The sequence below is a fragment of the Stenotrophomonas sp. genome, from assembly GCF_035634915.1.
Classification (GTDB): Bacteria; Pseudomonadota; Gammaproteobacteria; order Xanthomonadales; family Xanthomonadaceae; genus Stenotrophomonas.
Genome location: NZ_DASQCB010000003.1, coordinates 1 through 115,343 on the forward strand (window position 1 = coordinate 1; position 115,343 = coordinate 115,343).

Here is a 115,343-nt window from a genome sequence, read left to right on the forward strand (position 1 = left end):
AGGCGTCTTCGCCACGGCTACCGGCGCCAGTTCAGTGGCCATGGGCGATTCCAGCGAAGCCACCGGCGATGAAAGCGTGGCCATCGGCGGCAGCACCTTCTATGGCCTGATTCCGTCCCGTGCCAGCGGTTACGGCGCAGCCGCCTTCGGTGCCGGTGCCTGGGCCACCGACGACTACGCCACTGCCATCGGCTGGAATTCGTGGGCCGACGGTGCGCAGTCCACCGCACTCGGTGCCAGCGCCACGGCCAACGGGATCAACAGCGTTGCGCTGGGTGCCGGTTCCACCGCCGACCGTGACAACACGGTGGCCGTGGGCAGCGCTGGCAGCGAACGCCAGGTCACCCACGTCGCCGCAGGTACTGAAGGCACCGACGCGGTCAACAAGGACCAGCTGGATGCGGTCGCCGCCACGGCGGAAGGCACCAGCAGGTACTTCCAGGCCAGCGGCAGTGCCGACAGTGATGCCGGTGCCTACGTGGAAGGCGACAATGCCCTGGCTGCCGGCGAAGCGTCCAACGCCATCGGTAACGGCACCACCGCATTGGGCAGCGGTGCCACCGCCGTGGCCGGCAATGCCACGGCCGTCGGCTTCAACAGCCTGGCTGCCGGCATCAATGCGGCGGCTGTCGGCAACGAGGCGCAGGCCACCGGCGAGAACAGTGCTGCGTATGGCAGCGGTGCGGTCGCCAGTGAAATCAGCAGCACCGCCACCGGCAACGCCGCCCAGGCAACGGGCGTCTACAGCACCGCCAACGGTGCCGAGGCCATCGCCAGTGGCGCACAGTCGCTGGCCAGCGGCTTCCGCGCCTCGGCCACGGCCGACGGCACCACTGCGGTGGGCGGTTACAGCGAAGCCAGTGGCCGCCTCGGTACCGCGCTGGGCTACGGCTCGGCCGCGACCGGCGCCAACACCACGGCAGTCGGCTTCGGTGCGGCTGCGGCAGGTGCCAATGCGGTGGCGATGGGCCAGTCCAGCGAGGCCACCGGTGATGAGAGCGTTGCCATCGGCGGCAGCACCTACTACGGCCTGATCCCGGCGCGTGCCAGCGGTACCGGCGCGGCGGCCTTCGGTGCCGGTGCCTGGGCCACCGACGACTACGCCAGCGCCATCGGCTGGAATGCCTGGGCCGACGCGACCGATGCCACCGCACTGGGTGCCAACAGCACCGCCAGCGCGGCCAACAGCGTGGCCCTCGGCAACGGCTCGCAGGCCACCCGTGCCAACACGGTATCGGTGGGCAATGCGGCCACGCAGCGGCAGATCACCAACGTGGCCGCCGGTACTGAAACCACCGATGCGGTGAACAAGGGCCAGCTCGATGCCGTGGCCGCGACCGCCGATGCGGTGGGCCAGCGCTTCAAGGCCAACGGTACCGGTCTGGCCACCGCCAGCGGCACCGATGCGGTGGCAGTGGGGTCCAACGCCAGCGCCAGCGGCAACCGCAGCAATGCCGTGGGCAGCAGCGCCAACGCCATCGGCAACGCCTCGCTGGCACTGGGCGCCAACAGCGCGGTCACCGGCAGCAACTCGGTGGCGCTGGGTGCCGGCGCACGTGCGGTGGAAGCCAACGTGGTCTCGGTCGGGGGCGGCAACGGTACCGATGGTCCGGCCACCCGCCGCATCGTCAACGTGGCTGACGGCCGCATTGCCGCCGGCAGCACCGACGCGGTCACCGGTTCGCAGCTCAACGTCACCAACCAGCGCGTGGGTGCGGTTGAAACCCGCGTCGGTGATTTCGACTCGCGCATCGCCACGGTGGAATCCAGCACGGCCAATGCCGTCGGCTACGACGATGCCAGCCGTGATCGGCTGACCCTGTCCGGCATCGAAGGCACGGTCATCGACAACGTCGGTGCCGGCAGCATCGCCTCCGGCAGCCGCCAGGCAGTCAACGGTGGCCAGCTGTTCCAGTCGCTCAGCGATGCGGCCAGCATCCTCGGCGGTGGTGCCAGCGTTGGCATGCAGGGCCTGTTCGTGGCGCCGAACTACGTCATCCAGGGCTCGACCTACAGCAATGTCGGCGATGCACTGGGCGCGCTGGACCGCAAGGTGACCGAGCTTGACCAGCGCACGGCTGGAACCAGCGGCAGCAGCGCGCGCACCGCCAGCCTGCGTTCGGCGGCTGTCACCGAAGACGGCAAGGCCAGCATCACCACCGCCACTGCCGCCGATACCGCAGCGACCACGGCCAGCGTGCAGGGCACGCCGACCGCCGCTGCGGCCGGCAGCGCGCAGGCGGTCACCGCCGCCGGCACCGGCATCAATGCGGTGACCGTCGGTGACGGCGCCGTCGCTACGGCGGCTTCGTCCACCGCCATCGGCCAGGGTGCTACGGCCTCGGCGGCCAATGCGGTGGCGCTGGGCCAGGGCTCGGTCGCCGACCGTGCCAACACCGTCTCGGTGGGCAGCGAAGGCAACGAACGCCAGGTCACCAATGTGGCCGCCGGTACCGCGGCCACCGATGCGGTGAACAAGGGCCAGCTGGATCGCGGCATCAGCACCGCCAACAGCTATACCGACAGCCGCGTGCAGGCCGTTGCCGACAGCTTCGATGTGTTCAAGGGCGAAGTGGATGGACGCCTGCGGCACATGGATCGCCGCATCGACCGCCAGGGCGCGATGAGCGCGGCCATGCTCAACATGGCCACCAGCGCCGCCGGCATCCGCACCCAGAACCGGGTCGGCGTCGGCATCGGTTTCCAGGGCGGTGAATCGGCGATGTCGCTGGGCTACCAGCGTGCGATCAGCGATCGCGCCACGGTCACCCTCGGCGGTGCGTTCAGCAGTGATGACGCCTCGGTGGGCGTCGGTGCCGGCTTCGGTTGGTAAGGCGACAACGCGCCGGTGGTCACGCCACCGGCGCTGCTTCTGCAACAGGGCCTGAGGGGAGGTCTCGGCAACCCCGGCTCGGCCAGCCGGGAACCGTCAAGGAATGATGGCCGCAGTGTTGGATCCAACCATGACCCAGAAGAGGAATGTGACGTGATCAATAAGCAGAACCTTCGCATCAACGTGCTTGCTGCCGCCATGCTGTCGATGACCGCCGCAGGTGCGGTCCACGCTGCCGGCCTGCCGACCCGCGAGCCGGTGCGCCAGGCCAGCACCGCTGAAGCGGGTGCCGAGCGCATCATCGTGAAGTACCGCGCCGGTACCGCTGCCGCCAGCGACCGCTCGGCCAAACTGTCCACCGTGCAGTCCGCACTGACCCGCGCCAGCCTGTCCGGTGGCACCAGCCGTGCCAGCACGATGGGCCCGCAGGTGGTGCGCAAGCTGGGCATCGGCGCCGACGTGATCCGCCTGCAGGGCCGACTGGCGCCGGCCGAACTGCAGCGCGTGCTGAAGGAGCTGAAGGCCGACCCGTCGGTCCAGTACGCCGAAGCCGACGTCAAGCTGCGCCGCACCGAGCTGCGCGCGGGTGACGTGAAGCCTGCCCTGGTGCCGAACGATCCGTACTACGCGCAGTACCAGTGGCACCTGAGCAACGCCACCGGCGGCATCAATGCACCGGCGGCGTGGGATGTCTCGCAGGGTGAGGGCGTGGTGGTTGCCGTGCTCGACACCGGCATCCTGCCGCAGCACCCGGACCTGGTCGGCAACCTGCTGGAAGGCTACGACTTCATCAGTGACGCCGAGACTTCGCGCCGTGCCACCGATGACCGCGTGCCGGGCGCACAGGATTACGGTGACTGGGTCGAGAACGCCAACGAGTGCTACAACGGTTCGCAGCCGGAAGACAGCTCCTGGCACGGCACCCACGTGGCCGGTACCGTCGCCGAGCAGACCAACAACGGCGTCGGCATGGCCGGTGTCGCGCACAAAGCCAAGGTGCTGCCGGTGCGCGTGCTGGGCAAGTGCGGTGGCTACCTCTCCGACATCACCGATGCGATCACCTGGGCATCCGGTGGCACCGTCGCCGGCATTCCCGCCAATACCAACCCGGCTGAAATCATCAACATGAGCCTGGGCGGCAGCGGTGCGTGCGCAGGCGCCTACCAGGATGCGATCAACGGCGCGATCTCGCGCGGCACCACCGTGGTGGTGGCCGCCGGCAACGAGACCGACAATGCCGCCAACTACCGTCCGGCCAGCTGCGAAGGCGTGGTGACCGTGGGTGCGACCCGCATCACCGGTGGCATCACCTATTACTCCAACTACGGCACCCGCGTGGACCTGTCCGGTCCGGGTGGCGGTGGCAGCGTGGACGGCAACCCGGGCGGCTACATCTGGCAGTCCGGCTCGGATGCAGCCACCACGCCGGAGTCCGGCAGCTACAGCTACATGGGCCTGGGCGGTACCTCGATGGCCTCGCCGCACGTGGCCGGTGTTGCTGCCCTGGTGCAGAGCGCACTCATCGCCAACGGCAAGGACCCGCTGGCTCCGGCCGCGCTGCGCGCCTTGCTGAAGGAAACCGCACGTCCGTTCCCGGTCACCATCCCGGCGTCCACCCCGATCGGCACCGGCATCGTCGACGCCAAGGCAGCGCTGGCCAAGGCACTGGCTGAACCCTGCACCGAAAACTGCGAGCCGGAAGGCATTCCGCTGACCAACAAGGTGGCTGTCAGCGGCGTGGCCGGCGCCACCGGCAGCGAAACGGTCTATACCTTCGAAGCGGTGGCCGGCAAGCAGCTGAGCGTGCTGACCTATGGCGGCACCGGTAACGTCTCGGTGTATGTGGCGCAGGGCCGCGTGCCCACCACCACCGACAATGATGCCAAGTCGACCCGCCCGGGCAACACCGAAACCGTGCGCGTGGCCAAGCCGGTGGCCGGCACCTACTACGTGAAGGTGGTGGGCGAGGCGGCTTTCAACGGCGTGACCATCCTGGCAACGCAGTAAACCTGCCATTGTTCTGTCGTAAATGAACAAGCGAGGCCCGTCATGTTGCTGTGACGGGCTTCGTCTTTTCACGAAACACCCCGGCGGGACAGCGGAAGTCCCGGCCGAACTGCTAAAGTCGGGTAGATCGACAGGAGAGTCATGTGAACGCGCTCGCTGCCACTGCCATCGACGACGCCGAAGGTCGCATCCTCGATGCGCTGCTGGCGCGCGGCCGACTCAAGGAAGGGGATCTGGCACGTGCACGTCCGCTGCATGCCGAAGCCGGCGGCAGCCTGCTGGGCCTGCTGGTGCGTCTGGGGCTGGTGTCCGAACGTGACCAGGCGCAGACCAGCGCCGACGTGCTCGGCCTGCCGCTGCTGGAAGGCAAGCAGCTGCCCGAAGCACCGCCGCAGTCGCTGGCCGAAGGCCTGCCGCTGTCGCTGCGTTTCCTGAAGCAGTTCCACGTCTGCCCGCTGGCGCTGGATGAACACGGCGTGCGCCTGTGGCTTGCCGACTCTCACGATGCCTACCCGCAGCAGGCCGTGCAGCTGGCGCTGGGCGTGCCGGTCAGCCCGGTGCTGGGCATGCGCGCGGAGATCGACGACCTGGTCGAGCGCTGGTTCGGCCAGGGCCGCAGCGCGATGGGCGCGATCGTGGAAACCGCCGACGGCGAAGGCGGCGCGGTCGATGACATCGAACACCTGCGCGATCTCGCCTCCGAAGCCCCGGTCATCCGCCTGGTCAACCTGGTCATCCAGCGTGCGGTGGAACTGCGCGCCTCGGACATCCACGTCGAACCCTTCGAGAACCGCCTGAAGGTGCGTTACCGCGTCGACGGCGTGCTGGTGGAAGGCGAAAGCCCGCCGGCCAACCTTACCGCCGCGGTCATCAGCCGCATCAAGATCATGGCCCGGCTCAACATCGCCGAGCGCCGGCTGCCGCAGGACGGCCGCATCATGCTGCGCGTGCAGGGCAAGGAACTGGACCTGCGCGTGAGCACCGTGCCGACCGCGCATGGCGAAAGCGTGGTGATGCGCCTGCTGGACCGCGAAACCGTGGTGTTCGATTTCCACCGGCTCGGTTTCACCGATGCGTTCCTGCCGCAGTTCCGCAAGGTGCTCGAACAGCCGCACGGCATCCTGCTGGTCACCGGTCCGACCGGTTCGGGCAAGACCACCACGCTGTACACCGCGCTGAGCCAGCTCAACACCGCCGACGTCAAGATCATCACCGTTGAAGATCCGGTCGAGTACCAGATCGAAGGCATCAACCAGATCCAGGCCAAGCCGCAGATCGGCCTGGATTTCGCCAACGCGCTGCGCAGCATCGTGCGCCAGGATCCGGACATCATCATGATCGGCGAAATGCGCGACCTGGAAACCGCGCGCATCGCCATCCAGTCGGCGCTGACCGGCCACCTGGTGCTGTCCACGCTGCACACCAACAACGCCGCCGGCGGCATCACCCGCCTGCTCGACATGGGCGTGGAGGATTACCTGCTCACCTCCACCATCAACGGCATCCTCGCCCAGCGCCTGGTGCGCCGCCTGGAACCCACCCACGCCGAGCGCTACGAAGCCTCGCCGGAGGAGATCGAACGTTTCGAACTGCGCCGCCTGCAGCCGCAGGGGCCGATCTACCTGTTCCGTCCGAAGCCCTCGGCACTGGCACCGACCGGTTACCTTGGCCGCACCACCATCATGGAATTCCTGGTGATGAACGATGCGCTGCGGCGCGCGGTGATGCGTCGCGACGGCATGGGCGAGATCGAACGCATCGCCCGCGAGGCCGGCATGCGCACCATGTACGAAGACGGCCTGTCCAAGGCCCTGAGCGGGCAGACGACCATCGAGGAAGTCCTGCGCGTGACCGAGGAGGGTTGATGCGCGCGGGAGATCGACGCTGACATGCCCACCTATCGTTACAAGGCACTGAACCCGCACGGCGAAGTCTTCGACGGGCAGATGGAAGCGGCCAGCGAGGCCGATCTGATCGCCCGCCTGCAGGACCAGGGCCATCTGCCGATGGAAACCCGCCTGGCCGCCGAGGGCGGCGGGGTAGGGGGCAGCAGCCTGGGCAACCTGTTCCGCCCGCGTCCGCTGCAGGGCGCGGCGCTGCTGCAGTTCACCCAGCAGCTGTCGACCCTGCTCGGCGCCGGCCAGCCGCTGGACCGCGCGCTGTCGATCCTGCTCGGCCTGCCCGAGGACGAACGTTCGCGGCGCGCGATCACCGACATCCGCGATGTGGTCCGCGGCGGTGCACCGCTGTCGACCGCGCTGGAGCGCCAGCATGGCCTGTTCTCGCGCCTGTACGTGAACATGGTGCGCGCCGGTGAAGCCGGTGGCAGCCTGCACGAGACCCTGCAGCGCCTGGCCGATTACCTTGAACGCAGCCGCGCGCTGCAGGGCAAGGTGGTCAACGCGCTGGTCTACCCGGCCATCCTGCTGGTGGTGGTCGGTGGCGCGCTGCTGTTCCTGCTCGGCTACGTGGTGCCGCAGTTCGCGCAGATGTATGAAAGCCTGGACGTGGCCCTGCCGTGGTTCACCAATGCGGTGCTGCAGCTGGGCCTGTTCGTGCGCGACTGGTGGATCCTGCTGCTGGTGGTGCCGGCGGTGCTGGCGCTGCTGCTGGAACGTCAGTTCCGCCAGCCCGCTGCGCGCCTGGCGCTGGATGGCTGGCTGCTGCAGCGGCGCGGCATCGGCCGCCTGCTGGGCGAACTGGAAACCGCGCGCCTTGCGCGAACCCTGGGCACGTTGCTGCGCAACGGCGTGCCACTGCTGGGCGCGCTGGGCATCGCCCGCAACGTGCTGGGCAACCGCGCGCTGGCCGCCGATCTGGACACCGCTGCCGACGAAGTGAAGAACGGTGCCGGCCTGTCGCTGGCGCTGTCGCGCGGCAAGCGCTTTCCGCGCCTGGCCCTGCAGATGATCCAGGTCGGCGAGGAATCCGGCGCGCTGGACACCATGCTGCTGAAGTCCGCCGACACCTTCGAACAGGACAGCGCCCGTCGTATCGACCGCCTGCTGGCGGCGATGGTGCCGGCCATCACCCTGGTGCTGGCCTCAGTGGTGGGTGCGGTCATCGTGGCCGTGCTGGTACCGCTGTACGACCTCACCAATGCCATCGGCTGACGATGGCTTTTCCTGCAACCTTCGACTCACCGCAACTGAAAGGACCGACCATGCTTGCTTCCCGTCGACCGATCCGCCTGTCCTTCGCCAGCGCACGCCACCAGAGCGGCATGAGCCTGCTGGAGATCATCATCGTCATCGTGCTGATCGGCGCGGTGCTGACCCTGGTCGCCAGCCGCGTGCTGGGCGGCGCCGACCGTGGCAAGGCGAACATCGCCAAGGCACAGGTGCAGACCGTGGCCTCCAAGATCGACAACTACCAGATCGACACCGGCAAGCTGCCCGGTTCGCTCAACGACCTGGTGACCGCACCGGCTGGCGTCGGTGGCTGGCTGGGCCCGTATGCGAAGACCGCCGATCTCAATGACCCGTGGGGCCATGCGCTGGAATACCGCGCGCCGGGCGAAGGCCAGGCCTACGAACTGGTCAGCCTGGGCAAGGATGGCAAGGCCGGCGGCAGCAGTGTCGACGCCGATATCCGTTACGAGCCGTAATCGCGCATGAGGTTGTACCTGCCGCGCCGGCTGCCCAGCCCGCGCCTGCACGGCAGGCGCGCGACCGGCCTTTCGCTGCTGGAGATGCTGCTGGTGATCGCGTTGATCGCGGCCATCGGCCTGATCACGGCGGCCGGCCTGTCGCGTGGCTTTGCCGGCATGCAGCTGCGCAGCGCCGGCAAGGACATCGCCAGCCAGTTGCGCATGGTGCGGGCCCAGGCCATCGCCCGCGGCGAACCGCAGCGCTTCGTGATTGAACCGGCCGAGCACCGCTGGCAAGGGGCGAACCAGCACCGCGGCACGGTGCCCGAGCCAGTGCAGGTGGTGTTCGAAGGTGCGGCGCAGCTCGCCGATTCACCGGGGCAGGGCGTGATCGAGTTTCATCCCGACGGGGGCTCCAGTGGAGGCCGCATCCGCCTGCAGCGCGGCGCCGCCGAATGGCGCATCGATGTCGGCTGGCTGACCGGTGAAGTACGGTCCGGACCGTGGCGGGCACAATGAAGACCTCGGCGCGCGGCTTCACCCTGCTTGAAGTGATCGTGGCCTTCGCCCTGCTGGGGCTGGCCCTGACCCTGCTGCTGGGCAGTCTGTCCGGCGGTGCGCGCCAGGTCAGTGATGCCGGCCTGCGCACGCGTGCGGTGCTGCATGCGCAGTCGCTGCTGGCCAGCGCCGGCGTCGAAGCGCCGCTGCAGGTGGGCAGCCAGAGTGGTGAATGGGAGCAGGGCCGTTACCACTGGCAGCTGCAGGTCCAGCCATGGACCGAACCGCGTGCCGCTGACGTGCCGCCGACGCAGTCGCCGGGTGCACCGTGGCTGGCCGAGCTGCAGCTGCAGGTGCGCTGGGGCGACAGTGAGCGCGAACGGCTGCAGTGGCGCACCCTGCGCCTGTTGCCGCCGGACCTGGAGAGCGCACGATGAAGCGTCGTGCGCGCGGCTTTACCCTGGTCGAAGTGATGCTGGCCACCGTGCTGTTGGCCGGCGGCCTGGCGCTGGCCTTCGCCAGCGTGCGCGGCGCGATGGCGGTCAGCCAGCGTGGCGAACAGATCGCCGCCGACAGCGAACGCATGCGCGCGGTGCAGGCGCTGCTGCGACGCCAGCTGGCAGGTGCCCTGCGCAGCCCGATCGAAGTGCCTGATCCCACGCGCGAACCGGTGTTTTTCCACGGCGACGAGGAGGGCATGCAGTTCGTCGCCGATCTGCCCGGCTATCTTGGCCGCGGCGGCCCTTACCTGCACACGCTGCAGATCGATGGCTCCCCCGACCAGCGTCGCCTGCTGCTCGATCTGGTCCTGCTGCAGGAAGGCGAGCAGCTGCCGGAAACCCCACCGCGCCCCCCCGAGGTGCTGGCTGACGGCCTGAAGGACGTGCGCCTGCGATACCGCGGCATCGATGCCAGCACCGGCCAGATGAGCGAGTGGCTGCCGCGTTGGGACGATACCCGCCGCCTGCCGCTGCTGGTGGAGGTGCAGGTGGTTCCGGTGCGCGGCGCACCGTGGCCGGCGCTGGTGGTGGCGCTGCATGCCGGTGGCATGGGAGGTGCGCGGTGATCGCCCAGCGTGGGGCCGCGCTGGTGCTGGTGCTGTGGCTGATCGCGCTGATGACCGCGCTGGTCGGTGCATTCGCCCTGAGTGCGCGTGTGGAACACCTGCAGCAGCGCGTGCTCGGCGACGATGCACGCGGGCAGGAACGTGCCCGTGCTGGCCTGGAGTATGCGTTGCTGCGCCTGCGCCAGGATCCGCTGCGCCCGGCCTGGCAGGCCGATGGGCGCACCTATCGCTGGCAGTACGACGATGTGCAGGTCGAGATCCGGGTGATGGACGAGAACGGCAAGATCAACCTGAATCTGGCAGACGCGACGCTGCTGGCCGCGTTCCTGCAGGCCCTGGGCGAGCCCGCCGAGCAGGCCCGGCAGCTGGCCGGTGCCATCATCGACTGGCGCGACGAGGACAGTCTGCTGCAGCCCGGTGGCGGTGCCGAGGCACCGGACTATGCGGCCGCCGGCCTGCCGTATGGCCCGCGCAACAAGCGCTTCGAGACTCTGGGCGAACTGCAGCGCGTGCTTGGCATGCGTGCGTCGCTGTACCGGTCGATGCTGCCGTACCTGACGCTTTACAGCCGCCAGGCGCGGCCGGATGCGCGCGTGGCGGGCGGGCCGGTCCTGACCGCATTGGGCCTGGATGCCGAGCAGGTGCTGGCCCAGCGCGCGCAGCAGGAGCGTGACGAACGTTCCGGTGCGACGCCGTCAACGCTTGCCAGTGGCAGCGGCACCTATAGTATCGAGGCCCGTGCCATCGACGGCAGCGTTCGCTTGTCGGTACTGCAGGCGGTGGTACGCAATGGATCGGGCGGTGTGCCCGGACGAACCTACACGGTGCTTCGCTGGGAGCAGGGAATGGCAGCACGATGACGGCTTGGCAGGACAGCCTGCGGCAGGCGCAGGGGCGGATCGGCCCCGGTGCGGGCCGTTTCCTGCGCTGGTGGCGGCAGTCCCTGCTGGCCTGGGTGCCGGCGCGCTGGCAGTGGGCGCTGGGCTGGTCGCAGAGCCGCCTGCTGCTGCAGCGGCAGGGTGATCTGCTGCAGGTGTGGCGCGAAGCCGGGCAGGGCCTGGAACCGGTGGCCAGCCTGCCGTGGCCGACGCAGCCGGCGGACCTGGACCGTGTCCTCGATGCGCGCCTGCGTGGCCTGCCACGGGCCTGGCTGCTGGCCGAGCCGCAGGTTCTGGTGCGCACCCTGCGTCTGCCCCTGGCGGCCAGTGATCGCCTGCGTGCCGTGGTCGGTTACGAGATCGACCGGCAGACACCGTTCGAATCCAGCCAGGTCAGCTATGACGTGCGCGAGCGAGGCAGTGCCGGTGAAGGCCTGCTGCAGGTGGAACTGGTGGCCTGGCCGCTGCGCCAGCTCGAGGCCTGGCGCGGCCAGGTCGGCGCCTGGGCCGATGCGCTGTCCGGCGTCGATGTACTGGATGCACAGGGCCAGCCGCTGCAGGTCAACCTGCTGCCACAGGCTCAGCGGCAAGCGCGGCATGACCCGATGCGGCGCTGGAACCTGCTGCTGGGCCTGGCCGCACTGGTGATGCTGGTGCTGGCCGCCGCGCAGCTGCTGGACAACCGCCGCCAGGCCGCCGACGCCCTGCGTGCGGAGGTCGAACGCAGTGCGCGCAGCGCCCGCGGCGTGGCCAGCGAACGCAGCCAGCTGCAGGCCCTGCTGGACGGCGCCGCCTTCCTGGAAAAGCAGCGCGCCCAGCGCGCCAGCACCGTGGAGCTGTGGAACGAACTGACCCAGCGCCTGCCCAATGGCACCTATCTGGAAAAACTGGCCATCGAGAACAACAACCTGCAGCTGATCGGCCTCAGCAGCGAAGCCTCGCAGCTGGTACAGCTGCTGCAGGACGCACCGCAATGGCGCAAGGTCAACCTGACCGGCGTGCTGCAGGCCGATGGCGCCAGCAGCGGCCGTGACCGCTTCACCTTGACCGCCGAGCTGCAGCCGCTGCCGCCGGCCCCTGCCGCCGCGCCCGCCGCCCCAGCCAGGGAGGCGGCCGATGCCGATGCCAAGCGCACGCCGTGACCGCTGGCTGGCGCTGGCACTGCTGGTGGCAGTGCTGGGCCTGGCCTACCTGCTGCTGGTGCACCCGTGGTTCACCCAGCCGCTGCTGGCCATCAACGAGGACGTGGCTGCGCTGCGCGAGCGCCAGCAGCGCGTGCAGGCGCAGCTGCAGCAGCAGCCGCAGATCGAACAGCGTCTGCAGCAGACCCGCGAGGCACTGCAGCAGCGCCCCGGCTTCCTGCGCGAAGCCACCGCCGAAGCCGCCGCCGCTGCGCTGGGCGCGCGCGTGCAGGATGCGGTGGCCACCGCCAGCCCGGGCAACCGCAGCTGCACCATCAGCAACCGCACGCCGTTGACCGACAACCGTCGCGATGCCGAGTTCGTGCGTGTGGCCATGCAGGTACGCCTGCGCTGCGGCGTGGCCGAACTGGCTACCGTGCTGCACAGCCTGGAAACCGGCAGCCCGCGCCTGTTCGTGGACAACCTCAACCTCATCGCGCAGCGCTTCCAGCAGTCGCCCAATGAATCGGGCCTTGGCCTGGACGTGTCCTTCGAACTGGCCGGCTACCTGCTGCCGGGTGCCGGTGGCGATGCCGCCGCGCCGGCAGCGGAACCACCTGCGCCGGCGCCTGCCGCCGACGCCGGCACTGCACCGGCCGAGCCACCCGTGGAAGCGGAGGGCGCCGATGAAACGTGATCCGTTCACCCTGCGCACCGGCTTCCTGCTGGCGCTGGCCGGCTGGGCCGGTGCGACCTGGCTGGCCACCGGCTTCGGCCTGGGCAGCCGCCTGGCCCCTGCCGACAGCGATGCCGCCGCGCAGGCCGCCGCGCTTCCCGCGTTGCCGCCGATGGCCGCCGAACGCATGGCTGCTGCCGACAGCTACCGTGCCATCGGCGAACGACCGCTGTTTGCCGAAGACCGGCGGCCGCGTCCCTATCTGCTGGGTGGCAGCGAACCGGCTGCCAGCGCCGCGCTGCGCCTGACCGGTGTGCTGCTCACCGACAGCTTCAGCATGGCCACCTTCACCACCGAGCAGAATCGTTCGGTGCGCCTGCGCCTGAATGGTGAGGCGGTCGATGGCTGGCAGCTGGTCGCACTGGAGCCTCGCCAGGCCACTGTGATCGGCCCCAGCGGCAGCCAGGTGCTGGAACTGGCGACCTTCAACGGGCAGGGCGGTGAACCGCCGACCGTGCTGCGCGGCGCCAATGGCGCTGTGCCGCCCGCCGGTGTCGTGCCGCCGCCTCCGCCGCCACCCGCCGCCGCTGCCGCGTCCAATGCGCGGCCCAGCCCCGATGTCGTCAGCGGCGCCGCCGCCGTGGCCGCCCCGGCAAGCGCGCCATCGCCGGCCGCCCCCGCCAACAACGGCCCCAGCGAAGCGCAGATGCAGGCCATCCGCGAACGCATCCAGGCCCGTCGCCGTCAGCTGCAGCAACAGCAGCAACAACCGTCGCCGCCCCCGGGCGATGGCACCAACCGATAGAGTGAATGCATGAACCTGCGTTTTCTGCCCTGGTCCCTCGCCCTGACGCTGCTGGTCGGCTGCGCCACCGTGTCCGGCCCGAACGTCCATCGCAGTGCCACCCCGCCGCCAGCACAAGCCGGTGCCGCGGCGGCCGATCCCCAGGTCGTCGAGGGTGATGCCGCCGCAGGGACACCGCAGGCGGTGATCCGCCGCGGCAGCGGCACCATGATCAACCGCGAAGCCGCACGTGCGCCGTCACCGGCGCTGCATTCGGCCAGCGGTGGCAGCGCCACCTTCAACTTCGAAGGCGAGTCGGTGCATGCCGTGGTCAAGGCCATCCTCGGCGACATGCTGGGTCAGAACTACGTCATCGCGCCGGGCGTGCAGGGCACGGTCACCCTGGCCACGCCCAAGCCGGTGTCGCCGGCACAGGCGCTGAACCTGCTGGAAATGGTGCTGGGCTGGAACAATGCGCGCATGGTCTACAGCGGTGGCCGCTACAACATCGTCGCCGCCGACCAGGCGCTGGCCGGCACCGTCGCACCGAGCACCGCACCGGCTTCCAGCGCGCGTGGCTTCGAGGTACGGGTGGTGCCGCTGCAGTTCATATCCGCCAGCGAAATGAAGAAAGTGCTGGAGCCGTACGCGCGGCCCAACGCCATCGTCAACGTTGATACCGGCCGCAACGTGATCACCCTCGGGGGTACCCGCGCCGAGCTGGAAAACTACCTGCACACCGTCGAGATCTTCGACGTCGACTGGCTGTCGGGCATGTCGGTGGGTGTGTTCCCGATCCAGTCGGGCAAGGCCGAGCAGGTCGCCAGCGATCTGGAGAAGGTCTTCGGCGAGGACAGCAAGACGCCCAGCGCCGGCATGTTCCGCTTCCTGCCGCTGGAAAACGCCAACGCCGTGCTGGTCATCACCCCGCAGGTGCGCTACCTGGACCAGATCCAGCAGTGGCTGGATCGCATCGACACCGCCGGTGGCAGCGCGCGCCTGTTCTCCTACGAGCTGCGCTACATCAAGGCGCGCGATCTGGCCCAGCGCCTGGCCGAAGCCTTCGCCAGCAGCAACAACCGCAACAGCCGGGGTTCCTCGGCCGGGCTGGCCCCGGGCGCGACGCCGATGCAGCTGGACAGCCGCGGCGGCGATACCAGCAACAGCAACAACAGCAGCGATTTCGGTGGCAGCAGCAACGGCACCAGCGGCGCCAGCGGTGGCATGGCCAGTACGATGAACCTGCCCCAGCGCCAGGAGGGCAACATCAGCGTCAGTCTTGATGTGGAAGGCGATACCGTCGGTGTTTCGGCGGTGGAAGAAACCAATGCCCTGCTGGTGCGCGCCACCCCGCAGGCCTGGCGTTCGATCCGCGAAGTGATCGAGAAGCTCGACGTGATGCCGATGCAGGTGCACATCGAAGCGCAGGTAGCCGAGGTCGACCTGACCGGCGACCTGCAGTACGGCGTCAACTGGTTCTTCGAGAACGCCGTGCAGGGCCAGAGCTACACCGGCGCCACCGGCGGCGCGACCTTGCCCAGTGCACTGGGCCGCAACATCTGGGGCAGCTTCGCCGGTGCCATCACCGGCAGCGAGACCGGCTGGACCTTCCTCGGCAAGAACGCCGCGGCGGTGGTCAGCGCACTGGACCAGGTGACCAACCTGCGCCTGCTGCAGACCCCGTCCATCTTCGTGCGCAACAACGCCGAGGCGCAGCTGAACGTCGGCACCAAGATTCCGATCAACTCGGTATCGGTCAACACCGGCATCAGCGACAGCACCTACAGCCAGGTGCAGTACCTGGATACCGGCGTGATCCTCAAGGTGCGCCCGCGCATCACCCGCGATGGCGTGGTGTTCCTGGACATCGTGCAGGAAGTCAGTTCGGCCGGCGCGACCCCGTCGGGTTGTGACGCAACCAAGACGACCTGCAACCCGCCCATCAACACCCGCAAGATTTCCACCGAGGCGGCTTTGCAGAGCGGTGACACCATCATGCTGGCCGGCCTGATCACCAACTCCGATGAAGACACCTCCAACGGTGTCCCGGGCTTGAGCCGCCTGCCGATCATCGGCGGTCTGTTTGGCAGCAAGGGCAAGGTGAACAAGCGTTCGGAAGTGATCGTGCTGCTGACCCCGACGATCGTGCGCAACGGGCAGGAAGCGCGGACGCTGACTGACGAGTACAGCAACCGCTTCCGTGCGATGGAACCGTTCCCCACGCGCGAGCGCAAGAAGTAGGGTTTTTCTTTTGCAGGGCTTGCAGCCCTGCACCTGCTCAATGCAACGGCAACGGCCAGAGCCAGAGCGGCATTCCGTGGGATGGCGGGGCGGTGTGGGTGGTCAGGACACGCCGTAAACCCATCCATGGGGGCTCGTAGGCGCCATCCATGGCGCCTGCGGTCCTGCCCACCCACACCGCCCCGCCTCTGACAGATTCCGTGTGCTGTTGGTGGGTGCCGACCGTTGGTCGGAACATCTGTCGGATATCGAATGAATCATCCACGCATGGCCTGGATCTACTGGAACGCGCGGCTTTGGGTAGGTGTCGACCTTGGTCGACACGATTTTTCTGTCAGATACCAATATTCAGAACGGGATCCGACCCCGTGCCGTTCCGACAGATCGCAGGAAACTGTCGAAAGCGGGGTGGGTCCGGTTGAGGGGGTGTGAGCGGCATGGATGTGGCGACCAAGCCCCCATGGATGGGTTCACGGCGTCCCCCTCAACCGGACCCACCCCGCCATCCCACGGATAGCCAGCTTTTGACGTTGACGTTGACGTTGCCTCGGCAGGTGCAGGGCGCAGCCCTGCCGGTGCTAACCTACCGCCACCGACAACCACGGAGGCGGGATGGGGGCGATCGTGTTGTTGCCGCTGGGCGTGGACGATGCCGCCCTCGACCGTTGCCTGGCCGCGCTGGATGCTGGTACGGCGGCAGGCACCGCCGTGTGGCTGGCCGATGACGCCCAGGCCGGGCCACGCGCGCAGGCCGTAGTCGAGCATTGGCTGGCGCATACCCCGCTGCAGGCCGAATACACCCGCCGTGCGCGGCCGCTGGGCGAGGTCGCCCATCTGGACGAAATGCTGCGCGCCTGCGACGGCCTGGATGTGGCCGTGCTCGCCCCGGACAGCGTGCCCGCGCCGGGCTGGCTGCAGCAGCTGCAGGCCGCCTTTGCCCGTGATGCCGCCATCGCCACCGCCACGACCTGGTGCAATGCCGGTGAAACCGCCGCGTGGCCGCGCCTGGGTGAAATCAATCCCGAGCCGACCGACATCGCGTTGCTGGCGCAGGCCTGCGCGTCACTGCCGAACCTGCACCCGGAACTGCCCTCGGCGGTCACCCATGCGGTGCTGGTGCGTGGCAATGCGCGCCGCCGTGCCGGTGGCCTGGATATCGACAGCTATCTTGGCTGGAATGCCGCGCTGGTCGACCTCAGCCTGCGCATGGCCGGGCTGGGCTGGCGCAACGTGTTGTGCGAGAACGCCTTCGTCAGCCGGGCCGGTGAAGCCAACAGCCGCGAGGGTGACCTGGAGGCCCTGGCCGCACGGTGGCCGGGCTGGATGCCGCGCCTGGCCGATTTTCTCATGCACGACCCGCTGCATGCCCTGCGCGAGGACCTGCAGCAACGGCTGCGTCAGGCGATAATGCCGCGTGACCAGGGCGACCTGTTCGCCATGCCCACGCCGCCGGAGCCGTCTGCTTGAACCCTGCCATCGTCGCCATCGTCGTCACCTACCAGAGTGGCAGCACCATCGATGCCTGCCTGTCGCGCCTGCGCCAGGCACAGGAGGTGGCCGAAATCCGGGTGGTGGACAACGGCTCGCAGGACGACACGCTGGAGATCGTGCAGCGCCATGCCAGCCACGATGCACGCGTGCGCTTCATCGGCAACCCGGACAATCCAGGCTTTGCGGCCGCCAACAATCAGGGCGTGGCCGATTCAAACAGTCCGTGGCTGGCCTTCATCAACCCCGACCTGATGGTGGAAACCGATACCCTGGCCGCGCTGCGCGGCCGTGCACAGGCACTGGGCGACTGCCTGCTGGGCGTGGAGCAGGTGGACGAGCACGGTTTCGCCGATGACGCCGTGCGCCGCCGCGATCCCGATTTCCTGGCCATGCTGCGTTCCCCTGGGCGCGGTGGGCGGCTGGCGATCCCCCGTGATCCGGCGCAGGCGCTGCAGCAGGTGCCGGCGCTGTCTGGCGCATTGCTGCTGATGCCGCGCGCGCTGTTCGACCGCATTGGCGGCTGGGATGCCGGCTACCGCCTGCATGCCGAAGATCTGGACCTGTGCCGGCGCGTGCGCGAGGCCGGCGGCGTGGTGGCCATCGCCAACGACCTGCGGGTGACCCACGTGCGCGGGGTGTCCAGCCGTTCGCGGCCGTTCTTCGTCGAATGGCACAAGCATCGTGGCCTGTGGCGCTACTTCAGCAAGTTCGAGGCGAAGCAGCGTTCGCTGCCGGTGCGGGTGATGGTGTGGGGGGCGATCTGGGCCCATGCGGTGATGCTGCTGCCGAAGCTGCTGCGCAAGGCGCTTTGAGGCCCGGGGCGGAGGGCTGCATCCACGCATGGCGTGGATCTACGGGGGCGAATCGGCGATTCACGCGAACGGGCGCATAATCGCCCCATGGCCATCATCCAGTCCCTGCTCGACACCGACCTGTACAAGTTCACCATGATGCAGGCGGTGCTGCACCAGCACCCCGGCGCCCTGGTCCAGTACCGGTTCAAGTGCCGCACCCCCGGTATCGACCTGGCGAGCTACATCGACCAGATCAACGAAGAGATCGACCACCTGTGCAGCCTGCGCTTCAGCGATGAAGAGCTGGATTACATGCGCGGCCTGCGCTTCGTCAAACCGGATTTCGCCGATTTCCTCGGCCTGTTCCACCTCGACCGCAAGTACATCCAGCTGCGGCCATCGACGACCGTGCCGGGCGAGATCGATCTGGACATCACCGGCCCGTGGCTGCACACCATCCTGTTCGAAGTGCCGCTGCTGGCGATCATCAACGAAGTCTGGTTCCGCAACACCACCACCGCTGATTTCGCCGAGGGTGAGCGTCGCCTGCAGGCCAAGGCCGCGCTGCTGCGTGATACCCCGGGGTTCGAGCAGTGCCGCATCGCCGACTACGGCAGCCGCCGCCGCTATTCGCGTGACTGGCATGCCCGCCTGCTGCCGCTGCTGCGCGATGCGCTCGGCCCGCAGCTGGTCGGCACCAGCAACGTGCATTTCGCCCGCCTGTACGGCATGACCCCGCACGGCACCATGGCCCATGAGTACCTGCAGGCCTTCCAGGCGCTCGGCCCGCGCCTGCGTGATTCGCAGGTGGCAGCGCTGGAATCGTGGGCGCGCGAATACCGTGGTGACCTGGGCATCGCGCTGTCGGACGTGGTCGGCCTGGATGCGTTCCTGCGCGATTTCGACATGTATTTCTGCAAGCTGTTCGACGGCGTGCGCCACGATTCGGGCGACCCGTTCGACTGGGGCGACCGCATGCTCGCCCACTTCCAGCAGCGCCGCGTCGATCCGCGCAGCAAGGTGCTGGTCTTCAGCGATGGCCTGGACATCACCAAGGTGATGCGCCTGTACGACTATTTCCGTGGCCGCTGCCAGGTGGCGTTCGGTGTCGGCACGCACCTGACCAACGACCTGGGCCCGACGCCACTGAACATCGTCATCAAGATGGTCCGCTGCAACGGACAGCCGGTGGCCAAGCTGAGCGACTCGCCGGGCAAGAGCATGTGCGATGACCCGGGGTATCTGTCCTACCTGCGCCAGGTGTTCGAATTACCGCCAGAAGAGAACTAATACGTCACACAGTGACGCTCTGCGTCACTTTGTGATCCCCGCCTTGCTGCGCAACTTTGTGATGAAGATCACATTTGTGTGGCCGAACTTCACAGAATCGCTTACGCTTTGCCCACAGGATGATTAGCAGGCCTTGAGGGAGTTCTGCGGTGAAGGTTCTTTCCGTTTTCGGTACCCGTCCTGAAGCAATCAAGATGGGACCGCTGGTCAAGGCGCTGGGTGAGGCGCCGGATATCGAATCGATCGTCTGCACCACCGGCCAGCATCGCGCGATGCTGGACCAGGTGATGTCGCTGTTTGCGATCAATGCCGACCATGATCTCGACGTCATGGTCCCCAACCAGACGCTCAATGGCCTGTGCGCCAAGCTGTTCGAGCGGCTTGATGCGCTCTACACGCAGGTACGTCCTGATCGCGTGCTGGTGCACGGCGATACCACCACCGCGATGACGGCGGCCGTGGCGGCGTTCCATCACCGTATTCCCATCGGGCACGTGGAAGCCGGTCTGCGCACCGGTGACATCCATCGGCCGTGGCCGGAAGAGATGAATCGTCGGGTCATCGACGTGGTAGCGGATTATCTTTTCGCGCCTACGCCCAGCTCACGCAGCAATCTGGCGCGTGAACACCTGGGAGGAAAGATCATCGTCACCGGCAACACTGTCATCGATGCCCTGCAGCAGACCGTGCAGCAGCTTGATCGCGATCCAGCACTGCGTGCAAAGGCCGATGCACCGTTCCAGATGATCGACCCTGATCGTCGCCTGCTGCTGGTCACCGGCCACCGCCGCGAAAGCTTCGGCCAGGGCTTCCTGGACATCTGCCGCGCACTGGCCGAGCTGGCCCGGCGCCAGGATCTGCAGGTGGTGTACCCGGTGCACCTCAACCCCAACGTCCAGGGCCCGGTAAATGCTGAACTTGGCCACCTGGACAACGTGCACCTGGTGCCGCCGCAGGATTACCTCAGCTTCGTGCGTCTGATGCAGCGCGCCGACGTGATCCTCACCGACTCGGGCGGCGTGCAGGAAGAAGCGCCTGCGCTGGCCAAGCCGGTACTGGTGATGCGTGATGTGACCGAGCGGCCGGAAGCGGTCGAAGCAGGCGTGGTCAAGCTGGTGGGAACCACGCCGGCCCGCATCATCGAATCGGTCAACGCCGCACTTGCCCAGCCGGCGCAGCCTACCCGGTTCGATCCGGGGGCCAGCCCATACGGCGACGGGCGTGCCAGTGCGCGCATCGTTGCGGCCCTGCGCGGCAAGCCGTTGCCTGAGTTCAACCCCGGCCATCGCAGCGCCGGACCCGTTTCCCCTCCTCTGCATGAAGTGACGCCATGACCCAGACCGGCCAACGTACCTTCCTCCTGGTTTCCACCGCGCTGGCCCTGGCCAGCATCGCTGCCACCGCCCACGCCGCCGACACCGCGGCAGGCCAGTTCGCCGAATGGACCGGCGACAGCACCGTGACCCGGCAGATGACGTTGCGCCAACTGGGTTTCCGCCAGCCGCTGGTCCTCAGCGGCCAGGAGAGCCAGCGCGAGATCTACCTGCCGGTACCGGTGGGCGTGGCCACGCGCGATGCGCAGCTGCAGCTGGATGGGCGCTACGTGCGCGGCCATACCGGCCGTACCTCGGGCCTGTGGTCGGTGGACGGCGATCCGATGGCCGCGCGCTCGATCACCGATGCGCAGGGCGACGCTAGCCAGCTGCTGGCCATTGATGGCGAGCCGCGCGACAACGGCTTCGTCCGTGTCGGCGTGGGCTGGTGGTCCATCGTTTCCGATTACCGCTGCGCCGACCAGAGCGCACCGGCGAATGTGCTGCGCCTGTCGCCCGATTCGCGCTTCAGTTACCGCTTCGATGGCCGTGCCGTGGACAGCGTGGCCAAGGCCTGGGGCGCGCTGCCACCGCGCGTGCGCCTGCTGGTCGATGGCAAGACGCTGCAGGCGCCGTCCTACGATGCTGCCTGGCGCATCGGTGCCGCGCTGCAGACCGGCGGCAAGCAGGTCGATGTGGTCGCATTGCCCAAGGTAGGCGACCGCGTCGACCTGAGTGGCATCAGCATCCCGGCCAGCCTGATGGGCGTGCCGGCCTATGCCGCCCTGGCCGGTGGCGAACGCGCCTACGCGATCAAGGATCTGGCCGAAGTCGGCGCATTGCTGTCGCTGCGTGACAGCGGGCCGCTGGCCGCCGACGTGATGATCGGCAGCGAGGCGCTGCGCGCGGGCGTGCGTGCTGCGTTGGATGCGCTGGGTGCACAGGTCGGGGCCAGTGGTGCCGATGCGGCCAGCGCCTTCACTGCCTGGCGTGCGGCCGACATGGGCGCGCTGGAGAAGCCCGCCGCCAATGCCTCGGTGAGCGTGGCGACCGTTGCCGGCCGCCCGACCCTGGTGGTCGATCCAGCCGCCGGTGGCAAGGTCGCTGGCCTGCTCTCCGAACAATGGCGCGCCTACGCGCTGGGCCGTTCGCTGAAGGTCGACCAGGCCGGCGCGCCGGCCATGCAGGGCGACCTGGTGCTGCTCAGCCGGCTGGGCAACATCGCCGGCACGCAGGACATCGTCACCCGCGGTGACCGCACGGCCAATTTTGAACTGGGTGCGCTGTCGGCCGATGGCCGCCTGCCCGAGGAAGTGGTGATCGATGTGTCTGCCGCGCCGAATGCGGGCGGGCAGGGCGCGGTGGCCACCATTTTTTTCAACGATTACCTGCTGGGTGCCAAGGTGCTGTCCACCGATGGCAAGCCGCAGCGCCTGGTCGCCAAGGTGCCGGCCTATGCGCTGTCGGCCCGCAACGAGGTGCGGGTCAGCTTCCTGCGCCAGCCGGCGCGCCCGTACTGCCATGACCCGGCCACCGCCTTCCCGGTGACGGTGCTGCCCAGCAGCCACATCAAGCTGGCCAAGCGCACCCTGGGGACTGATTTCATCGGTGCGGCCAGCCTGCTCTCGCGCGCCAATGAAGTGTTCGTGCCGGGCACCTGGCTGCAGGATGCGCCGTCCTCGCTGGCCAAGGTCATCGCCATCGCCAGCGCCGTCGGTGCCTCGCCGGAAGCCGCCGAACTGAAGGTGGTCGATGCCGGCGCTGCCATCAGCCCGGCCAAGCCGTACCTGGCCTTTGGCGTGGCACCGTCGGGTGTCACCCTGGCGGGCCTGAAGGATGGCCACCTGGTGATTGCCGGCAAGCCGCAGTCCCTGCTGGACCTGACCGGTGTCGAGCGTGCCGCGGCGGTGCAGGTGGCCTCGGCCGGCGGCCAGACCGGTGTGCTGTACAGCGACCTGGGCACCCAAGGGCCGACCCTGGGCGCACCGTTCCGCCTGCTGCGCGGCGACCTCGCGGTGATCGATGGCAGCGAGGTCGTGCGCGACTTCGACAGCCAGGATCCCTACGGTTCGCGCATCGCTGAAGAGGGCAATCCGCAGAGCGGCTGGGAAAAACACATGGTCTGGCTGCTGCTGGCCGTAGGCGTGGTGGTGTTTGCACTGCTGGCCGCCCGCATCACCCAGGTCCGCCGTCGCCGCAAGTCCGCCAGCAACGGACACTGATCCGCCGTGGACGGTCTGTTCTGGAACATCCAGCTGGCCAACTACTTCGCCGCCCTGGAAACAGTGGCGGCGGCAGTGGCCGTGCTGATCCTGATCTCCAGCCTCGATGATCTGTTCATCGATCTCTGGTACTGGACCCGTGAAACCTGGCGCACGCTGACCGTCAAGAAGCGCAGCGAGTACAAGCCGCTGACCCAGCAGGACCTGCTGCAGCGGCCGGAGCAACCGCTGGCGATCATGGTGCCGGCGTGGATGGAATACGACGTCATCGCGCAGATGGTCGAGAACATGATCAACGTGCTCGATTACCGCGAGTACGTCGTGTTCGTGGGCACCTACCCCAACGACCAGGCGACCATCGATGAAGTCGAGCGCATGCGCCGGCGCTACAAGCGCCTGCGTCGCGTGGAAGTGCCGCACGATGGTCCGACCAGCAAGGCCGACTGCCTGAACTGGCTGATCCTGGCGATCTTCGATTACGAGAAACGCCATGACACCGAGTTCGCCGGGGTCATCCTGCATGACAGCGAAGACGTGCTGCACCCGATGGAGCTGCGCTTCTTCAACTACCTGCTGCCGCGCAAGGACATGATCCAGCTGCCGGTGACCTCGCTGGACCGCGAGTGGTACGAACTGGTGGCCGGCGTGTACATGGACGAGTTCGCCGAATGGCACGCCAAGGACCTGGTCGTGCGCGAGAGCGTCTCGGGCATGGTGCCGTCGGCCGGGGTGGGCACCTGCTTCTCGCGCCGGGCGTTGCTGGCGCTGAGCGAAGCCACCGACAACCAGCCGTTCAACACCGACAGCCTCACCGAGGATTACGACGTCGGTGCGCGCCTGGCGGCGATGGGCATGCATTCGATCTTCGCCCGCTTCCCGGTGCAGTTCCTGGTGCGGCGGCCGTCGTGGTTCGGCTGGGGCCCGGTGCGCGAGCGCACCCAGCAGATGGCCCTGTGCGTGCGTGAGTATTTCCCCGACAACTTCCGCGCCTCGTACCGGCAGAAGGCACGCTGGGTGCTGGGCATCGGTCTGCAGAGCTGGGAAACCCTGGGCTGGCGTGGTTCGCTGGCAACCAAGTACCTGCTGGCGCGTGACCGCAAGGGCATCATCACCTCCTTCGTCAGCATCATCGCCTACCTCATCTTCCTGCAGCTGCTGCTGTTCTGGGTGCTGAAGGCGACCGGCGTGTGGACCGTGCAGTACCCCAGCGTGTTCCAGGCCGGCACGTGGCAGATGAACATCGCGCTGCTGACCACCGCCGCGCTGGCAACGCGCGTGGTGCAGCGTTTCTACTTCGTCAACCGGCTGTATGGCTGGGAACACGCCCTGATGTCGATCCCGCGCATGGTGGTCGGCAACATGGTCAACTTCATGGCCACTGCCCGTGCCTGGAAGATGTTCCTGGCCTACCTGCTGTTCGGCAAGCGCATGGTCTGGGACAAGACCATGCACGACTTCCCCGATGCGTCGGCCCTGGTGCAGACCCGCAAGCGCCTGGGCGAACTGCTGACCACCTGGCAGGCGATCGAACCCGAGCGCCTGGAAGAAGCGCTGCAGCAGCAGAAGGGCGGCCGCCAGCAGCCGCTGGGCCGCATCCTGCTGTCGCAGGGTTGGCTGGACGATGAAACCCTGGCCGAGGCCATCGCCTTCCAGGGCGACATGCAGCGTGCGGTGATCGATGTCGATTACCTTTCCGCAGGCGAATTCCCGGTCAGCGTCGATGCCTGCGTGCAGTGGCGCATGCTGCCGCTGCCGCGCGTGCGCGAAGACACGCTGCGGCTGGCCGTGGCCAACCCGCTGTCCGATGCCGCGCTGGCCCTGCTGAAGCAGGAAACCGGCAGCGCCCATATTGAACAGACCGTGGCCCGCGAAAGCGAGATCAATGCCGGCCTGCGCATGATCGGCGGCGCCGAACAGTGGCGCATCGACACCGTGCCGCTGCTGGGTGACCTGCTGGTGGAAATGCGCCTGATCGACCATGCGCGTTTCGAAGCGGCACTGGATGAGTACAAGCCGCAGCGCGACGGCCGCATCGGTGATTACCTGGTGACCAGGGGCATCGCCACTGAACAGGCCATCGCCCAGGCCATGGAAGAACAACGTCGGCGTGCTGCCCTGCTGCAGTCGTCGCCGCCTGGAGTACAACCGGCATGAAGACAACGCTGCTGTCCACCGTCATTGCCGTTGCCCTGGCCACCGCTGTGTCACTGCCTGCGCATGCCGACGACGCGCTGCCCTTGTCCGGCCCGGCCTATCGACTGGCCGAACAGGCGTTTTCCGCCTACGAGCGCGGCGATTACAGCAGTGCGTACCGCCAGGCCAATGAAGCAGCGCGGCTGCGCCCGGACGTGGTGCGCCTGCGCCTGCTGAAGATCTATTCGCTGCAGAAGCTCGGCCGCGCTGACGAGGCACGGCAGCAGGCGCGCAGTGCCCTGGATGCGGGCTTGAAGGATCCTGCGTTGCCGGGGCTGGCCACTGCGCCGGCCGCTGCGGCGGGCGCGCGTGCTGCACCGGTGGCCAGGCAGACAGCGGCAGAACGCGCTTACCAGCAGTCGTTCGCCATCGCGACCGAGGCGTACACCGCCTACAACAACGACCAGATGACCGTTGCCGCCAGCAAGGCCGAAGAAGCCTTCCGCCAGCAGCCCCAGCAGGGTGCGTGGGCCATGCTGTGGGTTGCCTCGCTGGAAGCGCAGCAGCAGCTGGAGCAGGCCGACGCGGCCGCCGCCACGGCGCTTCAGCTGGGGGCACCGAACGTGGCCGATCTGCGTGCCAAGCGCGTGGCCCTTGGCCGCCAGCGTGCGGTGAAGCCGGCACAGGATGGCTACCAGGCACTGATCGCCCAGGATTTCAGCGCGGCCACCGGCTTCGCCCGCGAAGCGGTGGCACGCGCCCCTGACGTGGCCTCGCATCGCTTGCTGCTGATGACCTCGCAGTTGCTCGATGGCAAGCTGGCCGACGCTGAACAGACCGCCGACCAGGCGCTGGACAATGATGCGGACGACACCGTTGCCCTGGTGATGCGGGCCTATCTGCGCCAGCGGCAGGGCAACACGGTGCAGGCCAACGCCGATTTCGACGCTGCGCTGAAACAGGATTGGCTGGACAGCCAGCAGCAGCGCAACGTGCGCCTGCTGGCGGTGGATGCCGCCGTGGCCGCCGGTGACCGCGAGCGCGCCACCACCCTGCTGGCGCCCCTGCAGGCCGACACGCTGGCCGACGAGGACGAAAAGAACCGGCAGGGCATCCGCGAGGCGATCGCCGAGCGGGCCAAGGCGATCCACAGTGCACGCGCCGGGCAGACCCTCACCCTGCAGTCCTATCCTGCGCCGTTCCAGCAGTGCCGCGATACGCCCTATGGCACCCAGTGCGAACTGATGCCTGCCGACCTGCAGGGTGACGGTGGCCCGGCCCAGCGTGCCTATGCTGCCTTTGGCCGCCAGGACTACCAGAAGGCCATCACCGAGGCGCGTCAGGCCGTGCAGGAGTCGCCGGACAACGCGACGCTGCAGGCCCTGCTGACCACCACGCTGGCCGCGGGCAACCGCGGGCAGCAGGGCGAGGCCCTTCAGCGCCTGGAAACGGCCCTGGCCGCGCACCCCGACGATGCCGGCCTGCTGATGCAGCGTGGCTATCTCAACCAGGCTGCGCGCGAACCCGCGCTGGCGCTGGCTGACTTCCGTGCAGCCGAGGCGACCGGCAAGGCGCCGCGAACCGTGGTGATGGACCAGGCCTACGCAAGTGCGGCGGTCGGCGACCAGCGCCAGGCCGTCACCCTGCTGCGCGGTGCCATCGACGCTGCCGATGCTGGCCAGCTGCCGCTGGACAAGGCGCAGCGCTACAACACGCGCAGCGCCATCGCCGGTTACTCGCGCGACTGGGGCATTACCGCTTCGGCCGGCTATCGCGGCTCGCGCCAGGCCGCAACGAATCTGGGCGGTGCCTCCATCAGCACCCCTGGCGCCTCGGTGTTCAGTACGCTGGAAGCGTTCTGGCGGCCACAGGCCACCAACAACCAGCACGGCACGCTGGAGCTGTACGCGCGTATCGCCAATACGCTGTACGACGAAGGCGGCACGTTCGAATCGCTGCTGTTCGTGGACCCCTGCACCGGGGTGGAAACGCCTGATTCCCGCGAACGTGCCGAGCGCCTCAGCCGTTCGCGTTCAGTCGCCGGCTGGCCGTCCACCATCGGTTCGTTCGGCGCGCGTTATACGTTCGGGCAGAGCGGTTTCAGCGTTGGCCTGGAGCGCCGCCAGTTCCTCGGCAGCGCTACCCGCCGCGGTGGCATCTATGCCGATTCGGCGGCCATCCGCTGCCAGATCCAGATCGAATCCGAGCGCCCGCTGCAGGCCAACCTGCTGGCCCGTTACCGGCTCGACGGCAGCGCCGGTGGCTGGATGACCTATGCCACCTATGGCTTCTACAAAGGCACGGGCATCCGCACCGATGTCAGCCAGTGGTGGACGGTCAGTGGCTATGCCCAGGCCGGCCTGAGCTGGGACGACAACCGCGCCCACTTCACCGTCGATGCACTCGATGCCAACGGCGAACCGTCGCAGCGCGTGAGTGACTCCACCGGCCGCCTGCGTCGCCAGCAGGCCTTTGCTGCCGCCGAACTGCGCGCGGGCCGCAACTACCGTTTTGGTGCCGACCAGACCCGTTGGCTGCTGACCCCCTATGTGGTGCTGGGGGCGGACTGGCAGGACCAGCGGTCGCGGGTACGGGGCATCGACTACCCCGGCATCGGCACGCAGTCGTTCAACCTGTCCGACACCCAGCGCACCTGGTCGCTGGGGGCCGGTCCGGGCCTCGGCCTGCGTTACTGGTTCCGCGAAGACCACTACAACGCGGCACGCTCCTACCTGGACCTGTCGGTGTCCTACCGCTTCGCCATCGGCGGCGGCGACACCCAGCGTGCCAAGGGCCTGTTCGCCACCGCCACCCTGTACTACTGACGCTGCAAGAAGGATCTGCCGATGAAGAGTGTTTCCATAGCAACGCCCGTGCGACGCCCGCGCGCGCTCCTGTTGGCTGCGCTGTGCGCGCTGGCCGCCGCCGGTCCGCTGCAGGCCCAGGCACCGGCAGCCCCGATCGCGCCGGCCAGCCAGGATTCGTCCATCGTGCTGATCGGCAAAGACGGCTGGCTGTTCCCGGCCTGGGGCAGCCTGACCGAGGTGGATACGGCCGCCGTCGCCCGCAATACCGCGCTGATTGCCGAAGCGCAGCGCACACTGGCAGCGGCCGGCGTGAAGCTGCAGGTGCTGGTGCTGCCGGACAAGACGCTGTTCTATGAAGACAAGCTGCCCGATGGCAAGCGCCTGGGCGATGCGGTGCGTGGCCGCTATGCACTGGAACTGGACGGGCTGGGCAAGGCCCAGGTACCGGCCGTCGATGCACTGCAGGCGATGCGCCAGGTCAAGCAGGGTGGTCAGGATGTGTTCTACCGCAGCGACCAGCACTGGACCCAGCCCGCTGCCGATGCCATCGCCGCTGCGGTGGCCGCCAAGGTCAAGGAACAGGTTCCGACCCTGGCCGGGCAGGCGGGCAGTGGCATGGCCCTGGGCAGCGAGATCAAGGAGCGCCGCTTCGGCGATCTGGCCGAGCTATTCCTCACCGATGACCAGCGCAAGGCCATCGGCCGCGATACCTTCACCGTGCGCCGCCAGGCCGAACAGCAGTCGCTGCTGGACGACGGCCCGGCACCGGTGCACGTGACCGGCCACAGCATGGTGCAGCCGTACTTCGGCTTCCCGCAGAAGCTGTCCAACCTGATCGACCGGCCGGTGTCGGTGAACTGGAAGCCCGGCAACGTCGGCCACTGGGTGATGCTGCTGGAATATCTGGAATCGCCGGAGTTCAAGCAGAACAAGCCGCAGGTGCTGGTGTGGCAGATGTTCGAGCCTTCCTATCCGCAGGGGCCGGATGCGCGCGGCCAGTGGGACAACGCCTCGATCATGACGCCCGAGCAGTGGAAGGTGCGGCTGCACAAGGCACTGGGGCAGTAAACCGATGAATGCCCGTCCCGGGGCGCCTGCGCCCCTGCCACCTGCTGCCCCGCCGCGCGCCCACCGCTTGACCGCGGTGGTGGTGTCGGCCCTGCTGTTGATCGGCGCCTGCGCCGGCGGCTGGATGCTGGCCAACGCCAAGCTGCCGGCCGAGAAGCTGCTCCCCTCCAAGTGGGCCGACGGCGAAGCCGGCCAGGCGATCAACCAGGCGCTGCGCCTGCCGATCCAGAACGAAGGCGATCTGGTTGGCGCAGCGCTGCGCTACCGTCTGCTGGGTGATACCGGCGACCAGGTAGCCCTGGGCTGCCCCGACTGGCTGTTCTACCGCGATGGCCTGCGACCGCAACCCGGCGCGGGAGCGAAGGTGTTCGCCGATCGCATCCGCCTCATGCAGCACTGGTCGCAGCAGCTGCAGGCCAAGGGGGGGCAGCTGCTGGTGGTGGTGGTACCGGACAAATCGCGCATCGAGCAGGCGCATACCTGTGGCCTGCGCTATTCCGAACCGATGCGCGCGCGCTATGGGCAATGGCAGCAGGCGCTGGCTGCAGCCAGGGTGCCCAGCGTGGACCTGCTGCCGGTGTTGTCCGGGCAGGACGCGCCAGTGTTCTTCCGCACCGATGTGCACATGAACCGGATCGGCGCACAGCGCGCGGCCGACGCCGTCACCGCTGCGGCGCTGCCGCTGCTGGGCGGGCAGGGCGGCCAGGCGTTCGACGTCGGCGCGCTGGGCGCACCGAAGCCGCGCATGGGCGACCTGATCGTGCTGGCTGGGCTGGAGCATGCCCCGCCGGCCTGGCGGCCCACGCTGGACCAGGAACCGGAGCAGGTGATCGCCCCGGTCCGCAGCGGCGGCCTGCTGGATGACACGCCGCCGGTGGAGGTGCTGCTGCTGGGCAGTTCCAACGGCCGGCGCAGCCTGTTTGCCGAACGCCTGGGCCACGGCCTGGGGCGCGAGGTGTGGAACCAGAGCATGGATGGCGGCCAGTTCTCCGGCGCGCTGCTGACGGCGTTGCCGCAGCAGGCGACGTGGCCGCCAACCCTGAAACTGGTGATCTGGGAATTTTCCGAAATGGCCCTGTCCCTGCCGCTGACTGATGGCGAGCAGAAGGCATTGGCCGGTATCGACTGAGCGCCGACCGACCATGCTGTTCAACTCCTTCCTGTTCCTGCTGGTGTTCCTGCCGATCGCACTGGGCGTGCACTACCTGCTGGGCGCGCTGCAGCCCCGGCTGGCGGCGCTGTGGCTGTGTGTGGCCTCCATCGTCTTCTACGGCTGGTGGAACCCGCAGTTCGTCATCCTGCTGGCCGGCTCGATCGTCTTCAACTACCTGGTCAGTCTGGTCATCCTGGCGCTGGCCAAGCGGCCACGCCTGCAGCTGCTGGCCACGGCCTTCGGTGTAGCCGCCGACATCCTGCTGCTGGTGCACTACAAGTATTTCGCCGCGATGGTGACCTTCGTCCACGACCTGGGCTTCAACGTCGGCCCGATGGACGCGCTGATCCTGCCGCTGGGCATTTCCTTCTTCACCTTCACCCAGATCGGCTATCTGCTCGATTGCCGCGCCGGGGTGGTCAACGACCGCAGTCCGCTCAGCTACGTCCTGTTCGTGACCTTCTTCCCGCACCTGATCGCCGGCCCCATCCTCCACCACAAGGAGATGATGCCGCAGTTCAGCAAGCGCGAAACCTACCGCTTCCAGGCTGAGAACCTGTCCATCGGCGGCATGCTGTTCGTCATCGGCCTGGCCAAGAAAGTGCTGCTGGCCGACACCCTGGCGCCGTATGCCGATGCGGGGTTTGCCTCCACCGGTGACGTGCAGTTCTGGGGCGCGTGGGCCACCGCGCTGACCTATGCGCTGCAGCTGTACTTCGATTTTTCCGGCTATTCGGACATGGCGCTGGGCCTGGCCCGGATGTTCGGCATCCGCTTCCCGCTCAACTTCAATTCGCCTTACAAGGCCACCAGCATCATCGACTTCTGGGCGCGCTGGCACATGACGCTCACCCGCTACATCACCGCCTACCTGTACTACCCGGTGGCGATGGCGGTCACCCGCTGGCGGACCCGCCATGGCCGCGCCACCGGTCCGGCCGCGGTATCCACCGCCGGCGGCTTCCTGTCGATGATCGTGCTGCCCACGGTCTGGGCGATGGGCCTGGCCGGCATCTGGCATGGTGCCGGCCTGCAGTTCCTCATCTTCGGCCTGCTGCATGCGGGCTACCTGGCCATCAACCACGCCTGGCGCGTGTTCGTCGGTGGCCGCAAGCCGGCGGCCCTGCGCACGCTCAACCCGCTGCAGCACGTTGGCTACCTGCTGCTCACCTTCGGCGCCGTGCTGGTGGCCCAGGCCTTCTTCCGCGCCGAGGGCGTGCACGATGCCTGGCAGCTGGTGCAGGGCATGTTCGGCGTGCGCGGCTGGGAAAGCATGGAAAACCTGGGCCATGTGGGCGGCCTTGCGCTTGCCGACGGCCTGCGCCTGCTGCTGGGCCACCACCTGCAGCTGCTGTATATCGTGGTGTCACTGGCCATCGTCTGGCTGGCGCCCAACGCACACCAGATCATGGGCGTGTACTCGCCCTCGCTGGCCAAGCCGAACCCGGCACCGCGTGCGTGGATGCGCTGGCAGCCGAACGTGGCCTGGCTGCTCATCATGCTGGTGATGCTGGCGCTGTGCCTGCTCAACCTGCACAAAGAAACACGATTCCTTTATTTCCAGTTCTGACAAGGTAGACACCAACATGGACAAGCAGACGATCCAGAACCAGCTGATCGACATCGTGGAATCGGTGATCGGCACGCGCGTGCAGCCGGATGAGTACATGGAGTCGCTGTTCGACTCGATGTCCAAGGTGCAGCTGATGGTCGAGGTCAAGGACCGCCTGGGCGTGACCCTGCCGGTGGATGAGATCGACACCCTGGTCGATTCGGTGCAGGTGCTGGCCGACTACGTGGCCGAGCACAGCGCGCGCTGATCCTGTAGAGCCGGGCCCACGCTCGGCTCTGCATCTCTTCAACGGCGCCGGAGACAGCGCGATGTATTTCGATTTCGATCAATGCCGCTTTGCCGAACTGGAGGTCGCCCCGCAGGCGCCGGCCCTGCACGCCGCTGACGGCGTGATGGACTGGGCCGGCCTGTACCGCAGCACCCAGGACTGGATCGAACGCGCGCGCGCGGCCGGTCTTGGCGAGGGCGATGCCCTGGTCATTTCCGGCCACAAGGAATCGGCCTTCGTGGTGGCCATGCTCGGCTGCCTCGGCATGGGCGTCACCTATGTGCCGGTGGACAACATCAATCCGCAGGCACGGCTGCAGCGCATCACCACGTTGACGCATGCGCGGGCGGTCTACGACGCGGCCGCCGATGCGTTCCTGCCCGGCGCAGCGTCACCGCGCGCGCTGGCGGTGCCGGACCTGGCCTACATCATGTTCACCTCCGGCAGCACCGGCGATCCCAAGGGCGTGCAGATCGGCCGCGACAGCGTGGCCCTGTTCACCGGCTGGATCCGCGACTGCCTGCGCCTGGGCCCGGCCCCGGCCTTCATGAACCAGATGCTGTTCAGCTTCGATTTCTCGCTGTTCGACCTGTGCGGCGCGCTGGGGCTGGGCGGCTGCTGCGTGCTGTGCCCGCGCGATGTCATCGCCAGCAGTGAACACTTCATCGATCACCTGCGTGATTCGAAGGTGGCGGTGTGGGCATCCACGCCTTCGTTCGTGCGCCAGCAGATCCTCAACCCGCGCTTCGACGCGGCGCATCTGCCGGATCTGCGCGTGTTCGTGTTCGGTGCCGAATCGCTCACCCCGCGCGTGGCCGAGGAGCTGTGGGCGCGCTTCCCGCAGGTGCGCATCATCAATTCCTATGGGCCGACCGAAGCGACCTGCTCCACCACCTGGGTGGAGATCGACCCGGCGCTGCGTGCGGCCGCACCCAACCCGTTCCCGATCGGCGTGGGCAAGCCCTATGCCGAGGTGTTCCTGCGCGACGGCGAAATCTGCATGGCCGGTGACCACGTCATGCGCGGCTACCTGGAACGCCCGGATCTGGACGCCGACGTGCTGTTCGAGCACAACGGCAAGCGCGCCTACCGCAGTGGCGACCTCGGCGACCAGGACGAGCAGGGACGGTTCTATTTCCGCGGCCGCCGCGATGACCAGATCAAGCTCAACGGCTACCGCATCGAACTGGCCGAGGTCGACGTCGGCCTGGCCCGCCTGCCCGGCGTGGTGGCCGGCGCGGCGGTGGTGCTGCGCCGCCCCGATGGCAGCCTGGTGCGGATGATCGGCTTCATTGAAACCACCCAGCCGGCCACGGCCGAACTGCAGCGTGTGCCCGAAGCGCTGGCCGACTGGAAGGACCAGCTCGAACGCTACATGCCCCCCTACATGGTGCCTTCAGAGCTGTTCGCGGTGGATGCCCTGCCGCAGACGATCAGCAACAAGGTCGACCGCAAGCAACTGGAGCAGCGCTACCAGGCCCTGGCGCGCACGCTCCGCACGACGGAGAAACCCGCATGAACCTGCCGATGAAATCATTGATCGCCGCCGCGCTGCTGCTGTCGCCGTGCGCGTCTTTCGCCCAGCAGGCCGCGCCGGAAGGGCGCCTGGCCCAGCTGTATGCACCGCGCCCGCCAGCGGGTTCGGCCTTCGTGCGTGTGCTCAACCCGGGCACCTCGGCGGTCAAGGCCGGCATCGCCAATGGCGCCGACCAGAGCGTTGGCCCGGCCGCGCGCGCCACCCGCTACGCCATTGTCGAAGGCGGCAAGCCGTTCACCGTGCGCGTGGCTGGCAAGGCGCGCACCCAGGCGGCGGTGGCCGCGGGCAGTTTCACCACCCTGGTGCTGGATGCGGCCACGCCGTCCAAGCCGGTGGCGGTGCTCCAGGATGGCGGTGGCACCAGCGATGCGCTGAAGGCCGAGATCCGCTTCTACAACCTGGCCGGTGCCTGCGCGCAGGGCTCGCTGGCGATGGCCGACAAGGGCCCGGTGGTGTTCCCGGCGGTGGCTGCCGGGGCCAGTGCCGCGCGTGGCATCAACCCGGTCAAGGCGCGCCTGGTGGCCAGCTGTGGTGCCAAGGCAAGCACGCCGCTGGAACTGCCCGCATTGCAGCCTGGCGATCACTACAGCCTGTTCCTGACCGGTACCGCCAGCGCGCCAGTGCTGCAGGGCCAGCTCAGTGGCACCGACGCGGTGGGCCGCTGATCCAATGGCCGAACGCCCCGTCTTCCGCGACGACCACCACCTGTTCCGCGAACAGGTGCGACGCTTCATCGATGAACACATCGCCCCGCACTACGCGCAGTGGGAACGCGATGGCATCACCCCGCGCTCGCTGTGGCGCGCAGCGGGCGAGGCCGGCCTGCTCAACTGCCAGTTGCCCGAACCTTACGGGCTGGGCGGTGATTTCGGCCATGCCGCCTGCGTGATCGAAGAACTGGCGCGGGCGAACTTCCTCGGTATCGGCTTCTCGATCCATTCGGACATGGTCGCGCCCTATCTGATGCAGTACGCCACGCCGGTGGTACGCGATGCCTGGCTGCCGAAGATGGCCAGCGGGGAAGCCATCGGCGCCATTGCGATGACCGAACCCGGTGCCGGCAGCGACCTGAAGACCATCCGCACGCGCGCCGAGGCCGTTGACGGCGGCTACCGGCTGAGCGGGCAGAAGACCTGGATCACCAACGGCAGCAATGCAGACCTGGCCGTGGTCGTTGCCACGGTCGCGCCGGAACTGGGTGCCGGTGGCCTCAGCCTGTTCTGCGTGGACCTGCAGCAGCCCGGCGTCAGCCGCGGTGCGCCGATGGTCAAGATCGGCCAGCATGCGCAGGACACCACCGAACTCTTCTTCGAAGACGTGTTCGTGCCCGCCGACCACCTGCTGGGCGAGGAACGCCGCGGTTTTTCCTATCTGGAAGAACAGCTGGCCGCCGAGCGCCTGGCCATCGCCCTGCGCGCGGCCGCATCGGCCGAGGGCATGCTGCAGGAGACCGTGGGGTATGTGCGTCAGCGCAAGGCATTCGGCCGGTTGCTGATCGACCATCAGAACACACGCTTCGTGCTGGCCTCGGCCGCCGCGCAGCTGGCGATGCTGCGCAGCTTCCTGGACCACTGCCTGGCCGAGCAGATGGAAGGGCGGCTGCTGCCGCTGAACGCAGCGATGGCCAAGCTCAACGCCAGTGAACTGCAGGGCAAGGTGCTCGATGACCTGCTGCAGCTGCACGGTGGCTATGGTTACAGCAGCGAGTACGGCATCGGCCGGGCCTGGGCCGACGCCCGCGCATTGCGCATCTTCGGCGGCACCAGCGAAATCCTGCGCGACATCATTGGCCGCTCCCTGTAACGCAAAAAAGGGGACGGAGGGGATTAAGTCGTTTGTGCCGCAAACGACTTAATCCCCTCCGTCCCCTCTTCTGCGTTACAGGCCCCAGCGTTTACGCAGGGCTGCCGCCTCGGGCGTGTCCTGCGACAGCCATGGGTCCAATGCGTAGACCAGCACGTGCTGCGCACCACTGTCGCGTGCCCAGGCCAGCTGCCGCTCGATGCGCGCAGCATCCGCGGTTTCGCCCTTGAACTGGGTGCCATCGTTGGTTTCGCCCGGCAGTTCGCGGAACAGCTCGACAATCGCATCGAAGGCCGTGCCGCGCTCGCGCAGGTACTGCAGCAGTGGTTGCAGCTGCTGCACGTTGCCGGCACCGGCCACGCCCACACCGTCCTGCACCATCGGCCGCAACGACGCCTGCGCCAGCACCGTGTCCCACAACGTCACCAGGTTGCCCTCGGTGGGAAGACGGCTGAAGTAACAGGAAATGGCACAGTCGCCGCCACGTTCTGCGGTGGCCTGGGTGATGCCCTGCAGCCACTGCGCCAGCTGCTGCTGGCGTGCCGGCGTGGCCCAGTGATACTGCTCGAGTTCGTAGGGCACGTACCAGCCATCAAAGGCCTGCAGGCGTGCCCAGGGGGCCTGCGCCAGCCAGCTGCGCGCCTGCGCCAGGCTGTCGGCGAAGAAGGACTGCAGGGTTGCGTCATCGCCGGCGATGGCCTTCCACCAGCGCTGCTGGAACGGTAGACCCACGCGCACCGTGATACCCGCTTCGGCTGCAGCGGTGAACAGCATGCGCATGCTGGTGTCGGGCAGTGCCCAATCGCCATCCTCGCCGCCGACGATGCCGCTCCATTGCAGCACCAGCTGCCTGCAGCCCAGCGTGCGCGCCAGCTGCAGCGAACGCTGCCAGTCGCCCATGCCCCATTGCAGGTGGCTGCGCCACGGCTGCAGGAAGGTACCGTCGACCTGTACCGGCAGCGAACAACCGGGCAGGCCGACCAGCGCCCCTGCCACCGGCGCCAGCAGGGCGGCACGCAGTAGGCGCCGGCGCAGCGGCGAAGCGGGATCGGAGGGCAGGAAGGGCGGCGACATGCGCCCATCATCCCAGAGCACCGTGCGCAGCGGGTGAATCATTGGCCGGTAGCGCCGGGCCATGCCCGGCGTACGGGATCACTCCAACGCGTAACGCAGCACGAACAGCACCGCCACCAGCCACACCGCCGGGTGCACCTCGCGCCAGCGGCCGGTGCCGGCCTTCAGCGCGGCGTAGGCGATGAAGCCGAACGCAAGGCCATTGGCGATGGAATAGGTGAACGGCATGGCCAGTGCACACAGTGCGGCCGGCACCGATTCGGTCAGGTCGCTCCAGTCCACTTCCACCAGTTCGCGCAGCATCAGGCCGGCCACGAACAGCAGGGCAGGGGACGTGGCGTAGGCCGGCACCATCGCTGCCAGCGGCGAGAACAGCAGCGCGGCCAGGAACAGCGCCGACACCACCAGCGCGGTCAGCCCGGTTCGGCCGCCCACCTGCACGCCCGACGCGCTTTCGGCGAAGGCGGTGGTGCTGCTGGTGCCCAGCAGCGAACCGGCCACGATGGCCGTGCTGTCGGCCAGCAGCGCACGGCCGAAACGCTTCTGTGCGCCAGGCAGTTTCAGCAGGCCGGCGCGGCCCACCACGCCGTACAGCGTGCCGGTGGCATCGAACACTTCCACCAGCACGAACACCAGCACCACCTGCAGCAGCACCGCGATCGGCGCGCCGCCGTCATGGTGCAGCAGCCCGGGCAGGTCCAGCTGCAGGAAGGTCGGCGCCAGGCTGGGCGGCAGCGACACCAGGCCGTGGTACTGCACGTCGCCCAGCGCCCAGCCCGCCGCGGTGACGGCGAGGATGCCGATCAGGATCGCACCTCGCACGCGGCGCGCTTCCAGCACCGCGATCAGCAGGAAGCCACCCAGTGCCAGCAGCGGCGGCGCGGTGTTCAGCGGGCCCAGCGCCACCAGGGTGTCTTCGTTGCCGACGATCACCCCGGATTTCTGCAGCGCGATGATTGCCAGGAACAGGCCGATGCCGGCCACGATGGCCGAGCGCAGTGACGACGGAATGCCGGCCACCAGCCACGCGCGCACGCCGGTCAGCGACAGCACCAGGAACACCAGGCCGGAAATGAACACCGCCCCCAGCGCCTGCTGCCACGGCAGGCCCGCAGCGCCCACCACCGTGAACGCAAAGAACGCGTTCAGTCCCATGCCCGGCGCCATGCCCACCGGGAAGTTGGCCGCCAGCGCCATCACCGCCGAGCCCAGCGCGGCGGCCAGGCAGGTGGCGACGAACACTGCACCGGCGTCCATGCCGGTGGTGCCCAGGATTTCCGGGTTGACGAAGACGATGTAGGACATCGTCAGGAACGTGGTGACACCGGCCAGCAGTTCGGTACGCACGGTGGTGCCGTGCTGCTGCAGCTGGAACAGGCGCTCGAACAGGGACATCGCAGTTCTCTCATGCCTGCGCGCTCTGCCGCCCGAAGGAGCCGCGGGTGCGTCGTCAGGCGGTTAGAAGTGGTAGTTCAACTTCAGCGTAACGCCGCTGTAGTCGGTATGGAAGTTGCGGCGGGCCGCGCCCGGGTAATTGGGGTCTTCCAGGGTCACCGGGCTGGAACCGAGGTGGGTGTAGCGGTACTCGGCACCGGCCGACAGGCGGTCATTGAAGCGGTACTGCACGCCCGCCACTGCATGGGTGCCGACCGTCGTGTGGCTGGCACGGTGTTCGAACTCGGCCACGCGGCAACCGTTGGTCTTTTCCACCAGCGATTTGTCGCAACCCAGGGTGAACTCCTGCTGGGCAACGGTCACGCCGGCACCCACGTACGGCAGCCAGCGGCCCATGACATAGCCCAGCGTGCCGTGGAGGCTGCCCGAGCGGCTGACGGTGTCCTTGCCGTGGTAGGGGCTGTAGCGGTTGACGTCGCGATCCTTCCATTCGCGCTCGATGTCGCCGAACGACAGCGCACCTTCGATGCCGGTCACCACGTTGTTGTCGAACTGCCAGTAGCGCCCGGCCTGCACGCCGCCGGCGAAGCCGCGGATGCTGTTTTCGGAGGCACCGGCATTGCCACGGTCATGGCTGTCGCCTTCGCTGTGGCTGGCCTGGGCGCCCAGGTAGAAGCCATCCCACTGTGCCGGCGCGGCAGCAGCGGTGCCCGACAACAACAGGGCGGCAGCGGTACTGATGAGGGTTTTCATGGGGTTTTCCTACGTTGGGGGAATGAAGCGGGGCGTAGGAAACCCGCTGGCGGCGCGGCAGAACATCCAAATAGTTGCAAGCTGCCAACAGGCCATGTGCGACAAGGTGTTACGTGTGCTTGACGGGCGTGAAGACGGCCGCCATCACGCGGAAAAGGGCCTGACTGCGCGGAAAGCGTCACCACCAATGGTGGTGACCTGCCAGAATGCGGAACGGCCGCGCAGAGCGCGGCCGTTCTTCCTTTCTTACTTCAGCGCCTTGAAGCGCAGGCGCTTCGGCGCGGCATCGTCGCCCATGCGGCGGCGCTTGTCTTCTTCGTACTCGCGGTAGTTGCCCTGGAAGAACTCCACGTGCGAATCGCCTTCGAACGCCAGGATGTGGGTCGCGATGCGATCCAGGAACCAGCGGTCATGCGAGATGACGAAGGTGTTGCCCGGGAACTCCAGCAGCGCATCTTCCAGCGCACGCAGGGTTTCGATGTCCAGGTCGTTGGACGGTTCGTCGAGCAGCAGCACGTTGCCACCCTGCAGCAGGGTCTTGGCCATGTGCAGGCGGCCACGCTCACCACCGGACAGCGAACCGACCATCTTCTGCTGGTCCTGGCCCTTGAAGTTGAAGCGGCCGATGTAGGCGCGCGACTGGATCTCGATGCCGTTGATGTTGAGGATGTCCAGGCCGCCAGCGATTTCCTGGAAGACGTTGTGGTTGCCTTCCAGCGCGTCGCGGCTCTGGTCCACGTAGGACAGCTTCACGGTCGGGCCGACCACGATCTCGCCGGTATCCGGCTTTTCCTGGCCGGTGATCATCTTGAACAGGGTCGACTTACCGGCACCGTTCGGGCCGATGATGCCGACGATGGCGCCGGCCGGCACCAGGAAGCTCAGGTTGTCGAACAGCAGGCGGTCGCCGAACTTCTTGGAGACGTTCTTGAACTCCATCACCGCATTGCCCAGGCGCTCGCCCGGCGGGATGAAGATTTCGTTGGTCTCGTTGCGCTTCTGGTAATCGACCGACTGCAGCTCTTCCAGGCGGGCCAGACGGGCCTTGCCCTTGGTACGGCCACCCTTGGCGTTCTGGCGCGACCATTCCAGTTCCTTCTGGATCGCCTTCTGGCGGGCCTTTTCCTGGTTGTCTTCCTGCTTCAGGCGCTCGTCCTTCTGGGTCAGCCAGTCGGTGTAGTTGCCCTTCCACGGAATGCCGCGGCCGCGGTCCAGTTCCAGGATCCACTCGGCGGCGTTGTCCAGGAAGTAGCGATCGTGGGTAACGGCCACCACGGTGCCGGTGTAGCGCGCCAGGAACTGTTCCAGCCATTCCACCGACTCGGCGTCGAGGTGGTTGGTCGGTTCGTCGAGCAGCAGCATGTCCGGCTTCTGCAGCAGCAGGCGGCACAGTGCCACGCGGCGCTTCTCACCACCGGACAGCTTGCCCACGATGGCATCCCACGGCGGCAGGCGCAGCGCATCGGCGGCCACGTCCAGCTGGTTTTCCAGAGTGTGCGCGTCGCCGGCGGCCAGGATCGCCTCCAGTCGCTCCTGTTCCTTGGCCAGCGCGTCGAAATCGGCGCCTTCCTCGGCGTAGGCGGCGTACACCGCTTCCAGCGCGGCCTGGGCCTGCAGCACTTCGCCCACGCCTTCCTCCACCGCTTCACGCACGGTCTTGGTCGGGTCCAGCTCCGGTTCCTGGGCCAGGTAGCCGACCTTGATGCCGGCCTGCGGGCGGGCTTCGCCCTCGAAATCGGTGTCCACGCCGGCCATGATCTTCAGCACGGTGGACTTGCCGGCGCCGTTCAGGCCCAGCAGGCCGATCTTCGCGCCCGGGAAGAACGACAGCGAGATGTCCTTGATGATCTGCCGCTTGGGCGGGACCACCTTGGACACGCGGTTCATGGTGTAGATGTATTGCGAGGACATGAGGTCTCCGTAGGGGCGCGGCCCTGCACCCGTCCGTCAGCGGGAAACTCCCGGACGACAGCGGGCACAGACTGAATGGAATACCGCCAATTATAGCCGGAACCGGTTCCCGGCCGCGCCTGGGGGCGCCCTGTGGGGCTTGCCGAAGCCTGAATACCGCGCCGGATGCGACAGCGGGAAGCGTTTCCAGCCGGAAACGGTTCAGATCGCCTGCGCAATATGGACATCACCATCCACTGCAGCAGAGGTCTGTCATGCGCATCAACCTTATCGTGGCCGGGGCCATGGCCTCTGTGCTGGCGCTGGGCGCCGTCGCTCCCGCATTGGCCGACAACGACCACCGCGACCGCCGCCAGTGGCGCGAGGATCGCCGTGAGGATCGTCGCGAGTACCGTCATGACGTCCGCGAGGCCCGTCGCGACTACGAACGTGACCGCCGCGATGCCCGCCGCGACTGGCGCCACGACCACGGCTACCGACCGGCACCGCCGCCGCCGCGCGTGGTCTACCGCCCCGGCTATCGCCCGGGCCCGGGCTACGGCTGGCAGGTCGGTCACCGCTACCGCGACTACTACCGTGGGCCGGTCTACGTGGTGAACGACTACCCGCGCTACCACCTGCGCCGCCCGCCGTATGGCCACCAGTGGATCCGCGATGACCGCGGCAACATGCTGCTGGTGGCCATCGCCACCGGCGTCATCGCCCAGTACGTGCTCAGCCGCTGAGCCGGCAACGGGGTCGGATCCCTTTCCAGCGGAAAGGGCTCTGACCCCATCCAGGCAACGGGGTCAGAGCCCCTCCCTGCGGGAAGGGATCCGACCCCAGGCCCGCAGGCAAAACCATACGGGGCCGGATCTCCTCCACAGGGATCCGGCCCCGTCCCGTTCGGCCCCGGCAGGCCGCCACGGGGCTACAATCAGGGGCTGTGCCGTACCCCTTTTTCCCTGCCTGCCGGAGTAACCGATGTTCCCGCGTGACGTCCGCATCGAAACCTACGATCCCGAACTGGCCAAGGCCATCGCCGCCGAAACCCAGCGTCAGGAAGACCACGTCGAGCTGATTGCCAGCGAGAACTACACCAGCCCGGCCGTGATGGAGGCCCAGGGCAGCCAGCTGACCAACAAGTACGCCGAAGGCTACCCGGGCAAGCGCTACTACGGTGGCTGCGAATACGTGGACATCGCCGAGCAGCTGGCCATCGACCGCCTCAAGCAGCTGTTCGGTGCCGACTACGCCAACGTGCAGCCGCACAGCGGCTCGCAGGCCAACCAGGCCGTGTACTTCGCCCTGCTGCAGCCGGGCGACACCATCCTCGGCATGAGCCTGGCCCACGGCGGCCACCTCACCCACGGTGCCAAGGTGAACGCTTCCGGCAAGCTGTTCAACGCCGTGCAGTACGGCGTCAACGACCAGGGCCTGATCGATTACGACGAAGTCGAGCGCCTGGCCCTGGAGCACAAGCCGAAGATGGTCGTCGCCGGTTTCTCGGCCTATTCGCAGGTGATCGACTGGGCGCGCTTCCGCGCCATCGCTGACAAGGTCGGCGCGTACCTGTTCGTGGACATGGCCCACGTGGCCGGCCTGGTCGCCGCTGGCGTCTACCCGAGCCCGCTGGAACACGCGCACGTGGTCACCTCCACCACCCACAAGACCCTGCGCGGCCCGCGCGGCGGCATCATCGTCGCCAAGGGCGCCGACGAAGACCTGGTCAAGAAGCTGCAGTCGGTGGTGTTCCCGGGCATCCAGGGCGGTCCGCTGATGCACGTCATCGCGGCCAAGGCCGTGGCCTTCAAGGAAGCGCTGGAGCCGGGCTTCACCGCCTACCAGCAGCAGGTGGTGAAGAACGCCCAGGCGATGGCCAACACGCTCATCGCGCGCGGCTACAAGATCGTCTCCGGCGGCACCCAGAACCACCTGATGCTGGTCGACATGATCGGCAAGGACGTGTCCGGCAAGGATGCGGAAGCCGCGCTGGGCAAGGCCCACATCACCGTCAACAAGAACTCGGTGCCGAACGACCCGCGTTCGCCGTTCGTGACCTCGGGCCTGCGCCTGGGCACCCCGGCGGTGACCACCCGTGGTTACGTCGAACAGGACTGCGTGGATCTGGCCAACTGGATCGCCGACGTGCTTGACGCGCCGAACGATGATGCCGTCATCGCCCGCGTGCGTGACGCCGTCAGCGCGCAGTGCCGCAAGTACCCGGTCTACGGCTGATCGGGAAGTGGGGTCGGATCCCTTCCCGCAGGGAAGGGCTCTGACCCCGGACATCCGGATCGAAGCAGGGGTCGGATCCCTTTTCGCAGAAAAGGGCTCTGACCCCAGCACCCAGGAAGCAACGCCCATGGATGAGCGCCTGCACAAACGCCTGCACCTCGCACTGGCCCTGTTGTTCGGCCTGCCCGGCCTGCTGCTGGGCGGTACCGTGGCCTTGGTGGGCGTGTACTCCGGCCTGGCGCAGGAAACCCGCCTGTTGAGCCGTTTGCTGCTGGTGTGCTGGGGCACCGCCGGCGCCTTGGGCATCGTCGCGTGGCTGCGCATCGGCGCTGATTTCCTGCTGCAGGGCCGGTCGGGCCTGCAGGCGGTGGGGCGGGCATGGTGGGCATTGCTGCTGCTGGGGGCGCTGGCTGCCGTGCCCTTCGCGGTGCTGGGCGTGGTGGTCGGCCTGACCGAACGCGCCGAGGGTCTCGGCCTGCTGCTGTTCGGCCCGCCCTTGCTGCTGCCGGCCGCGCATCTGGCCGGGTTGCGCTGGCGGCAACCCCTTGCCGCACAAGGCTGAGCGCCGCCCGGATTTGCTGCAAAAGCCCTTCTCAGGTACCGTTGCGACGCTGCCATGACGATGGCAGATGAGTACTCTCCCTGAGCCAGGCGTTTCATGTACTGCCCCTTCTGCCAACATGCCGATACCCGGGTCATCGACTCGCGCGTCTCCGAAGACGGCGCGACGATCCGCCGTCGGCGTGAGTGCGAAGCCTGCAACGAGCGCTTCAGCACCCTGGAGACGGTCGAGCTGAAGCTGCCGGCCATCGTCAAGAGCGACGGCACCCGCGAAGCCTTCGACCAGCGCAAGGTCCGCGCCGGCTTCGACCGCGCGCTGCAGAAGCGCGCCGTGCCGGAAGAGAAAATCGAAGCAGCGGTGCGCGCCGTGGTCCACCAGCTGCGCATCAGCGGTGAACGCGAAGTGCCCTCGATCAAGGTCGGCGAGTTCGTGATGAACGAACTGCGCAAGCTCGACCACGTCGGCTACGTGCGTTTTGCCTCGGTGTACCGCAGCTTCGAGGACGTGGCCGATTTCCGCGAAGAAATCGAGAAGCTGGAACGCGACCTGCCCTCCAGCACCGAACAGCTGCAGCTGCTGGGCGATGTCATCGCCCTGACCAAGAAAAAGAAGGGCTGACATCCCGGTAGGTGCCAACCTTGGTTGGCACGATGGGCCATGCATTGGTGGGTGCCAACCTTGGTTGGCACGATGGGCGCATGGTGTGGATCCACCTCTACGCCCATGCCGGCGGCGTTACCATGGCCGCATGACCACCTCGTTCACCGTCCTCGACCACCTGCACATGGCCAACGCGCTGCGCCTGGCCGAGCGTGCCGCCTACACCACCCGCCCCAACCCCATGGTCGGCTGCGTGATCGCCCATGGCGAGCGCGTGGTCGGGCAGGGCTGGCACCAGCGCGCAGGCGGCCCGCATGCGGAAGTCTTCGCCCTGCGCGAAGCCGGCAGCGAGGCGCGCGGTGCCACCGCCTACGTCACCCTGGAGCCCTGCGCGCATTACGGCCGCACGCCGCCGTGCGCACTGGCGCTGATCGACGCCGGTGTATCGCGCGTGGTTGCCGCCATGCGCGATCCGTTCCCCAAGGTCGATGGCGGTGGTTTCGATCTGCTGCGCGAAGCCGGCATTCAAGTGGCCGAAGGCCTGATGGCCGCGCAGGCGCGCGACATCAACAAGGGCTTCCTGTCGCGCGTGGAGCGCAACCGCCCGTGGCTGCGGGTGAAGCTGGCCGCCAGCCTGGATGGGCGCACCGCGATGGCCGATGGCAGCTCGAAGTGGATCACCGGCGCGGCCGCGCGCGAAGACGTGCAGCACTGGCGCGCACGCGCGGGCGCCATCCTGACCGGTGCCGACACCGTGCTGGCCGACGACCCGATGCTGACCGTGCGATTGGCTGACACCGAGGTGCTGCCGCCGCTGCGCGTGGTGCTCGATTCGCGGCTGCGCTCGCTGGAGTGCCGCCGCGTGCGCGAGGGCGGGGCGCCGACGTTGTACGTGCACGACGCCGCCGTGACCGCACCGGATGCGGCCGATGCCGAATTCGCCAGCGTGCCGAGCATCGATGGCCGCCTGGATCTGGGCGCGGTGCTGGCGCTGCTGGCCGAGCGTGGCATCAACGAAGTGCACACCGAAGCCGGCGCCACCCTGGCCGGCGCGCTGCTGCGTGGCGGCTGGGTGGATGAGCTGCTGATGTACCAGGCGCCGACGCTGCTGGGGGATGCCGGCCGCCCGCTGCTGGCGGGCCTGGGTATTGAAGCGATGGACCAGCAGCGTCGCCTGCGCGTGGTCGACCAGCGCCAGGTGGGCGACGACCTGCGGGTGCTGCTGCGCGCGTGATGCGGTGAAAGCCATCCACGCATGGCGTGGATCTGCCGTGCTCTGGTAGACGCCAACCTTGGTTGGCGCCGTGGCCTGCTTGCCGCTACCCCCTTACGCGCACTCGTCAGTCCACATCATCTGCGCGATCGAGCGCAGCGCCTTGCACTCCTGCGTCATTTCGTCGGCCGACTTCACCTGCGCCTTTGCCTTCAGCTCTTCGGCCATCGCATCCACGCCGCTGATCTGCTCCGGCGCGATCTTCGCCACGCAGCTGCGGTGCTGCTGCAGCAGCAGGTCGCAGCCCGGCACGCCGGTCACTTTCGGTGCGCTGGCCGCTTCGGCATCTTCCATCCACGCCTGGAACGGGGCAATGGCTTCCAGCACCGGCGTCACCAGCTCATCGAAGCTGCCGCTGAACCAGTACGCCTGCCCGGCGCCGGAATACAGCTTCTGGCTGCCCTTCACCGTGCGCTGCGTGCCGCTGTTCAATGCCTGCGTGTAGGCCTCGATGAAGCGCGTGCTGTTGGCCGGTTCCGGGTGCTGCATGCTGGCCGAAAACAGCGGGCGCACGCTGTCCAGGTTCGCCACCTGGCAGGTGAATTCGACCGTGGCGATCTTCTGGTCGTCCACGTACTCGTTGTCTTCGATGCTGCTGCCGGTGGCGCGGCATGTCGATGCCTTCAGTACCTTGGCGTACATTGCTTCGGTCGCGGCCGCATCGGCCTGGCCACCGGCGCTGGCCTGCAGCGCCATCCACGGCTCTGCCAGCGCCTTGGCCAATGCGCCGGGGGTAGGTGTTACCGCGTCCTTGCCATCGTGCGCGCTGCGCATGGCATCGTTGAGCGTGCGCGCAGCGGCGGCATCATCTTCGATCAGCACGCGTGCGTACAGATCCAGCGATTGTTCGGGTGTCAGCGCCGGCGCAGCGGTGGCGAAGAGCGGGGCGCACAGCAGCGCGCTGGCGAGCAGGGGGCGCATGGGGGTCTTCATGACGGTAATTCCAATTCCAATGGGATGGTGCAGAGCCGCGCAAGACTAGCCGATTCCAATACCCGCATGGAATCGCAACGGCGGCAGAAAAAAAACGGGCCCCTTGCGGGGCCCGTTCGATTACACGACGAGGATCGAGCAATCAGAAGCTGGCGCGCACGCCGGCCGAGAACTGGGTGACATCGCGGTAGCCGGAGATCTCGCCCACCAGACCCCAGGTCCTGGTGAAGTTGATCTGGCCACCCAGGGTGCCGACCCAGGTGCCTTCAAAGTTGTTGCCGCCATCCATGTAACCCGCCTTGATCCAGGCGTCGGTCATGCGCGAAGGCTTGCCACGCAGGCCCATCGTGGCGCGCACCAGGTTGGTATGGTCCTTGAAGGTTTCATCAGCGAAACCGTCCAGGCGGTCGGTGACCTTGGCCTGCTGGCGCACCCAGGCGATGTCGGCGGTGTAGTCGACGCGGTCGCTGAAGGGCATGTGGTAACCGATGCCCAGCTCCGGCTGGTTCAGTTCCAGCTTCACCGAACCGTCGGTGAAGTGGTAGGTCTTGCTGCCGTAGTTCCAGCCACCGAACACGTGCACCTGCTCGGCCAGCGCCACCGAACCGCGCACGTAGCCACCGTCCAGCTTGGGATCGTTGAGGCCGTCGTCATTGACCTTGGCCTGGGTCCAGCCACCTTCCACGTAGGTGTAGCTGAGGGCGTCGGCCGAGGCCGAGAACGGTGCAGCGGCCAGCAATGCGGCCACGATCAGGATCTTGCGCATGGGAACTCCTGTGAATTGCAGTCCATTGGCGGGCCACCCTCTCGGCAGTCCGTGGCGACCTCATGTCGTCCGGGGTTCGATTTTAATGAAAATTTTACAAAAAGCGAGCCGGCTGCGGCTACGTGTCCGTCAGCTCACGGGCCCCTTCCGGGGCCCGCGGACGGCCGGCCGGTCAAGCGGCCATCAGAAGGTGGCGCGGACGCCTGCCGAAAGCTGGGTGATGTCTTCCACCACCTGCACTTCGCCCACCAGTCCCCAGTTCGGCGTGAACTTGAACTGCCCGCCGACCACGCCTACCCAGGTGCCGTCCATATCGCTGCCATCCAGGTAGCCACCCTTCACCCACAGCTCGCTGTTGGACGTCGGCGCCGTGCGCACGCCCAGGGTGGCACGGCCGGCGTTGAAGTGATCCTTCTGGCGGAGGGTATCGAAGCCCTCCTGCTTCAAGCGTGCCTCGGCGTTCTGGCGAACCCAGGCAATGTCAGCGGTGAAGTCCACCCGGTCGCTTATCGGCAAGCGGTAGCCCACGCCCAGTTCCGGCTGGTTCAATTCCAGCTTCAGGTCGGCACCGTCGCTGCGGTACGACTTGGACACCGTCGACCAGGCGCCAAAGACATAGGCCTGCAGCCCGATCGCGTACGAACCACGGATGTAGCCGCCATCCAGCTTGGGGTCATCGAGCAGATCATCACTGACCCGGGTCTGGGTCCAGCCTGCTTCGACGTAGGTGTAGCTCGGGCCCTTGTTGGCAGCCAGGGCGGTCAGCGGGGACAGGGCGAGCAGGGCGGTGGCGAACAGAGTCTTGCGCATGGCGGGGTCCTTGTTGGGGTGCGGTCCGTTGCAGGCCGCCTGCGTGGCGGCCAGGTGAGACAGGGTCAGGGTGCAGTGGCGCTGGGCGCCGCGTGGAAGCCCGCTGCGACAGGTGCAGGCGGGGTGGTCAGTGTCAGCGGCTTCACTTCGGCGCGTTCCAGCAGGCGTTTGGTGAAGTAGCGGTCCTTGTAGTAGCGGATCTTGCTGCACAGCACCGGGTTGGGCAGGCCCTCGTACAGCACGATTTCCTTGTCCGGGCCCATTGCCTTCAGTTCCTGCGGCAGCATCAGTGCGCGCTTTTCCAGCACCTCGTTGTCCGACACCGACCGCGCACTGCCGCGCGAATGGGTACGTGAGCTGCGGCGCACGGTGGTGTAGCCCAGCATTTCCGAATAATCGTTGGCGTCCTGCTGTTCGCGCGGGGCGTAGATGATCTGCAGCGCATGGTTGGTGATGATCGTGCGCGAGAGTTCCTTGCCGTACACGGCATCGAGCTGGGCCATCGACTGGATGATCGGCAGCAGGCGCAGGTTGTAGCCGGCCATGTAGGCGACGGCCTTGGAAATGATGTCGACGCGGCCGATCGAGGTGAACTCGTCCATCAGCAGCAGGCACTGGTGCTTCAACGACTTGTCGTTCTGCGGCAGCGTGCGGGTGTTGACGTTGATCAGCTGGCTGAAGAACAGGTTCACGATCAGGCGGCTCTCGGCCAGCTTGTTGGGCTGGATGCCGACATAGATGGTCATGCGCTTGCGGCGCACATCGTCCAGGCGGAAATCGTCGGCGCTGGTGGCGGCGTCCAGCACCGGATTCAGCCACGGATTGAGCGGTTCGCGGAACGAACCGATGATCGATGCGAAGGTGACATCGGCCTGCGACAACAGGCCGGCGAATGCCGCACGTGCCTGGCCGCTGAGGAAGGACGACTCGTTCAGTTTCTGCAGGTACGGCTTCAGTTCGGTGCCATCACCGGAAGACAGGCGCAGGATCGCGCCCAGCGTCGGGTAGGGCGTACCCGGCACCGAGTCCATCAACTCGAACTGGTACAGCGTGAACGCCAGGAAGGCGTTGCGCGCCTGGCTGGTCCAGAACTTGTCCTTGTCATCGCCATCGGGATACAGCATGGCCGAGATCGCCTGCAGGTCGGACACGCGGAAGGCCGGATCGTTGGAGACATACGTCAGCGGATTCCAGCGATGCGTGCGGCGGTCCTCGGCGAACGGGTTGAACAGGAAAATCTCGTGGCCGATCGACTGGCGCCAGCCAGAGGTCAGATCGAAGTTCTCCTGCTTGATGTCCAGCACCACGGCCGATTCGCGGTAGTCCAGCAGGTTGGGAATGACCACGCCCACACCCTTGCCCGAGCGGGTGGGCGCGGCAAGGATGACGAACTGCTGGCCGGTCAGGCGCATCAGCTTGCCGTTCATCTGCCCCAGCACGATGCCGTCATCCGGGCTCTTGAAGAAGCCCTTGCTGGCCAGGTCCAGCATGCTGGCAAATCGTGCCTGGCCATGGATGTTGCTGTCGCTGCGCATCTTGAAAAGCAGGACCGTCAGGCCGGCCCACAGCAGGAACATCAAGCCGAAGGCGCCAACACCGGCGGCCTTGATGCGCCATGCATAGGGCTGTACGCGCGGGTGGTCGATGTTGCGCATGTAGTCGAAGAAGGTGCCGAAGCTGCTGACGCGCGTGTCCAGTCCCAGCGACAGCACGGACAGGTAACTGGCCAGATAGATGCCCACGATGGCGAGCGCCAGGGCAAGTACGGCAGAAATGACAAGGCGGTTGGTTTTCAAGGCAGTTCCTTCGACCCGGACAATGGCACGTATTACAGGATCAGCATCGGCTGCACGCGCCCTGTGGTGCGTGCGCCGGCGCTGGGAGAAGACGTTACTTTTTCCGCGCTGCGGCCGTATTGCGTGTGTCGACCAGAATGTACTCGTCATTCCTGGACCAGCGCTGCAGGCCGTCTTCCAGTTTGATGCACGGGCGGCCATCGCAGGACGTGATCGAGACCTGTTCCAGGGCCTCAAGCACCTGCGCTTCCACCTTGGCCTGCTGCGCGCGCTGCACGTTGCTCCGGGCAAAGAAGGCGGTGCCGCCCACGATCGCTGCGCCACCCAGTGCCAGTGCGATCAGTGCCTTCCATGTCAGCATGCGCAGCCGTGACGCCATCGCCACCTGCTGGCGCGAGAGCTGCTCGGCCAGGGCGGCCAGCCGGTCACCTGTGTCGCTTATGGCTTCCACTGCAGCAGGAATTTCCTGTGACAACGCCTCGCGTACCGCGGCGCGTGCGCTCTGCGCCAGCTCGGCACGGCCACTGGCCACACCCTGTCCCACCTCGGCCGCCGCGCGCTGCAGCTGCGCCGAAGAAGCGTCCTGCGCCGCCGCCGCTTTCTCGCACTGCTGTGTCAGGTGCCCGGCCAGCAAGGCCGCGTTCGTAATGAACTCTTCCATCCTTGATTGATCCACTTCACACCTGCTGAGTCATCAGCGCTTGGGCGGGGGAAGGAATGTTGCCAGATTTGTAGGGAATATGCCGACTGTTAAATATTTGTCGTTTGAGGTAGACAGCGGCTCAAAAATTTGGCGAAATAGGCCCAGCGATAAATGTTTTATGTGATCGATTTCACATTTTCATTTCTGGGGTTACGTGATCAAGTTCACAACGCGGCAACAAATCCGCGGATATCCTTCGCCCCGTAGATGATGACCATTCGGCTGGGTACTGGGGAGGTACAGGCCGGCAGAGGGACATCATCCGGATTGATAAACGGACTGAGCCTACGAAATGGAAGTTTCATGATCACATGCCTGGATTTGGGGAACGCGCCGCAGGATTGACCTGCGAACGTGGCGTAGTCACGCACGTTGCGCACGTTCATGGCGCCAAACGCCGCGCAGTCGCTGGGATATCCGGCTGCGCACAGAGCTTCTTCAGCAGACTTCGATGCCGTTGTCTCGGCGTCGTCGATGTCCGCTGGCACAGATTCGTAACTCGTTAATGGTGATTTCGTGAGCCGCAGGATGCCTAGCCGGAATTTGATTGCAGTTGTTGTTGTGTTGATGACGGTTCTCCTGGCCGGTTGCGTTACGCCGCCTGCGCCCGAACCGCGTGGCAAGTGGAGGCCGGTCAACCGGCTGTCGGACGTGACCCACGCCATCCCATTGCAGCAGACCTATGTCTACCAGTCCTCGCCCGTGGACAGCACGCTCAAGGGCCTGCTGACCCGGTGGGCCAAGGACGGTGGCATGACGCTGTCCTACCTGCACCCCAACGACTACACCCTGTACGTGCCGGTGGGCGACATCCGCACGACCAGCATCGTCGAAGCCGCAGCGGCGCTGTCCAGCGCCTATGCATCGCAGGGCGTGGTGGTGTCGGTGGAACAGTCGCGCATCATCGTCAGCGTGGCCGGCGGTGCGACCAGCGTGGATCGGCTGCCCGCAGCCGGCATCGCGCCCACCGCGCCCGCTCGCTGAGGACTGCCCATGTTTGGAAAGAAGAAGACCGATACGGCGGCAGTGGAAAATGCCGTATCCCAGGGCGTCAGCTACGAAATCACGCTCGCCGAGCGTGCGCGACGCAGTGAGCGCCGCGCGTGGACGGTGGCCTGGTGCGCAGTGCTGATGTCGGTGCTGCTTGCCGGCGGCTACCTGCTGTTCCTGCCCCTGAAGGAGCGCGTTCCGTACCTGGTCATGGCCGATCCCTACACCGGCTCGGCCACGGTTGCCCGCCTGCGCGGCAACTTCGGTGACCGCGACGTGACCGCCGAAGAGGCGATCAACAAGAGCAACGTGGCGCAGTTCGTACTGGCACGCGAGTCCTACGATTCAGGCCTCATCGGCCAGCGCAACTGGCGCACCACGCTGTCGATGGCAGGCCCGGCGGTCGCGCCGGACTACCAGGGCCTGCACAACCAGGCCAACCCGCAGCGGCCGTACCGCATCTATGGTGCCTCGCGTTCCCTGCATATCCGCATCACCAGCATCGTGCTGATCGGTGGCGGCCAGGGCAAGCGCCCCAGCGGTGCCACCGTGCGGTTCCAGCGCAGCATCTTCGACAAGAGCACCGGTCGTTCGCAGCCGCTGGACAACAAGATTGCCACGCTGGAGTTCACCTACGATCCCGAGCTGCGCCTGGCCGATGAAGATCGCCTGCTCAACCCGCTCGGCTTCCGCGTGATGAACTACCGCGTGGACAACGACTTCGCGCCCACGCCGAACGCACCCGCCGATGTGCCGATGGGCACCGATCCGCAGGCACAGGCGCAGGCACAGGCAGACGCCGCCGCCGCGCCGATGCCGGGCCAGCCGGGTGAACCCGGGTACCCGGCAGGCACCACCGATCCGTCCGGGCAGGCACTGCCCCCGGGCCCAGCGAACAACGGCGCATTGCCGCCGCAACCGGCCGAGCAGACCGGCTATGCGCCAGCACAAGGGGGAGTAGGACGATGAGTAATACGTTGCAGTCTTTGCTGCGCGTCGGCCTGGCATTGATGCTCTGCATCGGTACCGCCGCGCCCGTGGCAGCGAAGGTCATCGAGGATTACGAGTACTCGCCTGATCGCATCTACCAGGTGCGCACCGGCCTGGGCATCACCACGCAGATCGAACTGAGCCCGCACGAGCAGATTCTCGATTACAGCAGCGGCTTCGGTGGCGGCTGGGAAATCAGCCGTCGCGAGAACGTCTTCTACCTGAAGCCGAAGAACGTGGACGTGGACACCAACCTCATGGTGCGCACCGCGGCCCACTCCTACATCTTCGAACTGAAGGTCGTGGCCACCAGCTGGCGTGCACTGGATGAAGCCAAGGCCGCCGGCGTGCAGTACAAGGTGCGCCTGGTGTACCCGGCGGACACCGAGTTTGCCGCCACCAAGGTCAAGGATCCCGATGCCCCCGTGTCGGCGCTGGATACCCAGCTCGTGCCGGGTCGCGACTACTACTACGGCTACGACTACACCTACAAGAAGCGCCAGCCGAGCTGGCTGGTTCCCTCTTCGGTGTATGACGACCGCAGCTTCACCTACATCCGCATGGGCGACCGCAGCCGGTTCCCGAGCGGCAACTTCCCGGCAGTATTCGCGCGTGACAGCGAGTCCGGCGATGAATTCATCGTCAACTCGACCGTGGAAGGCGACACGATCGTCGTCCACGGCACCTATGCCTACCTCGTCGTGCGCCACGGCGACAATGCGATTGCCCTGCGCAGGAGACCGGAGCAGTGAATCAGATTCCACCCAATGAACACGTCGATCCGGCGTCGGAACCGCACCTGTCCGACAACCCGTACACCCGTCGCGCCGCGGCCCAGCCTCAGCTGGATGAAACCGAAGGCAGCCCGTACCTGCGTGCCGATGACGTCCAGCGTCTGAATCGCAAGGCCCTGCTGTTCCTCGGCGTCATCGTCGTGGTGCTGGCAGGCCTGGCAGCCTGGATCTTCTCCGGTGGCCTGTCCTCCCCGAAGGAAACCACGGCCAAGGCCCCGCGGCAGGAAGTCGTGATCCCGGCCGCACCGCGCGATCTGCCGGCCCTGCCGCCGGAACGCAGCGCACAGGCGGCTCCGCCGATGGACGATCTGCCGCCGCTGCCGGTCACCGATGAGCGCCAGTCGTCCGGCAACGGCTTCGGCATGGGCGGCATGAACGGCAACGGTGGCCAGGAAGGCAACCGTGGCCCGAGCCTGGTTGAACGCCGCATGGGCGACGCCCGTGGCGAATCCGAGGGTGGTGCCGGTGCGCCGCCTGCGTCCGGCGCCCCCGGCGCCCTGGGCACGCCGGGTGGCCCGGCGTCGCGTGGCGTCGTGGACGGTCCCACCAGTGCACAGCCGCTGTACAAGCCGAACACCCTGCTGCTGCGCGGCACCTACATCCGCTGCGTGCTGCAGGCCCGTGTGATCTCCGACTTCCCGGGCTACACCTCGTGCGTGGTCACCGAACCGGTCTACTCGGTCGATGGCCAGCGCCTGCTGCTGCCGCGTGGCTCGAAGGTGCAGGGCTCCTACGGCGGCGACGGCACCATCGGCAACCGCGTGGCCATCGTCTGGGACCGCATCACCACCCCCACCGGCCTGGATATCAACATGTCCAGCCCGGGCGTGGACATGCTGGGTTCGGCCGGTGCACCGGGCTACTACAACGCTCATTGGGGCCAGCGCATTGCCTCCTCGCTGCTGATCAGCATCCTGGCCGACGGCTTCAAGTACGCCGCTGCCGAGAACGGTCCGGAAACCTCGACCGTGGTCAATGGTGCGGTCGTGCAGAACCCGTATGAAAGCGCCACCGCGCGCAACATGGAGCGCCTGGCCAACATGGCGATGGAACGCAACATGAGCCGTCCGCCGACCGTGACCATCAACCAGGGCACGATCGTGAATGTCTACGTCGCACGCGACGTCGACTTCTCGTCCGTGATCCGCTGAGCAGCGACGAAGAACACAGAGATGAACGCCGAGTCCGCCACCGCCCGGGTATCCAACGCTTTCCTGGAATACCAGTACGAGATCCTCGGGATCGGCGAGCACATGCATTCGTCGGACGTGACCGAAATCTGCATCAACCGGCCGGGCGAGCTGTATCTGGAAACCCGGTCCGGTTGGAACCGGGTCGAGGTCCCGTCGCTGACGTTCGAGCGTGCGCGGCAGTTCTGTACCGCCGTGGTCAATGAAAGCAACACCGGCCAGCGCATCACCGACGCCGATCCGATGGTGTCGTTGACGTTCCCGACGGGCCAGCGTGCCCAGTTCGTCATCCCGCCGGCGTGTGACGCCGGGCGGGTGTCGATCACCATCCGTCTGCCGGCTCGCTTCGGCAAGACGCTGGAACAGTACGAGGAGGACGGGTTCTTCGGTGAGATTCTCGAACAGGCCCCGACCCTCAGCGACCACGACAAGGAACTGGTGGAGCTGCGTGCGCAGCGCGACTACGCCAATTTCTTCAAGAAGGCGGTGCAGTACCACAAGAACATCGTCGTGGCCGGGGCCACCGGCAGCGGCAAGACCACCTTCATGAAGTCGCTGGTCAACCACATCTCGCACAACGAGCGCCTGGTCACCATTGAAGATGCCCGCGAACTGTTCCTGCAGCAGCCCAACGTGGTGCATCTGCTGTATTCCAAGGGCGGCCAGAGCACCAGCAACACCAGCGCCAAGTCGTGCATGGAAGCCTGCCTGCGCATGAAGCCGGACCGCATCATCCTGGCCGAGCTGCGCGGCGATGAATCGTTCTACTTCATCCGTAACTGTGCATCGGGCCACCCCGGCTCGATCACCAGCTGCCACGCCGGCAGCACATCCCAGACCTGGGACCAGCTCGCACTGATGGTGAAGGCCTCGGCCGAAGGCTCGGGCCTTGAGTTTGAAGTCATCAAGCGTCTGCTCAAGCTCACCATCGATATCGTGGTGCATATCAAGGCACATGCCGGCCGCCGCTTCATCACCGGCATCGATTTCGATCCCACGCGGGGGCTGGCCGCATGAACCTGCACACCCGCACCGACAGGAGGATGCCATGCTGCCCGGACTGGAAATGATGGCCTGCACCGACCTGGCGGTGCCCAACGAAATCATGCGTCACGTGGTGAACGTCGAATCGTCGTTCAACCCGTACGCCATCGGCGTGGTCGGCGGCCGCCTGGCGCGCCAGCCGAAGAACCTGGCCGAGGCCGTGTCCACGACCCGCATGCTTGAGCGTGAGGGCTACAACTTCTCGCTGGGCATTGCCCAGGTCAATCGCTACAACCTCAACCGCCACGGTCTGGACAGCTACGAGAAGGCCTTCAACGTCTGCCCGAACCTGCAGGCCGGCTCGCGCATCCTGGCCGAATGCTATTCGCGTTCGGGCAACGATTGGGGCAAGGCATTCAGCTGCTACTACTCCGGCAACTTCACCACCGGCTTCCGCCATGGCTATGTCGACAAGGTGATGACCTCCTGGCGCGGCGCCAGCACGCAGACCGTGGCCAGCAACGCCATTCCGGTCATCCGCAATGGCGTGCCGGCCGGCACCACCACCTACCGTCGCGTTGTGCGTGACCAGGCCACCGAGCGCCTGGCCAGGCGCGTGGAAGAGGCCGCGCTCTCGCGCCTGCTGCCCGCCACGCCCGGCCAGCCGCAGGCCATGCAGCAGATGCAGCAGATGCAGCAGATGCAGCAGATGCAGCAGCCCGCTGCTGCCGTGCCCATGCAGGCACCTGCGGCGGCGGTCGATCCACGCACGGCGGGCCTGGTGCCCACCAGCGATGCACCGGTGCGTGTGCAACCCATCGGCGGTGCCCCCAACGTCTGGCCGGGGGCGGCCCAGCAAGCGCAGCCGATGGCTGCACCCGGTTCCAGTTCCAACGGCATGGCGGGGGCCCCTGCGTCCGCCGTGCCTGCAACTGCAGCGCCGCCACGCGACGCTGCGCTGGTGTTCTAGCACCACCCAAGGGCTGCCCCCGCAGCCCGGCATCCACGCTGTATCCCTTTCCCATCAAAGAGAAGAGAACCGCCATGAAGAACGACGCCAACCTCACCAACGCCCGCCGCGCGCTCTCCGCCGTTGCCCTGGCCAGCCTGTGCATGCTGCCGTTCATCGCCAGCGCGCAGGACCCGTCCGGCGCACAGAACAGCGTGACCAGCTTCTTCACCAACCTCAACGGCCTGCTGAACATCGCCTCGGTCGCCGTGGTCACCATCGCCGTGATCTTCGCCGGCTACCAGATCGCCTTCAACCACAAGCGCATCAGCGACGTGGCCCCGGTGCTGGTGGGTGGCTTCCTGATCGGCGCTGCCGCCCAGGTGGCCAACATGCTGCTGCCGGACGACGTCGGCAACATCGGCAGCACCAGCGCCATCATGGTGCTCGACCTGATGAAGTATGCGTAAGGACACACTCTTCCGCGGGTGCACGCGGCCGGCGATGTTCCTGGGGGTGCCGTACATGCCCTTCGCGATCGCCGCCGGCGGCTGCCTGCTGATGACGTTCTACTTCAACATGTGGTTCCTGCTGCTGCTGCCGGTGGTCATCATGATCATGCGGCAGATGGCACGCCAGGACGAGATGATCTTCCGCCTGCTGGGCCTGCGTATGGGCTTCCGCACCAAGGTGAAGAACATCAAGCACCACAACGGCATGTGGGTGTTCACTCCGAACAGCTACCGACCCGACCTTCAAGACACGAAAACGGATTAGTCCCATGCAGGCGCCAGACACTTCCATCGCCGAGTTCATCCCGTTCTCTTCCCACGTGTCTCCGCACGTGGTGAAGACGACCGGTGGCGACTTCCTGATTGTCTGGCGCCTGGATGGGCTGCCTTTCGTGGGGCGCGAAGAATGGGAGTTGGAGCACAAGCACAACACCTTCAACCGCATGCTGCAGACCCTGCGTGCGCCGGATTTCGTCAATGTTGCCTTCTGGGTGCATGACATCCGGCGCCGTGGCCGCGTCGATATCCGCAGCAAGTACGACCACGTGTTCAACCAGCAGATGTCCGACGAGTACTACGATCGTCTGACTTCGCAGAAGATCATGCAGAACGAGCTGTACCTGACGATGATCTATCGCCCGGTCATGGTCGGCAAGAAGTTCGTCGAGCGCTCCAGCGACCTGGGCCGCCTGCAGTCCGAGCAGGACCAGGCCGTCAACAAGGTGATGGAACTGGCCGGCAACGTCGAGGCGGTGCTGAAGGATTACGCACCGCACCGCCTGTCCATGTACGAAGCTGACAACGGCGTGGTGTTCTCCGAAGTGCTCTCCTTCTTCGGTTACCTGCTCAACCGCATCGATGAGCCGGTGCCCGTGCTGCGTGCTTCGGTGAGCGACTACCTGCCGGTGGCCCGGCACATGTTCTCGGCCAAGTCGGGTGACTTCGTCATCAATGCCCCGGGTGGACGCAACCACTACGGCGCCATCCTCAACATCAAGGAATACAGCGAAGCCACGTACCCGGGCATCCTCAACGGCCTCAAGTACCTGGATTTCGAATACGTCATCACCCATTCCTTCAGCCCCATGGGCCGACAGGATGCACTGAAGGTGCTCGAGCGCACCAAGGGCATGATGATTTCCTCTGGCGACAAGGCCGTCAGCCAGATTTCCGAAATGGACTATGCGATGGACCAGGTTGCCTCGGGCAACTTCGTCCTGGGCGAGTACCACTTCATCATGGCCCTGTACGCAGACGACCAGAAGACGCTGTCGCAGAACCTCGCCGCCACCCGCGCTGAACTGTCCAACGCCGGCTTCGTCTCCGCCAAGGAAGACCTGGCGGTGTGTTCGTCGTTCTACTCGCAGCTGCCGGGCAACTGGCGCTACCGCACACGGCTGGCCAATGTCAGCTCGCTGAACTTCCTGGGCCTGTCGCCGCTGCACAACTTCGCCACCGGCAAGCGCGACAACAACCCGTGGGGCGAATGCCTGACGGTGCTGCAGACCACCAACGGCCAGCCGTACTACTTCAATTTCCACGCCACCCACCCAGCCGAGAACTCGCTGGGGGAAAAGGCCATCGGCAACACCCTGGTCATCGGCAAGTCCGGTACCGGCAAGACCGCGCTGATCAACTTCCTGCTCAGCCAAGTGCAGAAGTACCAGCCGGCGCCGACCATCTTCTTCTTCGACAAGGACCGCGGCGCGGAGATCTTCGTGCGCGCCTGTGGTGGCAACTACCTGGCCCTGGACAACGGCAAGCCCACCGGCTTCAACCCGTTCCAGTGCGAACGCAACGATGCCAATGTGCAGTTCCTGGGCGACCTGATCAAGGTGCTGGCGGCCAAGACCGTCTACACCGCACGTGAGGAGGAAGACATCTTCCGCGCGGTGGAAAGCATGCTCGACATGCCGATGCACCTGCGCTCGATGTCCAACTTCCAGAAGAGCCTGCCCAACATGGGCGACGATGGCCTGTACGCGCGCCTGCGCAAGTGGACCGTCAGCGGCACCCTGGGCTGGGTGTTCGACAACCCGACCGACATCATCGATCTGCAGCGGGCCAACATCATCGGCTTCGACTACACCGACATCATCGACAACGCCGAAGTGCGCGTGCCGGTCATCAATTACCTGCTGCACCGCCTGGAAGAGCTGATCGACGGGCGGCCGCTGATCTACGTGATGGACGAATTCTGGAAGATCCTCGATGGCGGCGGCGCCCTGAAGGAATTTGCCAAGAACAAGCAGAAGACCATCCGTAAGCAGAATGGCCTGGGCATCTTCGCCACCCAGAGCCCGGAAGACGCCCTGGCCAGCGATATTTCCGCCGCGCTGATCGAACAGACCGCCACCTTCATCCTGCTGCCCAATCCCAGCGCCTCGCGCGAGGATTACATGGAAGGCCTGAAGTTGACCGAGGCCGAATTCGAGGTGGTTGTCAGCCTCGATGAGCGCTCGCGCAGCTTCCTGGTCAAGCAGGGCCATGGTTCCACGGTGTGCCAGCTGAATCTGCGGGGCATGGATGATGCCCTGGCCGTCATCAGTGCCAGCACCGACAACATCGAAGTCCTCGACCGGGTGCTGAGCGAGCAGTCGCAGCGTCTGGAAGTGGATCGCGATGAACTGACGCCAGAGGAATGGCTGCAGGCGTTCTACGAAAACCGCAAGGGATCCGGACGCGGCAGTGCCCGCAGCAGTGCAACCCCAGACCGCCGCGCGACCACGCGCTGAACGGCCTGCCCCGCAATAGACGACATCAAAGAACAGCAGAGGTGAACCATGAACTCCAACGCACATCGCCGTAACGACAGCCAGCAGAGCTTCGGCCGGTCATGGAAGCAGACGTTCGGTACTTCCCTGGCCATGCCGCGCTCCAACAAGTGGGTCATCCTCTCGCTGGCGATCGTTTCGCTGCTGGGAACCGGCGCGGCCATGGCTGCATGGCAGGTCAGCGATTCCACCGCGCAGAGCAAGCTGGAAGAAATCAAGGGCAACATCGGCCGGGACGGCGGAACCGTTACGGGCCAGCTGAAGGAAATCAAGAACCGCATCGGTGACAACGGTACGGTCAACGACCACCTGAAGGATCTGAACCGGAAGCTGCAAATCACCCCGCGCAACGGCGAAGGGTCGCAGACACCGGAGATGATCGCCACGCCGACCGGTGACGAGGCACTCAACGCCAGCCAGCCCACCACCACCAACACCGCCATGGACCAGCTGTGCCCGGCCGGCGCAGTCACCACGCTGGGCCAGCAGCAGCAGCAGCTGTGCATGGCGGCCGCACAGACCGAACTGGCGCAGTACCGCTTCTCGATGCGCATGTTCGAGCGTGCGCAGAAGAACTATGACCGCCTGAAGCAGATCGAGGACCGCCGGCGCAACCTGGCGGCCGAGGACTACGCCAACGTGCAGTACAACACCAACGAACTGTTGGCGCTGACCGCACTGATGGACAACGACCGCGACCGCTATCGCACCTACATGTCTGCCTATGAAGCACGTATCGCGCACATCAACAACACCCGCGAAGCGCTTACGCGCAATGCCTTGAACGGCAAGGGCAGCATCAACGTTCCGGGCGTTCCCGGTATCGGCGGCAACTGAGTGACTGGAGCAGGGCGATGAGCGTTGAGATTATGGGTAGTGCGTTGGGCTTCGATCTGAGTAGCTTCACTCAGTGGGCATTCTTCGAGATTCTGCTTGATTTCATCAATGGGCGTATTGAAAGCTTCCAGTCGGGATTGCTCTCGCGCACCATGGGGTGGGTCAGTGGCATCGCGCTGACCCTGCTGACCCTGTGGGTACTGATGCAGGGCTTCATGATCGTGACCGGCCGCAGCCGTGATTCGCTCATGTCCCTGGTGGTGGGCTCACTGCGCGCCTTCCTCATCGTCATCGCCGCCTCCTCGATGTCCTTTGCCGGCGTCAACCTGACCGCGTTTCTGACCAACACGCTGCCGAACGAGATCCACAGAGTTGTCGCCAATGACAGCGACAACATTGAAGACTCGATCGACGACAACCTGCGCACCATGGGTCTGATCTTCGCGCTGGTCGATGCGCTTCCGGTGGCCAAGAGTGACCAGAACGCGGCCACCCAGCGCACGGTCACCTCGCTGACGGGCATCGGCATTGCAGGCCCATCGGTGATCGGTGGCGCCATGCTGCTGCTCTACAAGATTGCCCTGGTGCTGTTCGTCGGCTTCGGGCCACTGTTCATCCTGTGCCTGCTGTTCGACCAGACCAAGGACCTGTTCAAACGCTGGTTGCTGTACGGCATCGGCACGATGTTCTCGATGGCGGTGCTGTCGTTCATGGTGTCGCTGGCCACCGCCGTCGTTGCCCGCACGGCCATTGCAATCGTGACCGCCTATCTTCTTTCCGGCACCGAGATCTTCGGCATGAGCGCCTCGCTGGGCTTTGGCGGCGGCCTGAAGTCGGCTGCCGTTCAGCAGGGCGGTGTTGGACTGCTGATGTCGGTGCTGATGGTCATGGCACCGCCGATGGCGGCCATGTTCTTCAACGGCACGCTGGGCCAGTTCGTGGCGAATTCGAGCTTCGGTAATGTGGGTCGTAACAGCTCGGGCCAGACTTCGGACTTCAAGCAGGATTATGTTGGAAGCGGCGACAAGACTAACAACGCAAGGGGACATAGAACATGAGTAAGGTGATCATTTTCTTCACGGCGTGCGCCTTGCTTTATTCCTCCGCCTCGTTCGCCCAGCAGCCTGGAACTCCGCAATACAACAGTGTTTATCTTCCCGGGCATGGGGTTGGAGACACGAAGGCCCCTCCGAGAATATGGGGGGCGTGGGCGCGGGGGGATGACCGGACTTTAGGCTACAGCCTAACTGGGCGGACCCAGCAAGAGGCTGAGGATCTTGCTGTCGCCGATTGCGAGCGGCGCGGTTCTACAAATTGTGTTCCGATCGACTCTTTTGACAACGCATGCGTGGCGATCGCAGCAGGTCCCAGTGATCGATACGCACAGATTTCACGTAAGGGGACCAAGTGGACACGTCGGGAGGCGCTGAAGCAGTGTGGTCCGGACTGCAAGATAATCTTTGAAGGTTGCGCTGTTCCTTGATGAGACGAGGGTTGCGAGTGCTTTGTGTGGCCCGGACGTCATCAGGTGCGTGCGTGACGCGATTGAAAACATGGCCTTTCCATCATGGGTGCGCGGGCTATTGCGGTACTTGAATGCAGATCGATTGGGACAGCATTCGCCTCAATTCTTTCAGGTGTCTGGCACTTCGTAAGCACAGTGCCGAAGCGCTATGGGGTGGGCGTTCGGTCGGTTGCCAGTCAGCAGGCGATCTTGGACTGCAGATGGTGAGAGCACCGTCGATGGCGGCCATTTTCAGCGGCACGCCGGGCCAGTTCGTGGCGAGCTCGAGCTTCGGCAATGTGGGTCGTAACAGCTTGGGCCGGACTTCGGACTTCAAGCAGGATTATGTTGGCGGCGGTAATGCAGAATCAGGAAAAGAAGCGGGGCGCGAGTTGGTGTGCTTTGCTAGATGGCACCGCCGATGGCGGCCATGTTCTTCAACGGCACGCTGGGCCAGTTCGTGGCGAACTCGAGCTTCGGTAATGTGGGTCGTAACAGTACTGGTCAAACTTCGGACTTCAAGCAGGATTATGTCGGCCGGGATTCGGAAAAAAAGGTTAAGCCATGATTACGAGATTCGGAGCCCCCATAGTCGTCGGTCTCCTGCTTTCAACTGGAGCGTCCGCGCAGCAACCTGGTAGCGTGGAATACAATACCGTCTTTCTTCCAGGTCATGGTGTGGGTGATACAAGATCTCCAGATCCGAGAATACGCTGGGGGGCATTGGCACGTGGCGATGATCGAGCGTTGGGCTACACGTTGGTCGGAAGAACCAAGGATGAGGCGCAAGCGCTGGCTGTTGCGGACTGCGAATCGCGTGGATCAAGAAATTGTGTTGTACTGGAAACGTTCTTCAACTCTTGCATCGCGGTCACAGCCAGTCTGAGTGATCCGAGTAATCGTGTTGCCATGATGTCTCCCAATGGCCTGCGATCGGTTCGTCGCAAAGCCATGAAGGAATGTGGCGCCGATTGCGAGATTATTTACGAGGGATGCGCGGTCCCCTGAGAAGATGCGCCGCCAGGGCGGGCTTGGTGCCTTCGCCCATCGCCCGTTGGTGTGCTTTGCTAGATGGCGCCGCCGATGGCGGCCATGTTCTTCAACGGCACGCTGGGCCAGTTCGTGGCGAACTCGAGCTTCGGTAATGTGGGTCGTAACAGCTCGGGCCAGACTTCGGACTTCAAGCAGGATTATGTGGGCAGCGGTAGTGGTACCTCAGACAAAAAGAAAGGGGCCGGGTGATGATTTCGATATCTAGACTCATGCTTGCTGTGGTCTTTCTGTCGCCACTGGCGGCACTTGCTCAGCAAGCGGGAACGCCTCAGTACAATAGCGTGTACCTGCCTGCCCACGGTGTGGGCGATACCAGAGCGCCCAAGCATTCAAAGTGGGGGGCTTGGGCGAAGGGGGCCGATGCAAACTACGGTTGGACGTTCTCCGCGAGAAGCGAAGAGGAAGCCCGGGCCTTGGCAATTGAGGACTGTGAGGCGCGTGGCTCATACGATTGCAAGGTTGCAGAGACCTTTTTTAATGCTTGCGCTGCGATAGCCGCTAATTCCACTCGTCGCCGGTTTCAAATTACACCTGAAGGAGAGCGGGCCGCTCGCCGTGAAGCGCTTGAAGACTGTGGCGTAGATTGCAAAATTGTCTTCGCAGGCTGCGCGTACCCCTGATAGCTCATTGTGACCTGGCTGCGGGTTGCTTGATATTGAACTGCTAACACATCCTGTGTGTAGGCCAGCAGGATGTTGAGAGCAATATTCAAGATTGATGACAGGCGTGTACCTGCCTTGCCGATGGCGGCAATGTTCTTCAATGGCACGCTGGACAGTTCGTGGCGAACTCGAGCTTCGATGACGTGGGTCGTTAAAGCACCGCCCACAAGCCGGAATTCAAGCTGGGCTACATGGATGGGCCGACGCCAAGCGATAAGGAGGTGCAACGCATGATTACTGTAATTCGATGCTTGGTGTTGCTGAGCGTCCTGATCCCTCCCGTAGCGGTTGGTCAGCAACCTGGCTCACCTCAGTACAACAGCGTGTTGCTCCCTGCTATTGGTGAAGGGGATACGAGGAGAGGGGCCGAGAGATGGGGGGCCATCGCGCGTGGAGATGACCGAACATTGGGCTGGAACGCGTCGAGCAGAACTGAAGAGGAAGCCGGAGATTTGGCTATCAAGGATTGTCTAGCGAGGGGCTCAACGAATTGCGTTGTACTGGATACATTTGTCAATTCCTGTGGAGCTGTTGCTGCAGGTCCAACAAATCGGAGATACGAGTTCGCTCCGAAGTCCCTGAATTACGTTCGTAAGAAGGCTCTGAAGAATTGTGGGCCCGATTGCAAGATCATTTTTGAAGGCTGCGCACTTCCCTGATGCATATGAATCAACGCGGACCCATGCAGCGCGCGCCGTGCGAAGCTGCGTCGGCTCCATAGCGGGAGCCTTTTCGGCTTCGGCACCATGTTTTCGTTAGCGACCACCGTGGTTGCCCATGCCGTTATGGCGATAGGATGCGCCTCCATCCTTTGAGGCCGGAATCGGTTGACGCATCCGACGCGATACGGTGATATCACTGCCTGAATCTGGCTATTGATAAGTGATGGGCGTCACGCATTCGACCATGAGGTCTTGCCGATTTGAAAAGCACCCATCCGCGGCCGTATCTTTTGAGTACTAGAGGATGCTGGTCCGAACAATGAAGGAACGTGAAGGGAAGCTGTTCCATGTACTCGGTGTCTCGCGGGCACTTTATGCCTTGCTCCTGACGTTGCCGCTGCTGGCGGCATGTGGAAGCAAAGAGCGCGCGCCTCCCCCGTACGAGAAGAATCCTTCACCCAAGGAGCCATACGACCTTGTCCTCACCGTGCGTGACGGGCCGGACGACATCCAGGCCTCGAGCGGCTATGTCAGTTACAAGATTGCCGACGAGGCCTGTTTACCTCCCATCGACAACTTCGAGGGAGTCCGCTATGGCACAGACGAGTACACCATCAAGATTCCGCTGGAACGGGTCAACAAAACCGCCTTCAAGGGTAGCTTCTACCGGGACGGCGTCCTGAGCAAGGACTACTACGGAAGGGGGGTGTGCAAGTGGAAGGTCCAATTGGTGGGAGCATTTCTGGAGACAGAGGCGACCAAGTCGTTCACCTACTTCTCGATCTCAACAACCCTGGAAGATGGCGCAGAGACGCGATACACAAAGAAAAAAATTCAGCCAGGACCTTATGACGACGGCATTTCTCCAGCAATTGTCATAAGCGGAAAGGGCTTCAGCAAGATGGTGCCCGAACCTCAGCGCAATGAATATTTTTCATTTAACCTCTCAACAACTCCAAGGAAGGACGCACCATGAGCAAGAACGTCAACGCCGATTTGGTCGCCGCGGGATATTCCCCCCCCCCAATTCGAGAGTGACGGACGACCGAAGGAGGTCCCGGCAGGAGGAAGCACTTTTGAAGCGGTCGCATATTCAGATAGACCCAGCGGTTACCAGGGAACACTCTTCCGGGACGTAGCTACTGGCGACTACGTCCTCGTCAGCCGGGGAACCGAGTTTGACCGGGAGCCCGTCAAGGATGGCGTAACCGATGCAGGCATGGTGCTCACCAGAGGTAACCTGCAGATCAAGGACGCACTGGAGTTCGCCGCCCGGGCCGTGGCTCGTGCCGAGCAGGACGGCAAGCATCTATCGGTCGCAGGGCACTCCCTGGGTGGAGGGATTTCACAGGTGTTGTCGCACCACTACAACCTGTCAGGCGAAGCCTTCAACCCTTACGGCGCGGCCAGCCTGGGTTACAGAATTCCGGAAGGCCAGCCAGCGAACGGCGCCCGGTTCGTAAATCATGTAATGGCCGGCGACTTCGTCAGCGCGGGCGCCGGGCACTATGGCACTGTGGAGGTCTACGCGAAGCCCTCCGAATTGAAGACATTGCGAAATGCAGAATTTGCGTCCCGCCTCATGGGTGGGATGGCCGGTGAGGTCAGCAGGCCGTTTTCGGCGTTGGCTCTGGGTGATTCACATCGAATGAAGCACTTCATTGATCACGTCGAGAACGGCGTTGAAGTAAAGTCGGTTCTGGATGACCCATCGGCACGCATCAAGGATCCCGAGGATCAGCGCCGCGTTGATGCGTATCGCCAGAGCGTACACGGCGTGCGCGCTGTTGCAACAGTTGCCGCCCGGCCTTTGGTACTGGAAGCCGCCAACATGCTGCGCGGCAAGGACGAGCCCGGCGCCTACGCCGAGCGCCAGGCGCACGCGGCTGAGCGTGCTGCTCACCCGTTCAATCCTGCCACGGCACGCAGCGAATCCAGTTCCGACGGCGGGCCCATGCGGGAGAACCCCAGCTTTCACTCCCAGTCCCCGCTGGGACAGCGCTTGAACGATCTCCTCAACGCAGATCCTGATCGGTTCAAGGTGCTCAACCAGCAGGCGTCCACGCTCGATGCCGGGCAGGCGCTGGATGCCCAGGTGCGCAACCAGGCAAACGCCGAGGACCGGGCGCGCGAACACGCGCAGATCTCCACCCAGCAGGCAACCCAGCAGGAACACTCCGCATCTGGCATGGGCCGTTGATGTACCGCAGACAGTGCCGGGCATTGCCGCAAAGTATCGCTGGTGCGCGCTGCATCCACACCGCCGTACCCGATGCCCAAGGAGTTAAATGCGCGTGATGATATTGACGCTTACAACCTTTCGCATAACTGCAAAAGTGTGATGAAGCGCACCTTCGCAACTTTTTTTTGACGCGACCAGCGCGGCTGGGCTGGTAAAGTTCAACCCACGTGCGCCGGGGTAGGCGCGTGGAGAGGGCACAAGGCTGTGTATTCCTGGGACGGATGTAACAAGCAGGGTGTTGAGGCCGGTGGGGTAATCCCGGCGTCCACCGTGCAGGCATGCGTCCCGGGGCAGGGGGCGCGCCAATGAGTGCTGCCTTCCTGCGTGCGGCCTCGGTGCAGGCCACGCATACCGCCTCCGTTCCTCGTTCGCGCAGCTCCCGTTGGGCGGCGTCCGTCTTCGCCTGCGCTGCGTCCCTGCCTTTGGCCGCCTCTGGCGGTTCGTATCGAGCCGATGCCCCTATGAATGTTCCTGCTGTGGACACCCGCGCCACCCCGCCGCTGCGTACCTTGAATCCGAGCCCGAAGCGCGCCTACGAATTCCGCGTGGTGCTGGACAATGCGCCGGGCCCGTTTGCGGTGGTTGAAGCGACGGCCCAGTTCGATGTTGGCAACGCTGCCCAATGCGGGCGGCTGGACCCCATTTCCGGCGCGGTGCCGACCATCGCCAGCCACGAGCCGTTCGCGTTGACGCGCGTGTCCGACACCGAATACGTGGGCACGCTGCATGCCGATGCCATCCTCGATGAGGACTACTACGGGCGCGGCGTCTGCCGCTGGGCACTCACCGAAGCGCGGGTGAGCGTGCGCGCGCATGATGATCCGGCCGACACCCGTTTTGTCGCTGGCCTGCCGGCGCAGCACGTGCTGGGCGGCGGCAGCAAGACCCGCAATTTCTGGAAGGGCTACTACCCGCGCTTCGAGCAGGGCGGCTCGGCCGATTTCGGCCGTGAACACCTGCAGGCGGTGCCGATGGACAAGCGCGATGAGTTCTTCACCATCACGCTGGCAGCCCGCGAGATCAGCCCGTGACGGTCACCACCCAGGACTACGCCAACCTGGCCAACCATGTCTATGAAGACAGGGCGGTGGGCCGGCCCACGGGTGAAGATGCGCTCGTGGACGTCAATGGCACCCAGTACCGCGTTTACGAGCACGTCGACAACCCGCGCACTGGCTACCAGGGCACCATCTACAAGACCCTCGATGGCAAGGACCTGATCGTCTCCCATCGCGGCACCGAGGAAGTCTGGAAGGATGGCGTCATTGCCGATGGCGCGATGGTGCTGGGGCGGACCAATCCGCAGGCCGAAGATGCCATTGCGCTCACCCGCAAAGCGCTGGATGAAGCGCGGCGCATGGGCGCCGAGCCCGGTGCGACGGCGCCGGAAGTGAGCGTGACCGGCCACTCGCTGGGCGGCACGCTGGCCCAGGTGACGGCCCATCATTTCGATCTGCGCGGCGAAACCTTCAACGCCTACGGCGCAGCCAGCCTGGACCGCGGCATTGGTGGCGGCCCGAATGACCGCGTGCGCAACCATGTGATGGCCAGCGACGTGGTCAGTGCGGCCAGCCCGCAGTACGGCGAAGTGGTGACGTACGCGAAGGAAAAGGAAATCGACGTCCTGCACCAATCCGGTTATTTCGAGAACCGGTTTGCAGACCTGCTGGTTCCCGATCTGCCGGTTGTCGCAGCGGCGCGCTCGCTGGGCGCGCACAGCATGAGCAACTTCATGCCGACCGAATCGGACGGCACGCCACACCTGTCGGTGCTGGATGATCCGCAGGCGCGCCCGCGTGCCGAGGAGCATGAGCGCATGATTGCCGACTACCGCGGCGATGTGATGAACATCCGGCGTGGGGTGACCTTCGTCGCCGGTGGGCCGGTGGGCTGGGTGCGCGATGGCGTCGATGCCTTCCGCGATCCGGTGCCGGCTGGCGAGCCTGCAGCGCGTGAGGCGCGCGAAGCGGCGGCGGCTGCAGGCAAGGAGCAGGGCGCGCTGTCTGCCGATCCGTCGGTGTCGTCCAAGGGGCAGGGCAGCGTCCGCCAGGATCCGCATGTCACCCAGTTGATGGATGCGGCCCGTGCCAACGATCCGCAGGGAGTACGTGTGGCCACCGATGATCTGTATGCCTCGCCGGCGGGCCGTCTGTGGCAGCAGCAGGCCGACCAGCACGCGCAGCAGCTCAACCAGCGCGAAGCGGCCCAGCAGCAGACGCAGCAGCAGGCGCCCCAGCAGCGTCAGCCCGGCCCGGAGCAGATGGAGATGGCCCGTGGTGGCTGATGACCGTTTTTTCATGGCCCGGCGCGCCTGTGTGGCTGCGCCGTGCCCGCAGAACCAGGAGACACCATGACGATCAACAAGACCGGGCTGGCGGCGCTTTTGGCGCTTGCGCTGGCCGCCTGCGGAAGCAATGCTCCCGATGCGGGTGCACAAGGAACTACGGCGGCCCCCGAAGCCGGGCCGGCTGCCGCCGAACACGACAAGGACTCTGCAATGACTGCACTCAAACCCCCTTCCGCGGACAGCGTGCTGTACGTGATCTACCAGCGTGACGGCGATGGCGCGGTCACCTACAAGGTCGATGGCGGTGCCATCGTCAGCTACTGGTATGGCCAGGCGTTCGATCTGAAGGGCAAGCACTACTTCACCGGCTTCACCAGCCGCAGTGAGGGCGAGGAAGGTCCGGATTCCGACGCCGGCATGATGGAGCCGGGCAACGTGGCCATCGGCCAGGCCACCTTCGTGCAGGGCGGTACCGCCGATGCACCGGCCTGGGTGCAGCAGGACACCGACGGCTATGTCGGCCAGTTCGGCGGCAACGACCAGCCCGAGCCGCTGGATACCGCGCGCAAGGCCCAGACCCATGCCCTGGATGACGGCCGCATGCTGCTGGCCGTGCCTACCCGCACCTTTACCGAGGGCGTGGCCATGTTCGGCTATGCCATCTTCCTGTTCGACCCGGACAACGTGGACAAGCTCTCGTTCCGCCGCTGGGGCTACCTGGGCTCCATCCACGCCGGCGAGGACAATTCGGCGTCCTGTGAAGACGGCGCCGTCACACCGTGCGCCGTCAGTAGCGGTACACTCGCCTTCGGCGCTGTCTCCGGTGGCCTGCCGAAGCTGACCGTAAGCCTGTCGGGCAAGACCATCGACGGCCCGGGCAAGCTGCGTGACCTTGGCCCCGCCGACACCCTGACCTATACCTTCAATGCGGACAAAGAGCGCTATACGCCCTGAGTCCAACGTATCGGTTGACCGCCCTTCACATGACTCAAGGATTGAGTCCGGTTGACGTCCAACGGCCCGCCCGGGCCGCACTTCACCTGAGGAGCCAATGATGGCCAGTAACCACGATCGCAAAGAAGTTCTCGACATCATCGAAAAGCAGGCCGACCGCAGCGGCATTCCCCGCGAGGATTTCCTGCGCTTTGCCTATATCGAGACCGGCGGCAACTTCAACCCGGATGCCAACAACACCAAGAGCGGTGCCAAGGGCCTGTTCCAGTTCGTGCCCACCACGGCCAAGGAATTCGGCCTGACCGGCCACGAATTCGACCCGGCAGCCAACACCCGTGCCGCCGCTGACCTGTACGAGCGCAACCGCGACCAGATCGTCGACCGTTCGGCCGAAACCGGTCGCCCGTTCCTGTCCGGTTCGGCCCAGCCCAACGGCATGGACATGTACCTGGCGCACCAGCAGGGTGGCGGCGGCTATGCGTCCATCCAGAGCGCCATCGACACCGGCAAGTTCTCGCGCAAGGACACCCACGACAACATCGTGAACAACATCAGCTCGCGCGATTTCGAGCGGGTGACCGGCAAGCCGTACGAGTCCATCAGCGGCATGAATGATCGCGAGCTGGCCACCTCGTTCAGCCAGTACTGGCAGGCCAAGTACGCGGCCATCGAAATTGCCGACCGCGGCATCACCGCCAGTGCGCCGCTGCCGGCCGCACAGGGCCGCCCGTCGGCCCTGGCCGATGGCGTGCTGGAGCGCGGCGAGCGCGGCAACGACGTGCGTTCGCTGCAGGAATCGCTGAACCAGCTGGGCGTGCGTGATGGCCAGGGCCACACCCTGGAAACCAACAGCGGCATCTACGGCAAGAACACCCAGGACGCGGTGCGCAACTTCCAGCAGGCCAATTCGCTGGAACAGACCGGCCGTGCCGATGAGCAGACCCGTGAGGCCATCAAGGCCCAGCTGGCCCTGCCGCAGAACGAGCGCAATGCCACTGAGCGCCCGACTGCGCAGCCGCAGGCGGAAGCCAAGCCGCAGGCGCGCAACGAGGGCGGGGCAACCTGGCCGGCGCCGGGCAACGACCAGATCAACGCCAAGGACAAGCCCGGCGAAGGCCGTGGCGAGTTCGGCACCTCCCGTAATGGTGGCCGTACCCACGGCGGTGTGGACATCCAGGGCGAAGTGGGTGATCCGATCGTGGCCTTCGGCGGCGGCCGTGTGACGGTCAAGCCGAACAATGGTGCGGCCGGCAACACCGTGCACATCACCCACGATGACGGGTCGCTGACCAAGTATTTCCATCTGAATGACATTTCGGTGCGCAACGGCCAGCGCATCGAAGCGGGCGATCAGCTGGGCACCATGGGGCGCACCGGCAACACCCCGTCGCACGGCGATACCCATCTGCACTTCGAACTGTGGCGCAATGGCCGCAAGATCGACCCGATGTCCGAACTGCGCGGCGCAGATCGCGGCGCGGGCGACCATCCGGCCAAGGCAGGCGAGCATGTGGCCAAGCCGGCCGGCGAGCAGACCCTGCGCGATGGCTCCAGGGGCCAGGCCGTGTCCGAGCTGCAGGAGCAGCTGGGCCGTCTGGGCTACAAGGATGCGCAGGGGCAGCCGCTGGCACGCGATGGCATCTACGGTGATGCGACCCGCCACGCCGTGGAAGACATGCAGCGTGCCCAGGGCCTGAAGGTGGACGGCGTGTTCGGCCCGCAGTCGCGCGCTGCGCTGAAGGCGCACGCACCGGAGCAGGCCGCCGGAGCCCAGGACAAGCAGGCTGCGGCCGGCAAGGAATCCAGTGGCTTCCTGGATCGCATGTTCACCGCAGCACGCAATGGCGATGGTGAATCGGTGCAGAAGGCCATCACCGATTTCACCTCCACCCTGAGCCAGCCCTGGGCCAAGCACCAGGTGCAGGAACAGGCGCAGACCCAGCCGCAGCCGCAGGCGCCGGATGCCGCCCGTAATTCGGGCGACCTGCAGCGCTGAGCCGGGGACGCTGACGGCTGAAATGGAAGGTATGCGGGGCCGGGTCACCGGCCCCGCATGGGGACAACGGACGATCCACCATCCCCGTCAGCGGACGCGGCGGGCTCTGAGGACTAGTGAAGTGATGAAAACCGCGCTGAAGATTTCCTTGGGCGTCCTGGTGCTGCTGACCATGAAGCTGGATGCGGACGCCGATGGCTTCTATTCGCCGCTCAGCTATCGCAAGGATGACCCGTTCCTGTTCTGTACCAAGGGCCAGGATCCGCAGAAGAACCCTGCGCCGTGCTGGAGGCCGATGCCGCCCTTCACCGGCAACTACATGATGATGCCGTACTGCAAGCCGCCGACTTACCCGTACGGCAAGGATTGGACCCAGGACGACATCAAATCCCTGCAGGAATACCTGCTGGTGTGCCCGAACGGGGTGACGCCAGGCAGCTGGGAAGGCGGCGGCATGCCGGAAACCAGCCCCGACAGCTGGCACTGACCGGGCCTTTGCCCACCGCCACCTGAAGGGGCATCCGGGCGTAAGGCCTGCCGGTGGTACACTGGCGCGGCCGGTTCGCCGGTATACAAACGTCTTCAGGGCGGGGTGCGATTCCCCACCGGCGGTAGGTGCGCAAGCACGAGCCCGCGAGCGCCCCGGCCCAGGCCGGGGGTCAGCAGATCCGGTCCAATGCCGGAGCCGACGGTCATAGTCCGGATGAAAGAAGACGGTGCCACAGGGCCTTTGCGGCCCTGCGCCCGCCTGTTTGCCTTGCGGCGTTTTTCGCTCACTTTCCGCGGAGAACGTTACTTGTTTACTGGAATCATCGAAGGCGTCGGCCGTCTGGCCGCACGCGAATCCATCGGCGGCGATGTCCGCTTCACCTTCAACGTCGGGAATCTGCCGTTCGATCACGTGCAGATGGGCGAGAGCATCGCCATCAACGGCGTCTGCCTCACCGTCATCGCATTCGACGCCAGCAGCTTCCAGGCCGATGCCTCCACCGAGACCCTGGGCCTGACCACGCTCGGCCAGCTGGCTGAAGGGGCGGTCATCAACCTCGAACGCGCCATGCGCCCGACCGACCGCCTGGGCGGCCACCTGGTCAGCGGCCACGTCGATGGCCTCGGCCAGGTCCTGTCCATCCACGAAGATGCCCGTGCGCAGCGCTGGCGCTTCGCCGCACCCGCCGCGCTGCGCCGCTACATCGCCAAGAAGGGCTCGATCTGCGTGGACGGCGTCAGCCTCACCGTCAACGACGTGGACGAGGAAGGTTTTGACGTCGCCCTCATTCCGCACACCGTGGCCAATACCGCCTTCTCCGCCACCGGCGTGGGCAGCGCGGTGAACCTGGAAATCGACCTGGTCGCCCGGTATGTCGAGCGGTTGTTGGGTGAAGGAGCACGCGCATGAATTTCGCCCCCATCCCCGAGATCCTCGAAGACATCCGCCAGGGCCGCATGGTCGTCATCGTCGATGACGAAGACCGTGAGAACGAAGGCGACCTGATCATGGCCGCGGAGCTGGTCAAGCCGTCGGACATCAACTTCATGGTCACCCACGGCCGTGGCCTGGTGTGCCTGCCGCTCACCCGCAGCCGCGCGGCCGATCTCGGCCTGGCGCCGATGGTGCAGGCCAATACCGCGCAGTTCCAGACCAACTTCACCGTCAGCATCGAGGCGGCTGAAGGTGTGACCACGGGCATTTCCGCCCATGACCGCGCCCACACCATCCGCACCGCGGTGAAGCCCAATGCCAGGCCGGCCGACCTGCACCAGCCGGGCCACATCTTCCCGCTGATCGCCCAGCCGGGCGGCGTGCTGACCCGCGCCGGGCACACCGAAGCCGGTGTCGACCTGGCCATGCTGGCCGGGCTGGAACCGGCCGGCGTGCTGGTGGAAATCCTCAACCCGGATGGCAGCATGGCGCGCCGCCCGGAACTGGAAGTGTTCGCCCGCGAACACGGCCTGAAGATGGGCTCCATCGCCGACCTGATCGCCTACCGCCTGGCCACCGAAAAGACCGTCGAGCGCGTCGATGAGCGCGAGATCGAGACCGAATTCGGCCCGTTCACGCTGGTCACCTACCGCGACCGCATCGCCCACGACCTGCATTTCGCCCTGGTGCGTGGCACCCCCGATGCGGACACCCCGACCTTGGTGCGGGTGCAGGTGGAAAACCCATTGGCCGACCTGCTGCACTGGCGCCGCGATGATTTCGGCGTGGCCGCCACCGATGCCCTGCGCGCGATTGCTGCCGAAGGGGCGGGCGTGATGGTGGTGCTGCAGGCCCCGCGCGAAGGCGAGGCCCTGCTGGCCCGCCTGCGCCAGCAGCCGGCGCCGGTGGTGCCGGGCAAGGACAAGGACGTGGGCCAGTGGCGCCGTAACGGTGCCGGCGCGCAGATCCTGTCCGACCTGGGCCTGGGCAAGCTGCGCGTGCTGGGTACCCCCCGCCGCCAGGTCGGCCTGGCCGGCTACGGCCTGGAAGTGGTGGAGACGGTGACCCTGTAACGGTCGCCCAATGGGGTCGGAGCCCGCTGCGCGGGATCCGACCCCGGTAGCGCCGGGCCATGCCCGGCGGATGCCAGGCCCACCGCCAACCACGGCCGGGGGCCATCCACGCTAGAATTACCCCCTTATCGAACCCCCAAGCCGCATATGAGCCACTACGAAGGCGATCTTCGCACCCCCGATTCGGCGCGCTTTGCCATCCTGGCCAGCCGCTGGAACGCCCGCATCACCGATACCCTAGTTGCTGGCGCCCGCCAGAGCCTGGCCGGCAACGGCATTGCCGAAGCCAACATCGACGTGATCCGCGTGCCGGGTGCCTGGGAGCTGCCGCTGGTCGCCGCGCGCCTGGCCGCCGCCCACGAACACGCCGCCATCCTCACCTTGGGCTGCGTCATCCGTGGCGACACCCGCCACTACGAACACGTGGCCGACCGCTGCGCCGAAGGCCTGATGCGCGTGCAGCTGGATTTCGGCGTGCCGGTGCTGAACGGCGTGCTGGCGGTGGAACGTGTTGAAGACGCCGAGGCCCGCGCTGGCGGCAGCCACGGCAACAAGGGCGAGGAAGTCGCACTCGCTGCATTGGAAATGGTCAACCTGCTGGAGCAACTGCCATGAACAAGAACACCCAGGGCAAGCCCTCCGGTAAACCCGTCCGCCGTGATGGCATCGATCCGGTGCTGCGTTCGCGCGCCCGCCGTCGTGCCGTGCAGGCCCTGTACGCCTGGCAGATTTCCGGCGGCAACGCACAATCGCTGATCGCCCAGTTCGCCCACGAACAGGCCCGCGAAATCGCCGACCTGGCGTACTTCGAAGCGCTGGTGCATGGCGTGCTCGACAACCGTCGTGATATCGACGAAGCCCTCGGCCCGTACCTGGACCGTGGCATCGAGGAAGTGGACGCGATCGAACGCGCGGTGCTGCGCCTGGCCGCCTACGAACTGCGGTACCGCCTGGACGTGCCGTACCGCGTGGTGATCAACGAAGCCATCGAATCGGCCAAGCGCTTCGGTTCCGAGCATGGCCATACCTACGTCAACGGCGTGCTGGATCGTGCCGCCGTGGAATGGCGCAAGGTCGAATCGGGTCACTGACCCGGTTCTGCTTCTGGCGGATGCCCTGACACCGCCTCGGATGGTCGCCCCGACACCGCCTCTGGTAGGTGCCAACCTTGGTTGGCACTGATGCCTGATATCGCCATTACACCTCGGGAGCACGCCATGTCCCTGGCCGAATTCACCCTCATCGACCGCATCCGCGCCCGCACCGCCGAGCGCGATGACATCGTTCTCGGCATCGGTGACGACGCTGCACTGCTGCAGCCGCGCCCGAACGAACAGCTGGTGGTCACCGCCGATACGCTCAACAGCGGCGTGCATTTCCCGGCGGAGACCCCGGCCTTCGACATCGGCTGGAAGACCCTGGCGGTCAACCTGTCCGACCTGGCTGCGATGGGCGCACGCCCAGCGTGGTGCACGCTGGCGCTGTCGTTGCCGGAAGCTACCGAAGACTGGATCGAATCCTTCGCCGATGGTTTCTTCGCCCTGGCCGATCAGCACGACATCGCATTGATCGGCGGCGACACCACGCGTGGCCCGCTGTCGCTGTCGGTCACTGCGATGGGCCAGGTCGGTCGTGGCCAGGCACTGCGCCGCGACCGCGCGCAGGTGGGGGACGATATCTGGGTCAGCGGCACACTGGGCGATGCCGCCGGTGCACTGCGGCTGTGGCAGCAGAACGCGCTGAGCGTGGCCACCGCCACCCTGCTGGCCGACTACGAAAGCCTGCGCCTGCGCCTGCTGCGGCCCACCCCGCGCGTCACCCTGGGCCTGCGCCTGCGTGCGTTCGCACACGCCGCGGTGGATGTGTCCGATGGCCTGCTGGCCGACCTGGGCCACATCGCCACGCGTAGTGCGGTGGCCGCGCATGTTGATGCCGACCTGCTGCCGATCTCGCCCGAGTTGCGCGAGCTGCTCGGCCGCGAGGGCGCCCGTGACTGCGCCCTGCGTGGCGGCGACGACTACGAACTGTGCTTCACCGCCGCCGCCGACCAGCGCGATGCGCTGCACTATCTGGCCGAGTCGCTGGACCTGCCGCTCACCCGCATCGGTCGCATCGCCGAAGGGCAGGGCGTGCACGTGGATGGCGAAGCCGCTGACGGCGGTTACCGGCATTTCGCCTGATCAGCGGTGCCGATCTGCCTCCATCATACGCAACGGCGTCAGCCTCTTACTGCTGCTCTGGGGGCCAATAAACTGCAGGGTCAGGGGTAATCGGCCATCAATATGGCTTCACCGACAATGGCGCCGGCACCCAGCGGGTTGCCGTTGGCGACGTACCTCGCGCTCAACGAAATCGGGTTGCGACCAGTCTGCGACATGCCGTACGACCAGGGCGTGCCCAGCTGCACCGGCAGGTTATTGCGCAGCAGTTCAATCTGCACGCCGCCGGCATCACTTCCGGGGGCTGCGGACAGCAGGCTGCTGCTGTTGCCGGGGGCATGCGCATCAGTCAGCGTGAGCTTCACCGGCAGGTTGTCGTGGCTGCAGGTCATGTCCACCACGAATTCCTTCTCACCGGCAGAGTTGCCCGGTCCGGTCAGCAAGTTGGCGGGTAGGTCGTCCAGCGCCAGCGTGGCGCCATGTACCGTACAGTCGCGTATCACCGAGACATCAAACCCCATTTCCAGCGTGCCTGTGCCCACCAGCGCAGGGTTGCTTCGGGGGCGGATGCGCAGCTGCGAGGTGCGCGAGATCGGTTCACTCTCCACATTGCGCCGCCCCGACACGGAAATTTCGGTCATCAGTGTGACGCGCGAACGTGGGTTCACGGTCAGCAGCAGGGTCTGCCCGTTCATGGTGAATGCCGTGCGGCTGCTGGTGTCCCGGGCGTAGACACCGAGCAGGACAAGCGGGGATGTATCGGATACTTGGAATTTTCCGAATGTGAGCCCGCGGTACTGCACTGTGCCAAGCAGCTTCATTGGCGTGTCCAGTTCCACTTCGAATTCCGTTGGCGCACTTCCCGAGCAACCTGCGAACTCCACGCCAGCCGCACCAAAGGAGTAATCGAATGATTCACGTTCGTTCAACACCACCGGATACATCGCGCTTGCGACGCCATCAGTGACCGATGTGCAGGCCCAAGCAACGCCTGGGGCCGGCAACAGTATCGCAAGCAGACCTCCCATTGATGCCCGGTGCCAGTGGCGACGAGCGTTCATCGGCCCACCGTCACTTGCTGTTCGCGTGCGGCGCCATAGTCGTCCAGCCATTGAAACGCCAACTGTGCCGGCGCCATGCTGCCAGCAGGTAAAGGCAGGGTGGCCCGTGCGCCCGGGGCGATTACGTCCGCTTCTACGGTCCCGCCATCAGGCAGGGTCAGCTTGCTGATCGTCACGTGGTAGGCGCTGGGGTTGTGCAAATGCAGCGCCTGGCCATCGGTGCACCACCGCAGCGCTGCGGCCGCATCGCGTGCGTGGCCGGGCAGGCCGGCGGGGCGGTAGAACAGCTTCACTCGCGTACGCACCGCAAACTGCAGCAGGTTGCGGCCTTCGGTCTGTTCGGGCTTGGGCGGAATATCCAGCAGATTGAAGTACAGCATCGATTCGCGATCTGCTGGCAGCGCTGCACCGGCCATTGGCGAGTACGTCAATCGGAAAGCCTGCGAATGGCCTTCTTCAATACGGCGGGTTGTCGGCGTCAGCACGAATGGCAGCTTCTGGCTGCCGGCCTTGGCGCTGGCATCGCCGTCATCCAGCCACACCTGCACCAGGGCGACCTTCTCGCCGCGGTTGCTGGCATTGACGGTTACCGCGCCCTTACTGCCATCGTAGACCACGCGGGTACCCTGCAGGGTCACTGCTGCCGACGCCGTCATGCTGGCGCCAGCACAACAGATGGCCAGTACCAGTGCACATGCACGGATGTTCATGGGAATCTCCTTGGGAAGGGCCACCCGGCAGCGTGCCGTCGGGTGGCAAGGGGGCTTACTTGTAGACGATGTCCATCTGCGCGTTGGCATTGGCGATACCGGCTTCCACGTCGCCCGCGGCGCCGGTCTTGGTGTACCAGACGCTGTGCTTGACGACCTGCGGTGAGGTATCGGTCACGGTGACGAACTGGCTCGGTGCGGTATTGACCCGCAGCAGCGCATCGGCGCTGTCGTAGATCTTGTAGCCCACGCCGGCAGCGGTGCTGGCAGCCGTCAGGCCCAGCGAACCGTCGGCCTCGGCCAGGCCACTGAAGCGCACCGCTACGTCGTGCGAGCCGGTGGCGCCAGGGCAGGACACAGTCACATCAAGGTCGCGGCGACCAGTACGCTCGTTGCCCCTCAGGGTTTCCAGATCCATCTTGCCCATATCAATGTCGGTACCGCCGCCAATGGTGGCAGTGCAGGTGGTTTCGACAATTTGGCCGGTGATGGTGAGGTCGGCGGCATTCACGGCGGGTGCAACGGCCAGCAGGATGGCCAGCGCCATCGGGGTTTTCATCTTGTTCATGGATAAACTCTTCAGCAGTAAGGGGATAAAGTGCAATGCCGGTATCTATTGCGTCCGGCGGTAGCTGTGCGGCGGCAACGAACAAGCCCGCAGTCAAAGCCATTGGCGTTGGCATGCATGTACCGGTCGCTGGCTTCTGCACCCGTGCATTATCCAATTTCCATGGCTGCAGCTAAATGCAACTTGTTGTAAATGGCCCGTTTCAATGAATCTGTCCGGCCCTTCCTGTATGCAATAAATTGTATTTTCAATAGCAGTGTATCGGTTTAGTCTGCACGCCCCAATAATTAATGGGGCTGCACTGCGGCCCTGCCCGACGCCATGTCATTGCCTCGCCTTTTCCTGCAGCCTGTTACTCGCTTCCGCCTGCGACGACAGATACTGGCCGCTGCCATCTGCAGCAGCCTGGTATGCATCGCGGCGATGCCTGTGCATGCGCGCACCGGCGGTGAAGTGGAATTCAGCGAGGGGTTTGCCAGCGGTCTGGTCGGCGATGACCTCAGCCGCTTCAACCTGGGCAATCCGGTGGAGCCGGGTCGCTACAGCGTTGATATTTACTTGAATGGCAACTTCATCAGCCGTGACGACATCGAACTGGTTCAATCGGATACGCCGTCGCAGGCGCGTCCCTGCGTGCCCGCCCGCCTGCTGCAGTCGCTGGGCCTGAGCGATGATGCGCGCGCCGCGGTGGAGGCTGATGGCAACGCACAGTGCATCGATCTGGAAGCACTGATCGAGGGCGCCAGGCTGCGCTACGACGACAGCCAGTTGCGCCTGGACCTCTCGCTGCCGCAGGTGGCGCTTCAACGCCAGGCGCGCGGCTATGTCGCACCGGAACTGCGCGACCACGGCATTACCGCCGCGTTCTTCGGTTACACCGCCAACTATTACCGCAGCCAGGGCGCGCAGAGCAGCTACGCCGGCATCACCACCGGCGTGAACCTGGGTGGGTGGCGGCTGCGCCACCGCAGTTCGATCACCCACAACGCGCAGGGGACGCAGTTCCGTACTCTCAACAGCTATCTGCAGCACGACCTGCCGCGCTGGGACAGCCAGTTCACTGTGGGCCAGAGCAACACCGGTGGCGAACTATTCGACAGCGTGGGCTTTACCGGACTGCGCGTGGCCACCGACGAGCGCATGCTGCCCGATTCGCTGCGTGGTTATGCCCCGGTGGTGCGTGGCGTGGCTCAGGGCAATGCACGCGTCACCATCCGCCAGAACGGCGCGGTGCTCTACGAAACCACGGTGGCACCGGGCCCGTTTGCCATCGACGATCTCTACCCCAACGCGGGCAGCGGCGATCTGGAAGTGGCAGTGACCGAGGCCGATGGGCGCGAGGAGCGCTTCACCGTTGCCTTCTCCGCCGTGCCACAGGCGCTGCGCGAAGGCAGCCAGCGATTCAGCGTCACTGCGGGCGCGCTGCGTGATACCGGCTTGGCACAGGATGCGCTGCGCTTCGTGGAAGGCACCTATGCGCGCGGCGTCAGCAACCGCGTCACCCTGCTGGGCGGCGTGCAGGTGGCGCGGCATTACCAGGCTGGCCTGGCCGGCGCTGCGTTCAACACGGCCTTCGGTGCCATCGGTGCCGATATCACCCATGCCCGCGCCAGCCTGCCCGGCATGCGTCCGCAATCGGGGCAGAGCTACCGGCTGAACTACCAGCGCAGCGTGGCACGCACGGGTACCAACCTCGGCCTGGCCGCCTACCGCTACAGCACCGAGGGCTTTCTCACCCTCGGCGACGCATCGCGGATGTCGTTTGACCGCCCGCAGGCAGCGGACGAATTCGTCATGCGCACCCGCCAGCGTTTCCAGCTGAACTTCTCACAGCGTATGGGCGAGCGGGGCCAGTTGTACCTGGCCGGTGGCCATGTGGCGTACTGGAACCGCCCGGGCAAGCACAACGATCTGCAGCTGGGCTTCCACAGCAGCTACCGCAGGGCCAACTATACCGTGTCGGCCACGCGCTACCGCATGGCCTCAGGCGCGCCCGATACACGATTGTCCTTCATGGTCAGCCTGCCGTTGGGCCGCGCAGGAGCCGCGCCGCGTGCCACGGCCTCCTACAGCGACAGCCGTATGGGCAGCCAGGGCCAGCTGGGTATCAATGGCTCGTTGGGCGCCGACCGGGCGCTGTCCTACAGCCTGTCGGGCAGCCACGCGCGCAGTAGGCAGAGCTACAGCGCGTATGCCAACTACCAGGGCAGCTACGCCGATCTCAGTGCTGGTTACAACCGTAGCAACGGCAGCAGCAGTTTCAATGCTGGCGCTACCGGCAGCGTGGTGCTGCACGGCGGCGGCATCAACTTCGGCCCCACCTTGGGCGACAGCTTCGCGCTGGTGGAAGCCAAGGGCGCGCAGGGGGCGAAGGTCGGCAGCGGCCGGAACGTCACCGTGGCCGGCAACGGCTATGCCGTCCTGCCCTACACCAGCCCCTACCGCTGGAACCAGGTGCACCTGGATACCGCCGAGCTGCCACTGGGCGTGGAAGTGATGGCGAGCTCGCAGCGGGTGGCGCCCAGTGCCGGCAGCATTGTCAAGGTCGCTTTCCAGTCGAGCAGGGAACAGTTGTGGCTGATCGACGCCAGCGATGCCGACGGCCATCCGTTGCCCTACGGCGCGCAGGTTACCCACCCCGATGGTCGCTTGCTGGGCCAGGTGGGGCAGGGCGGTGTGGTGGCCCTGCGCGGGCTGCAGCCTACTGGCTTTGTGCACGTGCAGACCGAAGACGGTATGGCCTGCCGTCTGGACTACACCATGCCTGATGTAGCCGACGCACACGGGCAGTACTGGACCGGCGCGCGTTGCTTGGCCGCTTCACAGCAACGATTTGCTGGCGATATCTCCTCTTTCTCTTCTGGAGTTGCTGAATGAAAACCTCCGCTTTGCTGCTTGCCGCGCTGACGCTCGGCGCCACCAGCCATGCCTACGCCGATTCGGCCACCATCACCGTCACCGGCAAGGTGTTGCCGGGTACCTGCACGATGGCCGATGTTCCCGTGGCACTGGCCGATATTGATGCCACCAACCTGAGCAACGGGCACGACAACAACCTGACGCCGGCGACGCTCGACTTCACTGGTTGCGTGGGTGTCGCCCGCGTTGACCTCGTGTTCGATGGTGCCGAGGATTCTGCCCAGGATGGGCACTGGCTGAACCAGTCGGTTGGTGGCGCCAGCGGCGTGGCCGTGGTGCTGCTCGATGGTAGTACCGGCATCACGTTCCTGAAGAAGGGGGCGACCCGATCCCTTCCGGTGGACGGTGCCGCCAGCGCAACCTTGAACCTGCGCGCTGGCTATTACCGCCAGGCTGGCACACCGTTGAAGGCCGGTGAGGTGAGCAGCCAGATTACCGTGACCGCGGACTACCGATGAACCAGGCAGACACCGCCATGCGTGCAACGGAGGATTCGGAAATGGCCCTGCCTGTCAAGCGCCGATTCGGCTCACTGTATGCACCGATGATTGCGGTGTTGGGCCTGCTTGCCTCTGCCACGGCGGTGGCCTGTACGGGGCAACACAACGCCGGCGGGCCAGTGGATCTGGTCATCGATGCGTGGGACGATGTCGAGCAGGACAGGATGATCTCGAGGTGGCAGTCAGGGGTGGGCGCGAACGCGCAGTTTTTGACCGGCTGCAGTTCCCTCGCCGCCGTTCCGATGGACGTGACGTCGTTGCTGCCAGGACTGGAGTTCGTCCGCAACGTTACTGTCGATGGGAAAACTTACCCAGCGTTCGGGTTGATTGCCTACCCACGATCGCCGCTACTCATTTTCCGACATCGGATCTGGACCGGTGACGGCGTCATCAAGGAGGATGCCGTTCCACTTGATGTAAGCGGCAAAGTGCACTTTCCCTCCAAGCCACTTGACTCCACCGGGAGGGGCTCCCAAATCTCTGCTGCAGGCATCTCCCGTGGTGGCGTCATGGAGCAGGTTCCGAGCATGTCGCTGGGTTCGATTGCACGTCAGTCGCCGCTGTATCCTGCGTTCGTCAAGACCGATACGTTCACATTTTCCGCCACCATCCGGCCCAAGACGTGCACACTGGCCGATGCAACAGTGACGCTGGACGACGTGGTAGCGCTGGACCTGCCTGCAGCGGGCAGCACTGCCGGTGACCGCGACTTCAACGTAAGGTTGAACTGCAATGGTGAGTTTCCGGTCAGTCTGCAGCTGACCGACGCCAACGCGCCGGGCAACACCGGCAGCCGTCTGGCGCCGAGCACCAACGCTACCGCTGTCGGCGTGCACGTGCAGTTGCTGCGCGAGGGTGCCCCTGTAGTACTGGGCCAGACCTGGTCCATCCCACAGAGTCGGATCGGCGACCAGAACATCGCGCTGTCCGCGCGCTATCACCGGGAGGCCGGCACATTCGCCGCTGGGGTGGTGGAAGGGCAGGCGATCATCACCGCCACCTACCGCTGAGGAACAATCTTCGGCTCTACAGGCAAGCTCCGTCTACGCTGCCGATCAGACGTGGGGTACCGGAGATCCAAAGCGGTTGTCACCTGCTGTGCTTGGCAGCACCAGGAACACCAGCAGCACCAGACTCACAAAGGGCACGAACATCAGCAGCAGCCACCAGCCCGAACGATCGGTATCGTGCAGGCGCCGAATGGTCGCAGCAATGCATGGCAATGAAAACGCGAGCCACATCACCACGCTCAGGCCGGTCGATACCAGCGCCAGTCCCTGCGAACCGCTGTAACCGGCATAGAAGCTCAGCACGTAGAGTGGGATCGAAACGATCATGATGAACAACTGGAACCACCAGTATTCACTACGGCTGGCACGTCCACTGAACTGCGCGTAGTGCTTGAGCGGCGTCATCATCCTGTGCATCAGATACTCCCTCTTGGAAAAAGAGGCGGGACTATGCGCGTTGCATGGATTGGTAGCCATGCAATTAGTTGCAAGGTTGCCGATGGATGGTGACGCCGCTTACGGAGGTTGCCAGCATCTGAGTTCGCTGTCCGTTGAGCCGAGCATGGGCTTGGCTCTACAGGTAGGTGCCAACCTTGGCTGGCACGCTGTTTCAGCGGATATGAGCCCGGCCGACCATGCCAACCAAGGTTGGCATCTACCAACACAGAGCGGCGGCGCCTACGCCGCGCGCAGCTGCACATCCACATATTCAGACAGCCCGCGGCAGGCCAGCAGCAAGCCCTCGCGCTCGCCGTCGCCCATCGACTGGCTGACCTCGCCATCCACGCGCACGCGTTCAGTGGCGTGCAGCAGCTCCAGCAGGAAGGTCAGCCCGGCATTCGCGCGGTCGATGCGCGCCAGCGCCAGCCGCTGCCCCGGCGTGCGGCCGTTGCCCGGCCACGGTTGGCCATCGGCAGCATCGCCCTGGCGGATGTGCTGCAGGCAGGCCAGCAGGGTAATGGTGCCGGGTGCTTGCCCCTCCTGCAGTGAGGCGAAGGTGCTTTCCAGCGTGCGCGCCAGATCGTCAGGCAGGCGTAGGGCGGCTTCACCGAGCGTGGCGAACAGGTGCGGGTACTTGGATGAGGTCATGACGGCGTCCTTGAGTGCGAAGCAAGGGGCCGCCCTCTGCTCAACAGCGAGGGCGGCGGACGGTGCGTGGTTCCAATACCGGTGACTAACGCCGTAGAAACGCCGGCGGGCCGAGGCCCCCACGCACCGCCCGCCATGGAAGCGCGGACAGAATGCCTGCCGACGCCGCCCAACAAGGAAAGAGCGACGCCGGCAGGCAAGCGTATACGACGTTAATCAAACGGGATTGGAAGCCCGTGCCACCCGTTGTCGGTGGCGCGCCATGATGTGCACAAGGGTGCCGCTGTACCAATGAGAAAAGTTTGAAAGTCGAAAAAGTTGCGGTGTTCGAGTGCCGCCGCCATCAACGACCATGCCGTGCCGATTGCGACATCGTGCGCCGAAGCGCATTCGCCGCGGATTCCTGTAGAGCCGAGCCCATGCTCGGCTCCTGTGCACCGTGCGAGGCTTCAAGCGGGCCGATCGAAGAGCAGCCGAGCATGGCTCGGCTCTACAAAATGCAGCGCGCTGCTTTTCCGCGCTTACCAGCGGTACGCGACGCCCAGGTTGCCGGTGGCTTCCCGGTAGCCGCTGTCACCGCGCATCACGCCGAACCCGCCCCAGGCACTGAACCCGGAACGGAACTGCGCCTGCGCACCGGCACTGAGTTCATAGCGGTTGCGCGGAATGCCCGCCTTCAGCACTTCATCATCGAAGGCGATGCCGTTGCCGGCACCGTCGCGATACCAGTTGGCCGCCAGATACGGGCTGACCGAGGCACCCACTGCCGAGCGTGATTCACCCAGCAGGCGCAGGCCGGCACGGCCAGACAGGCCGCTGTTGCCAGCTGCACGCACCACCGTGCCATTGGCTTCGGTGTGCACGTCGGTCTTTGCGTCGGTGTAGACCAGCTGCAGTTCCGGCTGCAGGCTCAGTGCGGTGCTGCCGATCTGGCCGATGCCGACGCGGTAGCCAACTTCCAGCGACGACTGCCATAGGTCCGAATCGTAGCGTTCTTCGGCCAGGCCCTCGCCCTGCACGCGGTTGCGGAACTGGCCGCGCTGCACGCTGGCATCCACATACAGCGCATCGTCGGCCCAGTTGCCGTACACGCCCAGTGCGCCACCGTCCAGCTTGCCGCGTGCGCTGTAGCCGGTAATGTCCGAACGCGAGGTCGAACGCGACTGCGCCAGCGTGCCCATCAGGCCCACGCGACCACGGCCCTCGTCGAACACGCCCACGTCCGCACCCAGCTGCAGGCGCGAACGGTCCACGCGCAGGTCCAGCTGGTCATCCACGGCGCCCAGCTTGCTCTGCGTGGTGTCCACGCGCGCCCAGCCACGCACGCCATCGTGGGCCGCAGCGGCACCTTGGCGGTCGCGATAGCTGTGGCGCAGCAGCTGGCCCAGCGCGAACTGGTTGGCCAGATAGGCACCGGTTTCCGGGCGCAGTACCGGCGGCGGGTTGATCGGGTCGATCGGATCTATCGGATCGATCGGGTCCACCGGGTCGATCGGCTTGCACTCGGGCAGGGTCGGGTCGACCAGGCACGGGTCCGGGCCGGCACCGGTCTGCGATCGCAGGTACCAGTTGCCATTGGCGTCCTTCACCAGGAAGTATTCGTACTGTCCACCCACCGCGCGGCCGACCAGATCGAACTGCGCGTTGGACGCGCCGCCGATGTCGATCAGCTCGATGCCGCGATCGGTCCTGGCACCGGCGCCGCCGGCGTTGAGCACGCGCACGTTGGCCTGGCCGTTGGCATCACCAGCAATCACCAGTTTGTCGGTCAGCGAGATGTCGTCACCCAGCACGGTGTTGAACAGCAGCGTGCCGCCGTTGCCGGTGAACTGGTCCAGGTTGAGGGTGTTGAACGTGCTGCCATTGCCCAGCGCCACGGTGCCGCCGGCGCCCAGAGTGAGGTGGCCGACAGTGCTGTCGCCGGTCATCAGCCAAGTGGCATCGCTGTCGATGCTGGCCGTGGTGACGTCGAGGAAACGGCCGTCGATCTGGGCTTTGTTGCGCAGGATCACGTCCAGGCTGCCGTTGGTGACGGAGGTCCGGTCGAAGGTGAGGTTGCCTGCCAGGCGCGAATCATCAACGGTGAAGTTCACGTCCGTACGTGCACTGCTGGTGTAGTCAGCTCCCACCACCAGCAGATTGCCGTCGGCACCGTCCAGATAAGCGTTGTTGACCACGGCGATGTCGTAGGTGTTGTCGGTCAGTGGCATCACCTGCACGGCGGCGCCGCGACTGGATTGCAGCAGGGAGCCATCGACAGTCAAGCGGACAATGCCGGTTCCGTTGGATGCGCCCCATAGCAGGGCGCCCACGTTTGCACCGGTGACGCCGGAGCCGTTCACGATGTCGATCGCGCCCACCTGCAGGCGCACGCCCAGGCCGCTGGCGTACGGCGACGGTGCAGCAGGAACGTCCTGCACATCGATGCGGCTTCCGTCTATCCGCGCGTAGGGGTTGGCGCCGGTGGTGGTGCCAAGGCTGATCAGATCCACACCGATCGCCTTCTGGGCGGTGGGAAGCAATTGGCTGGTGTGGACGACGACGCTACCGCCGACCAGCCGGGCCGATGCGCCCGGGCCATCCAACGTGATGCCCCCCCCGGTGAATCGGCTGCGGGTGGCATCCAGAGAGGCACTGCCATACAGATTGATGGCACTCTGGGAGGTGCCGGCCAGTCCCGTTCGATGGACCTCTGCCCCGTCCAGGATGATGGCGGAGGTGTCGCTGGCGGCGATCTGGTTGCTACGCGCACCGGTCACAGTCAGCTTCGATCCGTTGATCAGGGTCCAGGCCTCGACCGGATCGCCTGCGACAACGTCGGCCGTCTGACCATCAAGGTCCCCCGCCAGTGCGGTGGCGGCGGGCAGGGTCGCCAGCGCAAGCAAGAGGCTGCGCAGCAGTGGTTGTTGCAGAGGCATGCCATGCGGGCGTGCGGTACGGGCGAGTGTCATCGGGATTCCTTGTCGTGGGGCGGGAAGGCTCGACTGCGATGGACGAGCCTAGGCTTGCATCCATTTCTCGTGAAAGCAATGTGATCAAGTGGGCTGAAAGCGAAACTGGATGCCTTTTTCGGGCGTAGTTTCATCCCCCGCCCGCAGCCGTCCCATACAAGTTGTTGTAAAGCACATGGGGAAGGGTAGGGCGCTTCAGCTACTGCTCAGCCCACCATGAGCGGGCCACACGCCCTGCGTACTCTTCGTTTCCTGCAGAGCCGAGCCATGCTCGGATCTACAGCGGCAGTGTGCAGGCAGCTCGCATCACGCATGCGACAGCGCCACCCCCCCCAAAGCAGGCGCCCCAGGGCTTCTGAAGCGCCGAGCTTCCATCATTGAGTGGCGCGGTGCCTGGCAATGACTTTGATGCATGCTCGAAGGTTGCTTGCGTAGTAATGGCGTGGCGACAATTGCAACTTCTTGAATGGCGGGAACGTTCTTCGAAGTCCATGATGCGAACCACGGCAAGGATCACCTTCGCGTGCTCCATCAGCACGCTGTGAACTGCCAAGGCAAGCAATTTTCGGAATGGTTTCAATTGTGTCGGCGATACAACTTTCCTCATGGAGAGTGTCTGCCCGGGTCCAGAGAATGCTGCCCACACCGCGATGCTGCTCTCCATCCGGTTGGGCGGGTCATCACCTTGAACTTCATCATTGAACAGAATTCCGAGGCTTCGCCATGCATCGACTACTCGCCGCGATCCATCTCCTGTTGCTTGCTTCGACGGCACAGGCGGCGCAGCCACAGATCAGCGTAGGTACGCTGTTCGATTACATGGAACCGGACCGCAGCCAGCTGCTCAAGCGCGTGCGCAACAGCGGCGATGCCACCGCCTACGTGAGGGTGGAGATCACCCGCATGCATTTCGACGGCCAGGGCAACGTGACCGAAACCCCGGTGGATGCCGCTGCACTGGCGCGCAGCGATGCAGGTGCCAGCGGGCTGATCGCCAGCCCCAGCCGCATGATCATTCCCGCCGGCAATGGCCAGCAGGCCACGCGGCTGGTGTTCCGCGGTGATCGTACGCACGAGCAGTACTACCGCGTGCGCTATGTGCCGGTGATACCCGATGCCGGCGAGTTTTCGCTCGATGCCAATCAGGCAGAGAACTATCAGCAGGGGGTGCAGGCCGGTGTCAACGTGTTCACCGGCTACGGCACGGTGGTGTTCGTGCCGCCGGCCGATGCCCGCTACGCCACTGACGTACAGGGCCTTCGTGTTTCCAACGTTGGCAATGCCACCGTCGTGCTGGACAACCTGCGCCTGTGCAGCCGCGCACGTCCCGATGAGTGCCGCGCTGGCGTGAAGGTGCATGTCTTCCCTGGGCGCCAGCACACGCTGGCCGAAGAGGAGGGTTTCTACAGCCGCTTCGACCTGTTGGAAGGGACCCAGCGCCGCACCATCGACACCCGCAGCTGACGGGCTTCCGGCCCCAGCCTGCAAACAACGTTTCACTTCGCCGGGCCTCTGCCGGGGGCTCGTGGGGAAGTTGCGTCCTGAACCCGGCAATCCATCGTTGTTCATCACCCTAGAAGGAATTACCCATGAACCTGAAGAAGGTCCTGCTCTCCACCGCTGCTGCCCTGGTCATTGCCCCGGCCGCCAGCTTCGCCGCCGACTTCCCGGTCACGGTTTCCGTAGAGGCCATCATTCCGGCGGCCGATGGCCTGCAGATCACCCCGGTGGGTGGCTGGGATGCGATCACCCAGACCATGGCGTGGGACATCGCCCGCCAGGACCTGCGCCCGATCAGCCAGCAGATCGACATGCGCAGCAACGCGGCCATCGAGGGCTACCTGACCAATGATGCGGCGCTGACCTCCGGCGCCAACCTGCTGCCGATGGCAGTGCGCGTGAACGGCAAGACGCTGGCCACCGGCGCGGCAGGCAAGGTCGAGATCCTCACCGCTGCCGAGGCCGCAGCCAGCCAGCGCGTTGCGGTGGAAATCGCCACCACCAAGCCGGGTGCCGGCTACGTGGAAGGCAGCTATGCCGGCCAGGTCTACATGATGTTTGAAAGCACCCCGTAACACGTCCGGCACGGCGGGGACGCAGGCGCGTCCCCGCCGTATCGCATGTCCCGCCATGGAATGCCCAATGCCCTCCATCCAACACCCTGCTGCACTTGCCGCAGCGGTTGCCGGTGCCATCGTGCTGCTTTCCATGGTGCCGCGCCATGCCCGCGCTGAAGCAGCACTGCACACGCTGCAGCAGCAACGCGAGCGCATGCCGGCCGAGTTCCGTGAGCATCTGTTCGGCACGCCGTTGAGTGTGCGGGTTGAACTGGATGGCACCTTCCTTGGCGATGCCGAAGTACTGCTGCATGAAGACAACCGTTTGCAGTTGCTGGCCTTCAGTGACAGCTACGACAGTACGTTGCCAGTGGCCGAGCGCGACCGCTGGGCGGCCCACCTGGCCGAACCCGTACCGTTGGGGAGGCAGCCGGCTTCGTCACAAGGACTGGCGGCGCTGCACTACAGCCTGGGCAATTCGCTGGTGTCCCTGTTGAGCAGCGACGGCCATCGTGCCACTGCGGGCGGGCGCTACCTGCGGGTGCCGCAGCACGGCAGTACCGGGCTGATGCTGCGCAACAGCCTGACCTACAGCGGCGGCGAGCAGCAGGACAATGCCCTGCGCTACGGCGCCGATCTGCAGGGCAGCCTGGGGCAATGGACCACGCTGGGCAGCTACCAGTACTACCGTTCGCAGTTGTCGGGCGACAGCGACGGCCATTACGTCAGCGCGCTGCATGCGCAGCACGAATTCAAGGATCATTTCCTGCGCGTGGGCTATTTCCTGCCGACGTTCCAGGGCGTGACGAGGCAGCCGCGGGCACCGGGCACCCAGAACTACACCAGCCTGGGCTTCATGGCCGGCTCGTCGGACGTGCTGCTGGCCGACACGGCGGGCGAGGCGGTCTACCCGGTGTATGTCACCGCCAGCCGCGAAGGTGTGGTCGAAATCTACCGTGATGGCAACCTGATCGGCACACAGGCGGTGGTGCCGGGCATGCAGTCGCTGGATACCCGGCGTCTGCCGGGGGGTATCTACAACGTGGAACTGCGCGTGGTCGAGGACGGGCAGCCAAGCTCGCGCGAGATCGCCACCATCCACAAGCCCAACCACTGGCGGGACGCCAGCCGCCGTTGGCGCTACAGCGTGTTCGCCGGCCGGCAACAGGGCCTGCTGGACAGCGGCGATGACGCCGAGCGTGGCAAGGCTGCCGCAGGTGCGGTGGTGAACTACCTGTTGCATCCGCGTGCGGTGGTCGGCGCCAGTGCACAGCGGGTGGGCGAACGCCACAGCGTTGGCGCCTCGCTGGACTGGCAGGCCAGCGAACGCTTCAACCTCTACACCAACCTCTATGACTCCAACGATGCCGGTCGTGGCATCGATGCACAGGGCTTGTTTCGCTACAGCAAAGGGTCGCTGGTCGCCTCGCACGCGCGCAGCTGGGTGGAACAGCGCGATCGCCGGGCGGGGCATGGAAGCCAGCCGGCGCGCTGGGAAACCCGCGGTGGCTGGCAGGACAACAGTGCGCTGTCGCTCAACCATCGCCTCGGCGATGCCCACAGCCTGACCCTGCGCGTGGGCCACAGCCAGGGCTTCAATGCGGGCACCAGCGTCGATGCTTCGTACTGGCGGCGGCAGCGACTGTTCGGCAGCGATGCCAGCTGGCGGCTGTCGGTATACGACCGCCCGGCCAGCGACTTCACTGCCTCCCGTCGTCAGCGCGGCATCGACTTCACCGTCAGCCTTGCATTGGGTAACCCTGGGCGCCGCTACAACGGCAGCCTGGGCAGCCGTACCGGTGCGGCTGGCGAAGGTGATCTGTACGCCAGCCTCAACGTGCAGCAGCAGCTGGATGCACCTTGGTTGCAGAGCGTGCATGGCACCGCCAGCGTCGACCGCAATGGGCTGGGGCTGGGTGCAGGTGCCTACATGGATCGGCAGCAGTTCCAGGGCGATGTGCAGGTGCTGCGTGCCTCCAGCGACGGCCGCCTCAGTGGCAGCGCGAATCTGGAAAGCACGCTGGCGCTGGGTGGCGGGCACGTGGCGATGGTCGGCCGTGGCCAGACCGCCAGCGCCGATACCGGCATGATCGTGGATCTGCAGTCGGATTTCCCCGGGCTGGTGCTGCGTGCCGATGACAGCCGCGGCGGCGGCGTGGTGCTGCGGCCGGGACGCAATTTCGTGCCGGTCAGCGCGTATCGGGAAGGGCACGTGCAGCTCGATTTCAACGACCACCATGCGCACACGGCAGCGATCCAACCGTCCACGATCCGCTATCACCTCAACAAGGGCGGCGTGATGCATGCGCAGGTGGATGTGCTGCGCACCTATACGGTGATGGGCCAGGTGCTGGACGCCGATGGCAACGGCGTGCGTGGTGTGCACGTCATCAACCACGCCAGCCGCAGCGTCAGCCAGGACGAAGGTTTCTTCACGTTGGAACTGAGTGCACGCGCACCCGTAGTGGAGCTGCGCCATCCGGATCAGCACAGCTGCACGCTGACCCTGGACGAAGCGCGCTATCCGCGCGAGGGCGATCTGGTGATGGTGGGGGGGCTGCAATGCCCGCCGCAGGTGGCAGGAAAATGAGCCGGCAGGCCAACAGGAGTCGAATGATGCGGCGTCGCGTTCTTCCACGGCTGTGCGCAGCCACGTTGATGGGAGCCATGGCGGGTGCTGCAGCGGCGGCCGAGGTGCAGATCCAGGCCAGCTTCGCGCCCAGCGCGCTGGAGCCCACGCGCAATGAGTTCACCAATGACACGCCCAACCGGGGGCTTTGCACCCGTCCGGGCTTGTGTGAGCCGGGGGAGAAGAGTGTGCAGCTCCCCGTCCTTGTGTCCTATGGGGCGTTCAGTCCCGGCGCCGCCCTCTCGAACCAGGCGTTGTTCAGAGTGCCCAGTGCCTGGCGCAAGGTGCAGCTTGTGCACGCGGCGACCGGCCGAACCGCGGAAACGGAGTGGCGGGTGTCGTTCTTTGGCTCCACGTACCGGCTGCCGCGTAGCGTGCATGACATCACCGGGCACCCCAACGTGTCACAGGCGCACCACAACCTGTGGCAGGGCTTTGCGTGGAACTACGCGCCGCCAGGCTGCGGCAATATGAATTATGCGGAGGTCAGCTCCGTCATCATGCGCTACGGCTGGCGGTTTCCGGAGTCCAGTCCGACCTGCACCAAGCGCACCAACTTTGCATTCGAATCCGGGATGATGCTGAGCGAAGTGAGCATCGGCTATCTGATGCGGTCACCGAACCCGTTGGCGATGGAATCGGGGGAGTACACCGGACGGCTGCGCCTTACGCTGGGCGTGGGCGGTGACTTCGACTTCGGCAACAATGCCCGTCCGTCGGATAACGAGTTGATCGTCAACTTCACCCTGACCGTGTCCCATGAGTTCCAGGTCACCTTCACCGAGCCGAGCCCGAAGGTCAGCCTGGCGCCGGTCGGTGGCTGGAGCCAGTGGGTGACACATGGGAAAGCACCCGCACGATTGCAGCAGGAACTACCGTTCCTGCTGACCAGCTCCAGTGAGTTCAGTGTCAAGATGCGCTGCGAGCATGACGTGGGTGGCCAGTGCGGTGTTGCCAACGCCGCAACGCGCGAGGTGGTGCCGATCAATGTGGATGTCACCATGCCGGGCATGCGCGAGATGCGTAGTGGCGCGTTCGCGCAGAACACGCCGTTGGTGAGCGAGCGGAGCGGGCAGGTGGCACCGCGCTTCACGCCGCAGTCGTACCTGCAGAACCGGCACTCGCGGCTGCGTTTTGCCGCCAACGGCCCCGCTGTGGCGGAGATGCTGAAAGCTCCGGAGTCACGCTGGCAGGGCGATGTAACCGTGGTGTTCGATTCGGAGCCGTGAGTCAACCGTGGATGCGCATGTATCGCCATTGCAGCCCGATGTAGAGCCGAGCCCACGCTCGGCTCACCGCGCGAAGCGCGGGGTCATCGTGACCTGAGCGGACGGCAGCCGAGCATGGGCTCGGCTCTACAGTGCGGTGGATGCATCGGCCTGCATCACCCAGGCGGCAGCACCTTGCCCGGGTTGAGGATGCCGTCCGGATCGAGGGCGACCTTGATCGCGCGCATCGTTGCCAGTGTTGCCGGGGTGAACGCCTGCGCCATGAAATCGCGCTTGGCCAGGCCGATGCCATGTTCGCCGGACAGCGTTCCGCCCAGCGCCAACGTCAGTTCGAAGATCTTCGGCAGCGCGGCATGCGCACGTGCGTTTTCGTCGGCGTCATCCGGGTGATAGAGGATGTTGACGTGCAGGTTGCCGTTACCGGCATGGCCGAAGGTGACGATGGTCAGCACATACTCGCGCGCCAGGGCCTGCACGCCCGCCACCAGATCGGGAATGCGCGATACAGGCACCACCACGTCTTCGTTGATCTTGCCTGGTGCCACACTGCGCAGTGCCGGCGACAGCGCTTTGCGTGCGGCCCACAGCTGGTCGCGCGCGCGGCCTTCCATCGCCACGTCCAGTTCGATCATGCCGTCGCCTTCGGCGGCAGTTGCCAGTGCCTGCAGCAGGTAGGGCAGGGTGTCGTGATCACCATCGGCTTCGACGAGCAGCATCGCGCCAGCTTCCGGCACCTCGGCGCCGTTGAGGCGCAGCAGCTGCAGGCTGCGTGCGTCCATGAATTCCAGACGCGTCGGCACCACCGGCTGCGACATCAGGCGTGACACCGCAGCAGCGGCCGCATCGGCGTCGCGATACAGCACGCGCAGGCCGGCCTGGCTGACCGGCAGCGGGGTGAGCTTGAGGGTGGCTTCCACGATCAGCGCTAGCGTGCCTTCGCTGCCCACCAGCAGGTGGGTGAGGTCGTAGCCAGTGGAATCCTTGGTGTAGGCACCTCCGCAGCGGATCACCTCGCCGGTGCCGGTGACGGCCACCAGGCCCAGCACGTTGTCGCGGCTGGTGCCGTACTTCACCGCGCGAGGCCCGCCGGCGTTGCAGGCCAGGTTGCCACCCACGCTGCAGATCTCCGCGCTGGACGGGTCCGGTGCCCAGAACAGCCCGTGCGGTGCCAGCGCCTGCTGCAGGGTTCCATTGAGCACGCCCGGCTGCACCACCGCGCAGCGGTCACCGGCACGGATCTCCACGATGCGGTCCATGCGGGTGAACGACAGCACGATGCTGCCCGGCAACGGCACGGCAGCGCCGGTGGTGCCGGTGCCCGCACCGCGCGCGACCAGCGCCACGCCATGCGAACGGCACGCGCGCACCAGCGCCTGCACCTGTTCGATATCGGCCGGCAGAGCAACGGCCGCCGGGCGCTGCCGGCGCCAGGAATTGTCCTGCGCATTCGCCTCCAGCGCGTTGTCATCCATCCGCCAGCCCTCCGCGCCCAGCAGAGTGGACAGTTCGGCAACCAGGGCGGCGGGCAGGGCAGTACTCATGACGGTTCTCGCGGGACAGCAGGGACAGGTTGGATCAGTTTCCAGGCGACAACGGCAGTGGCCAGCGGCAGCCACACCCAGCGCAGTTCCGACAACAGCGTGGCCGCGCCACGTGCGCTGAAGAACTGCGGCGCGAAAGGCGAAACGCGGATCGGCCGCCAGGGCGCGAAGAAGCGGTGTTCGCTCCAGGGCCAGGCGAGGGCAACGCCGAGCCCACCGGAGGTCATCGCATCGAGCAGCGGATGGCTGGCGGCGCAGATGAAGACGAATACCGTCGCCTGTACGGTGGACGCCATCGTTGGCCGCGCCCTGGTAGGTGCCAACCTTGGTTGGCACGAAACCGCCGACCAAGGTCGGCCGCTACCAAAGAACGCCCACACCGCAGCCAACACCGCCAACACGCCGGCAAACAACAACGAATGGCTGGCCCCGCGATGCCCGAACGCATCGGCATAGGGAATGTGCAGCACGAACGCCAGCACATCGGCATCGGGCAGCATCGCCGCCACCACGCCGGCAGCCAGCAGCCACGGCGGAATGCGGCCGCGATCAGCGGCGCACCACAATGCCAGCGGCACGGCGGCATGGGTCACGATCGAAGGCATCAGTCACGCATCATCGTAGTGTCTGCCAGGCGGCGCTTTGGTAGGTGCCAACCTCGCTGCGCTCTGGTAGGTGCCAACCTTGGTTGGCACAGAAACGCCGACCAAGGTCGGCCGCGACCAAAGCAAACGGTACCCATCAGCAATCATCCAACCGGAAGGCGTCGCGCAGCCACTGCAGTTGCGGTGGCTCGCCAGTGGCTTCCACCACATCGAAACGGCAGGGCGCGTTGGCCAGGGCAGGGTGGTCCTGCAGGTAGAGCTGCGCGGCATGGGCCAGACGCCGGCATTTACGCGCATCGATTGAAGCAGCACCGCTACCGAAGTCCGAACGTGCGCGGTAGCGCACTTCCACGAACACCACGGTGCCGGCGTCCTCCATCACCAGGTCCAGTTCGCCACCGCGGTAGCGCACATTTCGCGCACGCGGCAGCAGGCCGGCCTGTTGCAGGTGCAGCTCGGCGGCGGCTTCCACCGCCGAGCCCCGTTGCAGATGCTCAGCGACCACCGGCGATCGGCATCGGGCGGCCACCGCTGAAGGTGGACCACGCCGGCTGGCGCAGGATGTTGCCATTGCTGTCCAGGTACAGCGTGCCGGTGGCGCCATCCAGGCCACCTTCGTTGGACAGCTTTTCCAGGTAGGCGCTGATCTTCCAGGCATCGGCGCCGAAGGCGAACAGGCGGCTGGCCGCACCGCGCGCGCTGGGCAGCGTCTGCGCCACCTGGGCGGCCGACGGCAGGCCGGACACGCTGCGCACGTTCCAGGCTTCGTTGGGGTAGATGATGCCGTCCAGCGCCACGTCTTCTTCCACCTTGCCGCTGCCGGTGGTCAGCTGCGAGGTGCCCACGCGGGTGGCGCCACCGGCACCGGCCAGGGCCAGCTGCGGGGCCAGCAGTCTTGCCTGCGGGGCACGCACGGCCAGGAACACGGCGTCGATCTGGCCTGCATTTCGCACCTGCGCGCTGACATCCCCCACGGCTTCACCCACGGCCACCGTGGCGGCCACCTGGCCACCGCGCTGGGCAAACCGCTGGGCAAAGGCGGCGGCGGCACGGCGGCCGGTGTCGTCGTTGCTGCTGATGACCAGGGCGCGGCTGCGCTCGCGGCCACGGATGTACTCGGCGGCGACGATGCCATCGTCTTCCGGGGCCAGCGAGAAACCGGCGCTGCCGGCCGGCGGTGCGTCCTTGCCGCGGTTCAGGCCCAGCACCGGTACCGGCAGCTGCTGGCGGCCGTACACCGCGTCCACTTCATCGCGGCCCAGCGGGCCGACCACGAAGTCGGCGCCGGACGCCACGGCCTTGTCATAGGCGGCCAGAGCACCGGCCGACGTACCCGCTGTATCGAAGAAGTTGATCTCCGGGCGGCGGCGGCTTTCGCCGTAGTACGCGGCCAGCAGGCCATCGCGCACCGGCTGCGCAGCGGTGGCCAGGCGGCCGCTGAGCGGCAGCAGCACGGCCAGCTTGACCGGCGGGCGGTAGCCATCGCTCAGCGCCGGCGGGCGCTTGCTGGTATCGAACTGGGCCGCGCCATCGCGGTCGAACGGGCGCGGCAGCGGCAGGCCACGCGCGATCAGTGCGCGGCCGGCGAAGTTGTACAGCGGGTCGTTGGCCGGCAGCGCGGCGGCGCGGCTGCGCAGGGTGGCATCGTCCAGCGTACCAAGCAGGCCGGAAATGGCGGCCTGGTTCTCGCTGCGCGCGGTACCGGCCAGGCCGGCGTGGGCACGGGCGCGTTCGGCGGCGGCGGCGAAGCTGTCACCGCTGGCCTGCAGCGCATCGGCGCGGGCCAGGAACCAGCGCGTGCGCAGGCTGGGGTGCACGTTGTCACCCGTCTCCTTGAGCAGGGCCAGGGCCTGCGCGGGCTGCTTGTCGGCCAGGGCCAGCTCGGCGCTGGCCAGCTGGTAACGCTGCAGGCTGGCGCCGGACAGCTGGCGCGCGGTCAGCTGGCCCAGCAGGCTGCGCGCGCGGGTGCTGTCACCGGCCAGGTGCCAGGCCCAGGCCGCATCGGCCAGGGTATTGCTGCGGGCACCGCCGCGCAGGGTGGCCGCCTGCGCTTCCAGCTGCAGGGCGGCATCGCGCGCCTTGCCTTGGTCGATCAGCGCCAGCGCCTGGCTTTGGGCCGGCGATTCGGGGGCGCTGGTGAGGCTGGTGGTGGCACAACCGGCCAGAAGCATCAGCGACAACGACAGGGCGGAGATGCGTGCGGCGGGCTTGTTCATGATCGGGTCCATGCGATGAGGGCAGCGGCCTTGGCCAGGTACACGCTAGGATTCTACCCTTGCCCCGTGAGTACCGCTGAAATGAGTGTGCCAACCCTGTATGTCGTCGCCACGCCGATCGGCAACCTGGCCGATCTGAGCCCGCGCGCGCAGGAGGTGCTGCGCTCGGTGGCGGCCATCTGTGCCGAAGACACCCGCCGCAGCGGCCAGCTGCTGTCCCATTTCGGCATCCAGCAGCCGCTGGTGGCCCTGCACGAGCACAATGAAGAGGCCTTGTCGCAGCGCCTGGTGGCGCGCCTGCAGGCTGGCGAATCGCTGGCCCTGGTCAGTGACGCCGGCACGCCGCTGGTCAGCGACCCGGGGTTCCGCCTGGTCCGCGCCGTGCGTGCGGCCGGCATCAAGGTCAGCCCCATCCCCGGTGCCTGCGCGGCCATCGCCGCACTCAGCGTGGCCGGCCTGCCCAGCGACCGCTTCAGCTTCGAGGGGTTCCTGCCGGCCAAGGCCAGCGGCCGCCGCGACCGCCTGCAGGCGCTGGCCGGCGAAGTGCGCACGATGGTGTTCTACGAATCCTCGCACCGCATTGTCGAGTCGCTGGCGGACATGTCGGCGATCTTCGGTGCCGAGCGCCCGGCGGTGCTGGCGCGTGAGCTGACCAAGCTGTTCGAGACGGTGTTGGATGGCGATCTGGCCGGCCTGCTGGCCAAGGTGGAAGCCGATGAGAACCAGCGCAAGGGCGAGTTCGTGGTGATGGTGCAGGGCGCTGGCGACGATGCCGAGGCGCAGCTGGCGCATGGCCGCCATGTGTACGCCAAACTGAGCGAACACCTGCCGCCGTCTACGGCCGCCAAGCTGGCCGCCGAACTGACCGGTGCCCCGCGCAAGGCGTTGTACGGCAGCTGATGGATGGCCGCAGCCACGCATGGCGTGGCTCTACTGTAGATCCGCGCCATGCGTGGATGGCACACATCCAGTAGATCCACGCCATGCGTGGATGGCACACGCCCAGTAGATCCACGCCATGCGTGGATGGATGAACCGCACGCCGCGATCAACACGGCAGAAAGGGCGTGCGTGCGCTAGAATGCACGCTGGCGGAGCCGGCCAGACAGTCGCGTCATCCCTTCGGGGGTGCCGAGGAAAGTCCGGGCTCCATAGGGCAAGGTGCCAGGTAACGCCTGGGCGGCGCAAGCCGACGGAAAGTGCAACAGAAAGATACCGCCTACGTCTTCTTCGGAAGGCCGGTAAGGGTGAAATGGTGCGGTAAGAGCGCACCGCGAGTCTGGCAACAGACCGGCACGGCAAACCCCACCTGGAGCAAGACCAAATAGGGATCCTTTGGCGCGGCCCGCGTTGGATCCGGGTAGGTTGCTTGAGCGTTGCGGTGACGTAACGCCTAGAGGAATGACTGTCCACGACAGAACCCGGCTTATCGGCCGGCTCCGCCTCCTTGTTATTGTCATCCACGCATGGCGTGGATCTACTGGGCATGCACCAGGCGTGGCTCTGGCAGTGCCGGCCGCTGGCCGGCACCCCCGTCATCATCAGAAATCGACCCGGCTCTCGCCCTGGAATATCCCCTGCGCGCCGAAGCGGCGTTCGTGCATCTGCCCATGGCCCTGCGCATCGATCAGCAGCACGGTGCTGGCACGGGTGCCGTAGTCGTCGCCGCGGATGAAAGCGGGGCTCAGCCAGCGCTCGCGCTCCAGGCCGATGCCGGTGTCGGGCAGGTCGCTGTCGAGCGGGCGGTGTTCGTCTGCCAGGGCATTCCAGAGTGGGGTCAGATCCGGGGTCAGATTCCTTTCGCTGTGCGATAGGGATCTGACCCCTTCTGTTTGCAGCCACGCCGAGAGCGCCGCCATCAGCCGGCGGGTCTTCGGCCAGGGCGCATCCAGTGCGCCGTTGGACATGCCGTGCACGCCCGGTCCCAGCGTCTGGCGCTCGGCCGGATGGTTGCCCAGATACTCCAGGCTGTCGCTATCGGCCAACAACAGGTTGAACGGGGCATAGGCCGCGGCGATGCCGGCCAGCCGGTCCATGTGCACCGCCGCCGGGTCGCGGCCGCGCAGGAAATCAGCCACCAGCGCGCCGCGCGAGGGCCCGGCCTGGGCGGCCAGCGGGTCACGCACATTGGTCACCACGGCCATGCGACCCGCCGGGCCGACACCGGCCCAGCCGCCGCCCGAACGCAGGTCGCGGCCACCGGTGATGGACGGCTCGTCCTGCCAGGGGGCCAGGGCCGCCGTTGGGCGGGCGTGGAACTCATCGCGGTTGCCGGCCATCACCAGTCGCCAGTGCGGGTGACGTAACCAGCCAAGAGCAAGCAGGCACATGGCGTCATTGTGCCCGGTTTGCGCAGTGCGACGACGCTTTCAGCCTGTTCTGGATGAATGCGCAGGCGATGTTTCACGCGCCCTCCACAGCCCTGAACTTCCGTTCAATCTCAAAAATTGAGACGGATCAGCAACTTGTGGATAAGCCTTGAACAATTCTCTAAACATTGCTGCAAGCCATTGATGTGGCTGGCGATTTCTCTGCTGAAAAGTTGTTGACAACCCTAGGGCCGCTGCTAAGGTGGGCATCAGAGGGAAATCCGGGTGTTTTGTGGGTTTTCGTGGTTCAATGTTTCACCGGGCGAAGGAAGGGTGCACGCGTCGTGTTCCAGGGCGAGACGGCCATCACAGTTGACGATAAAGGACGCATGGCGGTTCCCACCGCTTACCGCGACCTCGTCGCGCGTGCCAGCAACAACCGTCTTGTCCTTACCTACAACCCGTTCGAGGCCGGCTGCCTTTGGCTGTATGCCGAGTCGGAATGGGAACGGGTCCGCGACGACGTGATGTCCAAACCCAACACCCAGCGCGTCGTGCGCCTGTTGCAGCAGAAGCTGGTCGGCTCGGCCGCCCATCTGGAGCTGGACGGCAACGGTCGTATCAGCATTCCCGCCAGCCACCGCGGTGCGGTGGGCATTGAAAAGAAGGCGGTATTGCTCGGTATGGGCGACAAGTTCGAATTGTGGAGCGAGCAGGCGCATCGTGCCCTGATCCAGCAGACATTGTCTGACGAGGATCTGGGAGATGGGTTGCTCGACCTGAAGTTGTGAGCCGGGGTGCCCGGATGCGCCCAGAAGCGCAGACCGGTCACCTTCCGGTGTCGCAGTCGCCGGCGGTGCACCTGCCGGTCCTGTACACCCAGGTCATTGACGGCCTGAGGGTGATCGAAAACGGACGTTATCTGGATGGCACGTTCGGTCGTGGCGGTCATGCACGTGGCGTGCTCACCCAGTTGGGCCCGGAGGGGCGCCTGCTGGTCATGGACAAGGATCCGGAAGCCATCGCGGTAGCCGAGCGCGATTTCGCGCCGGACCCGCGCGTGTCCATTTTCCGTGGCAGCTTCGCCCAGCTGCTGCAGTGGGATGCGACGGCCGACGGCCTGGATGGCGTGCTGTTCGACCTTGGCGTGTCCTCGCCGCAGCTGGACGTGGCCGAGCGTGGTTTCAGCTTCGGCAAGGACGGCCCGCTGGACATGCGCATGGACCCGGACAGCGGCGAAAGCGCGGCGCAGTGGATCAACCGCGTCGAAGACCGCGAGATCGCCGACGTGCTGTGGACCTACGGCGAAGAGCGGCAGAGCCGCCGCATCGCCCGTGCCATCGTCGCCCGCCGCGAAAAGCAGCCCTTCACCCGCACTGCCGAACTGGCCGAGCTGATTAGCTCGGTGATGCCGCGCAGCAAGTCGGGATCCGATAAGAGCCGGATCCACCCGGCCACGCGCAGCTTCCAGGCCATCCGCATCCACATCAACCGCGAGCTGGCCGATCTGGAAGCCGGGCTCGATGCGGCCGTGGAACGGCTCAAGCCCGGCGGCCGGCTGGCGGTGATCAGCTTCCATTCGCTGGAAGACCGCATCGTCAAGCAGTACATGAACCGCCTGGCCAAGGCGCCGCCGGCCAACCGCCGCCTGCCCGAGGCCGTCGCGTTCGTACCGACCCTGGATCTGATCGGCGGTGCCATCAAGGCCACCGATGAAGAACTGGCCGCCAACCCGCGTGCCCGCAGCGCCGTGCTGCGCGTGGCCCAGAAGCGGGAGGCCGATGCATGAGCCGGCTGCTGCTGATCATCCTGTTGGCCTGCACCGTGGCCTCGGCGATCGGCGTCGTGTTCGTGCGTCACCGTCATCGGCAGACGTTCATCGAGCTGTCGCGTGCCGAGCGCACGCGCGATGACATCAACCTGGAATTCGGCCGCCTGCAGCTGGAACAGGCCACCCTGGCCGAAGCCAATCGCGTCGACCGCGTGGCCCGCGAGAAGCTGGGCATGAAGTTCCCCGAAGCCGCCGACGTGGTGGTGGTGCGCCCATGAGCAAGACCGGCCGCAACCGCCCGCGCAACGCCTTCAACCTGCGCCAGCGCCTGCGCTGGGTTGCCCTGGCGCTCGGCCTGTGCTCGGTCTCGCTGGTTGGCCGCGCGGCCTACGTGCAGATCATCAACAGCGATTTCTACCAGCGCCAGGGTGAGGCACGTTACCTGCGCGAGCTGCCGATCAAGACCTCGCGCGGCATGATCACCGACCGCAACGGCGAGCCGCTGGCGGTGTCGACCCCGGTGGCCTCGATCTGGGTGAACCCGCAGGATCTGCTGCGTGCGCCGGACCGCATCCCCGAGCTGGCCCAGGCCATCGGCATGTCGGTGGACGAGCTGAGCAGCCGCCTGTCGCAGAAGTCGGACAAGGAATTCATGTACCTGCGCCGCCGGATCAATCCGGACGATGCAGAAAAGGTGGTCGCGCTGAAGATTCCGGGCGTGGCCGCGCAGCGCGAGTTCCGCCGCTTCTACCCGCAGGGTGAGGCGATGGCGCACGTGCTGGGCTTCACCAACATCGACGACCGCGGCCAGGAAGGGCTGGAGCTGGCCTTCGACGAATGGCTGCGCGGCAAGGCCGGTGCCAAGCGGGTGATCCGCAACCGCAAGGGCGAGACGGTGGAGAGCGATCTGCTGCGCGCCGCCGAGCCGGGCAAGGACCTGACCCTCAGCATCGACCGCCGCATCCAGTACCTGGCCTTCAAGGAACTGCGCAACGCGCTGGTGGCCAACAAGGCGGCCGGCGGTTCGATGGTCATCATGGACGTGGCCACGGGCGAAATCCTGGCCATGGTCAACCTGCCGACCTACAACCCGAATTCGCTCAACGGTGCAGTGCCGGACACGCGCCGCAACCGCGCCGTGACCGACCTGGTCGAGCCGGGTTCGACGATGAAGCCGCTGACCATCGCCACCGCGCTGCAGTCCGGCGCGGTGACCAAGGACACCATCATCGATACCAACCCGGGTTACATGCAGGTGGCCCGCTTCACCATCCGCGACGTGCCGCGCAACAACGGCGTGCTCAACGTCACCGGCGTGATCACCCGCAGCTCGAACATCGGCGCGGCCAAGATCGCGGCGAAGATGACCGACCAGACCTTCTATGACGGCGTGCGCCGCTTCGGCTACGGCTCGGTGCCGCACAGTGGCTTCCCCGGTGAATCCGGCGGCGTGGTGCGCCGCCCGGGCAACTGGGATGGCGCCACCAAGACCACCATGTCCTACGGCTACGGCCTGAACGTGACGCCGCTGCAGATTGCCACCGCCTATTCGGCGCTGGCCAACGGCGGCAAGCTGATCGCCCCGACCTTCGTGAAGGGCCAGCGCAACGAAGGCAAGCAGATCATCGATGAAAGCGTCGCCAAGCAGGTCGTGGCGATGATGGAAACGGTGGTGACTCAGGGCGGCGCCAAGCAGGCGGCGGTGCTGGGTTACCACGTGGCCGGCAAGACCGGCACGGCGCGCAAGGCCGGCCCGGGTGGTTACGAGCGTGGCCACTACAACTCGCTGTTTGCCGGCGTGGTGCCGGCTACCAACCCGCGCTTTGCCACGGTCATCGTCATCAACGATCCGCAGGGCGGCAAGTTCTACGGCGGTCTGGTCTCGGCGCCGGTGTACCACAACGTGATGGAAGGCACCCTGCGCCTGATGGACGTCCCGCTGGACGACCTGCAGTCGTGGCTGGCCGCCCAGCAGTCAGGAAAGATGGGGCATTCGGCCTCCGTCCTGCCGGCGCCGCCGGCCGAGGCCGCGCTGCCGGCCGATGCCGCCGCCGAATTCGATGCCGCGCTGCCCAGCGCGCAGAACCATGTGCCGGCCCCGCCCGTGGGAGGCACGCAATGAGTCCTTCGATGTTGCTTTCGCAGTTGCTTCCGGACGTTGCCCTGGCGGGCAACGATCCCGTTCTGACCGGTCTGGTGCTGGACAGCCGTGCCGTGCGCCCTGGCAATGCCTTCGTCGCCATCGCCGGGTTCGGCGCACATGGCCTGGGCTTTGTCGAACAGGCGCGCGCGGCCGGTGCCAGCGCCATCCTGTTCGAGCCGCCGGCCCCGGCCGAGCTGCCGGCCCCGGCTGATGCCATCGCCGTGCCTGGCCTGCGCGCACGCCTGGGCGCGATGGCCGACCAGTTCCATGGCGCGCCGTCGCGTGCGATGACGATGGTGGGCGTGACCGGCACCAACGGCAAAACCTCCACCGTGCAGCTGCTGGCCCAGGCCTGGCACCTGCTCGGTACGCCCAGTGGCAGTATCGGCACGCTGGGCGCCGGACTTTATGGTGCGGTGGAGCCGACCGGCTTCACCACCCCGCTGGTGCTGCAGATGCATGCGCTGCTGGCGCAGCTGCGCGATGACGGCGCGCGTGCAGTGGCGATGGAAGTCAGCTCGCACGCGCTGGACCAGGGCCGCGTGGATGCCGTGCACTACGACGTGGCGGTGTTCACCAACCTCACCCGCGACCATCTGGATTACCACGGCGACATGGCCAGCTACGGGGCGGCCAAGGCACGCCTGTTCCACCGCCCGGGCCTGAAGGCGGCGGTGGTGAACCTGGACGATGCCTTCGGTCGCGAACTGTTCGCCGCGCTGCCGGCCGGCGTGCAGGCCATCGGCCTGACCTCGCGCGGCGCCGCTGATGCCAGCGTGCGCGCCGAAGGCCTGCAGCTGGACGGCCGTGGCATCGGCTTCGAACTGGTCATCGACGGTGAGCGTGCGGCGGTGCAGTCGCCGCTGCTGGGCCGTTTCAATGTGGACAACCTGCTGGCCGTGGCCGGCAGCCTGCGTGCCCTGGGCGAACCGGTCAAGCGCATCGCCGGCGTGCTGTCGGCATTGCAGCCGATCCGCGGCCGCATGAACCGCCTGGGCGGCGAAGACGGCCTGCCCACCGTGGTGGTCGACTACGCACACACCCCGGATGCGCTGGAACAGGCGCTTGAAAGCCTGCACGGCCACCTGCAGGGCACGCTGTACTGCGTGTTCGGCTGTGGTGGCGAGCGCGATACCGGCAAGCGTCCGCAGATGGCCGCCATCGCCGAGCGCCTGGCCAACCAGGTCATCGTCACCGACGACAATCCGCGCGGCGAAGACGGCGACGTGATCGTGGCCGACATCCTGGCGGGCTTCACCGATGCCTCGGCCGTGACCGTGCAGCGCAGCCGCGCGCGTGCGATCGGCCTGGCAGTGAAGCGTGCTGGCGCTGGCGACATCATCCTGATTGCTGGCAAGGGCCATGAGCCCTACCAGGAAGTCAACGGCGTGCGCCACGACTTCGACGACACCGAAGTGTCGGCTGCCGCGCTGGCCGCCAAGGCCGGTGTTCTGGCCGCACAGGCAGGGGAGGGCATCGCATGAAGCGCACCCTGCTTTCGCTGATCGCGCACTGGGCCGGTGGCGAGATCCACGGCGACGACGTGGCCATCGATGCGGTCAGCAATGACACCCGCAGCCTGGGCAACGGCAGCCTGTACGTGGCCCTGCGCGGCGAGCGTTTCGACGGTCATGATTTCGCCGCCGATGCGCAGGCCCGTGGCGCCAGCGCGCTGCTGGTCGAACGCCTGCTGCCGCTGGACGTGCCGCAGGTGCTGGTAGCCGACAGCGAGCTGGCCCTGGCCCGCATCGCCGCCGGCATGCAGCGCGACCGCGGCACCGAGGTGTTCGCGATCACCGGCAGCAACGGCAAGACCAGCGTGAAGAGCCTGCTGCTGTCGATCCTGCAGCACGTGGCCGCACACGCCCACAAGGTGGTCTACGCCAACCCGGGCAACCGCAACAACGAGATCGGCCTGCCGCTGGCGGTGATCGATGCGCCGGAGGATGCCGACTACGCCGTCTACGAGATGGGCGCCGGCAAGCCGGGCGACATCGCCTACCTGACCGACATCGCCCGCCCGCGCCATGCGCTGGTCAACAACATCGCCCCGGCGCACCTGGAACGCATGGGCAGCCTGCTCGGCGTGGCGGTGACCAAGGGCGCGATCTATGCCGCGCTGCCGGCCGATGGCGTGGCCGTCATCAATGTCGACGATGCCTACGGCCGCTGGTTTGAACAGCATTTCGTCGGTACCCCGGCGCGCTGCCGTGTGCTGCGCTACGGCCTGGACCACAGCGCCGACGTCACCGCGCGCGACATCCGCGCAGGCGCGCAGGGCAGCCAGTTCACCCTGGTCGCGCCGCAGGGCGAAGCCCGCGTGGTACTGGGCCTGCCGGGCCGCCACAACGTGAGCAACGCCCTGGCCGCCGCCAGCCTGGCGCTGGGTGCCGGCATCGACCTGGCCCTGGTGGCTGCCGGCCTGGCCGCTGCGCAGCCGGTGCCTGGCCGCCAGATCGCCCACCAGCTGCACAACGGTGCGGTGCTGGTGGATGACAGCTACAACGCCAACCCGGGTTCGCTGGCCGCTGCCATCGATGCCCTGGCCGCCGCCCCGGAAGAGGGCTGGCTGGTGCTGGGCGACATGCGCGAGCTGGGCCCGGACGCCGAAGCGCTGCACGCGCAGGCCGGCCTGCGCGCGCGTGCGGCCGGCCTCAAGCGACTGTATGCGCTGGGCCCGCTCAGTGCCGCCGCTGCCACCGCGTTCGGCGAAGGTGGCCGCCATTTCGCCACCCATGATGCGCTGTCACAGGCGCTGCAGGACGAGTTGCACGCTGGTGTGCGCTGCCTGGTCAAGGGTTCCCGTGGCAGTGCCATGGACCTGATCGTCAAAGCGCTGCTGGCGCAAGGAGAGGAATCCCCGCATGTTGTATGAACTGGCTCGATGGTTGCAGCAGTTGGAGAGCCTGTTCGGGCTGTTCAACTACCAGACGTTCCGCGCCATCCTTGCCGCGCTGACGGCCCTGTTCCTGTCGCTGTGGCTCGGCCCGGCGGTGATCCGCCGTCTTGCCCAGTTCAAGGGCGGCCAGCCGATCCGCACCGACGGCCCGCAGACCCACTTCGTCAAGGCCGGCACGCCCACCATGGGCGGTTCGCTGATCCTGCTCACCGTCACCCTGTCGGTGCTGATGTGGGCCGACCTGCGCAACCGCTACGTGTGGCTGGTGCTGGCCGTGATGCTGTGCTTCGGCGCCATCGGCTGGTACGACGACTGGATCAAGATCGTGCGCCGCGACCCGAACGGCCTGGCCTCGCGCTGGAAGTACCTGCTGCAGTCGATCTTCGGCCTGGCCGCGGGCATCTTCCTGCTGCAGACCGCCGACGTGCCGGCCGCGCTGACCTTCTACATCCCGATGTTCAAGTCGATTGCCCTGCCGCTGGCCGGCATCAGCTTCGTGGCCATCGCCTATTTCTGGATCGTCGGCTTCTCCAATGCGGTCAACCTGACCGACGGCCTCGACGGCCTGGCGATCATGCCCACCGTGCTGGTCGCCTGCGGCCTGGGCGTATTCGCCTATGCGTCGGGCAACGTGGTGTTCGCCAACTACCTGCAGATCCCGCAGATCCCCGGTGCCGGTGAACTGGTCATCATCTGCGCGGCCATTGCCGGTGCAGGCCTGGGCTTCCTGTGGTTCAACACCTACCCGGCCATGGTCTTCATGGGCGACATCGGCGCCCTGGCGCTGGGCGCGGTGCTGGGCACGATCGCAGTGATTACCCGCCAGGAGCTGGTGCTGGTGATCATGGGCGGCGTGTTCGTCATCGAAACGCTGTCGGTGATGATCCAGGTCGCCTCGTTCAAGCTGACCGGCAAGCGCGTGTTCCGCATGGCGCCGATCCACCACCACTTCGAGCTGAAGGGCTGGCCGGAGCCGCGCGTGATCGTGCGCTTCTGGATCATCTCGGTCGTGCTCGTGCTGATCGGCCTTGCCACCCTGAAGGTGCGCTGAGAATGAACGACCTGTCCCGCCAGGCAACACGCCTCGAAGCCATCGAAGGCAGCTACGACAAGTGGCTGCTGGGCGCGATCATCGCGCTCACGGGCATTGGCGTGGTGATGGTGGCGTCCAGCTCGATCGCTCTGATGAGCAGCCCGTTCTACTACCTCAACCGCCACCTGGTCTTCCTGGCGGTGGGCATCGTGCTGGCGGTCATCGCCGCCCGCACCGAGCTGAAGTCGATCGAGCAGTACAACCAGATCCTGCTGCTGGGCTGCTTCGTGCTGCTGCTGGCGGTGTTCATGCCGGGCCTGGGCAGCACGGTCAATGGCGCCCGCCGCTGGATCAACCTGGGCATTTCCAAGTTCCAGACGGTCGAAGCGGTGAAGGTGCTCTACATCGTCTGGCTGTCCAGCTACCTGGTGCGTTTCCGCGACGAGGTCAATGCGACCTGGCCGGCAATGCTCAAGCCGCTGGGCGTGGCCGGTGCGCTGGTCGTGCTGCTGCTGCTGCAGCCCGACTTCGGTTCGTCCACCCTGCTGCTGGCGATCACCGCCGGCATGCTGGTACTGGGCGGGGTGAACATGCCGCGCATGTCGATGCCGGTGATCATCGGCCTGGTCGGCATGAGCGCGCTGGCGATCATCGAGCCGTACCGCATGCGCCGCATCACCTCCTTCCTCGACCCGTGGGCCGACCAGCAGGGCGACGGCTACCAGCTGTCCAACGCGCTGATGGCCGTGGGCCGCGGCGAGTGGACCGGCGTGGGCCTGGGCAACTCGGTGCAGAAGCTGTACTACCTGCCCGAAGCGCATACCGACTTCATCTTCTCGGTCACCGCCGAGGAATTCGGCTTCCTGGGCACCTGCACCATCGTCGCCCTGTACGCGCTGCTGGTGGGCCGCACCTTCTGGCTGGGCATGCGCTGCGTGGAAATGAAGCGCCACTTCTCCGGCTACATCGCCTTCGGCATCGGCCTGTGGATCAGCATGCAGACCTTTGTTTCCATCGGCGTGAACCTGGGCATCCTGCCGACCAAGGGCCTGACCCTGCCGCTGATTTCCTCGGGTGGCTCGTCGGTGCTGATGACCTGCGTGGCGATGGGCCTGTTGCTGCGCGTGTCCTATGAGCTGAAGCGCGCCGAGCGCCGCCAGGCTGTGCGTATCGGTGGCGGCGACGAGGTCGCGGGTGCGCCCGTGGCTGAACCGGCTGCCCCGGCTGCTGCCAGCGCGTCCATGCACAGCGAACCGGTGGCGGCGGCCGCGCCTGCCGCTGCCCGCGGCACCAGCCGCCTGCAGTCGCGCATCGAACCGACGTTCGGGAGGCTGTCATGAGCACGGTCTCCACCACCGCAAACAGCAGCGCCCGCCCGGTGATGATCCTGGCCGGCGGCACCGGCGGCCACATCTTCCCCGGCCTGGCCGTGGCCCGCGTGCTGCGCCAGCGCGGCGTGCCGGTCACCTGGATGGGCGCCGACGGCGCGATGGAAACCCGCCTGGTGCCGCAGCACGACATTCCGATCGACACCCTGGCCATCACCGGCCTGCGTGGCAAGGGCAAGCTGGCCCTGCTGGGCGCGCCGTGGCGGCTGATGCGCGCGCTGCGCGCGGCTGGCATGATCATCCGCAAGCGCCAGCCGCGTGCGGTGGTCGCCTTCGGTGGCTTTGCCTCCGGGCCGGGCGGCATGGCCACGCGCCTGCACGGCCTGCCACTGCTGGTGCACGAGCAGAACCGCGCGCCGGGCATGACCAACCGTATCCTCTCGCGCTATGCGCGCCGCCTGCTGACCGGTTTCCCGGGCACCTTCGCCCAAGGCGAGGAATTCGTCGGCAACCCGGTGCGCGCGGACATCGCCGCCATCGCACCGCCGGAACAGCGCTTTGCCGATCGCCAGGGGCCGCTGCGGCTGCTGGTTGTGGGCGGCAGCCAGGGCGCGCGCGCACTCAATACCGGCGTGCCGCAGGCCATTGCCGCATTGGCGGGCAGCGTGCAGGTACAGGTGCGCCACCAGAGCGGCGAAAAGCTGCATGGTGAAGCCGTGCAGGCCTATGCCGAGGCCGGCGTGCAGGCTGAAATCACCCCGTTCATCGCCGACATGGCCGATGCCTTCGCCTGGGCCGACCTGGTGGTGTGCCGCGCCGGCGCGTCCACCCTGGCCGAGCTGTGCGCGGTCGGCGTGGGCAGTGTGCTGGTGCCATTCCCCGCCGCCGTCGACGATCACCAGACCCGCAATGCGGAGTATCTGGTCGAGCGCGGCGCGGCCGTGTTGCTGAAGCAGGATGGAACGCTGGCCGACGGCATTGCCGCACTGCTGCGCGAACTGTCCGAAAATCCCGCCCGCCGCATGCAGATGGCGCAAGCCGCGCGTGCCCTGGCCAAGGTCGATGCCGCCGAGCGCATCGCCGATATCATTCTTGAGGAAGCAGTATGAAGAAGGCCTGCCATAGCGCCTGCCACGCGCGAGGCCGCGCATGATCCGCCGCCTGCATGACACCAACGACCTGGTGCGCGCGTTCCCGCGCGTGCATTTCGTCGGCATCGGCGGCACCGGCATGAGCGGTATCGCCGAAGTGATGCTGACGCTGGGCTATGAAGTGTCCGGTTCGGACAACGCCGACAACGCGGCCACCCGCCGCCTGGCTGGCCTGGGTGCGCGCATCATGCGTGGCCACTCGGCCGCCAACGTGCTCGGCACCGATTGTGTGGTGGTGTCCAGCGCCATCCGCGAAGACAACCCGGAATTGATGGAAGCGCGCAGCCAGCGCATTCCGATCATGCCGCGTGCGGCGATGCTGGCCGAGCTGATGCGCTTCCGTCGTGGCATCGCCGTGGCCGGCACGCACGGCAAGACCACCACCACCAGCCTGACCGCGGCGGTGCTGAGCGAGGGCGACCTGGACCCGACCTTCGTGATCGGTGGCCAGCTGCTGGCAGCCGGTGCCAACGCCAAGCTGGGCGGTGGGCAGTGGCTGGTGGCCGAGGCCGACGAAAGCGATGGCAGCTTCCTGCGCCTGAACCCGCTGATGTCGATCATCACGAACATCGATGCCGACCACCTGGAAAACTACGGCAACGACTTCGCCCGCGTGCAGGCGGCCTTCGCCGAGTTCCTGCAGCGCCTGCCGTTCTACGGCCTGGCGGTGCTGTGCATCGACGACCCGGAAGTGGCCGCGCTGGCGGCCAAGACCCCGCGCCACGTGATGAGCTACGGCATGAGCCCGCAGGCCGACGTGCGGGCCGAGAACGTGGTGCAGGAAGGTTCGCGCATGCGCTTCACCCTGCGCCTGCCGCAGGGCACCAGCCAGGAAGTGGTGCTGGCCCTGCCGGGCAAGCACAACGTGCTGAACGCACTGGCCGCAGCGGCGGTGGGCTGGCAGCTGGGCGTGGCCCCGGATGCCATCGCACGCGCACTGGAAAGTTTTGCCGGCGTCGGCCGCCGCTTCAACGATCTGGGCGAAGTGACCACCGCCAGTGGCGCCAAGGTCCGCATCATCGACGACTACGGCCATCACCCCAGCGAGCTGGAGGCGGTGTTCGCCGCTGCCCGTGGTGGCTGGACCGACAAGCGCCTGGTGGTGGCCTTCCAGCCGCACCGCTACAGCCGTACCCGTGACCAGTTCGACAAGTTCGCGGCGGTGCTGTCCAGCGTCGATGCGCTGGTGCTGAGCGAGGTCTACCCGGCCGGCGAGGAGCCGATTGCCGGTGCCGATTCGCACGCGCTGGCCCGTGCCATCCGTGCGCGCGGCCGCAGCGAGCCGGTGGTGGTGGGCAAGGCCGCCGAGCTGGCCAGCGTGCTGCCGGACGTGCTGCAGGACGGTGACCTGCTGCTGATGATGGGGGCCGGCGACATCGGCGCCGTTGCCAGCCAGATCGCCGTGGAAGGTTTCAAGGTGGAGGGCCAGGCGTGAGCACGCTGACCTTCCCGCCGCTGCGCGCTACCGATCCGGCCGTGTTCGGCCGCGTCGCGGTGCTGCTCGGCGGCAGCTCCAGCGAACGCGAGGTGTCGCTGGATTCGGGCCGCAACGTGCTGCAGGCCCTGCAGTCGCGCGGCGTCGATGCGTTCGCCGTGGATGGCATTCCGGCGCTGGCCAGGGCGCTGGCCGCTGGCGGCGTCGACCGCGTGTTCAACATCCTGCACGGCCACAACGGTGGCGGTGAGGACGGCATCGTGCAGGGGCTGATGGCGGCCTTCGGCGTGCCGTACACCGGTTCGGACGTGCTGGGCTCGGCACTGAGCATGGACAAGATCCGCACCAAGCAGGTGTGGCTGTCGCTGGGCCTGCCGACCCCGCAGTACAGGAAGGTGACCGCGGAAAACGTGCACGCCAACGCGGCCGAACTCGGCCTGCCGGTGGTGGTCAAGCCGGCCAACGAAGGGTCCAGCGTGGGCATCAGCCGGGTGACCGACGATGCCGGCCTGGACGAAGCGGTGGCCCTGGCCGCGCGCTACGACGGCCAGCTGCTGATGGAACAGATGGTGGTGGGCGACGAACTGACCGTGGCCATCCTCGGCGATGTCGCGCTGCCGTCGATCCGCATCGTGCCCAAGGGCCAGTGGTACGACTACAACGCCAAGTACATCGCCGAGGACACCCAGTACCTGTGCCCGGGCCTGGACGGTGCCGACGAGGAAGAAATCCGCCGCATCGCCCTGGCCGCGTTCCGCGCCGCCGGCTGCCGTGGCTGGGGCCGCGTGGACGTGATGCGTGACCGCGCCAGCGGCCGCTTCTTCCTGCTGGAAGTGAACACTGCGCCGGGCATGACCAGCCACTCGCTGGTGCCCAAGGCCGCAGCGCAGGCCGGCATCGGTTTCGAGGAACTGGTGTGGCGCGTGCTGGAACAGACCCTGGAGGCATCGCACGCATGAACGCGGTGCTGCGCATCTTCGTCTGGCTGTTGGCCCTGTCGGTGGTTGCACTGCCGGTGGTGGCCGTGGTCAATGGCTGGGTCGGCGCCGAGCGCTGGCCGCTGGCGAAGCTGCGCGTGCACGGTGAGTTCAAGCGGGTGCCGCCGGAACAGCTGCAGCAGGTGCTGCTGCCGTACGCCCATGCCGGCTTCTTCGCGGTCAAGCTGCAGGACGCGCAGGACGCGCTGGAAAAGCTGCCGTGGGTGGAAAGCGCGCAGGTGCGCAAGCAGTGGCCGGACGTGCTGGAAGTGACCCTGGTCGAGCACAAGCCGTTCGCGCGCTGGGGCGAAGGCCGCCTGCTTTCCGAGCAGGGCAAGCTGTTCCCCACGCCGAAGAAGCTGGCCGATCTGCAGCTGCCCGAGCTCGATGGCCCGGACAGCCAGACCGAAGAAGTGGTGAAGCTGTACAACGATGCGCGCGCGCTGTTCGCACCGGCCGGTGTGGACGTGCGCCGCCTGACCATGGATGCGCGCGGCAGCTGGTCGCTGCTGCTGAGCAATGGCACCGAAGTGGTGGTCGGCCGTGACGATGCCCGCTCGCGCCTGCAGCGCTTCGTGCGCGTGCTGCCGCAGCTGGCCAACCAGGCCGCGCCGATCGAGCGCGCCGACCTCCGATACACCAATGGTTTCACCCTGAGCTGGGGAACGCCGGCCACGCCGGCCGGCGCACCCGCGACCCCGGCCAGACGAACGCAGGAAAGGACATGAATCGCAAGGGTGACAAATCGCTGATCGTCGGCCTGGATATCGGCACCTCCAAGGTGGTGGCGCTGGTGGGCGAGTATTCGCCGGGCAACCCGATCGAAGTGATCGGCATCGGCTCGCACGAATCGCGCGGTCTCAAGCGCGGCGTGGTCGTGGACATCGAATCCACCGTACAGTCGATCCAGCGTGCGGTGGAAGAGGCCGAGCTGATGGCCGGCTGCGAGATCCGCTCGGTGTACGCCTCCATTTCCGGCAACCACGTGCAGTGCAAGAACTCGCCGGGCATCGTCCCGATCCGCGACGGCGAAGTGACCTGGGGTGACCTGGATCGCGTGCTGGATGCGGCCAAGGCCGTGGCCATCCCGGCCGACCAGAAGATCCTGCATGCGATCCCGCGCGAATACGTGCTGGATGATTCGCAGGAAGGCATCCGCAACCCGGTCGGCATGACCGGCGTGCGCCTGGAAGTGCATGCCCACCTGGTGGTCTGCGCACAGTCCGCTGCGGCCAACATCAGCAAGTGCGTGCAGCGCTGCGGCCTGCAGGTGGACGACCTGGTGCTGTCCTCGCTGGCCTCCAGCGTGGCGGTGCTGACCGCCGACGAAAAGGAACTGGGCGTGGTGCTGGTGGACATGGGCGCTGGCACCACCGATATCGCGGTGTTCGTCCAGGGTGCGATCTGCCACACCGCCTCGCTGCCGATCGCCGGCGACCACGTGACCAACGACATCGCGCACATGCTGCGCACGCCGACCCCGGAAGCCGAGCAGATCAAGGTGCGCTATGCCTGCGCCCTGGCCCAGCTGGCCACCGCCGAGGAAAGCATCCAGGTGCCCTCGGTGGGCGACCGTCCGCCGCGCCGCATGCCGCGCCATTCGCTGGCGCAGGCGGTGCAGGGCCGTTACGAGGAAATCTTCGAGATGGTGCAGGCCGAACTGCGCCGTTCCGGTTTCGAGGAACTGGTGCGCGCCGGCCTGGTGCTGACCGGTGGCGCCTCGAAGATGGAAGGCGTGGTCGAGCTGGCCGAGGAAATGCTGCAGATGCCGGTGCGCGTGGGCATTCCGCAGCACGTCGTCGGCCTCGGCGAAGTGGTCGGCAACCCGGTGCATGCCACCGGCGTCGGCCTGCTGCTGATGGGCAGCCAGAACGAGCACCCGCGCCGTCCGTCGCTGCCGACCGGGCGCGCAGGCAGCATGTTCAAGAAATTGAAGACCTGGTTCCGCGGCGAGTTCTGACGCGCAACCTGCATCACCCGGGCCCGCCCGGTTGCACTACCGGCAACACAACGCAACAGAGCAACAGAGCAACACACAACCCACACAGCCGCATCGGCAACATGACGCGAAAAGGCAGGACGCCCGAACGCCCATGCCACCGACAAGCGGATACAACGAGGACACGGACATGGCGCATTTTGAACTGATCGAAAAGATGGCACCCAATGCGGTGATCAAGGTGGTTGGCGTGGGCGGCGGCGGCGGCAATGCCGTGGCGCACATGGTCAACTCGGCAGTGGATGGCGTGGAATTCATCACCGCCAACACCGACTCGCAGGCCATCAAGAATTGCGGTGCCAAGCTGCAGCTGCAGCTGGGTACCAACGTGACCAAGGGCCTGGGCGCAGGCGCGAACCCGGAAGTCGGCCGCCAGGCCGCGCTGGAAGACCGTGAGCGCATCATGGACGCCCTGCAGGGCGCGGACATGGTGTTCATCACCGCCGGCATGGGCGGCGGCACCGGCACCGGCGCTGCACCGGTGGTGGCACAGCTGGCCAAGGAGATGGGCATCCTGACCGTGGCCGTGGTCACCAAGCCGTTCCCGTTCGAAGGCCGTCGCCGCATGCAGGTCGCGCTGAAGGGCATCGAAGAGCTGAGCCAGCACTGCGACTCGCTGATCACCATCCCGAATGAAAAGCTGATCACCGTGCTGGGCCGCAACGCGACCATGATCCAGGCCTTCCGTGCCGCCAACGACGTGCTGCAGGGCGCCGTGCAGGGCATCGCCGATCTGATCGTGCGTCCGGGCCTGATCAACGTCGACTTCGCCGACGTGCGCACCGTCATGTCCGAAATGGGCCTGGCGATGATGGGTACCGGCACCGCCCGTGGCGATGACCGCGCCCAGGCCGCCGCCGAAGCCGCCATCCAGAACCCGCTGCTGGACGATGTGAACCTGGCCGGTGCCAACGGCATCCTGGTCAACATCACCGCCGGTGCCGACTTCACCATGGCCGAGTTCGACGAGATCGGCCGCACCATCGATGGCTTCGCATCGGAAGATGCCACCGTGGTGGTGGGTACCGTGCTCGACCCGGACATGCAGGACGAAGTGCGCGTGACCGTGGTGGCCACCGGCCTGAACCGCGTGTCGGCCAGCAAGAGCCAGCGTCCGGGCGAACGCGCGCCGATCAAGCTGGTGCGCAACGCGACCACCGGCCAGCCGGAATTCGGCGACTTCGACAACGGTGGCGACGCGGTGTCCAAGGCCGTCGGCGGCATGGGCATGGGCCTGGGC

Annotated in this window: 105 protein-coding genes, 1 other RNA gene and 1 riboswitch (1 of these 107 running past the window's edge); of the genes, 84 read left to right on the forward strand and 22 right to left on the reverse strand. The window is 66.3% G+C overall.

Going from position 1 to position 115,343, the window contains the following annotated elements:
• From VER16_RS03050 to VER16_RS03180, 27 genes are all read left to right on the forward strand, one after another.
• Positions 1-2,833: YadA-like family protein (locus VER16_RS03050; protein WP_324805408.1), on the forward strand; the 2,833-nt coding region annotated here is incomplete at its 5' end.
• 153 nt (positions 2,834-2,986) lie between these two features.
• Positions 2,987-4,840, forward strand: coding sequence for a S8 family peptidase (locus tag VER16_RS03055; RefSeq protein WP_324805409.1), 1,854 nt, complete (start codon positions 2,987-2,989; stop codon positions 4,838-4,840).
• A 143-nt stretch (positions 4,841-4,983) separates the two neighbouring features.
• The gene (gspE, locus tag VER16_RS03060; protein ID WP_324805410.1) at positions 4,984-6,705 is read left to right on the forward strand and encodes a type II secretion system ATPase GspE; all 1,722 of its coding nucleotides are present in this window, start codon (positions 4,984-4,986) and stop codon (positions 6,703-6,705) included.
• A 24-nt stretch (positions 6,706-6,729) separates the two neighbouring features.
• The gene (gene xpsF, locus VER16_RS03065; protein WP_324805411.1) at positions 6,730-7,953 is read left to right on the forward strand and encodes a type II secretion system protein XpsF; all 1,224 of its coding nucleotides are present in this window, start codon (positions 6,730-6,732) and stop codon (positions 7,951-7,953) included.
• 50 nt (positions 7,954-8,003) lie between these two features.
• On the forward strand, positions 8,004-8,447 hold the full coding sequence (gene gspG / locus VER16_RS03070) for a type II secretion system major pseudopilin GspG (RefSeq protein ID WP_324805412.1): 444 nt from the start codon (positions 8,004-8,006) through the stop codon (positions 8,445-8,447).
• Between the two features lie 6 nt (positions 8,448-8,453).
• Positions 8,454-8,948, forward strand: coding sequence for a type II secretion system protein XpsH (gene xpsH / locus VER16_RS03075; RefSeq protein WP_324805413.1), 495 nt, complete (start codon positions 8,454-8,456; stop codon positions 8,946-8,948).
• Positions 8,945-9,364 (forward strand): type II secretion system protein XpsI, encoded by a 420-nt coding sequence (gene xpsI, locus VER16_RS03080; protein ID WP_324805414.1) that lies wholly within the window; start codon positions 8,945-8,947, stop codon positions 9,362-9,364. The genes xpsH and xpsI overlap by 4 nt, the downstream gene beginning before the upstream one ends.
• The gene (locus VER16_RS03085) at positions 9,361-9,993 is read left to right on the forward strand and encodes a type II secretion system protein J (RefSeq protein ID WP_324805415.1); all 633 of its coding nucleotides are present in this window, start codon (positions 9,361-9,363) and stop codon (positions 9,991-9,993) included. The genes xpsI and VER16_RS03085 overlap by 4 nt, the downstream gene beginning before the upstream one ends.
• Positions 9,990-10,853: a type II secretion system minor pseudopilin GspK gene (locus tag VER16_RS03090; protein WP_324805416.1), complete on the forward strand. Its 864-nt coding sequence runs from the start codon at positions 9,990-9,992 to the stop codon at positions 10,851-10,853. The genes VER16_RS03085 and VER16_RS03090 overlap by 4 nt, the downstream gene beginning before the upstream one ends.
• A complete protein-coding gene (locus tag VER16_RS03095) occupies positions 10,850-12,013 on the forward strand; it encodes a PilN domain-containing protein (protein WP_324805417.1) in 1,164 nt (387 codons plus the stop codon). Before VER16_RS03090 ends, VER16_RS03095 begins: the two co-directional genes overlap by 4 nt.
• Complete coding sequence (gspM, locus tag VER16_RS03100; RefSeq protein ID WP_324805418.1) at positions 11,988-12,689, forward strand: type II secretion system protein GspM; 702 nt, start codon at positions 11,988-11,990, stop codon at positions 12,687-12,689. Before VER16_RS03095 ends, gspM begins: the two co-directional genes overlap by 26 nt.
• Entirely contained in the window at positions 12,679-13,473 is a 795-nt protein-coding gene (locus VER16_RS03105; protein ID WP_324805419.1) for a hypothetical protein, read from the forward strand. The genes gspM and VER16_RS03105 overlap by 11 nt, the downstream gene beginning before the upstream one ends.
• A 9-nt stretch (positions 13,474-13,482) precedes the next feature.
• Positions 13,483-15,693, forward strand: coding sequence for a type II secretion system secretin GspD (gspD, locus tag VER16_RS03110; RefSeq protein WP_324805420.1), 2,211 nt, complete (start codon positions 13,483-13,485; stop codon positions 15,691-15,693).
• 612 nt (positions 15,694-16,305) lie between these two features.
• Entirely contained in the window at positions 16,306-17,160 is an 855-nt protein-coding gene (locus VER16_RS03115) for a glycosyltransferase family 2 protein (RefSeq protein WP_324805421.1), read from the forward strand.
• On the forward strand, positions 17,157-17,996 hold the full coding sequence (locus VER16_RS03120) for a glycosyltransferase family 2 protein (protein WP_324805422.1): 840 nt from the start codon (positions 17,157-17,159) through the stop codon (positions 17,994-17,996). The genes VER16_RS03115 and VER16_RS03120 overlap by 4 nt, the downstream gene beginning before the upstream one ends.
• 87 nt (positions 17,997-18,083) lie before the next feature.
• Positions 18,084-19,268, forward strand: a complete 1,185-nt coding sequence (gene pncB / locus VER16_RS03125; protein WP_324805423.1) for a nicotinate phosphoribosyltransferase — start codon at positions 18,084-18,086, stop codon at positions 19,266-19,268.
• A 149-nt stretch (positions 19,269-19,417) separates the two neighbouring features.
• Entirely contained in the window at positions 19,418-20,602 is a 1,185-nt protein-coding gene (wecB, locus tag VER16_RS03130) for a non-hydrolyzing UDP-N-acetylglucosamine 2-epimerase (RefSeq protein WP_324805424.1), read from the forward strand.
• Positions 20,599-22,803 (forward strand): hypothetical protein, encoded by a 2,205-nt coding sequence (locus VER16_RS03135; protein ID WP_324805425.1) that lies wholly within the window; start codon positions 20,599-20,601, stop codon positions 22,801-22,803. Before wecB ends, VER16_RS03135 begins: the two co-directional genes overlap by 4 nt.
• Positions 22,804-22,809: 6 nt before the next feature.
• Complete coding sequence (locus tag VER16_RS03140) at positions 22,810-24,957, forward strand: glycosyl transferase family protein (protein WP_324805426.1); 2,148 nt, start codon at positions 22,810-22,812, stop codon at positions 24,955-24,957.
• A complete protein-coding gene (locus tag VER16_RS03145) occupies positions 24,954-27,761 on the forward strand; it encodes an NfrA family protein (RefSeq protein ID WP_324805427.1) in 2,808 nt (935 codons plus the stop codon). Before VER16_RS03140 ends, VER16_RS03145 begins: the two co-directional genes overlap by 4 nt.
• A 21-nt stretch (positions 27,762-27,782) precedes the next feature.
• Positions 27,783-28,811 (forward strand): alginate O-acetyltransferase AlgX-related protein, encoded by a 1,029-nt coding sequence (locus VER16_RS03150; RefSeq protein WP_324805428.1) that lies wholly within the window; start codon positions 27,783-27,785, stop codon positions 28,809-28,811.
• Between the two features lie 4 nt (positions 28,812-28,815).
• Positions 28,816-29,940 carry an alginate O-acetyltransferase AlgX-related protein gene (locus tag VER16_RS03155; RefSeq protein WP_324805429.1) on the forward strand — a complete coding sequence of 375 codons (1,125 nt, stop codon included), beginning with the start codon at positions 28,816-28,818 and terminating at the stop codon, positions 29,938-29,940.
• Between the two features lie 13 nt (positions 29,941-29,953).
• Positions 29,954-31,534, forward strand: a complete 1,581-nt coding sequence (locus VER16_RS03160; RefSeq protein ID WP_324805430.1) for an MBOAT family O-acyltransferase — start codon at positions 29,954-29,956, stop codon at positions 31,532-31,534.
• A 16-nt stretch (positions 31,535-31,550) separates the two neighbouring features.
• Positions 31,551-31,784: an acyl carrier protein gene (locus VER16_RS03165; protein WP_324805431.1), complete on the forward strand. Its 234-nt coding sequence runs from the start codon at positions 31,551-31,553 to the stop codon at positions 31,782-31,784.
• 61 nt (positions 31,785-31,845) lie between these two features.
• A complete protein-coding gene (locus tag VER16_RS03170) occupies positions 31,846-33,324 on the forward strand; it encodes an AMP-binding protein (protein WP_324805432.1) in 1,479 nt (492 codons plus the stop codon).
• Complete coding sequence (locus VER16_RS03175; protein ID WP_324805433.1) at positions 33,321-34,007, forward strand: alginate O-acetyltransferase AlgF; 687 nt, start codon at positions 33,321-33,323, stop codon at positions 34,005-34,007. The genes VER16_RS03170 and VER16_RS03175 overlap by 4 nt, the downstream gene beginning before the upstream one ends.
• A 4-nt stretch (positions 34,008-34,011) precedes the next feature.
• Complete coding sequence (locus tag VER16_RS03180) at positions 34,012-35,145, forward strand: acyl-CoA dehydrogenase family protein (RefSeq protein WP_324805434.1); 1,134 nt, start codon at positions 34,012-34,014, stop codon at positions 35,143-35,145.
• Between the two features lie 75 nt (positions 35,146-35,220).
• Here VER16_RS03180 and VER16_RS03185 read toward each other — a convergent pair whose 3' ends face one another.
• The 4 genes from VER16_RS03185 to ettA all read right to left on the reverse strand — a co-directional run bounded on the left by VER16_RS03185 (position 35,221) and on the right by ettA (position 40,278).
• A complete protein-coding gene (locus VER16_RS03185; RefSeq protein ID WP_324805435.1) occupies positions 35,221-36,219 on the reverse strand; it encodes a DUF4434 domain-containing protein in 999 nt (332 codons plus the stop codon).
• A 78-nt stretch (positions 36,220-36,297) separates the two neighbouring features.
• Entirely contained in the window at positions 36,298-37,614 is a 1,317-nt protein-coding gene (locus VER16_RS03190) for an NCS2 family permease (protein WP_324805436.1), read from the reverse strand.
• Between the two features lie 63 nt (positions 37,615-37,677).
• Positions 37,678-38,367, reverse strand: a complete 690-nt coding sequence (locus tag VER16_RS03195; RefSeq protein ID WP_324805437.1) for an outer membrane protein — start codon at positions 38,365-38,367, stop codon at positions 37,678-37,680.
• 246 nt (positions 38,368-38,613) lie between these two features.
• Entirely contained in the window at positions 38,614-40,278 is a 1,665-nt protein-coding gene (gene ettA, locus VER16_RS03200; protein ID WP_107229821.1) for an energy-dependent translational throttle protein EttA, read from the reverse strand.
• Between the two features lie 254 nt (positions 40,279-40,532).
• Here ettA and VER16_RS03205 point away from each other — a divergent pair, with 254 nt between their 5' ends.
• From VER16_RS03205 to ribD, 5 genes are all read left to right on the forward strand, one after another.
• Complete coding sequence (locus tag VER16_RS03205; RefSeq protein WP_324805438.1) at positions 40,533-41,003, forward strand: RcnB family protein; 471 nt, start codon at positions 40,533-40,535, stop codon at positions 41,001-41,003.
• Positions 41,004-41,241: 238 nt separating this feature from the next.
• Entirely contained in the window at positions 41,242-42,495 is a 1,254-nt protein-coding gene (gene glyA / locus VER16_RS03210; RefSeq protein WP_108764032.1) for a serine hydroxymethyltransferase, read from the forward strand.
• A 127-nt stretch (positions 42,496-42,622) separates the two neighbouring features.
• Positions 42,623-43,057, forward strand: coding sequence for a hypothetical protein (locus VER16_RS03215; protein WP_324805439.1), 435 nt, complete (start codon positions 42,623-42,625; stop codon positions 43,055-43,057).
• A 96-nt stretch (positions 43,058-43,153) separates the two neighbouring features.
• Entirely contained in the window at positions 43,154-43,675 is a 522-nt protein-coding gene (gene nrdR / locus VER16_RS03220) for a transcriptional regulator NrdR (protein ID WP_108767702.1), read from the forward strand.
• Positions 43,676-43,805: 130 nt separating this feature from the next.
• On the forward strand, positions 43,806-44,891 hold the full coding sequence (ribD, locus tag VER16_RS03225; protein WP_324805440.1) for a bifunctional diaminohydroxyphosphoribosylaminopyrimidine deaminase/5-amino-6-(5-phosphoribosylamino)uracil reductase RibD: 1,086 nt from the start codon (positions 43,806-43,808) through the stop codon (positions 44,889-44,891).
• Between the two features lie 93 nt (positions 44,892-44,984).
• Here ribD and VER16_RS03230 read toward each other — a convergent pair whose 3' ends face one another.
• The 6 genes from VER16_RS03230 to VER16_RS03255 all read right to left on the reverse strand — a co-directional run bounded on the left by VER16_RS03230 (position 44,985) and on the right by VER16_RS03255 (position 50,603).
• Positions 44,985-45,863, reverse strand: coding sequence for a hypothetical protein (locus VER16_RS03230; protein WP_324805441.1), 879 nt, complete (start codon positions 45,861-45,863; stop codon positions 44,985-44,987).
• A 142-nt stretch (positions 45,864-46,005) separates the two neighbouring features.
• Positions 46,006-46,629: an outer membrane beta-barrel protein gene (locus tag VER16_RS03235; RefSeq protein WP_324805442.1), complete on the reverse strand. Its 624-nt coding sequence runs from the start codon at positions 46,627-46,629 to the stop codon at positions 46,006-46,008.
• Positions 46,630-46,812: 183 nt separating this feature from the next.
• The gene (locus VER16_RS03240) at positions 46,813-47,439 is read right to left on the reverse strand and encodes an outer membrane beta-barrel protein (protein WP_324805443.1); all 627 of its coding nucleotides are present in this window, start codon (positions 47,437-47,439) and stop codon (positions 46,813-46,815) included.
• 65 nt (positions 47,440-47,504) lie between these two features.
• Positions 47,505-49,235, reverse strand: a complete 1,731-nt coding sequence (locus VER16_RS03245; RefSeq protein ID WP_414716009.1) for a type IV secretory system conjugative DNA transfer family protein — start codon at positions 49,233-49,235, stop codon at positions 47,505-47,507.
• A gap of 94 nt (positions 49,236-49,329) precedes the next feature.
• Complete coding sequence (locus tag VER16_RS03250) at positions 49,330-49,896, reverse strand: hypothetical protein (RefSeq protein ID WP_324805444.1); 567 nt, start codon at positions 49,894-49,896, stop codon at positions 49,330-49,332.
• Positions 49,897-50,102: 206 nt separating this feature from the next.
• Complete coding sequence (locus VER16_RS03255) at positions 50,103-50,603, reverse strand: hypothetical protein (RefSeq protein WP_324805445.1); 501 nt, start codon at positions 50,601-50,603, stop codon at positions 50,103-50,105.
• On the opposite strand from VER16_RS03255, the gene VER16_RS03260 reads away from it, so the two are divergent.
• From VER16_RS03260 to VER16_RS19395, 16 genes are all read left to right on the forward strand, one after another.
• Positions 50,590-50,922, forward strand: a complete 333-nt coding sequence (locus tag VER16_RS03260; protein WP_324805446.1) for a hypothetical protein — start codon at positions 50,590-50,592, stop codon at positions 50,920-50,922. The genes VER16_RS03255 and VER16_RS03260 overlap by 14 nt on opposite strands.
• A gap of 9 nt (positions 50,923-50,931) precedes the next feature.
• Positions 50,932-51,897: a type IV secretion system protein gene (locus tag VER16_RS03265; RefSeq protein ID WP_324805447.1), complete on the forward strand. Its 966-nt coding sequence runs from the start codon at positions 50,932-50,934 to the stop codon at positions 51,895-51,897.
• Positions 51,894-52,670, forward strand: a complete 777-nt coding sequence (locus VER16_RS03270) for a TrbG/VirB9 family P-type conjugative transfer protein (protein ID WP_414716010.1) — start codon at positions 51,894-51,896, stop codon at positions 52,668-52,670. Before VER16_RS03265 ends, VER16_RS03270 begins: the two co-directional genes overlap by 4 nt.
• A complete protein-coding gene (locus VER16_RS03275) occupies positions 52,667-53,863 on the forward strand; it encodes a TrbI/VirB10 family protein (protein WP_324805448.1) in 1,197 nt (398 codons plus the stop codon). The genes VER16_RS03270 and VER16_RS03275 overlap by 4 nt, the downstream gene beginning before the upstream one ends.
• A 21-nt stretch (positions 53,864-53,884) precedes the next feature.
• Positions 53,885-54,919: a P-type DNA transfer ATPase VirB11 gene (virB11, locus tag VER16_RS03280; protein WP_324805449.1), complete on the forward strand. Its 1,035-nt coding sequence runs from the start codon at positions 53,885-53,887 to the stop codon at positions 54,917-54,919.
• Between the two features lie 43 nt (positions 54,920-54,962).
• Positions 54,963-55,856, forward strand: coding sequence for a lytic transglycosylase domain-containing protein (locus VER16_RS19380; RefSeq protein ID WP_414716018.1), 894 nt, complete (start codon positions 54,963-54,965; stop codon positions 55,854-55,856).
• A 74-nt stretch (positions 55,857-55,930) separates the two neighbouring features.
• The gene (locus VER16_RS03290) at positions 55,931-56,305 is read left to right on the forward strand and encodes a TrbC/VirB2 family protein (protein WP_324805450.1); all 375 of its coding nucleotides are present in this window, start codon (positions 55,931-55,933) and stop codon (positions 56,303-56,305) included.
• Positions 56,298-56,612 (forward strand): VirB3 family type IV secretion system protein, encoded by a 315-nt coding sequence (locus VER16_RS03295; protein WP_324805451.1) that lies wholly within the window; start codon positions 56,298-56,300, stop codon positions 56,610-56,612. Before VER16_RS03290 ends, VER16_RS03295 begins: the two co-directional genes overlap by 8 nt.
• A 4-nt stretch (positions 56,613-56,616) precedes the next feature.
• A complete protein-coding gene (locus VER16_RS03300) occupies positions 56,617-59,082 on the forward strand; it encodes a VirB4 family type IV secretion/conjugal transfer ATPase (protein ID WP_324805452.1) in 2,466 nt (821 codons plus the stop codon).
• Positions 59,083-59,130: 48 nt separating this feature from the next.
• The gene (locus tag VER16_RS03305) at positions 59,131-59,958 is read left to right on the forward strand and encodes a hypothetical protein (protein ID WP_324805453.1); all 828 of its coding nucleotides are present in this window, start codon (positions 59,131-59,133) and stop codon (positions 59,956-59,958) included.
• 44 nt (positions 59,959-60,002) lie between these two features.
• Positions 60,003-61,016, forward strand: coding sequence for a type IV secretion system protein (locus VER16_RS03310; protein ID WP_324805454.1), 1,014 nt, complete (start codon positions 60,003-60,005; stop codon positions 61,014-61,016).
• Entirely contained in the window at positions 61,013-61,441 is a 429-nt protein-coding gene (locus VER16_RS19385) for a DUF4189 domain-containing protein (protein ID WP_414716011.1), read from the forward strand. Before VER16_RS03310 ends, VER16_RS19385 begins: the two co-directional genes overlap by 4 nt.
• A gap of 430 nt (positions 61,442-61,871) precedes the next feature.
• Positions 61,872-62,030, forward strand: coding sequence for a hypothetical protein (locus VER16_RS03315; protein ID WP_324805455.1), 159 nt, complete (start codon positions 61,872-61,874; stop codon positions 62,028-62,030).
• Positions 62,027-62,470, forward strand: coding sequence for a DUF4189 domain-containing protein (locus tag VER16_RS19390; protein WP_414716012.1), 444 nt, complete (start codon positions 62,027-62,029; stop codon positions 62,468-62,470). Before VER16_RS03315 ends, VER16_RS19390 begins: the two co-directional genes overlap by 4 nt.
• Positions 62,471-62,545: 75 nt before the next feature.
• A complete protein-coding gene (locus VER16_RS03320; RefSeq protein WP_324805456.1) occupies positions 62,546-62,704 on the forward strand; it encodes a hypothetical protein in 159 nt (52 codons plus the stop codon).
• Positions 62,705-62,724: 20 nt separating this feature from the next.
• Complete coding sequence (locus tag VER16_RS19395; RefSeq protein ID WP_414716013.1) at positions 62,725-63,135, forward strand: DUF4189 domain-containing protein; 411 nt, start codon at positions 62,725-62,727, stop codon at positions 63,133-63,135.
• Here the strand turns inward: VER16_RS19395 and VER16_RS03325 are convergent.
• The gene (locus tag VER16_RS03325) at positions 63,036-63,476 is read right to left on the reverse strand and encodes a hypothetical protein (RefSeq protein ID WP_324805457.1); all 441 of its coding nucleotides are present in this window, start codon (positions 63,474-63,476) and stop codon (positions 63,036-63,038) included. The two genes, VER16_RS19395 and VER16_RS03325, sit on opposite strands and share 100 nt — an antisense overlap.
• Here VER16_RS03325 and VER16_RS19400 point away from each other — a divergent pair.
• The 13 genes from VER16_RS19400 to thiL all read left to right on the forward strand — a co-directional run bounded on the left by VER16_RS19400 (position 63,408) and on the right by thiL (position 75,994).
• Positions 63,408-63,836 (forward strand): DUF4189 domain-containing protein, encoded by a 429-nt coding sequence (locus VER16_RS19400; protein WP_414716014.1) that lies wholly within the window; start codon positions 63,408-63,410, stop codon positions 63,834-63,836. The two genes, VER16_RS03325 and VER16_RS19400, sit on opposite strands and share 69 nt — an antisense overlap.
• 322 nt (positions 63,837-64,158) lie before the next feature.
• Positions 64,159-64,815, forward strand: a complete 657-nt coding sequence (locus VER16_RS03330) for a hypothetical protein (RefSeq protein WP_324805458.1) — start codon at positions 64,159-64,161, stop codon at positions 64,813-64,815.
• A 243-nt stretch (positions 64,816-65,058) separates the two neighbouring features.
• Complete coding sequence (locus tag VER16_RS03335) at positions 65,059-66,039, forward strand: hypothetical protein (RefSeq protein WP_324805459.1); 981 nt, start codon at positions 65,059-65,061, stop codon at positions 66,037-66,039.
• Between the two features lie 503 nt (positions 66,040-66,542).
• Positions 66,543-67,112: a hypothetical protein gene (locus tag VER16_RS03340; protein WP_324805460.1), complete on the forward strand. Its 570-nt coding sequence runs from the start codon at positions 66,543-66,545 to the stop codon at positions 67,110-67,112.
• Positions 67,109-68,365, forward strand: coding sequence for a lipase (locus VER16_RS03345; RefSeq protein WP_324805461.1), 1,257 nt, complete (start codon positions 67,109-67,111; stop codon positions 68,363-68,365). Before VER16_RS03340 ends, VER16_RS03345 begins: the two co-directional genes overlap by 4 nt.
• Positions 68,366-68,578: 213 nt before the next feature.
• Positions 68,579-69,322 carry a hypothetical protein gene (locus VER16_RS03350; RefSeq protein WP_324805462.1) on the forward strand — a complete coding sequence of 248 codons (744 nt, stop codon included), beginning with the start codon at positions 68,579-68,581 and terminating at the stop codon, positions 69,320-69,322.
• A 100-nt stretch (positions 69,323-69,422) separates the two neighbouring features.
• Positions 69,423-71,318: a peptidoglycan-binding protein gene (locus tag VER16_RS03355; protein WP_324805463.1), complete on the forward strand. Its 1,896-nt coding sequence runs from the start codon at positions 69,423-69,425 to the stop codon at positions 71,316-71,318.
• Between the two features lie 124 nt (positions 71,319-71,442).
• Positions 71,443-71,805 carry a hypothetical protein gene (locus VER16_RS03360; RefSeq protein ID WP_324805464.1) on the forward strand — a complete coding sequence of 121 codons (363 nt, stop codon included), beginning with the start codon at positions 71,443-71,445 and terminating at the stop codon, positions 71,803-71,805.
• A gap of 87 nt (positions 71,806-71,892) precedes the next feature.
• Positions 71,893-72,037: riboswitch (FMN riboswitch) on the forward strand.
• Positions 72,038-72,114: 77 nt separating this feature from the next.
• Complete coding sequence (locus VER16_RS03365) at positions 72,115-72,717, forward strand: riboflavin synthase (RefSeq protein WP_324805465.1); 603 nt, start codon at positions 72,115-72,117, stop codon at positions 72,715-72,717.
• Positions 72,714-73,814 (forward strand): 3,4-dihydroxy-2-butanone-4-phosphate synthase, encoded by a 1,101-nt coding sequence (gene ribB / locus VER16_RS03370; protein ID WP_324805466.1) that lies wholly within the window; start codon positions 72,714-72,716, stop codon positions 73,812-73,814. The genes VER16_RS03365 and ribB overlap by 4 nt, the downstream gene beginning before the upstream one ends.
• A 147-nt stretch (positions 73,815-73,961) precedes the next feature.
• Positions 73,962-74,429 (forward strand): 6,7-dimethyl-8-ribityllumazine synthase, encoded by a 468-nt coding sequence (gene ribH / locus VER16_RS03375; RefSeq protein ID WP_324805467.1) that lies wholly within the window; start codon positions 73,962-73,964, stop codon positions 74,427-74,429.
• Positions 74,426-74,905, forward strand: coding sequence for a transcription antitermination factor NusB (nusB, locus tag VER16_RS03380; RefSeq protein ID WP_324805468.1), 480 nt, complete (start codon positions 74,426-74,428; stop codon positions 74,903-74,905). The genes ribH and nusB overlap by 4 nt, the downstream gene beginning before the upstream one ends.
• Positions 74,906-75,031: 126 nt before the next feature.
• On the forward strand, positions 75,032-75,994 hold the full coding sequence (gene thiL / locus VER16_RS03385; RefSeq protein WP_324805469.1) for a thiamine-phosphate kinase: 963 nt from the start codon (positions 75,032-75,034) through the stop codon (positions 75,992-75,994).
• An 80-nt stretch (positions 75,995-76,074) separates the two neighbouring features.
• On the opposite strand, the gene VER16_RS03390 is transcribed toward thiL, so the two are convergent.
• The 3 genes from VER16_RS03390 to VER16_RS03400 are packed head-to-tail and all read right to left on the reverse strand — an operon-like array spanning position 76,075 to position 78,312.
• Complete coding sequence (locus VER16_RS03390) at positions 76,075-77,034, reverse strand: fimbrial protein (RefSeq protein ID WP_324805470.1); 960 nt, start codon at positions 77,032-77,034, stop codon at positions 76,075-76,077.
• Positions 77,031-77,744, reverse strand: coding sequence for a fimbrial biogenesis chaperone (locus VER16_RS03395; protein ID WP_324805471.1), 714 nt, complete (start codon positions 77,742-77,744; stop codon positions 77,031-77,033). The genes VER16_RS03390 and VER16_RS03395 overlap by 4 nt, the downstream gene beginning before the upstream one ends.
• 55 nt (positions 77,745-77,799) lie before the next feature.
• The gene (locus VER16_RS03400; RefSeq protein WP_309333221.1) at positions 77,800-78,312 is read right to left on the reverse strand and encodes a fimbrial protein; all 513 of its coding nucleotides are present in this window, start codon (positions 78,310-78,312) and stop codon (positions 77,800-77,802) included.
• Positions 78,313-78,735: 423 nt separating this feature from the next.
• Here VER16_RS03400 and VER16_RS03405 point away from each other — a divergent pair, with 423 nt between their 5' ends.
• Genes VER16_RS03405 through VER16_RS03415 form a run of 3 tightly spaced genes read left to right on the forward strand, consistent with a single transcriptional unit; the run spans position 78,736 to position 82,741 of the window.
• Complete coding sequence (locus VER16_RS03405) at positions 78,736-81,189, forward strand: fimbria/pilus outer membrane usher protein (RefSeq protein WP_324805472.1); 2,454 nt, start codon at positions 78,736-78,738, stop codon at positions 81,187-81,189.
• On the forward strand, positions 81,186-81,689 hold the full coding sequence (locus VER16_RS03410) for a fimbrial protein (RefSeq protein WP_324805473.1): 504 nt from the start codon (positions 81,186-81,188) through the stop codon (positions 81,687-81,689). Before VER16_RS03405 ends, VER16_RS03410 begins: the two co-directional genes overlap by 4 nt.
• Positions 81,686-82,741 carry a fimbrial protein gene (locus VER16_RS03415; protein WP_324805474.1) on the forward strand — a complete coding sequence of 352 codons (1,056 nt, stop codon included), beginning with the start codon at positions 81,686-81,688 and terminating at the stop codon, positions 82,739-82,741. Before VER16_RS03410 ends, VER16_RS03415 begins: the two co-directional genes overlap by 4 nt.
• Positions 82,742-82,786: 45 nt before the next feature.
• On the opposite strand, the gene VER16_RS03420 is transcribed toward VER16_RS03415, so the two are convergent.
• The 3 genes from VER16_RS03420 to VER16_RS03430 all read right to left on the reverse strand — a co-directional run bounded on the left by VER16_RS03420 (position 82,787) and on the right by VER16_RS03430 (position 86,781).
• On the reverse strand, positions 82,787-83,146 hold the full coding sequence (locus VER16_RS03420) for a DUF805 domain-containing protein (protein ID WP_414716015.1): 360 nt from the start codon (positions 83,144-83,146) through the stop codon (positions 82,787-82,789).
• Between the two features lie 273 nt (positions 83,147-83,419).
• Positions 83,420-83,830: a hypothetical protein gene (locus VER16_RS03425; protein WP_324805476.1), complete on the reverse strand. Its 411-nt coding sequence runs from the start codon at positions 83,828-83,830 to the stop codon at positions 83,420-83,422.
• Between the two features lie 521 nt (positions 83,831-84,351).
• Positions 84,352-86,781 (reverse strand): autotransporter outer membrane beta-barrel domain-containing protein, encoded by a 2,430-nt coding sequence (locus tag VER16_RS03430; RefSeq protein ID WP_324805477.1) that lies wholly within the window; start codon positions 86,779-86,781, stop codon positions 84,352-84,354.
• 723 nt (positions 86,782-87,504) lie between these two features.
• On the opposite strand from VER16_RS03430, the gene VER16_RS03435 reads away from it, so the two are divergent.
• The 4 genes from VER16_RS03435 to VER16_RS03450 all read left to right on the forward strand — a co-directional run bounded on the left by VER16_RS03435 (position 87,505) and on the right by VER16_RS03450 (position 92,696).
• On the forward strand, positions 87,505-88,245 hold the full coding sequence (locus VER16_RS03435; RefSeq protein ID WP_324805478.1) for a CS1 fimbrial subunit B flags: Precursor: 741 nt from the start codon (positions 87,505-87,507) through the stop codon (positions 88,243-88,245).
• A gap of 125 nt (positions 88,246-88,370) precedes the next feature.
• Positions 88,371-88,856 (forward strand): CS1 type fimbrial major subunit, encoded by a 486-nt coding sequence (locus VER16_RS03440; RefSeq protein ID WP_324805479.1) that lies wholly within the window; start codon positions 88,371-88,373, stop codon positions 88,854-88,856.
• Between the two features lie 67 nt (positions 88,857-88,923).
• Positions 88,924-91,428, forward strand: a complete 2,505-nt coding sequence (locus VER16_RS03445; RefSeq protein ID WP_324805480.1) for a TcfC E-set like domain-containing protein — start codon at positions 88,924-88,926, stop codon at positions 91,426-91,428.
• Positions 91,425-92,696 (forward strand): hypothetical protein, encoded by a 1,272-nt coding sequence (locus VER16_RS03450; RefSeq protein WP_324805481.1) that lies wholly within the window; start codon positions 91,425-91,427, stop codon positions 92,694-92,696. Before VER16_RS03445 ends, VER16_RS03450 begins: the two co-directional genes overlap by 4 nt.
• Before the next feature lie 155 nt (positions 92,697-92,851).
• Here VER16_RS03450 and VER16_RS03455 read toward each other — a convergent pair whose 3' ends face one another.
• The 4 genes from VER16_RS03455 to VER16_RS03470 form a co-directional block, all read right to left on the reverse strand.
• Entirely contained in the window at positions 92,852-94,237 is a 1,386-nt protein-coding gene (locus VER16_RS03455) for an FAD-binding oxidoreductase (RefSeq protein WP_324805482.1), read from the reverse strand.
• Positions 94,234-94,842 carry a metal-dependent hydrolase gene (locus VER16_RS03460; RefSeq protein ID WP_324805483.1) on the reverse strand — a complete coding sequence of 203 codons (609 nt, stop codon included), beginning with the start codon at positions 94,840-94,842 and terminating at the stop codon, positions 94,234-94,236. The genes VER16_RS03455 and VER16_RS03460 overlap by 4 nt, the downstream gene beginning before the upstream one ends.
• 136 nt (positions 94,843-94,978) lie before the next feature.
• Positions 94,979-95,347 carry a YraN family protein gene (locus tag VER16_RS03465; RefSeq protein WP_349255477.1) on the reverse strand — a complete coding sequence of 123 codons (369 nt, stop codon included), beginning with the start codon at positions 95,345-95,347 and terminating at the stop codon, positions 94,979-94,981.
• Positions 95,337-97,058: a penicillin-binding protein activator gene (locus tag VER16_RS03470; protein ID WP_324805484.1), complete on the reverse strand. Its 1,722-nt coding sequence runs from the start codon at positions 97,056-97,058 to the stop codon at positions 95,337-95,339. Before VER16_RS03470 ends, VER16_RS03465 begins: the two co-directional genes overlap by 11 nt.
• A gap of 81 nt (positions 97,059-97,139) precedes the next feature.
• Between VER16_RS03470 and rsmI the strand changes: the two genes are divergently transcribed.
• Both rsmI and rnpB read left to right on the forward strand, forming a co-directional pair.
• Positions 97,140-97,958, forward strand: a complete 819-nt coding sequence (rsmI, locus tag VER16_RS03475) for a 16S rRNA (cytidine(1402)-2'-O)-methyltransferase (RefSeq protein ID WP_324805485.1) — start codon at positions 97,140-97,142, stop codon at positions 97,956-97,958.
• Positions 97,959-98,151: 193 nt separating this feature from the next.
• An RNA gene (rnpB, locus tag VER16_RS03480) (RNase P RNA component class A) lies at positions 98,152-98,503 on the forward strand.
• A 96-nt stretch (positions 98,504-98,599) separates the two neighbouring features.
• Here rnpB and VER16_RS03485 read toward each other — a convergent pair.
• The gene (locus tag VER16_RS03485; protein WP_324805486.1) at positions 98,600-99,388 is read right to left on the reverse strand and encodes an NRDE family protein; all 789 of its coding nucleotides are present in this window, start codon (positions 99,386-99,388) and stop codon (positions 98,600-98,602) included.
• Positions 99,389-99,711: 323 nt separating this feature from the next.
• Here VER16_RS03485 and mraZ point away from each other — a divergent pair, with 323 nt between their 5' ends.
• The 14 genes from mraZ to ftsZ all read left to right on the forward strand — a co-directional run.
• Positions 99,712-100,158: a division/cell wall cluster transcriptional repressor MraZ gene (gene mraZ, locus VER16_RS03490; RefSeq protein ID WP_004143635.1), complete on the forward strand. Its 447-nt coding sequence runs from the start codon at positions 99,712-99,714 to the stop codon at positions 100,156-100,158.
• Between the two features lie 14 nt (positions 100,159-100,172).
• Positions 100,173-101,156 carry a 16S rRNA (cytosine(1402)-N(4))-methyltransferase RsmH gene (rsmH, locus tag VER16_RS03495; RefSeq protein ID WP_324805487.1) on the forward strand — a complete coding sequence of 328 codons (984 nt, stop codon included), beginning with the start codon at positions 100,173-100,175 and terminating at the stop codon, positions 101,154-101,156.
• Positions 101,153-101,416: a cell division protein FtsL gene (gene ftsL / locus VER16_RS03500; protein ID WP_079220624.1), complete on the forward strand. Its 264-nt coding sequence runs from the start codon at positions 101,153-101,155 to the stop codon at positions 101,414-101,416. Before rsmH ends, ftsL begins: the two co-directional genes overlap by 4 nt.
• A complete protein-coding gene (locus tag VER16_RS03505) occupies positions 101,413-103,260 on the forward strand; it encodes a penicillin-binding protein 2 (RefSeq protein ID WP_324805488.1) in 1,848 nt (615 codons plus the stop codon). Before ftsL ends, VER16_RS03505 begins: the two co-directional genes overlap by 4 nt.
• Positions 103,257-104,765 carry a UDP-N-acetylmuramoyl-L-alanyl-D-glutamate--2,6-diaminopimelate ligase gene (locus VER16_RS03510; RefSeq protein ID WP_324805489.1) on the forward strand — a complete coding sequence of 503 codons (1,509 nt, stop codon included), beginning with the start codon at positions 103,257-103,259 and terminating at the stop codon, positions 104,763-104,765. The genes VER16_RS03505 and VER16_RS03510 overlap by 4 nt, the downstream gene beginning before the upstream one ends.
• Entirely contained in the window at positions 104,762-106,156 is a 1,395-nt protein-coding gene (locus tag VER16_RS03515; RefSeq protein ID WP_324805490.1) for a UDP-N-acetylmuramoyl-tripeptide--D-alanyl-D-alanine ligase, read from the forward strand. The genes VER16_RS03510 and VER16_RS03515 overlap by 4 nt, the downstream gene beginning before the upstream one ends.
• Positions 106,146-107,231 (forward strand): phospho-N-acetylmuramoyl-pentapeptide-transferase, encoded by a 1,086-nt coding sequence (gene mraY, locus VER16_RS03520; protein WP_079220628.1) that lies wholly within the window; start codon positions 106,146-106,148, stop codon positions 107,229-107,231. Before VER16_RS03515 ends, mraY begins: the two co-directional genes overlap by 11 nt.
• A gap of 2 nt (positions 107,232-107,233) precedes the next feature.
• Complete coding sequence (gene ftsW / locus VER16_RS03525; protein WP_324805491.1) at positions 107,234-108,553, forward strand: putative lipid II flippase FtsW; 1,320 nt, start codon at positions 107,234-107,236, stop codon at positions 108,551-108,553.
• Positions 108,550-109,650 carry an undecaprenyldiphospho-muramoylpentapeptide beta-N-acetylglucosaminyltransferase gene (gene murG / locus VER16_RS03530; protein WP_324805492.1) on the forward strand — a complete coding sequence of 367 codons (1,101 nt, stop codon included), beginning with the start codon at positions 108,550-108,552 and terminating at the stop codon, positions 109,648-109,650. Before ftsW ends, murG begins: the two co-directional genes overlap by 4 nt.
• 40 nt (positions 109,651-109,690) lie before the next feature.
• Positions 109,691-111,127, forward strand: a complete 1,437-nt coding sequence (gene murC / locus VER16_RS03535; RefSeq protein ID WP_324805493.1) for a UDP-N-acetylmuramate--L-alanine ligase — start codon at positions 109,691-109,693, stop codon at positions 111,125-111,127.
• On the forward strand, positions 111,124-112,086 hold the full coding sequence (locus VER16_RS03540; protein WP_324805494.1) for a D-alanine--D-alanine ligase: 963 nt from the start codon (positions 111,124-111,126) through the stop codon (positions 112,084-112,086). The genes murC and VER16_RS03540 overlap by 4 nt, the downstream gene beginning before the upstream one ends.
• On the forward strand, positions 112,083-112,832 hold the full coding sequence (locus VER16_RS03545) for a cell division protein FtsQ/DivIB (RefSeq protein ID WP_108767754.1): 750 nt from the start codon (positions 112,083-112,085) through the stop codon (positions 112,830-112,832). The genes VER16_RS03540 and VER16_RS03545 overlap by 4 nt, the downstream gene beginning before the upstream one ends.
• Positions 112,829-114,064, forward strand: a complete 1,236-nt coding sequence (gene ftsA / locus VER16_RS03550) for a cell division protein FtsA (RefSeq protein ID WP_324805495.1) — start codon at positions 112,829-112,831, stop codon at positions 114,062-114,064. Before VER16_RS03545 ends, ftsA begins: the two co-directional genes overlap by 4 nt.
• Before the next feature lie 169 nt (positions 114,065-114,233).
• Positions 114,234-115,343: the 5' portion of a cell division protein FtsZ gene (gene ftsZ, locus VER16_RS03555; RefSeq protein ID WP_324805496.1), read on the forward strand. 132 nt of this gene lie beyond the right edge of the window; the window shows 1,110 of its 1,242 coding nt (coding positions 1-1,110); it begins with the start codon at positions 114,234-114,236; its stop codon lies beyond the right edge, outside the window.

Coding starts and splice junctions, on each gene's coding strand:
- rsmI (WP_324805485.1), top strand. CDS start 97,140: ATGAGTGTGCCAACCCTGTATGTCGTCGCCACGCCGATCGGCAACCTG.
- pncB (WP_324805423.1), top strand. CDS start 18,084: ATGGCCATCATCCAGTCCCTGCTCGACACCGACCTGTACAAGTTCACC.
- VER16_RS03170 (WP_324805432.1), top strand. CDS start 31,846: ATGTATTTCGATTTCGATCAATGCCGCTTTGCCGAACTGGAGGTCGCC.
- VER16_RS03485 (WP_324805486.1), bottom strand. CDS start 99,388: ATGTGCCTGCTTGCTCTTGGCTGGTTACGTCACCCGCACTGGCGACTG.
- VER16_RS03445 (WP_324805480.1), top strand. CDS start 88,924: ATGCCCTCCATCCAACACCCTGCTGCACTTGCCGCAGCGGTTGCCGGT.
- VER16_RS03305 (WP_324805453.1), top strand. CDS start 59,131: ATGAACTCCAACGCACATCGCCGTAACGACAGCCAGCAGAGCTTCGGC.
- ftsA (WP_324805495.1), top strand. CDS start 112,829: ATGAATCGCAAGGGTGACAAATCGCTGATCGTCGGCCTGGATATCGGC.
- xpsI (WP_324805414.1), top strand. CDS start 8,945: ATGAAGACCTCGGCGCGCGGCTTCACCCTGCTTGAAGTGATCGTGGCC.
- VER16_RS03545 (WP_108767754.1), top strand. CDS start 112,083: ATGAACGCGGTGCTGCGCATCTTCGTCTGGCTGTTGGCCCTGTCGGTG.
- VER16_RS03410 (WP_324805473.1), top strand. CDS start 81,186: ATGAAAACCTCCGCTTTGCTGCTTGCCGCGCTGACGCTCGGCGCCACC.
- VER16_RS03455 (WP_324805482.1), bottom strand. CDS start 94,237: ATGAGTACTGCCCTGCCCGCCGCCCTGGTTGCCGAACTGTCCACTCTG.
- VER16_RS03395 (WP_324805471.1), bottom strand. CDS start 77,744: ATGAACATCCGTGCATGTGCACTGGTACTGGCCATCTGTTGTGCTGGC.
- ftsW (WP_324805491.1), top strand. CDS start 107,234: ATGAACGACCTGTCCCGCCAGGCAACACGCCTCGAAGCCATCGAAGGC.
- ribD (WP_324805440.1), top strand. CDS start 43,806: ATGACCACCTCGTTCACCGTCCTCGACCACCTGCACATGGCCAACGCG.
- VER16_RS03160 (WP_324805430.1), top strand. CDS start 29,954: ATGCTGTTCAACTCCTTCCTGTTCCTGCTGGTGTTCCTGCCGATCGCA.
- VER16_RS03420 (WP_414716015.1), bottom strand. CDS start 83,146: ATGACGCCGCTCAAGCACTACGCGCAGTTCAGTGGACGTGCCAGCCGT.
- VER16_RS03450 (WP_324805481.1), top strand. CDS start 91,425: ATGAGCCGGCAGGCCAACAGGAGTCGAATGATGCGGCGTCGCGTTCTT.
- VER16_RS03340 (WP_324805460.1), top strand. CDS start 66,543: ATGAATGTTCCTGCTGTGGACACCCGCGCCACCCCGCCGCTGCGTACC.
- VER16_RS03250 (WP_324805444.1), bottom strand. CDS start 49,896: ATGGAAGAGTTCATTACGAACGCGGCCTTGCTGGCCGGGCACCTGACA.
- VER16_RS03430 (WP_324805477.1), bottom strand. CDS start 86,781: ATGACACTCGCCCGTACCGCACGCCCGCATGGCATGCCTCTGCAACAA.
- VER16_RS03335 (WP_324805459.1), top strand. CDS start 65,059: ATGGTGCTCACCAGAGGTAACCTGCAGATCAAGGACGCACTGGAGTTC.
- gspG (WP_324805412.1), top strand. CDS start 8,004: ATGCTTGCTTCCCGTCGACCGATCCGCCTGTCCTTCGCCAGCGCACGC.
- VER16_RS03350 (WP_324805462.1), top strand. CDS start 68,579: ATGACTGCACTCAAACCCCCTTCCGCGGACAGCGTGCTGTACGTGATC.
- murC (WP_324805493.1), top strand. CDS start 109,691: ATGATCCGCCGCCTGCATGACACCAACGACCTGGTGCGCGCGTTCCCG.
- VER16_RS03115 (WP_324805421.1), top strand. CDS start 16,306: ATGGGGGCGATCGTGTTGTTGCCGCTGGGCGTGGACGATGCCGCCCTC.
- VER16_RS03390 (WP_324805470.1), bottom strand. CDS start 77,034: ATGAACGCTCGTCGCCACTGGCACCGGGCATCAATGGGAGGTCTGCTT.
- VER16_RS03290 (WP_324805450.1), top strand. CDS start 55,931: ATGAAGAACGACGCCAACCTCACCAACGCCCGCCGCGCGCTCTCCGCC.
- VER16_RS03300 (WP_324805452.1), top strand. CDS start 56,617: ATGCAGGCGCCAGACACTTCCATCGCCGAGTTCATCCCGTTCTCTTCC.
- VER16_RS03315 (WP_324805455.1), top strand. CDS start 61,872: ATGGCACCGCCGATGGCGGCCATGTTCTTCAACGGCACGCTGGGCCAG.
- VER16_RS03440 (WP_324805479.1), top strand. CDS start 88,371: ATGAACCTGAAGAAGGTCCTGCTCTCCACCGCTGCTGCCCTGGTCATT.
- gspM (WP_324805418.1), top strand. CDS start 11,988: ATGCCGATGCCAAGCGCACGCCGTGACCGCTGGCTGGCGCTGGCACTG.
- gspD (WP_324805420.1), top strand. CDS start 13,483: ATGAACCTGCGTTTTCTGCCCTGGTCCCTCGCCCTGACGCTGCTGGTC.
- nusB (WP_324805468.1), top strand. CDS start 74,426: ATGAACAAGAACACCCAGGGCAAGCCCTCCGGTAAACCCGTCCGCCGT.
- VER16_RS03230 (WP_324805441.1), bottom strand. CDS start 45,863: ATGAAGACCCCCATGCGCCCCCTGCTCGCCAGCGCGCTGCTGTGCGCC.
- VER16_RS03320 (WP_324805456.1), top strand. CDS start 62,546: ATGGCGGCCATGTTCTTCAACGGCACGCTGGGCCAGTTCGTGGCGAAC.
- rsmH (WP_324805487.1), top strand. CDS start 100,173: ATGCGCCCAGAAGCGCAGACCGGTCACCTTCCGGTGTCGCAGTCGCCG.
- VER16_RS19385 (WP_414716011.1), top strand. CDS start 61,013: ATGAGTAAGGTGATCATTTTCTTCACGGCGTGCGCCTTGCTTTATTCC.
- VER16_RS03255 (WP_324805445.1), bottom strand. CDS start 50,603: ATGGCGTGGGTCACGTCCGACAGCCGGTTGACCGGCCTCCACTTGCCA.
- VER16_RS03175 (WP_324805433.1), top strand. CDS start 33,321: ATGAACCTGCCGATGAAATCATTGATCGCCGCCGCGCTGCTGCTGTCG.
- VER16_RS03510 (WP_324805489.1), top strand. CDS start 103,257: ATGAGTCCTTCGATGTTGCTTTCGCAGTTGCTTCCGGACGTTGCCCTG.
- virB11 (WP_324805449.1), top strand. CDS start 53,885: ATGAACGCCGAGTCCGCCACCGCCCGGGTATCCAACGCTTTCCTGGAA.
- VER16_RS19400 (WP_414716014.1), top strand. CDS start 63,408: ATGATTACTGTAATTCGATGCTTGGTGTTGCTGAGCGTCCTGATCCCT.
- VER16_RS03165 (WP_324805431.1), top strand. CDS start 31,551: ATGGACAAGCAGACGATCCAGAACCAGCTGATCGACATCGTGGAATCG.
- xpsF (WP_324805411.1), top strand. CDS start 6,730: ATGCCCACCTATCGTTACAAGGCACTGAACCCGCACGGCGAAGTCTTC.
- VER16_RS03355 (WP_324805463.1), top strand. CDS start 69,423: ATGGCCAGTAACCACGATCGCAAAGAAGTTCTCGACATCATCGAAAAG.
- thiL (WP_324805469.1), top strand. CDS start 75,032: ATGTCCCTGGCCGAATTCACCCTCATCGACCGCATCCGCGCCCGCACC.
- VER16_RS19390 (WP_414716012.1), top strand. CDS start 62,027: ATGATTACGAGATTCGGAGCCCCCATAGTCGTCGGTCTCCTGCTTTCA.
- VER16_RS03505 (WP_324805488.1), top strand. CDS start 101,413: ATGAGCAAGACCGGCCGCAACCGCCCGCGCAACGCCTTCAACCTGCGC.
- VER16_RS03215 (WP_324805439.1), top strand. CDS start 42,623: ATGGATGAGCGCCTGCACAAACGCCTGCACCTCGCACTGGCCCTGTTG.
- VER16_RS03360 (WP_324805464.1), top strand. CDS start 71,443: ATGAAAACCGCGCTGAAGATTTCCTTGGGCGTCCTGGTGCTGCTGACC.
- VER16_RS03150 (WP_324805428.1), top strand. CDS start 27,783: ATGAAGAGTGTTTCCATAGCAACGCCCGTGCGACGCCCGCGCGCGCTC.
- VER16_RS03425 (WP_324805476.1), bottom strand. CDS start 83,830: ATGACCTCATCCAAGTACCCGCACCTGTTCGCCACGCTCGGTGAAGCC.
- VER16_RS03515 (WP_324805490.1), top strand. CDS start 104,762: ATGAAGCGCACCCTGCTTTCGCTGATCGCGCACTGGGCCGGTGGCGAG.
- nrdR (WP_108767702.1), top strand. CDS start 43,154: ATGTACTGCCCCTTCTGCCAACATGCCGATACCCGGGTCATCGACTCG.
- VER16_RS03185 (WP_324805435.1), bottom strand. CDS start 36,219: ATGTCGCCGCCCTTCCTGCCCTCCGATCCCGCTTCGCCGCTGCGCCGG.
- VER16_RS03405 (WP_324805472.1), top strand. CDS start 78,736: ATGCCTGTGCATGCGCGCACCGGCGGTGAAGTGGAATTCAGCGAGGGG.
- VER16_RS03180 (WP_324805434.1), top strand. CDS start 34,012: ATGGCCGAACGCCCCGTCTTCCGCGACGACCACCACCTGTTCCGCGAA.
- VER16_RS03205 (WP_324805438.1), top strand. CDS start 40,533: ATGCGCATCAACCTTATCGTGGCCGGGGCCATGGCCTCTGTGCTGGCG.
- VER16_RS03270 (WP_414716010.1), top strand. CDS start 51,894: ATGAGTAATACGTTGCAGTCTTTGCTGCGCGTCGGCCTGGCATTGATG.
- VER16_RS03235 (WP_324805442.1), bottom strand. CDS start 46,629: ATGCGCAAGATCCTGATCGTGGCCGCATTGCTGGCCGCTGCACCGTTC.
- glyA (WP_108764032.1), top strand. CDS start 41,242: ATGTTCCCGCGTGACGTCCGCATCGAAACCTACGATCCCGAACTGGCC.
- VER16_RS03470 (WP_324805484.1), bottom strand. CDS start 97,058: ATGAACAAGCCCGCCGCACGCATCTCCGCCCTGTCGTTGTCGCTGATG.
- VER16_RS03330 (WP_324805458.1), top strand. CDS start 64,159: ATGAAGGAACGTGAAGGGAAGCTGTTCCATGTACTCGGTGTCTCGCGG.
- VER16_RS03085 (WP_324805415.1), top strand. CDS start 9,361: ATGAAGCGTCGTGCGCGCGGCTTTACCCTGGTCGAAGTGATGCTGGCC.
- VER16_RS03295 (WP_324805451.1), top strand. CDS start 56,298: ATGCGTAAGGACACACTCTTCCGCGGGTGCACGCGGCCGGCGATGTTC.
- ettA (WP_107229821.1), bottom strand. CDS start 40,278: ATGTCCTCGCAATACATCTACACCATGAACCGCGTGTCCAAGGTGGTC.
- murG (WP_324805492.1), top strand. CDS start 108,550: ATGAGCACGGTCTCCACCACCGCAAACAGCAGCGCCCGCCCGGTGATG.
- VER16_RS03135 (WP_324805425.1), top strand. CDS start 20,599: ATGACCCAGACCGGCCAACGTACCTTCCTCCTGGTTTCCACCGCGCTG.
- VER16_RS03435 (WP_324805478.1), top strand. CDS start 87,505: ATGCATCGACTACTCGCCGCGATCCATCTCCTGTTGCTTGCTTCGACG.
- ribH (WP_324805467.1), top strand. CDS start 73,962: ATGAGCCACTACGAAGGCGATCTTCGCACCCCCGATTCGGCGCGCTTT.
- VER16_RS03195 (WP_324805437.1), bottom strand. CDS start 38,367: ATGAAAACCCTCATCAGTACCGCTGCCGCCCTGTTGTTGTCGGGCACC.
- ftsL (WP_079220624.1), top strand. CDS start 101,153: ATGAGCCGGCTGCTGCTGATCATCCTGTTGGCCTGCACCGTGGCCTCG.
- xpsH (WP_324805413.1), top strand. CDS start 8,454: ATGAGGTTGTACCTGCCGCGCCGGCTGCCCAGCCCGCGCCTGCACGGC.
- VER16_RS03190 (WP_324805436.1), bottom strand. CDS start 37,614: ATGTCCCTGTTCGAGCGCCTGTTCCAGCTGCAGCAGCACGGCACCACC.
- VER16_RS03400 (WP_309333221.1), bottom strand. CDS start 78,312: ATGAACAAGATGAAAACCCCGATGGCGCTGGCCATCCTGCTGGCCGTT.
- mraY (WP_079220628.1), top strand. CDS start 106,146: ATGTTGTATGAACTGGCTCGATGGTTGCAGCAGTTGGAGAGCCTGTTC.
- VER16_RS03095 (WP_324805417.1), top strand. CDS start 10,850: ATGACGGCTTGGCAGGACAGCCTGCGGCAGGCGCAGGGGCGGATCGGC.
- VER16_RS03415 (WP_324805474.1), top strand. CDS start 81,686: ATGAACCAGGCAGACACCGCCATGCGTGCAACGGAGGATTCGGAAATG.
- VER16_RS03240 (WP_324805443.1), bottom strand. CDS start 47,439: ATGCGCAAGACTCTGTTCGCCACCGCCCTGCTCGCCCTGTCCCCGCTG.
- ribB (WP_324805466.1), top strand. CDS start 72,714: ATGAATTTCGCCCCCATCCCCGAGATCCTCGAAGACATCCGCCAGGGC.
- VER16_RS03145 (WP_324805427.1), top strand. CDS start 24,954: ATGAAGACAACGCTGCTGTCCACCGTCATTGCCGTTGCCCTGGCCACC.
- VER16_RS03460 (WP_324805483.1), bottom strand. CDS start 94,842: ATGCCTTCGATCGTGACCCATGCCGCCGTGCCGCTGGCATTGTGGTGC.
- VER16_RS03265 (WP_324805447.1), top strand. CDS start 50,932: ATGTTTGGAAAGAAGAAGACCGATACGGCGGCAGTGGAAAATGCCGTA.
- VER16_RS03105 (WP_324805419.1), top strand. CDS start 12,679: ATGAAACGTGATCCGTTCACCCTGCGCACCGGCTTCCTGCTGGCGCTG.
- VER16_RS03155 (WP_324805429.1), top strand. CDS start 28,816: ATGAATGCCCGTCCCGGGGCGCCTGCGCCCCTGCCACCTGCTGCCCCG.
- VER16_RS19395 (WP_414716013.1), top strand. CDS start 62,725: ATGCTTGCTGTGGTCTTTCTGTCGCCACTGGCGGCACTTGCTCAGCAA.